The 84,615-nt window shown below is 61.4% G+C and carries 65 protein-coding genes and 1 other RNA gene (1 of these 66 cut by a window edge); 22 read left to right on the top strand and 44 right to left on the bottom strand.

Annotation, left to right across the window (positions count from 1 at the left end):
• Window positions 1-129: 129 nt before the first annotated feature.
• From cobA to EGM97_RS08525, 8 genes are all read right to left on the bottom strand, one after another.
• Window positions 130-885, bottom strand: a complete 756-nt coding sequence (gene cobA / locus EGM97_RS08560) for a uroporphyrinogen-III C-methyltransferase (RefSeq protein WP_238965235.1) — start codon at window positions 883-885, stop codon at window positions 130-132.
• Window positions 886-895: 10 nt separating this feature from the next.
• Window positions 896-3,613 carry a nitrate reductase gene (locus tag EGM97_RS08555; protein WP_238965234.1) on the bottom strand — a complete coding sequence of 906 codons (2,718 nt, stop codon included), beginning with the start codon at window positions 3,611-3,613 and terminating at the stop codon, window positions 896-898.
• Window positions 3,613-3,930: a nitrite reductase small subunit NirD gene (gene nirD, locus EGM97_RS08550; protein ID WP_238965233.1), complete on the bottom strand. Its 318-nt coding sequence runs from the start codon at window positions 3,928-3,930 to the stop codon at window positions 3,613-3,615. Before nirD ends, EGM97_RS08555 begins: the two co-directional genes overlap by 1 nt.
• The gene (gene nirB / locus EGM97_RS08545; protein WP_238965232.1) at window positions 3,927-6,380 is read right to left on the bottom strand and encodes a nitrite reductase large subunit NirB; all 2,454 of its coding nucleotides are present in this window, start codon (window positions 6,378-6,380) and stop codon (window positions 3,927-3,929) included. The genes nirD and nirB overlap by 4 nt, the downstream gene beginning before the upstream one ends.
• A gap of 446 nt (window positions 6,381-6,826) precedes the next feature.
• Window positions 6,827-8,497, bottom strand: coding sequence for a bifunctional protein-serine/threonine kinase/phosphatase (locus EGM97_RS08540; protein WP_238965231.1), 1,671 nt, complete (start codon window positions 8,495-8,497; stop codon window positions 6,827-6,829).
• Between the two features lie 7 nt (window positions 8,498-8,504).
• Window positions 8,505-9,716, bottom strand: coding sequence for a nitrate/nitrite transporter (locus EGM97_RS08535; protein ID WP_238965230.1), 1,212 nt, complete (start codon window positions 9,714-9,716; stop codon window positions 8,505-8,507).
• A gap of 476 nt (window positions 9,717-10,192) precedes the next feature.
• Entirely contained in the window at window positions 10,193-10,768 is a 576-nt protein-coding gene (locus EGM97_RS08530) for an ANTAR domain-containing response regulator (RefSeq protein ID WP_053153356.1), read from the bottom strand.
• A 14-nt stretch (window positions 10,769-10,782) separates the two neighbouring features.
• Complete coding sequence (locus tag EGM97_RS08525) at window positions 10,783-11,994, bottom strand: CmpA/NrtA family ABC transporter substrate-binding protein (protein WP_238965229.1); 1,212 nt, start codon at window positions 11,992-11,994, stop codon at window positions 10,783-10,785.
• Between the two features lie 240 nt (window positions 11,995-12,234).
• Here EGM97_RS08525 and EGM97_RS08520 point away from each other — a divergent pair, with 240 nt between their 5' ends.
• Window positions 12,235-13,254 carry a quinone-dependent dihydroorotate dehydrogenase gene (locus tag EGM97_RS08520; protein ID WP_238965228.1) on the top strand — a complete coding sequence of 340 codons (1,020 nt, stop codon included), beginning with the start codon at window positions 12,235-12,237 and terminating at the stop codon, window positions 13,252-13,254.
• Window positions 13,255-13,559: 305 nt separating this feature from the next.
• Here the strand turns inward: EGM97_RS08520 and rmf are convergent, their stop codons facing one another.
• Complete coding sequence (rmf, locus tag EGM97_RS08515) at window positions 13,560-13,775, bottom strand: ribosome modulation factor (RefSeq protein ID WP_003223300.1); 216 nt, start codon at window positions 13,773-13,775, stop codon at window positions 13,560-13,562.
• Between the two features lie 529 nt (window positions 13,776-14,304).
• Between rmf and rlmKL the strand changes: the two genes are divergently transcribed.
• Window positions 14,305-16,563, top strand: a complete 2,259-nt coding sequence (rlmKL, locus tag EGM97_RS08510) for a bifunctional 23S rRNA (guanine(2069)-N(7))-methyltransferase RlmK/23S rRNA (guanine(2445)-N(2))-methyltransferase RlmL (protein WP_238965227.1) — start codon at window positions 14,305-14,307, stop codon at window positions 16,561-16,563.
• Between the two features lie 141 nt (window positions 16,564-16,704).
• Complete coding sequence (locus EGM97_RS08505; protein ID WP_238965226.1) at window positions 16,705-19,089, top strand: sensor domain-containing diguanylate cyclase; 2,385 nt, start codon at window positions 16,705-16,707, stop codon at window positions 19,087-19,089.
• Between the two features lie 137 nt (window positions 19,090-19,226).
• Here EGM97_RS08505 and dacB read toward each other — a convergent pair whose 3' ends face one another.
• Complete coding sequence (gene dacB, locus EGM97_RS08500) at window positions 19,227-20,693, bottom strand: D-alanyl-D-alanine carboxypeptidase/D-alanyl-D-alanine endopeptidase (protein ID WP_238965225.1); 1,467 nt, start codon at window positions 20,691-20,693, stop codon at window positions 19,227-19,229.
• 233 nt (window positions 20,694-20,926) lie between these two features.
• Here dacB and EGM97_RS08495 point away from each other — a divergent pair, with 233 nt between their 5' ends.
• Window positions 20,927-21,271, top strand: a complete 345-nt coding sequence (locus EGM97_RS08495; protein ID WP_238965224.1) for a YggL family protein — start codon at window positions 20,927-20,929, stop codon at window positions 21,269-21,271.
• A 149-nt stretch (window positions 21,272-21,420) separates the two neighbouring features.
• On the opposite strand, the gene EGM97_RS08490 is transcribed toward EGM97_RS08495, so the two are convergent.
• On the bottom strand, window positions 21,421-22,608 hold the full coding sequence (locus EGM97_RS08490; RefSeq protein ID WP_238965223.1) for a benzoate/H(+) symporter BenE family transporter: 1,188 nt from the start codon (window positions 22,606-22,608) through the stop codon (window positions 21,421-21,423).
• 261 nt (window positions 22,609-22,869) lie between these two features.
• Here EGM97_RS08490 and EGM97_RS08485 point away from each other — a divergent pair, with 261 nt between their 5' ends.
• The gene (locus tag EGM97_RS08485; RefSeq protein ID WP_053153273.1) at window positions 22,870-23,634 is read left to right on the top strand and encodes a GntR family transcriptional regulator; all 765 of its coding nucleotides are present in this window, start codon (window positions 22,870-22,872) and stop codon (window positions 23,632-23,634) included.
• Window positions 23,635-23,760: 126 nt separating this feature from the next.
• Here EGM97_RS08485 and guaD read toward each other — a convergent pair whose 3' ends face one another.
• The 4 genes from guaD to xdhA form a co-directional block, all read right to left on the bottom strand.
• Window positions 23,761-25,065 carry a guanine deaminase gene (gene guaD / locus EGM97_RS08480; protein WP_238965222.1) on the bottom strand — a complete coding sequence of 435 codons (1,305 nt, stop codon included), beginning with the start codon at window positions 25,063-25,065 and terminating at the stop codon, window positions 23,761-23,763.
• A 21-nt stretch (window positions 25,066-25,086) separates the two neighbouring features.
• The gene (xdhC, locus tag EGM97_RS08475; RefSeq protein ID WP_238965221.1) at window positions 25,087-25,923 is read right to left on the bottom strand and encodes a xanthine dehydrogenase accessory protein XdhC; all 837 of its coding nucleotides are present in this window, start codon (window positions 25,921-25,923) and stop codon (window positions 25,087-25,089) included.
• A gap of 288 nt (window positions 25,924-26,211) precedes the next feature.
• A complete protein-coding gene (xdhB, locus tag EGM97_RS08470) occupies window positions 26,212-28,611 on the bottom strand; it encodes a xanthine dehydrogenase molybdopterin binding subunit (protein ID WP_238965220.1) in 2,400 nt (799 codons plus the stop codon).
• Complete coding sequence (xdhA, locus tag EGM97_RS08465; protein ID WP_238965219.1) at window positions 28,604-30,058, bottom strand: xanthine dehydrogenase small subunit; 1,455 nt, start codon at window positions 30,056-30,058, stop codon at window positions 28,604-28,606. Before xdhA ends, xdhB begins: the two co-directional genes overlap by 8 nt.
• A 363-nt stretch (window positions 30,059-30,421) precedes the next feature.
• On the opposite strand from xdhA, the gene EGM97_RS08460 reads away from it, so the two are divergent.
• The 7 genes from EGM97_RS08460 to EGM97_RS08430 all read left to right on the top strand — a co-directional run bounded on the left by EGM97_RS08460 (window position 30,422) and on the right by EGM97_RS08430 (window position 40,849).
• Window positions 30,422-31,081 carry a GntR family transcriptional regulator gene (locus EGM97_RS08460; protein ID WP_238965218.1) on the top strand — a complete coding sequence of 220 codons (660 nt, stop codon included), beginning with the start codon at window positions 30,422-30,424 and terminating at the stop codon, window positions 31,079-31,081.
• 2 nt (window positions 31,082-31,083) lie between these two features.
• Complete coding sequence (smc, locus tag EGM97_RS08455) at window positions 31,084-34,572, top strand: chromosome segregation protein SMC (protein WP_238965217.1); 3,489 nt, start codon at window positions 31,084-31,086, stop codon at window positions 34,570-34,572.
• A 252-nt stretch (window positions 34,573-34,824) separates the two neighbouring features.
• Window positions 34,825-35,667: a cell division protein ZipA gene (gene zipA / locus EGM97_RS08450; RefSeq protein WP_238965216.1), complete on the top strand. Its 843-nt coding sequence runs from the start codon at window positions 34,825-34,827 to the stop codon at window positions 35,665-35,667.
• Between the two features lie 133 nt (window positions 35,668-35,800).
• Window positions 35,801-38,158: an NAD-dependent DNA ligase LigA gene (gene ligA, locus EGM97_RS08445; RefSeq protein ID WP_238965215.1), complete on the top strand. Its 2,358-nt coding sequence runs from the start codon at window positions 35,801-35,803 to the stop codon at window positions 38,156-38,158.
• 250 nt (window positions 38,159-38,408) lie between these two features.
• Window positions 38,409-39,569 (top strand): zinc-binding metallopeptidase family protein, encoded by a 1,161-nt coding sequence (locus EGM97_RS08440; protein WP_238965214.1) that lies wholly within the window; start codon window positions 38,409-38,411, stop codon window positions 39,567-39,569.
• A 279-nt stretch (window positions 39,570-39,848) separates the two neighbouring features.
• Window positions 39,849-39,945, top strand: an RNA gene (gene ffs / locus EGM97_RS08435) — signal recognition particle sRNA small type.
• Window positions 39,946-40,210: 265 nt separating this feature from the next.
• Entirely contained in the window at window positions 40,211-40,849 is a 639-nt protein-coding gene (locus tag EGM97_RS08430) for a Pr6Pr family membrane protein (protein WP_238965213.1), read from the top strand.
• Window positions 40,850-40,983: 134 nt separating this feature from the next.
• On the opposite strand, the gene EGM97_RS08425 is transcribed toward EGM97_RS08430, so the two are convergent.
• On the bottom strand, window positions 40,984-41,298 hold the full coding sequence (locus EGM97_RS08425; RefSeq protein ID WP_232775382.1) for a helix-turn-helix domain-containing protein: 315 nt from the start codon (window positions 41,296-41,298) through the stop codon (window positions 40,984-40,986).
• A gap of 331 nt (window positions 41,299-41,629) precedes the next feature.
• Between EGM97_RS08425 and EGM97_RS08420 the strand changes: the two genes are divergently transcribed.
• On the top strand, window positions 41,630-43,372 hold the full coding sequence (locus tag EGM97_RS08420) for a putative bifunctional diguanylate cyclase/phosphodiesterase (RefSeq protein WP_238965212.1): 1,743 nt from the start codon (window positions 41,630-41,632) through the stop codon (window positions 43,370-43,372).
• Here the strand turns inward: EGM97_RS08420 and EGM97_RS08415 are convergent.
• A complete protein-coding gene (locus tag EGM97_RS08415) occupies window positions 43,324-44,088 on the bottom strand; it encodes a substrate-binding periplasmic protein (RefSeq protein WP_238965211.1) in 765 nt (254 codons plus the stop codon). The genes EGM97_RS08420 and EGM97_RS08415 overlap by 49 nt on opposite strands.
• Window positions 44,089-44,230: 142 nt before the next feature.
• Between EGM97_RS08415 and dnaX the strand changes: the two genes are divergently transcribed.
• From dnaX to recR, 4 genes are all read left to right on the top strand, one after another.
• Window positions 44,231-46,276, top strand: a complete 2,046-nt coding sequence (dnaX, locus tag EGM97_RS08410) for a DNA polymerase III subunit gamma/tau (protein WP_238965210.1) — start codon at window positions 44,231-44,233, stop codon at window positions 46,274-46,276.
• Between the two features lie 64 nt (window positions 46,277-46,340).
• Window positions 46,341-46,679 carry a YbaB/EbfC family nucleoid-associated protein gene (locus EGM97_RS08405; RefSeq protein ID WP_053153324.1) on the top strand — a complete coding sequence of 113 codons (339 nt, stop codon included), beginning with the start codon at window positions 46,341-46,343 and terminating at the stop codon, window positions 46,677-46,679.
• 264 nt (window positions 46,680-46,943) lie between these two features.
• Window positions 46,944-47,978 (top strand): NADP-dependent oxidoreductase, encoded by a 1,035-nt coding sequence (locus EGM97_RS08400; RefSeq protein ID WP_238965209.1) that lies wholly within the window; start codon window positions 46,944-46,946, stop codon window positions 47,976-47,978.
• 66 nt (window positions 47,979-48,044) lie between these two features.
• Window positions 48,045-48,647 (top strand): recombination mediator RecR, encoded by a 603-nt coding sequence (gene recR / locus EGM97_RS08395; protein WP_238965208.1) that lies wholly within the window; start codon window positions 48,045-48,047, stop codon window positions 48,645-48,647.
• A gap of 114 nt (window positions 48,648-48,761) precedes the next feature.
• On the opposite strand, the gene EGM97_RS08390 is transcribed toward recR, so the two are convergent.
• The 22 genes from EGM97_RS08390 to ccoN (EGM97_RS08285) all read right to left on the bottom strand — a co-directional run bounded on the left by EGM97_RS08390 (window position 48,762) and on the right by ccoN (EGM97_RS08285) (window position 72,440).
• Window positions 48,762-49,310 (bottom strand): adenine phosphoribosyltransferase, encoded by a 549-nt coding sequence (locus EGM97_RS08390; protein WP_041020481.1) that lies wholly within the window; start codon window positions 49,308-49,310, stop codon window positions 48,762-48,764.
• A 76-nt stretch (window positions 49,311-49,386) separates the two neighbouring features.
• Window positions 49,387-50,121, bottom strand: a complete 735-nt coding sequence (gene fnr, locus EGM97_RS08385) for a fumarate/nitrate reduction transcriptional regulator Fnr (protein WP_238965207.1) — start codon at window positions 50,119-50,121, stop codon at window positions 49,387-49,389.
• Between the two features lie 95 nt (window positions 50,122-50,216).
• Entirely contained in the window at window positions 50,217-51,599 is a 1,383-nt protein-coding gene (gene hemN, locus EGM97_RS08380) for an oxygen-independent coproporphyrinogen III oxidase (protein WP_238965206.1), read from the bottom strand.
• Between the two features lie 211 nt (window positions 51,600-51,810).
• On the bottom strand, window positions 51,811-52,494 hold the full coding sequence (locus EGM97_RS08375; RefSeq protein ID WP_238965205.1) for a sulfite exporter TauE/SafE family protein: 684 nt from the start codon (window positions 52,492-52,494) through the stop codon (window positions 51,811-51,813).
• Entirely contained in the window at window positions 52,487-52,705 is a 219-nt protein-coding gene (ccoS, locus tag EGM97_RS08370; protein WP_238965204.1) for a cbb3-type cytochrome oxidase assembly protein CcoS, read from the bottom strand. Before ccoS ends, EGM97_RS08375 begins: the two co-directional genes overlap by 8 nt.
• A gap of 25 nt (window positions 52,706-52,730) precedes the next feature.
• Window positions 52,731-55,181: a heavy metal translocating P-type ATPase gene (locus EGM97_RS08365; RefSeq protein WP_238965203.1), complete on the bottom strand. Its 2,451-nt coding sequence runs from the start codon at window positions 55,179-55,181 to the stop codon at window positions 52,731-52,733.
• Window positions 55,182-55,312: 131 nt separating this feature from the next.
• A complete protein-coding gene (locus EGM97_RS08360; RefSeq protein WP_238965202.1) occupies window positions 55,313-55,852 on the bottom strand; it encodes a FixH family protein in 540 nt (179 codons plus the stop codon).
• Between the two features lie 11 nt (window positions 55,853-55,863).
• Window positions 55,864-57,279: a cytochrome c oxidase accessory protein CcoG gene (gene ccoG, locus EGM97_RS08355; RefSeq protein ID WP_238965201.1), complete on the bottom strand. Its 1,416-nt coding sequence runs from the start codon at window positions 57,277-57,279 to the stop codon at window positions 55,864-55,866.
• 326 nt (window positions 57,280-57,605) lie between these two features.
• Complete coding sequence (locus EGM97_RS08350; protein WP_238965200.1) at window positions 57,606-57,968, bottom strand: DUF6124 family protein; 363 nt, start codon at window positions 57,966-57,968, stop codon at window positions 57,606-57,608.
• A 474-nt stretch (window positions 57,969-58,442) separates the two neighbouring features.
• Window positions 58,443-59,027 carry a hypothetical protein gene (locus tag EGM97_RS08345; RefSeq protein ID WP_238965199.1) on the bottom strand — a complete coding sequence of 195 codons (585 nt, stop codon included), beginning with the start codon at window positions 59,025-59,027 and terminating at the stop codon, window positions 58,443-58,445.
• 164 nt (window positions 59,028-59,191) lie between these two features.
• Window positions 59,192-60,202, bottom strand: a complete 1,011-nt coding sequence (locus EGM97_RS08340) for a hypothetical protein (protein WP_238965198.1) — start codon at window positions 60,200-60,202, stop codon at window positions 59,192-59,194.
• Between the two features lie 6 nt (window positions 60,203-60,208).
• The gene (locus tag EGM97_RS08335; RefSeq protein ID WP_238965197.1) at window positions 60,209-64,600 is read right to left on the bottom strand and encodes an RHS repeat-associated core domain-containing protein; all 4,392 of its coding nucleotides are present in this window, start codon (window positions 64,598-64,600) and stop codon (window positions 60,209-60,211) included.
• A 102-nt stretch (window positions 64,601-64,702) separates the two neighbouring features.
• Window positions 64,703-65,113 carry a type II toxin-antitoxin system VapC family toxin gene (locus EGM97_RS08330; protein WP_238965196.1) on the bottom strand — a complete coding sequence of 137 codons (411 nt, stop codon included), beginning with the start codon at window positions 65,111-65,113 and terminating at the stop codon, window positions 64,703-64,705.
• Window positions 65,113-65,367: a type II toxin-antitoxin system Phd/YefM family antitoxin gene (locus EGM97_RS08325; protein WP_238965195.1), complete on the bottom strand. Its 255-nt coding sequence runs from the start codon at window positions 65,365-65,367 to the stop codon at window positions 65,113-65,115. The genes EGM97_RS08330 and EGM97_RS08325 overlap by 1 nt, the downstream gene beginning before the upstream one ends.
• A gap of 147 nt (window positions 65,368-65,514) precedes the next feature.
• Complete coding sequence (gene ccoP, locus EGM97_RS08320) at window positions 65,515-66,498, bottom strand: cytochrome-c oxidase, cbb3-type subunit III (protein ID WP_053158766.1); 984 nt, start codon at window positions 66,496-66,498, stop codon at window positions 65,515-65,517.
• Entirely contained in the window at window positions 66,495-66,680 is a 186-nt protein-coding gene (locus EGM97_RS08315; RefSeq protein WP_003183474.1) for a CcoQ/FixQ family Cbb3-type cytochrome c oxidase assembly chaperone, read from the bottom strand. The genes ccoP (EGM97_RS08320) and EGM97_RS08315 overlap by 4 nt, the downstream gene beginning before the upstream one ends.
• 5 nt (window positions 66,681-66,685) lie before the next feature.
• Entirely contained in the window at window positions 66,686-67,294 is a 609-nt protein-coding gene (gene ccoO / locus EGM97_RS08310) for a cytochrome-c oxidase, cbb3-type subunit II (RefSeq protein WP_238965194.1), read from the bottom strand.
• Window positions 67,294-68,736 carry a cytochrome-c oxidase, cbb3-type subunit I gene (ccoN, locus tag EGM97_RS08305; RefSeq protein ID WP_053158760.1) on the bottom strand — a complete coding sequence of 481 codons (1,443 nt, stop codon included), beginning with the start codon at window positions 68,734-68,736 and terminating at the stop codon, window positions 67,294-67,296. The genes ccoO (EGM97_RS08310) and ccoN (EGM97_RS08305) overlap by 1 nt, the downstream gene beginning before the upstream one ends.
• A gap of 498 nt (window positions 68,737-69,234) precedes the next feature.
• Window positions 69,235-70,191 (bottom strand): cytochrome-c oxidase, cbb3-type subunit III, encoded by a 957-nt coding sequence (gene ccoP, locus EGM97_RS08300; protein ID WP_238965193.1) that lies wholly within the window; start codon window positions 70,189-70,191, stop codon window positions 69,235-69,237.
• Entirely contained in the window at window positions 70,188-70,391 is a 204-nt protein-coding gene (locus EGM97_RS08295; protein ID WP_053158754.1) for a cbb3-type cytochrome oxidase subunit 3, read from the bottom strand. Before EGM97_RS08295 ends, ccoP (EGM97_RS08300) begins: the two co-directional genes overlap by 4 nt.
• A gap of 5 nt (window positions 70,392-70,396) precedes the next feature.
• The gene (ccoO, locus tag EGM97_RS08290) at window positions 70,397-71,005 is read right to left on the bottom strand and encodes a cytochrome-c oxidase, cbb3-type subunit II (RefSeq protein ID WP_003183469.1); all 609 of its coding nucleotides are present in this window, start codon (window positions 71,003-71,005) and stop codon (window positions 70,397-70,399) included.
• 10 nt (window positions 71,006-71,015) lie between these two features.
• Window positions 71,016-72,440, bottom strand: a complete 1,425-nt coding sequence (ccoN, locus tag EGM97_RS08285; protein WP_238965192.1) for a cytochrome-c oxidase, cbb3-type subunit I — start codon at window positions 72,438-72,440, stop codon at window positions 71,016-71,018.
• 96 nt (window positions 72,441-72,536) lie between these two features.
• Here ccoN (EGM97_RS08285) and EGM97_RS08280 point away from each other — a divergent pair, with 96 nt between their 5' ends.
• Entirely contained in the window at window positions 72,537-73,229 is a 693-nt protein-coding gene (locus EGM97_RS08280; RefSeq protein ID WP_238965191.1) for an alpha/beta family hydrolase, read from the top strand.
• A 153-nt stretch (window positions 73,230-73,382) separates the two neighbouring features.
• Here EGM97_RS08280 and EGM97_RS08275 read toward each other — a convergent pair whose 3' ends face one another.
• The 3 genes from EGM97_RS08275 to acnA form a co-directional block, all read right to left on the bottom strand.
• Window positions 73,383-74,948 carry a methyl-accepting chemotaxis protein gene (locus EGM97_RS08275; protein ID WP_238965190.1) on the bottom strand — a complete coding sequence of 522 codons (1,566 nt, stop codon included), beginning with the start codon at window positions 74,946-74,948 and terminating at the stop codon, window positions 73,383-73,385.
• Between the two features lie 249 nt (window positions 74,949-75,197).
• Window positions 75,198-75,986 carry a CPBP family intramembrane glutamic endopeptidase gene (locus EGM97_RS08270; protein WP_238965189.1) on the bottom strand — a complete coding sequence of 263 codons (789 nt, stop codon included), beginning with the start codon at window positions 75,984-75,986 and terminating at the stop codon, window positions 75,198-75,200.
• Window positions 75,987-76,210: 224 nt separating this feature from the next.
• A complete protein-coding gene (gene acnA / locus EGM97_RS08265) occupies window positions 76,211-78,952 on the bottom strand; it encodes an aconitate hydratase AcnA (RefSeq protein WP_238965188.1) in 2,742 nt (913 codons plus the stop codon).
• A 172-nt stretch (window positions 78,953-79,124) separates the two neighbouring features.
• On the opposite strand from acnA, the gene rlmM reads away from it, so the two are divergent.
• Window positions 79,125-80,219: a 23S rRNA (cytidine(2498)-2'-O)-methyltransferase RlmM gene (rlmM, locus tag EGM97_RS08260; protein WP_238965187.1), complete on the top strand. Its 1,095-nt coding sequence runs from the start codon at window positions 79,125-79,127 to the stop codon at window positions 80,217-80,219.
• Between the two features lie 182 nt (window positions 80,220-80,401).
• Window positions 80,402-80,653 (top strand): sulfurtransferase TusA, encoded by a 252-nt coding sequence (gene tusA / locus EGM97_RS08255; protein WP_053158731.1) that lies wholly within the window; start codon window positions 80,402-80,404, stop codon window positions 80,651-80,653.
• Here the strand turns inward: tusA and EGM97_RS08250 are convergent.
• Window positions 80,650-82,053, bottom strand: a complete 1,404-nt coding sequence (locus tag EGM97_RS08250) for an MATE family efflux transporter (RefSeq protein WP_343075410.1) — start codon at window positions 82,051-82,053, stop codon at window positions 80,650-80,652. The genes tusA and EGM97_RS08250 overlap by 4 nt on opposite strands.
• 172 nt (window positions 82,054-82,225) lie before the next feature.
• Here EGM97_RS08250 and pdxB point away from each other — a divergent pair, with 172 nt between their 5' ends.
• Window positions 82,226-83,368 (top strand): 4-phosphoerythronate dehydrogenase PdxB, encoded by a 1,143-nt coding sequence (gene pdxB / locus EGM97_RS08245; protein ID WP_238965186.1) that lies wholly within the window; start codon window positions 82,226-82,228, stop codon window positions 83,366-83,368.
• Between the two features lie 66 nt (window positions 83,369-83,434).
• Here the strand turns inward: pdxB and EGM97_RS08240 are convergent, their stop codons facing one another.
• The gene (locus tag EGM97_RS08240) at window positions 83,435-83,614 is read right to left on the bottom strand and encodes a PA1571 family protein (protein ID WP_053158721.1); all 180 of its coding nucleotides are present in this window, start codon (window positions 83,612-83,614) and stop codon (window positions 83,435-83,437) included.
• A 221-nt stretch (window positions 83,615-83,835) separates the two neighbouring features.
• On the opposite strand from EGM97_RS08240, the gene EGM97_RS08235 reads away from it, so the two are divergent.
• A protein-coding gene (locus tag EGM97_RS08235; protein WP_238965185.1) for an ABC transporter transmembrane domain-containing protein crosses the window boundary here: on the top strand, window positions 83,836-84,615 show its 5' end (the start). The gene runs 990 nt beyond the window's last position; only the first 780 of its 1,770 coding nucleotides appear in the window; the start codon lies at window positions 83,836-83,838; its stop codon lies beyond the right edge, outside the window.

Here is an 84,615-nt window from a genome sequence, read left to right as displayed (position 1 = left end):
AATGCTGGCTCGCAAGCTTGCTCGGATCGTATTCGCTCTGCTGAAAGGGCAAAGCGAATACCAACCAAAAGCGGCTTGAGGGCTTCCCCTCAACCATAGAATCTCCCACAGGTTCGTTGTTGTTTGCGGTTACAGCGCTGCCGCCTGGACCCAGGTCTGTTGTGCCTGGGTTAACTGCGCGCCGGCCGCTACAGCTCCTATGACCAGGATTGCCGGGCTCTTGAGCTCGAACGTGCTGGCATCGGCTTCCATCGAGGCCAAGTCACTGCGGCAGTCCCGTTGGTGGGGCAGGGAGGCGTTTTCGATCATGGCGACCGGGGTGTTCGCCGCCAGGCCGCCGGCCAGCAACTGCTCGCGGATTTCGCTCAGCTTTGCCACGCCCATGTACACCACCAATGTCGTCCCACTCTGAGCCAGGGCCTGCCAGTTCAGGCTGCTGTCATCTTGCGTATGGGCCGTGACCAGGGTCACACCCCGGGCGATGCCGCGTAGCGTCAGTGGAATATCGCACTGGGTCGCTCCCGCCAGGCCAGCGGTGATGCCGTTGACCAATTCCACCTCGACGCCATGTTCGCGCAGCCATTGCGCCTCTTCGCCGCCCCGACCGAAGATGCACGGGTCGCCGCCCTTGAGGCGTACCACGCATTTGCCCTGACGGGCATAGCGCAGCATCAAACGATGGATAAACGCCTGTGGTGTGGACCGGCATCCGCCGCGCTTGCCCACGGCGATGACACGGGCACCGGGGCAATGCTCCAGCACCGCCTCGTTGACCAAGTCATCGATCAACACCACGTCGGCTTCGCGCAGGGCGCGCACGGCTTTGAGGGTCAGTAATTCGGGGTCGCCAGGACCTGCACCCACCAGCCAGACTTTTGCGCTCATAGTGTTTTCCTCACGAGACTGCCGCCACCGGTCGCGCAGTGACGACCAGCAGACGCTTGATTTCCGGTACGCAGGAACCGCATTGCGTGCCGCACCCCAGTTCCTGTTTCAGCCCTTGCAGATCCAGGCCGCGTTCGATGCCCGCGCAGACCGCACGCTGGCTGACGTTCATGCAATTGCACAAGGTTTTGCCGCCGCCCAGCGCGGCGCCAGTGTTACCCGGTGGTGCGCTCAACGGCGCCAGCAACCAGCGTCGCAGCTGCTCGTCGGCACGACCTTCCAGCCATAGATTCTGCAGCCAGTGCCGGGCCAGGGTTTCACCGGCCAGACGGATAGCGGTGATGCGGCCATTTTCGATCCGCACCCGTTTGCCAATCGCGCGACGCGGATCGTCATAGGCCAGTACTGGCCCCTCGATCAGGCCCAGTTGTTCGTCAATGGCCTGCAGCAGTTGTGGTTCGGGCGCCAGGGCGCTGGCGGCGCGAATCAGCAGCGCCGGGCGCTCACGACCGGTAAGGCTCAGGCTGACGTAGGCAAACGCCTCACACAGCGGTCGCAGGGTTTCCAGATGCTGCTGGACATCGCCTTCGACCAGGGCGAAGAGCTGCCAGGGCAGGTTCACCGGTTCCAGGCGCACGCCGCTGTGCTTGAGTTCCGGTTGTTTCGAAAGTGGGTCGAACGCCGGCTGCGTCAGGGTATTGACCCCGCCCTTGAGGAAGCGGTCGCCCCAGTGCATTGGCAAAAAGGCCTGGCCGGGCCGAACGCTTTCGTCGCTGTCCACGGCCACGATCACGCTGCCGCGACGACTTTTCAGGCTGACCAGGTCGCCGGTTTTCAGGCGATGGCGAAGCAGTTCGTCGGGGTGCAGGCTGAGCACGGCCTCGTTTACATGGCCAAATAGCTGTGCAGCGGTGCCGGTGCGGCTCATGCCGTGCCATTGGTCCCGCAGCCGACCGGTGTTGAGGGTCAGCGGGAAGCGGGCGTCGCGCAGTTCCCTGGCGGCATGATAAGGATCGGCCACGAAACGGGCGCGGCCGCTGTCGGTAGGGAAAATCCCGTCCACGTACAGACGAGGCGTGCCTTTGGTAGCGCCCTCCGGGAACGGCCATTGCTGAGGGCCCAGTTGGTCGATCAACGAATGACTGATACCGGTCAAGTCCAGGTCCCGTCCTCGCGTCAGTTGCTTGTACTCGTCGAAGAGTTGGGCGGGCGCGTCAAAGGCGAACAGGCTGGGCTGGCCAGGGCGCAGACGTTTCTCCAGGCGCCGTGCGAAATCCACGGTGATCGCCCAGTCCGGCCGTGCTTCGCCCGGTGCGGCGATGGCGCGGCGAACGTGGGAAATGCGCCGTTCGGAGTTGGTCACCGAACCTTCTTTCTCACCCCAGCTGGCTGCCGGCAACAGCAGGTCGGCAAAGCCGGCGGTTTCGGTAGTCCGGAAGGCCTCTTGCAACACCACGAACGGGCAGGCCTGCAGGGCCTCGCGCACCGCTGTCTGGTCCGGCATCGATTGGGCCGGATTGGTGCAGGCGATCCACAGCGCCTTGATCTTGCCGCTGCGCACTTGCTCGAACAGTTCGATCGCACTCAGCCCTGTGGTGGCGGGCAGTTGCTCAACGCCCCAGTAGCGGGCAACTTCAGCGCGATGTTCCGGGTTGGCCGCTTCGCGGTGGCCCGGCAGCAGGTTCGACAGACTGCCGGTTTCCCGGCCGCCCATGGCATTGGGCTGGCCGGTCAGCGAAAAGGGCCCGGCGCCCGGCCGGCCGATCTGCCCAGTGGCCAGATGCAGGTTGATCAACGCGCTGTTCTTGGCGCTGCCGGCGGTGGATTGGTTCAAACCCATGCACCACAACGAGAGGAAACTCGATGCGGTACCAATGGACTCGGCGCACTGGTGCAGCTGTTCGACGCTGATGCCGCACAGTTGGGCGACCATGGTCGGTGTGTAATCGCGCACCAGATTCTTCAGGTCCGCCAGGCCTTCGGTGTGGGCCTTGATGAAGTCGCGGTCGATCCAGTCTTCCCAGAGCAGCAGATGCAGGATTCCATGGAACAGGGCGACATCGGTTCCTGGCAGAATCGCCAGGTGCAGGTCAGCCAGGTCGCAGGTGTCGGTGCGTCGCGGGTCGATGACGATGATTTTCATCTGCGGCCGGCGGGATTTGGCTTCTTCGAGGCGACGAAACAGGATTGGGTGGGCGTAGGCCATGTTGCTGCCGACGATCATCACGCAATCGCTCAGTTCCAGGTCCTCATAGCTGCAGGGTGGCGCGTCGGCGCCGAGGCTGCGCTTGTAGCCCACCACCGCCGATGACATGCACAGCCGGGAATTGCTGTCGATATTGTTGGTGCCAACCAACGCTCGGGCGAGTTTGTTGAAGGCGTAGTAATCCTCGGTCAGCAACTGGCCCGAGATATAGAAAGCCACGCTGTCAGGACCGTGTTCGGCGATGGTATCGGCGAACACGCTGGCGGCGTGATCCAGGGCGCTGTCCCAGTCGGTGCGGGTCCGGGCCAGGCCCTTGCTCAGGCGCAGTTCGGGATACAGGGCGCGTGCGGCGAGGTCGCCGGTCAGGTGCAGGGTCGAACCCTTGCTGCACAGTTTGCCGAAATTGGCTGGATGGGCGGGATCGCCGCTGACGCCGAGGATGCGCTCGTCGTCATGTTCGATCAGGACGCCGCAACCGACCCCGCAGTAACAGCAGGTCGAGGCAGTGGTCTGGCGGCTCATCAGCTTGCGTCCCGCAGTGCCAGCAGTACCCGGCCGTTTTCGACCCGTGCCCAATGATGATGGGCGCAGCCCACGTCCGGTGCCTGGGCCTGACCGGTTTCCAGATCGATCTGCCAGTTATGCAGCGGGCAGGCCACGCGTTTGCCATAGACCAAGCCCTGGGACAGCGGGCCCCCTTTGTGAGGGCAACGGTCATCGAGCGCGAAAACCTCATCGTCGCTGGTGCGAAAAATCGCGATATCGCCTTTCGGGCCGCTGATGATGCGCGAGCCCAGGGCATTGATGTCTTCCAGTGCGCAGATATCCAGCCAGTTCATGCCGGCACCTCCAGGTTCTTCACGGGGATGACTTCAAACTCTTTTTTCAACTGGGGTTGTTCCAGGCGCTGTTTCCACGGGTCCTGTTCCAGTGACAGGGAAAACTTCAGGCGTTCGTTGAGCGCTTTGCGCCGCACCGGGTCTTCGAGCACGGCTTTCCTGATGTGCTCCATGCCGACCCGTTGCAGGTAGTGCACGGTACGCTCCAGATAGAAAGCTTCTTCACGGTACAACTGCAGGAACGCGCCGTTGTATTCACGGACTTCCTCGGCTGTCTTGAGCTTGACGAAGAACTCGGCGACTTCGGTCTTGATGCCGCCGTTGCCACCGATGTACATCTCCCAGCCGGAGTCGACGCCGATAATGCCTACGTCCTTGATGCCGGCTTCCGAACAGTTGCGTGGGCAACCGGAGACGGCCAGTTTCACCTTGTGTGGCGACCACATGTTGAACAGGTCATGCTCCAGCTCGATGCCCAGTTGTGTGGAGTTTTGGGTGCCGAAGCGGCAGAATTCACTGCCCACGCAGGTTTTCACGGTGCGGATGGACTTGCCGTAGGCATGGCCGGACGGCATGTCGAGGTCTTTCCAGACACCGGGCAGGTCCTGCTTCTTGATCCCCAGCAAGTCGATGCGCTGCCCGCCGGTGACCTTGACCATGGGCACGCTGTACTTGTCAGCCACGTCGGCGATGCGTCGCAGCTCCGAAGGCGTGGTGACCCCGCCCCACATGCGCGGAACGACGGAATAGGTGCCGTCCTTCTGGATATTGGCGTGGGCGCGTTCGTTGATCAGGCGCGATTGCGGGTCGTCATGGGCTTCGCCGGGCCAGGTGGAAATCAGGTAGTAGTTCAGTGCCGGGCGGCAGGTGGCGCAGCCGTTCGGGGTGCGCCAGTTCAGATAGCTCATGGTGCCGGCAACGGTCAGCAAGTGCTCGTCGCGGATCGCCTGGCGAATCTGGCCGTGGTTGAGGTCGCTGCAACCGCAGATGGCTTTTTCACTTTTGGGCTTGACGTCCGCCGCGCCACCCACGGTGTTGATCAGGATCTGTTCCACCAACCCGGCGCAGGAGCCACAGGAACTGGCGGCCTTGGTGTGTTTTTTCACGTCGTCGACACTGAACAGGCCGTGTTCCTGGATGGCCTTGACGATGGTGCCCTTGCACACGCCATTGCAGCCGCAGACCTCGGCGGAGTCGGCCATGTTCATGGCTTTGTTCTGGCCCTGATGTCCTACGTCGCCCAGGGCGTTTTCGCCGAACATCAGATGATCGCGGATCTCGCTGATGGCGGCATTCTCACGGATCTGGCGGAAATACCAGCCGCCATCTGCCGTATCGCCGTACAGACAGGCACCGACCAGCACGTCATCCTTGATCACCAGTTTTTTATACACGCCGCCGATGGGGTCGGAGAGGGTGATGGTCTCGGTGCCTTCGCCGCCCATGAAATCACCGGCGGAGAACAGATCGATGCCGGTGACCTTGAGTTTGGTCGAAGTCACCGAGCCCTTGTAGGTGGCGAAACCCAGCTGGGCGAGGTGGTTGGCGCAAACCTTGGCCTGTTCGAACAGCGGGGCCACCAGGCCGTAGGCGGTGCCGCGGTGGTTGGCGCATTCACCGATGGCATAGATGCGCGGGTCATAGGTCTGCAGGGTGTCGTTGACCAGGATGCCGCGGCTGCACGGGATGCCGGACTTTTCCGCCAGTTCGACGTTGGGGCGGATACCGGCGGCCATCACCACCAGGTCGGCGGGAATGATGTCGCCGTTCTTGAACTGCACCGAGCCGACCCGGCCATTGCCGGCGTCGTGCAGGGCCTGGGTCTGTTCGTTGAGGCGGAATTTCAGGCCGCGGCTTTCCAGAGCGGTTTGCAGCAGCTGGCCGCTGGTCTTGTCCAGTTGTCGTTCCAGCAGCCAGTCACCGAGGTGCACCACCGTGACATCCATGCCCCGCAGTTTCAGGCCATTGGCCGCTTCCAGGCCCAGCAGGCCGCCCCCGATGACCACCGCGTGCTTGTGGGTCCTGGCGGTTTCGATCATCACCTGGGTGTCGGCAATGTCGCGGTAGCCGATCACGCCTTCCAGGGTGTGGCCGGGAATCGGCAGGATGAACGGCGTGGAACCGGTGGCGATCAGCAGGCGGTCGTATTCGGCCTCGGTGCCGTCTTCGGCGATGACCCGGCGCTTGACCCGGTCGATCTGCACGACTTTGCGGTTAAGCAACAGGTTGATGTTGTTGTCCTGATACCAGCTCAAGTCGTTGAGCACGATTTCTTCGAACGTCTGTTCACCGGCGAGCACGGGGGAGAGCAGGATGCGGTTGTAGTTGGTGTGCGGTTCGGCGCCGAACACCGTGATGTCGTACAGCTCGTTGCTGAGCTTGAGCAACTCTTCGAGGGTGCGCACGCCGGCCATGCCATTGCCGATCATCACCAGTTTGAGTTTTTTCATCAGGCTTCTCCGCGAACTCAGGCCCGTTTCATCACGGCGATCGGACTGGCTCGGTCATTTTCACGAAAACAAAAAAAGGCGTCTCGCTGGTGATCCAGCGAGGACGCCTTTGTCCTGGTCCCGTTCTCTCGGGAAGCATCGCCTTCATCGTTGGAGGCGCTGCCTTATGTCTGTTGGAAGAGGTTATGCAGTGGTTGTGCCAAGTGAGGTAGGCGTGCGGATTTATTGAGGATGAGAGCGCTGATAGGCGTTGCGGGAGGATTTATTGCACCGAATCAAAGCGTGTTGCCCGGTAATGGAGCGCCCGACTGCTAGATGCGAGTTTGGCAGTCATGCCCTCATCGCGAGCAGGCTCGCTCCCACAGGGTCCGGGATGACCGCAAGCCTTATATACACCCCAAATCCACTGTGGGAGCGAGCCTGCTCGCGATGGGCGCGACCGGATCTCAGCTGTGAAATACCATGAACAACAACACCAGATTCACCAACAATGACACCAGCGCCAACGTCCGCCAGACCTTCAGCGGTTCCCTTTCCAGCAACGGCCGTGGCCGCACGCTCAAGCTCCGGCGTTCCCCCTGCTCCAGCAGCAATAGCCATTCTTCGGCCGTTTCAAAACGTTGTGCCGGGTCCGCCGCGACCGCCCGCTCCAGGCTTTGTCCGAGCCAGTCCGGCAGGTCAGGGCGATAGCGGTTGGCACTGACGGGCACGCCGAAGCGTGGTCGTTGAAAGGCCTCGATTTCGCCGTAGGGATAATGACCGGTCAGCAGGAAATACAGGGTCACGCCCACGGCATACAAGTCCTGTTGCGCCGTCGGTGCGCTGCCGCCGAAGGCTTCCGGGGCGATGTAACTGGGGGTGCCCGGCAAGACGTTGGCCTGGTCCTCGGAGAGGCCCGGGCAGTACGCCAGGCCGAAATCCAGCAGGCGCAGTTCCCCATCGTCCCCCAGGTGCAGGTTTTCCGGTTTGATGTCGCGGTGGTAGATCTGCCGTCGATGCAGCAACCCCACCGCCCGGACCAACCGCTGCGCCAGGTCTTGCCATTGAGCCAGGGGCAAGGCGCCGCCCCGGTCGAACAGCTCGGCCAGGGTCATGCCCGGATATTCACGCATCACGTAGTACAAATGCTGGCGCTGGGGAACCCCATGGATTTCCGGAAACTGCCGGCCGGCAACCCGCTTGAGGAACCATTCTTCCGAGAGCAGCGCCTGTCCCGCCCGGGTGTCGTCCCGCAAATGCCCGGGCAGGGTCTTCAGCAACCAGGGCTGGCCCTGGCTGTCATGCACCCGATAGAGCAGCGATTGCTGGCTCTGGCCGAGCAACCCTTCGACCCGCCAGCCCTCGAACATCTGGTCCGGTTTAAGGGCCGGGGGCAGGGGCCATTGCTGCAGTTGGATCAGGGCGTCACCGATACTCGCTTCACCCAGCGCATCGACCCGCACCAGCAGGGCGCTGGCGTTATCCTGGCTGCCGGCCAGGTGCGCCGCGTTGACCAGCGTCTGGGCGGCGAGGTTCAGGTCCGTCTGGTCTCTCAGGATGCCGGCAATGGTTGTGTCACCCAGTACCGCCCAGACGCCGTCGCTGAGCAGGACGAAGGTCTCGTCGGTGCGCAATTCGCCGTCGAGAAAGTCGAGAATCAGGTGTTGATCCAGCCCCAGGGCACGCTTGAGCACGTGCTGCATGCCCTGTTGTTCCCAGACGTGGTCTTCGCTGACGCGTTGCAGGTGGTCGCCGTGCCAACGATAGACCCGGCAATCGCCGACATGGGCCAGGGTGAAGCGCCGGCCCCGCAAGACCAGGGCGCTGACCGTAGTGAGCAGCGGCTGCCCGCCACCGTTGGCCTGTAGCCAGCGGTTCTGTGCCAGCAACAACCGATCGAGCGCCTGGGCCACGCCCCAGGTTTGCGGCGTGGAATAGTAGTCCAGCGCCAGCGCCTGCAACGTCGAGCGGGCGGCCAGTCCGCCATCGGCGCATTGGCTCACGCCGTCGGCGATGGCGAACAGGTATCCCTTGCTCGCGGCCAGCGCCGGGGCCGGCGTGACCAGGCGCAGGGCGTCCTGGTTTTCCTCACGCGGGCCGATGGCACTGGCTTCGGCGAAACTCAGTTGCAGGCTCATGCGTTATTTATACCCGAGCCGCGGTGACGGCTGCCGAACCCCAAGTGGTCCTCCAGCGACGCTTGACGCCGTGCAGGCCGAACCAGGCCAGTACACCGAGGCTGGCGAACAACCACAGCGCCAGTTGATAGCTGCCGGTGCTCTGCTTGATAGCGCCCATGCCTGCCGCCAGTGCGAAGCCACCGATGCCGCCGGCCATGCCGATCAGCCCGGTCATCACACCGATTTCACGACGGAAGCGTTGTGGTACCAGTTGGAACACCGCGCCGTTGCCTGCGCCGAGACCGAGCATGGTGCAGACGAACAGGGCCAGTGCCGCGTAGGAGTTCGGCAGGTTGAAGCCCACCGCTGCGATGCAGACGGCCGCCACGGTGTACATCGCCAGCAAGGTGCGGATGCCGCCGAAACGGTCCGCCAGGGCGCCGCCCAGCGGGCGCATCAGGCTGCCGCCGAAGACGCAGGCCGCGGTGTAGTAGCCGGCGGTCACCGGGCTCAGGCCATATTGGTCGTTGAAGTAGCCGGGCAGGGCGCTGGCCAGGCCGATGAAACCACCAAAGGTCACGCTGTAGAAGAACATGAACCACCAGCTGTCACGGTCGCCCAAGGCCTTGAGGTAGTCGGCCATGGACTTGGCTTTCGGCCGCTCAGGGGCGTTCCTGGCCAGCCAGGCGAACAGGACCAGGGTCAGGCCAAGGGGAATCAGCGCGAAACCGAAGACATTGCTCCAGCCAAACGTGGCCGCCATGACCGGCGCGATCAGCGCGGCCAGTACCGTGCCCGAGTTTCCGGCACCGGCGATGCCCATGGCCTTGCCCTGGTGCTGCGGCGGATACCATTGGGAGGCCAGTGGCAGGGCGACGGCGAACGATGCGCCGGCCACGCCCAGGAACAGCCCCAGCAACAATGCCTGCTCATAACTGTGGATGCCCAGCTTCCAGGCGCAGAACAGCGCGCCGATCACGATCACCTGGCCGACCATACCGGCGGCCTTGGGGGAAATCCGGTCGGCTAGCAGGCCCATGAGCAGGCGCAGTACGGCGCCCGCGAGGATCGGCGTCGCTACCATCAGGCCGCGTTGTTGAGTGGTCAATTGCAGGTCGACGGCAATTTGCACCGCCAGGGGGCCCAGCAGGTACCAGACCATGAAGCTCAGGTCGAAATAGAGAAAGGCCGCGAACAATGTCGGGGTGTGGCCGGATTTCCAGAAGCTTGAGTTCATCGCGCACCTCAGCGGTTAAAGTCTCGGGTAATGAGTCAGTGCTTCGAGGTGGTGCGCCGTCATGGCGACCCACCGACCCCGGACGGTGGGGCCAAAGCAAAAAAACGCCGCAACCCGGATCGCCTGAGGGCAAGCAGGGTGTGCGACGTCTTTGTCGTAGGTGGGCAACCGCCGTTGGTTACCGGTGAGGTTGCCCAAGCGAGAACTGTGCCAACAAGGGAATCGGTGTGATGCCTATCGCGAGCAGGCTCGCTCCCACAGTGGGTCCGGGTATCGCAAATGCTGTGCTCGCCGGAGGAACCCTTGTGGGAGCGGGCTTGCCCGCGAAAGCGGTGGGTCAGTCAATGAAGATGCCGGATGGAAAATCGCCTTCGCGAGCAAGCCCGCTCCCACAGTAGATCGGGGTGCTGTTCACCTCGAACCCTTGTGGGAGCGAGCCTGCTCGCGATGACGCCGGGTCAGACGTCGCGAGGCCGTCAGCCCAACAACTCATTCATGGCAATGATCTGTTCCGCCACCTGAATCAGCTTCTGCTGGCGGCTCATGGCCTGGCGGCGCATGAGGGTGTAGGCCTGTTCCTCGTTGCAGGCTTTCATCTTCATCAGCATGCCCTTGGCCAGTTCGATGCGTTTGCGTTCGGCCAGTTGCTGGTCCCTGGCCAGGAGCTGGGCGCGCAGGGCCTGGTCGCTTTCGAAGCGGGCCATGGCCACGTCGAGGATCGGCTGCAGGCGGGCGGCGTGGATACCTTCGACGATGTAAGCGCTTACGCCGGACTTGATCGCCTGGCGCATCACATCGGGGTCGTGCTCGTCGGTAAACATGACGATCGGTCGTGGCTGGTCGCGACTGACCAGTACCACCTGCTCCATCACATCCCGTCCCGGTGACTCGGTATCGATCAGGATCACGTCCGGACGCACTGTTTCGACGCGTTCCGGCAAATCGATGGTCAATCCGGATTCGTCGATGACGTCGAACCCGGCTTCCGTCAGGGCAGCCTTGAGACGACCGACTTTTTTCGCGGTGTCGTTGATCAGCAGAATACGCAACATGCTCAAGGCTCCTGTCAGCGGCTGGCGAGAAGGGGAGCCGCATCGCTCAAGGCGTGCAGTTTGAAGCAGCGGGCATACCCGGCCGGATCCGAACCGTCCCAAGTGATACCGTCGATCAGCTGGCTGCTGCGCATGTCCTGACGGGGGGAGGCGATACCCAGTGCAGCACTGGCCTGGCGATACAGCGCCAGCTGTTGGACCTCTTGCGCCACGGCCAGATAATCCGGGTCTTCACGTAACAGGCCCCAACGGCGGAACTGGGTCATGAACCACATGCCGTCGGACAGGTACGGCACGTTCACCTCGCCGTCACCGTGGAAACGCATGGCGTGGGGATCCTGCCAGCTATTGCCCAAGCCGTCGGCATAGATGCCGAGCAGGCGGGGCTCGATGCAGTCCAGCGGTGCGTCGAGGTATTCGGGCGCACTCAATAGTTGCGCGGTGCTGCGGCGATTCTCACTGCTCTGTTCGATGAAGCGACTGGCTTCAAGGACCGCCATCACCAACGCCCGTGCGGTATTGGGGTATTGCTCGACAAAAGCGCGGGTGCAGCCCAGGACTTTTTCCGGGTGATCGGGCCAGATGGTCTGCGTGGTCGCCAGGGTGAAGCCCAGGTTCTGTTTTACCGCGCTGGCGCACCAGGGTTCGCCGACGCAGAGGCCATCGATACGGCCGGCTTGCAGATGGGCGATCATTTGCGGCGGTGGAACCACCACGCTGTCCACATCCGACCACGGATGAATACCCTGGGCGGCGAGCCAGTAGTAGAGCCACATCGCATGGGTGCCGGTTGGGAAGGTCTGGGCGAAGGTCAGTTTCGTGCGAGTTTGGTGCACATGGCGTTCCAGTGCCTCAGGACTGGTCACGCCCAGCGCTTGCAGCCCATGGGAGAGGTTGATGCTCTGGCCGTTCTGGTTCAAGCCCATCAGTACGGCCATGTCAGTCGGCGCGACACCGCCGATGCCCAGGTGCACCGCATAGACCAAGCCGTACAGGCTATGGGCCGCATCGATTTCGCCGCTGACCAGCTTGTCCCGCAGGTTGGCCCAGGATGCCTGGCGCTTGAGGTTCAAGGTCAGGCCGTAGGGTTGGGCAAAGCCCTGGGTGGCGGCCACCACCACCGGGGCGCAGTCACTCAAGGCCATGAAGCCAAGATCGATAGCGCTCTTTTCCGGAGCGTCGCTGCCATTGACCCAGGCCAGGGGGTTGGCGGGAATGTCATTCATCGGGCATCACCTTGCACATAAAAAAGCGCCGTACCCGACAACTGCCAGAGCAAGGCCGGAGGACGACGCCGTTGTCCTTTAAATCAGTGTGGCACTCATTCCGTCGTTGGCATGAGCGTCGATGAGCACAAACGGTGCAAGGCATATGCCATCGGCACTGTTTTATGCAGGCGCCTCGCTGAACCGCCGCTGCGCGGCTATAATCCCCGCCTCATTTTGTCGCCCGAGTCAAAATCGCCCATGTACACCCTGGCCCGCGAACTGCTGTTCAAACTCTCCCCGGAAACCTCCCACGATTTGTCCCTGGACCTGATTGGCGCGGGCGGGCGCCTGGGCCTCAATGGGCTGCTGTGCAAGGCACCGGCGAAACTACCGGTGAGTGTGATGGGATTACAGTTTCCCAACCCGGTGGGCCTGGCCGCGGGGCTGGACAAGAACGGTGCAGCCATCGACGGCTTCGCGCAGTTGGGTTTCGGTTTCGTGGAGATCGGCACCGTCACGCCACGGCCGCAGCCGGGTAATCCCAAGCCGCGCCTTTTTCGCTTGCCGCAAGCCGAGGCGATCATCAACCGCATGGGCTTCAACAACCTGGGCGTCGACCATTTGCTGGCCCGTGTTGCCGCCGCCAAGTACAAGGGCGTGCTGGGCATCAACATCGGCAAAAATTTCGACACCGCGGTGGAGCGCGCCGTCGACGATTACCTGATCTGCCTGGACAAGGTCTATGCCCACGCCAGCTACGTCACCGTCAACGTCAGCTCGCCGAATACCCCGGGGCTGCGCAGCCTGCAATTCGGCGATTCCCTCAAGCAGTTGCTGGCGGACCTGGCCCGGCGTCGCGCGGAGCTGGCACTGATTCATGGCAAGCATGTCCCGCTGGCGATCAAGATCGCTCCGGACATGACCGACGAAGAAACCGCGCAAGTGGCCCAGGCCCTGATCGAGACGGGCATGGACGCGGTGATCGCCACCAACACGACGCTGGGTCGCGAAGGCGTCGAAGGGATGGATCACGGTGACGAAGCGGGCGGGTTATCCGGCGCGCCAGTGCGTGACAAGAGCACCCACACCGTGAAGGTGCTGGCCGCCGAGCTGGCCGGGCGCTTGCCGATCATCGCCGCTGGCGGGATTACCGAAGGGCGCCATGCGGCCGAGAAAATCACCGCCGGGGCGAGCCTGGTGCAGATTTATTCGGGCTTTATCTACAAGGGACCGGCGCTGATTCGCGAGTCGGTGGACGCCATCGCGGCGTTGGGCTGATACAGGCATTGCTTGAAGGTTACACAAGCCCTTTGTGGCGAGGGGATTTATCCCCGCTGGGCTGCGAAGCGGCCCCCCTGCAATTGACATGACACAGCGCGGTGGCAGTAGTAAGGGATGCTGCGCATCCCGGCGGGGATAAATCCCCTCGCCACAACAGTGTTCGCAACTTGAGTTTTCTATGCCCAATTAAAAAGGGCTCCTCGAAGGAGCCCCTGGGCCGTAGCCCGCCGTCCGGATGGGACGCGCGTGGTTAAGTCGATGGTCGGATCAAATTGTCGAGTTCTGGAGTATTAAGCCCTGTGTCAGCCGACGGCGTGAAGTTCGTTGAGTCTATGGATACCCGCAGTGCCGGTCATACCGTCCCAGTTGTCGCCGCGTCCTTCTCGCCAGCCATTGATCCAGGCTTGACGTACTGACGGTAGAGTAAAGGGGCAAAGCTCACGGGATTTACCACCAACGCCATATTGGTAACCGCGTAAAAATGCTCTTTCCAACGGATCACGCTTAAGTCTTCTCATAGGGTGTTGCCCTCACTTGTTGACTGTTGCTCGCGTCGACCTCTATCGAGGCCGGGGCAGAATCATTCTGCCGTTGGTGGCTCGTTGCCGGCGTGACGAGCCAAGGTGTTGGCGCCGTTGCGACGTCAACCTGTGTTGAGTTCTAACCAAAGCGTCACATGGATGGAATGATCTTTTTGTCATAAGCACGTAACAATAAAGATGCTAGGGCGATAAGTAACAAGCTGTTCACTGACCGCTTTTGAGCAAGACCCCTGTATGATCGGCCCTGCGCTGAAGGGCGCTGTCTCGGTTCGAATGAGAATGTCCTCCCGCTGCACTCGGATACTATTCGACGAAAGGGACAAGTTTTCACAATTTGTTGCACAGAATTTTTCACCTGCCCCCGCATCTAAGCTCTTTTAACCTGAGCGGCGAGGGCGGAACGGCATACTTTCATGCCACCGGGTGCTCTTGAGAAAAGTACCTGATTGAACCCGACCGGCAATGCGTTGCCCGGTCCACTTGGCCAAAGGCTCTGGAAACTCCCATGTCCGACCGTTTTGAACTCTTCCTCACCTGCCCCAAGGGCCTCGAAGGCCTGCTGCTCGAGGAAGCCACCGGGCTTGGCCTTGAAGAGGCACGCGAGCACACCTCGGCCGTTCGCGGCATGGCCGACATGGAGACGGCGTATCGCCTGTGTCTGTGGTCTCGCCTGGCCAACCGTGTATTGCTGGTCCTCAAGCGCTTTTCGATGAAAAACGCCGACGACCTGTACCACGGCGTACTGGACATCGACTGGCAGGATCACATGTTGGCCGATGGCACCCTGGCGGTGGAGTTCAGCGGGCACGGTTCGGGCATCGATAACACCCACTTCGGCGCCCTGAAGGTCAAGGACGCCATCGTCGACAAGCTGCGTACGCCCTCTGGCGAGCGACCGTCCATCGACAAGCTCAACCCGGATCTGCGCATTCACCTGCGCCTGGATCGCGGCGAAGCGATTCTCTCCCTGGACCTTTCCGGGCATAGCCTGCACCAGCGTGGCTATCGCTTGCAGCAAGGTGCGGCGCCGCTGAAGGAAAACCTCGCCGCGGCCATCCTGATCCGTGCCGGCTGGCCGCGCATTGCCGCCGAAGGCGGGGCTTTGGCCGACCCGATGTGCGGCGTGGGCACGTTCCTGGTGGAGGCGGGCATGATTGCCACCGACATGGCGCCGAACCTGCGTCGCCAGCAATGGGGCTTCACCGCCTGGCTAGGCCATGTGCCAGCGTTGTGGAAGAAACTCCATGAAGAAGCCACCGCTCGCGCTGCTGCCGGGCTGGCCAAACCACCGTTGTGGATTCGCGGCTACGAAGCCGACCCACGGTTGATCCAGCCGGGCCGCAACAACGTCGAGCGTGCGGGCCTGAGCGAGTGGATCAAGATCTACCAGGGTGAAGTCGGCACCTTCGAGCCTCGTCCGGACCAGAACCAGAAGGGCCTGGTCATCTGCAACCCACCCTACGGCGAGCGTCTGGGCGATGAAGCCAGTCTGCTGTATCTCTACCAGAACCTTGGCGAACGCCTGCGCCAGGCCTGCCTGAACTGGGAGGCCGCGGTATTCACCGGCGCGCCGGACCTGGGCAAGCGCATGGGCATTCGTAGCCACAAGCAGTATTCGTTCTGGAACGGCGCCTTACCGTGCAAGCTGCTATTGATCAAGGTGCTGCCGGATCAGTTCGTGACCGGCGAGCGCCGCACCCCGGAACAGCGTCAGGCCGAGCGCGATCTGCAGGATCAGGTACCGGAAGTGCCGCAAGAGCGCCAGTACAACAAGAATGGCAACCCGATCAAACCGGCCCCGGCGCCTGCGGTCGAGCAGGCGCGCCTGAGCGAAGGTGGGCAGATGTTCGCCAATCGCCTGCAAAAAAATCTCAAGCAGCTGGGTAAATGGGCCAAGCGTGAGGGCGTCGATTGCTACCGGGTCTATGACGCCGACATGCCCGAATATTCCATGGCCATCGACCTGTACCACGATTGGGTGCATGTCCAGGAATACGCCGCGCCGAAGTCCATTGACCCGGAAAAGGCCTCGGCCCGTCTGTTCGACGCCCTGGCGGCCATCCCCCAGGCGCTGAACGTCGACAAGAGTCGCGTGGTGATCAAGCGTCGCGAGCGCCAGAGCGGCACCAAGCAGTACGAGCGCCAGAGCGCCCAGGGCAAGTTCACCGAGGTCAACGAAGGGGGCGTGAAGTTGCTGGTCAACCTCACCGACTACCTGGACACCGGACTGTTTCTCGACCACCGTCCGATGCGCCTGCGGATCCAGAAAGAGGCAGCCGGCAAACGCTTTCTCAACCTGTTCTGCTACACCGCGACCGCCACCGTCCACGCCGCCAAGGGGGGCGCCCGCAGCACCACCAGCGTCGACCTGTCGAAAACCTACCTGGACTGGGCACGGCGTAATCTGTCGCTCAATGGTTTTTCCGACAAGAATCGCCTGGAGCAGGGCGATGTGATGGCTTGGCTACAGGACTGTCGCGACGAATACGACCTGATCTTCATCGACCCACCGACCTTTTCCAACTCCAAGCGCATGGAAGGCGTGTTCGACGTACAGCGCGACCACGTCCAGTTGCTGGACCTGGCCATGGCCCGTCTGGCACCGGGTGGTGTGCTGTATTTCTCCAATAATTTCCGCAAGTTCCAGCTCGAAGACAATCTGTGCGAGCGTTACGCGGTGGAGGAAATCACCGCCAGCACCATCGATCCGGATTTTGCCCGCAATGGCAAAATCCATCGCGCCTGGAAAATCATGGCACGTTGAAATATCCCGATTGGATCCACGAAGCCTTGTATTTCAAGGCTTCCAGCCGTTTTTAGGGCTGGTCAAAGTGATGGCTAATAGCTATAACTAAAGCTGTGGTCAGGGCTGTACCCCATGCCTGCCCCTTTTCGAGTTGTCGTTATGGCATTGCATCCGGTACGTCCCAGGATCCTGGGTTTTATCAGCGAAGATGTCTCGGCCTGGCTGGTGGCTTCACTGGTCTTCCTGGCCGGCACTTGCATGACCGGTTTGCTGACCTGGGCGATGACCAATCTGTTCAACCAGCAACTGCGCCAGCGTTTCGAGCTGCAAGCCGAGGAGCGTTTCAGTCGCATCGAGGAGCGGTTCCAGGACCAGGAGCAGCGCCTGGACAGCCTGCGGCGTTTCTTTGCCAATTCCTCGGGGGTGTCCAGCGAGGAGTTTCATGGCTACGCCGAAGCGTTGCTGCACCGGACCCAGGCGTTCGGCTGGGCACCACGCGTGCTTCGGGACGAGCGCCAGACATTCGAGCAGCAGGCTCGCGCCGAAGGGATGGATGGGTTCTCCATCCGTGAGGCGGACGGTCACGGCGGCCTGCGACCCGCTGCCGAGCGGGACGAGTATGTCCCCGTGCTGTACGTCCAGAGCCAGCCGTCCTCCGCCTCGCCAGTGGGCTTCGATCTGCTGTCCCAACCCTTGCGCCGGGCCGCACTCGAAGGGGCGCGTCAGCGCGATGTTCTGGTGGTCTCGCAACCCTTGGATTTGATGGGCACCGATCCGGCCTTCGCCCGTGGGGTCCTGCTGGTTGCACCGGTAAAAAGAGCAGCGTCCCCTGAGCCGTTCGGTTACGTGGTGGCCGCCATCAACATGCGCCGTCTGGTGGGCGATGGGTTGCCGGCGTCCGGCCATGAAAACCTGTCCATGCGTCTCCTGGACCTGTCTACCGACGATCGTGAAGAAGTCTTGTTCGAGTCCGCCGAACCGCCGGGTGAAAACGACTTGTCAGCGATTCGCCTGCTGCGCCTGGGGAACCATGATTACCGGATAGAACTGCGACCCAGCCGGATGTTCCTGGCGGCCAATCATTCCTCGGTGTCGAGCCTGGTGGTGTTGGGTGGCCTGCTCAGTTTCCTGCTCAGCGCCTTGCTCTATGTGCTGGTCAGCCAGCGGCAGCGGGCGCTGACACTGGTGGAGCAACGCACCCGGGAACTGCGGGCCCGGGAGCAGGAATTGCGCGGGACCCATAACCAATTGCGCGGTGTGCTGGATGCCGCGACCCAGGTGGCGATCATCGCCACGGACCTGCGGGGCGTCATCACCACCTTCAACGCCGGCGCCGAACACATGCTGGGCTACCAAAGTCAGGAGGTCTTGCAGAGCATGACCCTGGAGAGCCTGCACGTTCCCCGGGAACTCCAGGCTCGGGCCGCTCAGCTCGCCGCGCGTTTTGGCAAGCCGATCCCCACATGCCACGCGATGCTGCTGGAGGGCAGCGAGCGTGGCGGGCAGCAAGCCCGGGAATGGACCCTGGTGCGTCGTGATGGCAGTCACCTGACCGTCAACATGCTGGCCACGCCGATGCTCGACGATCAGGGGCTGTGGGTCGGGCACCTGGCGATCTGTATCGACATCACCGAGCGCAAGCGTGTCCATGAAGCACTGGCCGCCAGGGACATGTTGCTGAAAAAACTCAGCGCCCACGTTCCCGGCGGTATCTATCAGTTCAAAATGGATTTCAATGGCCGGTTCAGCGTGATTTATGCCAGCGACGGCATCCGCGACATCTACGAGCTGGCACCCGATGTGCTGGTCCAGAACGCGGAGGCGATTTTCTCGCGCATCCATCCGCTGGACGGTGCCCGGGTCCGCGCTTCGATCCGCACTTCGGCCGATACCTTGAGTCCATGGCGTGAGGAGTATCGGGTACAACTGCCGCAACGGGGGTTGCGCTGGGTACGTGGCGAGGCGACGCCCGAACAGCTTCCGGGCGGTGGCGTGCTGTGGCATGGCTACATCTCGGATATCTCTGATCTCAAGCGGGTGGAAGAAGAGCTGCGGGCCTTGTCGGTGACCGATGCGCTGACTGGCATCCGCAACCGGCGTTATTTCCAGGAACGCCTGACGTCGGAGATGACACGAGTCGAACGCGGCCCCGGCAATCTTTCGGTCATCATGCTGGACATCGATCATTTCAAGCGCATCAACGACCAGCACGGTCATGCGGTGGGCGACCGGGTGTTGCAGGCCGTCTGCCAGCGGATTACCCAGCGGTTGCGGCGTACCGATGTGTTCTGTCGATTGGGCGGTGAAGAGTTCGTGGTGCTGTGTCCCGACACTGACGGCGAAAGCGCCTACGCCCTGGCCAGCGGGCTATGGGAAGGTCTGCGCACTGCGCCGATCGACGACGTGGGGGTCGTCACGGCCAGCTTCGGTATCGCCAGTTGGCGCGCCGGAGAGGGGGCGGATGCATTGCTGTTGCGAGCCGACTCATGCGTCTACGCGGCCAAGCAGGCCGGGCGCGATCGGGTGGAGATGCAGTTGGGCTAGTGGAAGCAGATTTGTTTGCACCATGGATCCCTGTGGGAGCGAGCCTGCTCGCGATGACGGCGGCACATCCAACCTCATTGCAAACTGACCCACCGCTATCGCGAGCAGGCTCGCTCCCACATTGATTCTGCCTTGGATCAGAGTACTGAGGCCGTCTGAGGCAGTTTCGGCTGCCGGTACAGGTCCAGCAGCACCTGGTCCAGCACTGACGAAGCGCCCCATGGCTTCGGATCGTTGAGAATCGCCACCACCGCCCAGGTATTGCCATTGACGTCCCGGCTGTAGCCGGCGATGGCCCGCACGGTGTTCAGCGTGCCTGTCTTGACGTGGGCTTCGCCGGCCATGGCGGTGGTCTTGAGGCGTTTGCGCATGGTCCCGTCCGTGCCGACGATGGGCATCGAACTGATGAATTCCGCCGAGTACGGGCTACGCCAGGCCGCTTGCAGCATGGCGGCCATCTCCCGGGCGCTGACCCGTTCGGCGCGGGACAGGCCGGAGCCGTTCTCCATCACCAGGTGCGGCGCGGTGATGCCTTTCTTGGCCAGCCACTGGCGCACCACGCGCTGCGCCGCCTTGGCATCGTCGCCGTCGGCCTCGTTGCGGAACTGCGCGCCCAGGCTCAGGAACAGTTGCTGGGCCATGGTGTTGTTACTGTACTTGTTGATGTCGCGGATGATTTCCGCGAGGTCCGGCGAAAAGGCCCGGGCCAGCACCTTGGCGTTATTTGGCGTCGGCGCCAGGCGATCCTTGCCCTGGATGCTGCCGCCCAGTTCCTTCCAGATCGCCCGTACCGCACCGGCGGTGTAGGTGGCGTGATCGAGCAACGACAAATAGGTCTGGGAACTGCAGCCGTCGCCGAGCTGGCCGCCAACGGTCACCGTCACGCTGCCGTCTGCCTGGGGCACCGGGTTGTAGCGCACGCCGCCGGCGCATTGCTTGGAGTTGACGGCCTTGACCTGGTTTTCGATACGGATACTGGCAATCGGCGGCTCCACCGACACCAGCACCCGGCCACCGTCGTTGCGGGCGACGAAGCGCAGGGCCTTGAGGTTGACCAGCAGGGAGTCGGGCTTGACCAGGAAGGGTTTGTTTTCGTCATTGCCGTCGTCGTTGAACTCGGGCAGTTGCGGCTGGATGAAGAAGCTGCGGTCCAGCACCAGGTCACCGGTAACTTGCTGCACGCCATTGGCTCGCAGGTCGCGCATCAGCAGCCAGAGTTTTTCCATGTTCAGCTTGGGATCGCCGCCGCCCTTGAGGTAAAGATTGCCGTTCAGGATTCCGCCGCTGAGAGTGCCATCGGTATAGAACTCGGTTTTCCACTGGTGATTGGGGCCGAGCATTTCCAGGGCCGCGTAAGTGGTCACCAGTTTCATGGTGGAGGCGGGGTTGACCGAAACGTCGGCGTTATACAGGGTCGGCGTACCGGGGCCGTTGAGTGGCACCAGCACCAGGGACAGGGCATTGTCTTGCAGCTTGCTGGCCTTGAGGGCCTTTTGTACGTTGGGCGACAGGGCGGTGTTGATCGTGGCGGCGCTGGTGGGGACGGGAAGAGCCAGGGGAAGAAGAAGGCTGGCTAGAAGCAGTGGACGAAAAGACTTGATCATTTGAAATAAAACCCTACGGGCGAGGGGAGAAAAAACGAGGACATGAAAATTGAACGTCCTCAACGGTCATGAATGTGTCGGCATTATGCCCCAAGGTGCAGCGGCTTTGCCGAGCCCGAGCCCTTCCAGGCGCTATTTTTTTACCGACGGTAGGCTGGCGCGCCGATCAGACGGGCAATCGGGGCTTCAAACTGGTAAAGTGCCGGCCGTTATTACTGATGAGGATTGTTTCAATGGCGACTAACCGTTCCCGGCGTCTGCGCAAAAAACTTTGCGTGGATGAATTTCAAGAGCTGGGTTTCGAATTGAACCTGGATTTCAAAGAAGATCTGGCCGATGAGGCTATTGACGCTTTCCTCGACGCATTCCTGAAAGAAGCCATGGAAGCCAATGGCCTGGGCTATGTGGGTGGCGACGACTACGGTCTGGTCTGCCTGCAGAAGCGCGGCTCGGTAAGCGAAGAGCAGCGCAAGGCCGTTGAAGCCTGGCTCAAGGCCCGTCCTGAGCTGACCAGCGTCGAAGTCAGCCCGCTGATCGACGTGTGGTATCCGGAAAAGCAGATCAACGCTCAAGCGTGATGGTCTGGAACCGGCGACCCGATGAGGGCGCCGGTTTTTTTGTGCCTGTCTGTTGGGTATCTGTTGTCTCAAGGCTTTTCGTACAGAGCCTAGGGCCGCCATCGCGAGCAGGCTCGCTCCCACAGGATTCACGCCTGCTTGCGATGCTGTCAGTTGCGCCAGTTGAGGATCAGCAGTGTCACCACCCCCGCCACGATTCCCCAGAACGCCGAACCGATGGAAAACAAGGTCAACCCCGACGCCGTGACCATGAAGGTGATCAGCGCCGCTTCCCGTTCCCTGGCTTGGCTCATGGCGATGCTCAAACCGTTGATGATCGATCCGAACAACGCCAGCGCCGCGATGGACAGCACCAGTTCCTTGGGCAGCGCCGCGAACAATGCCGCCAGCGTCGCGCCGAAGACCCCGGCGATACCGTAGAAAACCCCACACCAGACCGCCGCCGTGTAGCGTTTGTTGCGGTCCTCGTGGGCGTGTGGCCCGGTGCAGATCGCTGCGCTGATGGCCGCCAGGTTGATTCCGTGGGAGCCGAAAGGCGCCAGCAGCAAGGAGGCGATGCCGGTGCTGGTGATCAGCGGCGAGGCCGGTACGTGGTAGCCGTCAGCCCGCAGGACGGCGATGCCCGGCATGTTCTGGGAGGTCATGGCCACCACGAACAGGGGGATGCCGATGCTGATGGTGGCCGCCAGGGAAAAGTGCGGCGTGGTCCAGACCGGTGTCGCGACTTCCAGGGCAAAGTCGCTGAAATCCAGCAGGCCCATCAGGCCTGACAGTGCGGTGCCGATCAACAGCGCCGCGAGCACGGCGTAGCGGGGCGACAGGCGCTTGACGATCAGATAGGTGAAGAACATCCCCAGCACCAGGCCGGTGCGATGCTGCGCAGCGACGAAAATCTCGCTGCCGATCTTGAACAGGATCCCGGCCAGCAAAGCCGCCGCCAGCGATGCCGGAATGCGCTTGACCAGCCGTTCGAAGCTGCCGGTCAGGCCGCAGATCGTCACCAGCACGGCGCAGGTGATGTAGGCACCGATGGCTTCGCCATAACTCACGCCGCCCAGGCTGGTGATCAGCAGCGCCGCGCCGGGCGTCGACCAGGCGATGGTGATCGGCGTGCGGTAGCGCAACGACAGCCCGATGGAACACACCGCCATGCCGATGGAAATCGCCCAGATCCAGGATGAAATCTGACCACTGGTCAAGCCGGCGGCCTGGCCGGCCTGGAACATCAACACCAGGGAACTGGTGTAGCCGGTCATCATGGCGATGAATCCGGCGACGATCGCCGAGGGCGAAGTATCGGCCAATGGACGAAGTGGCGCGGTCGTGACTTCGGTCATGGTGGGCGGTGATCCTTGTTGTAGTTTGAGTGGCTGTAGGGCGAGCTTTGCTCCTACAAGTGCCACAGGTGTAGGGTTTAAGCCTAAACTCAACGCAATGGCCGATTGCGATACAGCCATGCCCGCAAACGGCCGTACAGTCGTGTTGCCATCAGAGGTTGTGTACAATCGCCGTGATTTTTACGCGATACTTGCCAGCGACCCGCTGTGCCGTATTACAGTCACGGTCAATTCGCCGCAGTTTTCCCGACTCGAGTGCCCATGAACGAACAGTTGCAACCCCTCAAGAAACAACCGCGAGCAGGCAAAGCCGGCCGCAGCGGAACCCAGGACGATATTGTCTATGCGCATATTTTCGAGGCCATCCTCGAACAGCGCCTGGCGCCCGGCACAAAGTTGAGCGAAGAGGCACTGGGGGAGATTTTCGGGGTCAGCCGCACGATCATCCGTCGTGCGCTGTCACGCCTGGCCCACGAAGGCGTGGTGCTGCTGCGGCCCAATCGCGGCGCCGTCGTTGCCAGCCCGAGTGTCGAAGAAGCTCGCCAGGTGTTCATGGCCCGGCGCCTGGTGGAGCGGGCGATCACTGAACTGGCGGTGCAACATGCAACTGCCGAGCAACTGGCTGAGTTGCGCCAGATGGTCAGCGACGAACGCGACAGCTTTTCCCGTGGCGACCGTGGCGCCGGTATCCGCCTGTCGGGCGAGTTCCACCTCAAGCTGGCCGAAGCGGCGAAGAACGCCCCGCTGATCAGCTTCCAGCGCAGCCTGGTGTCCCAGACTTCGCTGATCATCGCCCAGTACGAAAGCGGCAACCGTTCCCACTGCTCCTACGACGAACACACCCAGTTGATCGACGCCATCGAAGCCCGGGACGCCACCCTGGCGGTGGACCTGATGATGCACCACATGGATCACATCGACAGCAAGCTCAACCTCGACGAGGAAGGCGCTTCCGATGACTTGCATGCGGTGTTCTCGCATTTGATGCAGAGCAAGAAGCCGGGGCGGTCGACGGCCAAGCTCTGAGTGAATCAGTGAGACTGTGTTGTCTTCATCGCGAGCAGGCTCGCTCCCACAGTGGATAGGTGTCGTACACAAAACTCCTGTGGGAGCGAGCCTGCTCGCGATAGCCATCCGGCAGGCAACAAAAATCTACCGCTGATGCACCAACCGGCCGGCCGCATAAGTCTGCGCCACCGTCCGGTCATCCCCCAACGTCATCAACACGAACAACCGCTCGGCAATGTCCTTGGCCTGCTTGAGCCGATAGCTCAGCAGCGGCGTGGCGTGGTAGTCCAGCACCAGGAAGTCGGCGTCGGTGCCCGGCTGCAAGGTGCCGATCCTGTCTTCCAGGCGCAGGGCCCGGGCGCCGCCCAGGGTGGCCAGGTACAAGGATTTGAACGGGCTCAGCCGCGCACCTTGCAATTGCATCACTTTGTAGGCTTCGTTCAAGGTGTGTAGCAACGAAAAACTGGTGCCGGCGCCGACATCGGTGCCCAGCCCCACATTCACTTTGTGCTTCTCCGCCATCGGCAGGTTGAACAGGCCGCTGCCCAGGAAAAAGTTTGAGGTCGGGCAGAACGCGATGGCCGAACCGGTTTCGGCCAGGCGCGCGCATTCATCGTCACACAGATGCACGCCATGGGCGAACACTGAGCGCTCGCCGAGCAGTTGGTAATGGTCGTAAACGTCCAGATAGCCTTTGCGCTCGGGGAACAATTCCTTGACCCACTGCACTTCCTGAAGGTTTTCGCTGATGTGGGTCTGCATGTACAGGTCCGGGTATTCCTGCAGCAGTTGACCGGCCAGGGTCAGTTGCTCCGGGGTGCTGGTCGGCGCGAAGCGCGGGGTGACGGCGTAATGCAGGCGACCCTTGCCGTGCCAGCGCTCGATCAGCGCCTTGCTCTCGATATAGCTGGATTCGGTCGTGTCGGTCAGGTAATCCGGGGCGTTGCGGTCCATCATTACCTTGCCGGCGATCATCCGCAGGTCGAGTTTATCGGCCACTTCAAAAAACGCATTCACCGATTGCGGATGCACGCTGCCGAACACCAGGGCGGTGGTGGTGCCGTTGCGCAGCAGCTCCTTGATGAAGATATCGGCCACGGCGTCGGCGTGAGCCTGGTCGGCGAACTGGCTTTCACAGGGGAAGGTGTAGGTGTTGAGCCAATCCAGCAGTTGTTCGCCGTAAGCCCCCACCATGCCGGTCTGGGGCAGGTGGATGTGGGTGTCGATGAAGCCGGGCGTGATCAGTGCGTCCGGGTAATGGACTATTTCAATGTCCGCCGCCAGGGTCGGCAACAGGTCACGGGCGTGGCCGATGGCGCTGATCCGGCCGTTTTCCACCACCAGCAAACCGTCCTCGAAATATTCATAGGACGCTTCGAGACCGACGTCGGCCGGGTCGGCGAGGCTGTGAAGCAGGGCGGCGCGGTAGGCTTTGCGTGTCAGGGGCATGAGCTTGTCTCAATTGAGGTGTCAACGCTGGCTGCGGCGTGAAGCCGGCAGCAGCTTGGCGATGGGTTCGGCGCGTGAGGTGTGCTGGCCAAAATCCGCGTTATAGGTGGCGATGATCTCGCCGGCGATGGAGATAGCGATTTCAACGGGCAACTTGCCTTTGACCTCGCCGATGCCCATCGGGCAGCGCATGCGCTGCAAGGTGCTGCTGTCGAAGCCGCGGTCGCGCAGGCGGTGTTCGAACTTGACCCGCTTGGTCTTCGAGCCGATCAGGCCGAAGTAGGCGAAGTCGTTGCGTTTGAGGATGGCGGCGCTCAACTCCAGGTCCAACTGGTGGTTATGAGTCATGACGATGCAGTAACTGCCAGGGGGCAGTTCGTCGACTTCATCCAACGGGTCTTCAGTGACGATCCTGTGCACGCCGTGGGGCAGGTGCTCGGGGAATTCCGCTTCCCGCGAATCGATCCAGCGCACCCGGCACGGCAGGCTCGCCAACAGCGGCACCAGCGCCCGGCCGACATGACCGGCGCCGAACACCGCAATCTGTGCCTGCACCTGACCCATGGGTTCGAACAGCAACACCGTGACGCCGCCGCAACACTGGCCCAGGCTGGCACCGAGGCTGAAGCGCTCCAGATGCGTGTTTTGCTGGCCGCTGGCGAGCATCTGTCGGGCGATCTCCATGGCCTTGTATTCCAGATGTCCGCCACCGATGGTGTCGAACGCCTGGCTGGCGCTGATGACCATTTTTGAACCGGCATTGCGCGGCGTGGAGCCGAGCTCTTCGATGATCGTCACCAGCACGCAGGGTTCGCCGCGCGTTTGCAGGTCGGCGAGGGCGCTGATCCAGTTGTACATGTTTACCTCGACATCTCGGGTTGTTCGTTCTGGCGTCTTCGCGAGCAAGCCCGCTCCCACATGGATCGCGTTCCCCTGTGGGAGCGGGCTTGCTCGCGAAGGCCGCGCCGCGGTCTAGAGTGAAGCCACTTCCGTCTCAGGTCCCACATGGGTCGCGTTCCCCTGTGGGAGCGGGCTTGCTCGCGAAGGCCGCGCCGCGGTCTAGAGTGAAGCCACTTCCGTCTCAGGCCCCACATGGGTCGCGTTCCCCTGTGGGAGCGGGCTTGCTCGCGAAGGCCGCGCCGGGGTCTAGAGCGAAGCCACTTCCGTCTCAGGCTTCACAGCCGTGACCGCCTTCAATCCCCGCATCTGCTCGCACCCCCACAGCACTCGCTCCGGCGTCGCCGGGGCGTCGATTTTCGGCTGGTGCCGGTAATCCCCCAGGCTCGCCACGGCGTCCTTGATGGCACACCATGCGGCGATGCCGAGCATGAACGGCGGTTCGCCCACGGCCTTGGAATGGAACACGGTGTCTTCCGGGTTCTTGCGGTTTTCCACCAGCCGGACCCGCAGGTCCAGGGGCATGTCCGCCACGGCGGGGATCTTGTAGCTGGCCGGACCGTTGGTCATCAGCTTGCCCTTGTCGTTCCACACCAGCTCTTCCATGGTCAGCCAGCCCATGCCCTGGATGAAGCCGCCCTCGACCTGGCCGATGTCGATGGCCGGGCTCAGCGAGGCGCCGACGTCATGGAGAATGTCGGTGCGCAGCATCTTGTACTCGCCGGTCAAGGTGTCGACGATCACCTCGGCGCAGGCTGCCCCGAAGGCGTAGTAGTAGAACGGCCGGCCACGGGCCTGGCTGCGGTCGTAGTAGATTTTCGGGGTCTTGTAGAAGCCGGTGCTGGACAGCGAGACCTGGGCGAAATACGCCTGCTGTACCAAGGCCTCAAAGGTCAGGATGTGATCGCGTACCCGCACATGGCCGTTATGAAACACCACGTCTTCTTCGCTGACCTTGTACTGCCGCGCCGCGAACTCCACCAGGCGCCGCTTGATGGTTTCGGCGGCATTCTGCGCGGCCTTGCCGTTCAGGTCGGCACCGCTGGAAGCGGCGGTGGGCGAGGTGTTCGGCACCTTGTCGGTGTTGGTCGCGGTGATCTGCACCCGGTCCATTTCCACCTGGAACACCTCGGCCACCACTTGCGCGACCTTGGTGTTCAGGCCCTGGCCCATTTCGGTGCCGCCATGGTTCAAATGAATGCTGCCGTCGGTGTAGACGTGGATCAAGGCACCGGCCTGGTTGAGAAAGCTGGCGGTGAACGAAATGCCGAATTTCACCGGCGTCAGCGCCAGGCCTTTCTTCAGGATCGGGCTATTGGCGTTGTAGCGACGGATCGCTTCGCGGCGTTCGGCGTACTGGCTGCTTTCTTCCAGCTCGGCGGTCATTTCTTCGAGCATGTTGTGCTCGACGGTCTGGTAATAATGGGTGACGTTGCGCTCGGTCTTGCCGTAATAGTTGGCCTTGCGCACGGCCAGCGGATCGAGCCCCAGGTGCCGGGCGATGGCATCCATGATTTCCTCGATGGCGACCATGCCCTGGGGCCCGCCGAAGCCACGATAGGCGGTGTTCGAGGCGATATTGGTCTTGCAGCGATGGCCATTGATGGTCGCATCGCCCAGGTAATAGGCGTTATCGGCGTGAAACATCGCCCGGTCGACAATCGAAGCCGACAGGTCCGGCGAGCAGCCGCAGTTGCCAGCCAGTTCCAGGGCGATGCCCTGTAGGCGTCCGGTGCTGTCGAAGCCAACGTCGTATTCGATGTAGAAGGGGTGGCGCTTGCCGGTCATCAGCATGTCTTCGACCCGGGGCAGGCGCATCTTGGTCGGTTGGCCGGTCAGGTGGGCGATCACCGCGCACAGGCACGCCGGGCTGGCAGCCTGGGTTTCCTTGCCGCCAAAGCCGCCGCCCATGCGGCGCATGTCCACCACGACCTTGTTCATCGACACGCCTAGCACTTCGGCCACCAGCTTCTGCACTTCGGTGGGGTTCTGGGTCGAGCAATAGACGAGCATCCCGCCGTCTTCGGTAGGCATGACCGAGGAAATCTGGGTTTCCAGGTAAAAATGCTCCTGGCCGCCGATGTGCAGCGAGCCCTGGATGCGATGCTCGGCGTTCGCCAGCGCTGTGGCCGAGTCACCGCGCTGATGGGTGTGGCTGTCGAGCACGAAGTGACGCTTGCGCAGGGCTTCGACCACATCCAGTACCGGCTCCAGGTCTTCGTACTCGACGATGGCTGCCATCGCGGCCTTGCGAGCGGTTTCCAGGTCTTTGGCAGCGACGGCCAGCACCGGTTGGCCGACGAACTGTACGTCATCAATGGCCAGCAGCGGATCGCCGGGCAGTAACGGACCGATGTCCTTCAGGCCCGGGATATCGGCATGGGTGATGGCGATGCGCACGCCTTCGAAGGCGTAGCAGGGCGTGGTATCGATGCGCAGGATCCGCGCGTGGGCGCGGTCCGACAACCGGGCATAGACGTGCAATTGGTTGGGGAATTCCAGGCGGTCATCGATGTACTGCGCTTCGCCCGATACATGCTTGGCGGCGCTGTCATGCTTGACGCTGCGGCCCACGCCGGTGGTCAGGTCGCGGGCGAACAGTTCGGCCAGTTCGGCTTGGGTCTTTTCTGCGACGTGATGGTTAGACATAAGCGGTCACCCGGGTCTCGATGTGCGGCGTTTGCAATTCGATGAAGTATTTGCGCAGCAGGTTGCGGGCGCTGAGCAGGCGATATTCCTTACTGGCGCGAAAGTCCGACAGCGGTGTGAAGTCCTCGCCGAGGGCGGTGCAGGCACGTTCGACGGTGCTTTCGTTCCACGGGGCACCGATCAGGGCCGCCTCGCAATGGGTGGCGCGCTTGGGCGTCGCGGCCATGCCGCCGAAGGCCACGCGGGCGTCGCGGACCACACCTTTGTCGATCCGCAGGTTGAACGCGGCGCATACGGCGGAAATGTCATCGTCCAGGCGCTTGGACACTTTATAGGCACGGAAGGCCTGCTCGGCGCTGGCGCGGGGCACGACGATCTTCTCGATGAATTCGCTTTCCTGGCGGGCGGTGACCCGGTATTCGATGAAGTAGTCCTCCAGCGCCAGGGTGCGGCGGACCTGGCCCTTGCACAGCACGATCTGCGCGCCGAGGGCAATCAACAGGGGCGGGGAGTCGCCAATCGGCGAGGCGTTGCCGATGTTGCCGCCCAGGGTGCCCTGGTTGCGGATCTGCAACGAAGCGAAGCGCTGCAGCAGTTCACCGAAGTCCGGGTATTCGGCTTTAAGAACCTCATAGCAATCCGATAGCGCAGTGGCGGCACCGATCTCCAGACGGTCGTCGAACCGCTCGATGCGTTTGAGTTCGGCGACATTGCCTACGTAGATCATCACCGGCAGGGTGCGGTGGAACTGGGTGACCTCCAGGGCCAGGTCGGTGCCGCCGGCCAGTAGCCGCGCCTGCGGATAGGCGTCGTAGAGGTCGGCCAGGTCGGCCACGGTCAGCGGCACCAGGCAGCGTTTGTCGCCGCTGTTGAGCTCGCCGGTCTCCTTCGGTGCGATGGCTTTGAGGCGGGCGATGGTTTCGGCCTCGCGAGCATCGAACTGGTCCGGTTGCCTGCCGCAGCAGGCCTGGTCGGCGGCGGCCAGGATCGGCCGGTAGCCCGTGCAACGACACAGATTGCCGGCCAGGGCCTCATGGGCTTGGTGGGGGTCGGCGTGCTCGCTGTTCTTTTGCAAGGCAAACAGCGACATCACAAAACCGGGGGTACAGAAGCCGCATTGGGAGCCATGGCAATCGACCATGGCCTGCTGGACGCTGTGCAATCGGCCTTGATGCTTGAGGTCTTCGACCGTGATCAGTTGCTTGCCGTGCAGGGACGAGACGAAGGTCAGGCACGCATTGAGGCTGCGGTAGCGGATGCGCTCCTGGCCATTTTCGTCCGTGTCCAATTCGCCGGTCACCACGGTACAGGCACCGCAGTCGCCGCTGGCGCAGCCTTCTTTGGTGCCGGACTTGCCGACATGCTCACGCAGGTAATTGAGCACCGTCAGGTTCGGGTCCAGGGTGTGCTCGCTTCGGAGTTCCTGGTTGAGTAAAAACTGGATCACGGAAGGCCTCGCAGATTCATTATTGTTGTATCGACGTGGGATGAATTTATCAGTTCTGACTTTTCGGTCAATTAATTTTTGACTTACAGGTCAGGAAAATGCCTTTTGTCGATCAACACGCTATATCCTTCAGTTAAGCGCAAAACCCTGTGGGAGCGGGCTTGCTCGCGAAGGCGGTGGTGCTGCCGAAAGAATTTCCTGCGGATAAACGGGCCTCTTCGCGAGCAAGCCCGCTCCCACAAGGTCTTTGGCAGTGAAATTTGCTTATATCGTGCCAAAAACCCGGTGCAGGCCCTGCGCCATGACGTATCGAGTGCGCTACACTGCGCCGCTTGTGCAAATCGAAGAGTTTGAAGGACAACCATGACGTTCAAGGCCCCGGACAGCCTCGCCGAGCAAATCGCCCATCACCTCGCCGAGCGCATCATTCGCGGCGAGATGAAGCCGGGAGAGCGCATCCAGGAACAGAAAGTGACCCTGGCGCTCAATGTCAGCCGTGGTTCGGTCCGCGAGGCCCTGTTGATCCTGGAACGACGCCACCTGATCGCGATCCTGCCGCGCCGTGGCGCCCACGTCACTGAACTCACCGAACACAATGTGCGCAGCCTCTGCACGATGATGAGCGAGCTGTACATCCTGCTGGGCAATGCCGTGGCCCATGGCTGGCGAGAATCGGCCGACATGGCGCCGTTCCTCGAGATCCAGCAACGTCTCAAGGACGCCTACGCTCGCCAGGACATCCGTACCTTCGTCGATGAAAGCTTCAGCGTAATGCGTGCTGCCTATCCGTTCGCCAATAACCCGTACTTGCAGGAGACCGTCGAGAACCTGCAGCCGGCCATGAGCCGTGCGTATTTCCTGGCCCTGGAGCAACGCAAGGCGGAAATGAACGAGTACCTCGATCTGTTCGAGCGTCTGCTGGCCGCCGTGCTGGCCCGTGATCTGCCGCAGATTCGTATCGTGCTGACGGCCTACGCCCAGCGCAGTTGCGATCTGGTGGTTTCTGCCCTGACGGCGGCCTGAACGTGCGACTCAAGTGCATCAAGCTGGCGGGGTTCAAATCCTTCGTCGACCCGACCACGGTGAACTTCCCCAGTAACATGGCGGCGGTGGTGGGGCCCAACGGCTGCGGCAAGTCGAACATCATCGACGCCGTGCGCTGGGTGATGGGTGAGAGCTCGGCCAAGAACCTGCGCGGCGAGTCGATGACCGACGTCATCTTCAACGGCTCCACCAGTCGCAAGCCGGTGAGCCAGGCAAGCATCGAGCTGGTATTCGACAACTCCGACAGTACGCTGGTGGGCGAATACGCCGCCTATGCGGAGATTTCCATTCGTCGCAAAGTGACCCGCGACAGCCAGAACAGCTATTTCCTCAACGGCGCCAAATGCCGGCGTCGCGACATTACCGATATTTTCCTCGGCACCGGCCTGGGGCCGCGCAGCTATTCGATCATCGAACAGGGCATGATCTCCAAGCTGATCGAGGCCAAGCCCGAGGACCTGCGCAACTTCATCGAAGAAGCCGCGGGCATTTCCAAATACAAGGAGCGACGCCGGGAAACCGAGAACCGGATCCGTCGCACCCAGGAAAACCTCGCTCGCCTCACCGACCTGCGCGAAGAACTCGACCGCCAGCTCGAACGCCTGCACCGCCAGTCCGAAGCCGCGCGCAAATACCAGGAATACAAGGGCGAAGAGCGCCAGCTCAAGGCCCAGCTCTCGGCCCTGCGCTGGCAAGCGTTGAACGAACAGGTCGGCCAGCGCGAGGCGATCATCGGCAACCAGGAAGTCAGTTTCGAAGCCCTGGTGGCCGAACAGCGCAACGCCGATGCCGCCATCGAGCGTTTGCGCGACGGCCATCATGAACTGTCCGAGCGCTTCAACCTGGTGCAGGGCCGCTTCTATTCGGTCGGTGGCGACATCGCCCGGGTCGAACAGAGCATCCAGCACGGCCAGCAACGGCTGCGCCAATTGCAGGACGACCTGAAGGAAGCCGAGCGGGCGCGGCTGGAAACCGAATCCCACCTGGGCCACGACCGGACCTTGCTGCTGACCCTCGGCGAAGAACTGGACAGGCTCACACCGGAACAGGAAATCACCAGCGCCGCCGCCGAAGAAGCCTCCGCGGCCCTGGAAGAGGCCGAGCTGACCATGCACGGTTGGCAGGAGCAATGGGACCGTTTCAACCTGACGTCCGCCGAGCCGCGCCGTCAGGCCGAGGTCCAGCAGTCGCGTATCCAGCAACTGGAAACCAGCATGGAGCGCCTGGCCGAGCGTCAGCGACGCCTGGCCGAAGAGCGCGCGCTGCTCGCGGCGGACCCGGAAGACGCGGCAATCCAGGAGCTGAGTGAACAACTGGCCGCCAGCGAGGCCACCCTCGAAGACTTGCAGGCCAGTGAAGACGCTCAGGTCGAACGGCTGGAACAACTGCGCCATGCTTTGCAACTGGCCTTGCAGAACCAGCAGCAGGCTCAGGGTGAGTTGCAGCGGCTCAACGGTCGTCTTGCCTCCCTGGAAGCCTTGCAGCAAGCCGCGCTCGACCCGGGTACCGGCACCGCGCAATGGCTGCGCGACCAGCATCTGGCCGAGCGCCCGCGGCTGGCCGAGGGCCTGAAGGTCGATGCCGGTTGGGAGCTGGCAGTGGAAACCGTGCTGGGTGCCGATCTGCAAGCGGTGCTGGTAGACGACTTCGGTGGCATCGATCTGTCGAGCTTCACCCAGGGCGATCTGCGCCTGCTCAGCCCGGCCGGCGACGGCGTGCGGTTTCCGGGTAGCCTGTTGGACAAAGTCGAGGCCCAGGTGGATCTATCGCCGTGGCTGGGGCAGGTCAAGCCGGTGGACAGCCTCGAACAGGCCTTGGCCTTACGCGGGCAACTGGCTGCCGGCGAGAGCCTGATCAGCCGCGATGGATATTGGGTCGGCCGGCATTTCCTGCGGGTGCGCAGGGCCAGCGAAGCCGAGAGCGGCGTGCTTGCCCGGGGGCAGGAAATCCAGCGTCTGGGCGAAGAGCGCGAAGAGCGCGAAGCCAGCGTCGAAGCTTTGGAAATGGAATTGCAAAACCTGCGAGCGCAGCAGCGTCAGCAGGAGAACGGCCGCGAACATCTGCGTCGATTGTTGCAGGACGAAGCCCGCCAGCAGGGTGAGCTCAAGGCCCAATTATCGGCCGGCAAAGCCAAGGCCGAACAACTGGCCCTGCGTCGCACTCGCCTGGAAGAGGAAATCGCCGAGCTGGGCGAGCAACGGGCCCTGGAGCACGAGCAGATCGGCGAAGCGCGCCTGCAATTGCAAGAGGCTCTCGATGCCATGGCGGTGGATACCGAACAGCGCGAGCTGTTGCTGGCCCAGCGTGACAGTTTGCGCGAGCGCCTCGATCGAGTGCGCCAGGAAGCCCGTCAGCACAAGGACCATGCCCATCAGTTGGCGGTGCGCCTCGGCTCGCTGAAGGCGCAGTACGATTCCACGCGCCAGGCCCTGGAGCGCCTGGAGATGCAGTCCGAGCGCCTGACCGAAAAACGCGAACAGCTGAGCCTGAACCTGGAGGAGGGCGAGGCGCCGCTGGAAGAGTTGCGCCTCAAGCTCGAAGAGCTGCTCGATAAGCGCATGAGTGTCGATGAAGAACTCAAGACCGCGCAGATCGCCATGGAAGACGCCGACCGCGAATTGCGCGACGCCGAGAAGCGCCGCAGCCAGGCCGAGCAGCAATCCCAGCTGATCCGCAGCCAGATGGAGCAGCAGCGCCTGGAATGGCAGGCCCTGACGGTGCGCCGCAAAGCCTTGCAGGATCAGTTGCTGGAAGACGGCTACGACCTCAACGGCGTGCTCGCCACCCTGGTGGCCGGTGCCAGCGAGAAGGAGGCCGAAGAAGAGCTGGAGCGCATCGCCGCGCGTATCCAGCGCCTGGGGGCGATCAACCTAGCGGCCATCGACGAATACGAGCAGCAGTCCGAGCGCAAGCGTTATCTCGACGCCCAGGACGCCGACCTGGTGGAAGCGCTGGAAACCCTGGAAAACGTCATCCGCAAGATTGACAAGGAAACCCGCAATCGCTTCAAGGATACCTTTGATCAGATCAACGGCGGTTTGCAGGCGCTTTTCCCGAAAGTTTTCGGTGGCGGCAGCGCTTACTTGGAACTGACGGGCGAAGATCTACTCGATACTGGGGTGACCATCATGGCGCGTCCTCCAGGGAAGAAGAACAGCACCATTCATTTGCTCTCCGGCGGTGAAAAGGCGTTGACGGCGTTGGCCCTGGTGTTCGCCATCTTCAAATTGAATCCGGCGCCGTTCTGCATGCTCGACGAGGTCGATGCACCGCTGGATGACGCCAACGTGGGCCGTTACGCACGGCTGGTAAAGGAAATGTCCGAAACGGTGCAGTTCATCTATATCACCCACAACAAGATCGCCATGGAAATGGCCGATCAGTTGATGGGGGTGACGATGCACGAACCGGGCTGTTCGCGGCTGGTGGCGGTGGATGTCGAGGAGGCCATGGCGATGGTGGACGCCTAGCGCCTGACGGCGAGCGACAAGCCTCAAGTGGCAAGCTGCAAGCAATGTGGCTTCGACTTGTAGCTTGCGGCTTGAAGCTCGAAGCTGCTGTTATGTAGCTTGTGGCTGTTGGTCATGCTAGTTTAAGAGCAATTTTTTTCTGTGCGTGGGCAAAACGCCATTCAGAACATAGAGTTGGCGCCACGTTTTAAAGCGGTTTGCAAATAGCTAAGCCCCTTATTTTTCAGCATTTTTATAGAGGCACGGGATTACATGGAAATCGGTCTGCGCGAGTGGCTGATCGTCATCGGCATCATTGTCATTGCCGGTATTCTTTTCGACGGCTGGCGTCGCATGCGCGGCGGCAAGGGCAAGCTCAAGTTTCGCCTTGACCACAGCCTGTCGAACCTGCCGGATGAGGACGACAATGCCGAACTGCTGGGCCCACCCCGGGTGCTGGACACCCACAAGGAGCCGCAGTTGGATGAGCATGACCTGCCTTCGGTGAGTGCGCCAGTACGTGAGCCTCGGGAGTCGGGTTCCAAGCGTGGCAAGCGCAACAGCGAGCCGTCCCAGGGCGACCTGAATCTGAACCTGGATCTGGACGGCGGGCCGAGCTTCAACAGCCGCGATGACTTCCCGGACGAGGGCAAGGCTCCCAGCAGCGACAAGGAACAAGCCCAGGCCGAAGAAGTATTGGTCATCAGCGTCATCTGCCGCGATCCGGGCGGCTTCAAGGGCCCGGCGTTGTTGCAGAACATCCTGGAAAGCGGCCTGCGTTTCGGCGAGATGGACATCTTCCACCGTCACGAAAGCATGGCCGGCAATGGCGAGGTGTTGTTCTCCATGGCCAACGCCGTCAAGCCTGGCGTGTTCGACCTGGACGACATCGACCACTTCAGCACCCCGGCGGTGAGCTTCTTCCTCGGTCTGCCTGGCCCGCGGCATCCCAAGCAGGCCTTCGACGTCATGGTCGCGGCGGCGCGCAAGCTGTCCCAGGAGCTCAATGGCGAGCTGAAGGACGACCAGCGCAGCGTGCTGACGGCCCAGACCATCGAGCATTATCGCCAGCGCATCGTCGAATTCGAACGCCGGGCGCTGACCCAGAAGCGCTGACAGATGAAAGGGCTCTCGCTGGCCGAGGGCTTTTTGTGGCGAGGGAGCTTGCTCCCGCTGGGGTGCGAAGCGCGCCCCCGTGATTGAAAAACAGAGCAGCCTCGGCTGCTCTTTTGTTTTATGAGAGAACACCATGAATGCCGTCGAAACCCGCATCCTAGAGCTGCGTACAGAGCTGGATCAGCACAACTACCGCTACCATGTCCTCGATGAACCGAGCATTCCGGACGCCGAGTACGACCGGCTGTTCCATGAGCTCAAGGCCTTGGAAGAACAGCACCCGGAACTGGTGACCAGCGATTCCCCGACTCAACGGGTTGGCAGCGTGGCGCTGTCGGCGTTCAGCCAGGTGCGTCACGAAATTCCGATGCTCAGCCTGGGCAACGCCTTCGATGAGAACACCATGCGCGAGTTCGACCGCCGGGTGACCGAGGGTCTCGACCTGCCTTTGGGGGATCTCTTGGGTGGCGGTGCCGCGGTGCAATACAGCTGCGAACCGAAACTCGATGGCCTGGCGGTCAGCCTGTTGTATCAGGACGGCCTGCTGGTGCGCGGTGCCACCCGGGGTGACGGCACCACAGGCGAAGACATCAGCGTCAACGTGCGCACCGTGCGCAACATCCCCCTCAAGCTACAGGGCAGCGGCTGGCCGCCCGTGCTGGAAGTGCGGGGCGAGGTGTACATGTCCAAGGCCGGTTTCGAGCGGCTCAACGCCACGCAGTTGGAGACGGGCGGCAAGACCTTCGCCAACCCGCGCAACGCAGCGGCCGGCAGCCTGCGCCAGCTCGACTCCAGGATCACCGCCAACCGGCCCCTGGAGTTCTGCTGCTACGGCATCGGCCAGGTGACGGCGGACATCGCCGATACCCACATTGGCAACCTCAAGCAGCTCAAGGCCTGGGGCCTGCCCATCAGCCGCGAACTGAAACTGGCTCATGGCATCGACGAATGCCTGGACTACTACCGCGACATCGGCGAGCGGCGCAACGCGCTGCCCTATGAGATCGATGGCGTGGTATTCAAGGTCAACAGCATTGCCTCCCAGCGCGAACTGGGCTTCCGTGCCCGGGAGCCGCGCTGGGCCATCGCCCATAAATTCCCGGCCAGCGAAGAGCTCACCGAATTGCTGGACGTCGAGTTCCAGGTCGGCCGCACCGGGGCGGTAACGCCTGTCGCACGGCTCAAGCCGGTCAAGGTGGCCGGCGTGACCGTGGCCAATGCCACGCTGCACAACATGGACGAAGTGGCGCGCCTGGGGTTGATGATTGGCGACACGGTGATCATCCGCCGCGCCGGAGACGTCATCCCGCAGGTGGTGCAGGTGATCACCGAGCGCCGTCCGGATAACGCCCGGCCGGTGGACGTGCCCAAGCAGTGTCCGGTCTGCGGCTCCCATGTGGAACGCACGCAATTGATCAAACGCAGCAAGGGGCGCGAAACCGTCAGCGAAGGCGCGGTGTACCGCTGCGTCGGACGCCTGGCCTGCGGGGCGCAGCTCAAGCAGGCGATCATTCACTTTGTGTCGCGTCGGGCCATGGACATCGAAGGTCTGGGGGAAAAGAGCGTCGAACAACTGGTGGACGAGGGCTTGGTGGGCTCGCCCGCCGACCTCTATGCGCTGACCTTCGAACAAGTGGTCGACCTGGAAGGGTTCGCCGAACTGTCGAGCAAGAATCTGTTGGCGGCCATCGCCGACAGCAAGAAACCGAGCCTGGCGCGTTTCATCTTCGCCCTCGGCATCCCGGACGTGGGTGAGGAAACCGCCAAGGTCCTGGCTCGCTCCCTGGGTTCGCTGGAGCGCGTGCAGGCGGCCTTGCCCCAGGTGCTCACCTATCTGCCGGACGTGGGCCTGGAAGTGGCCCATGAGATCCACAGCTTCTTCGAAGACCCACATAACCGTCAGGTGATCGAGGGGCTGTTGCGCCATGGTCTCGATATCCAGGACCAGGGCGAGCTGGGCGCCGAATTCTCCGCCAGCACTACCCTGGGCAGTTTCCTGGACAAGCTGAACATCCCCTCGGTGGGGCCGGGCGGGGCGCAGAAACTGGCGGACAAGTTCGGCTCCCTCGAAGCGGTCATGAACGCGGACTGGCTGGACATGCGCCAGGCCCTGCCGGAGAAGCAGGCCAACGCCGTGCGGGATTACTTCGCCGTCGCCGAAAACCGCCAGCAGGCCGAGGCCGCGGAGAAACAGCTGCGGGACTTCGGCATGCACTGGCAGAGCGAGAAGAAAGTCGTCGAAGGATTGCCGGAAGCAGGGCGTACCTGGGTGCTGACCGGGTCCCTGGAGCTGATGAGCCGCGATGTCGCCAAGGACAAGCTGGAAAGCCTGGGCGCCAAGGTGGCCGGCTCCGTGTCGGCGAAAACTCACTGCGTGGTGGCCGGGCCGGGCGCGGGTTCGAAACTGGCCAAGGCCAACGAGCTGGGGATCAAGGTGTTGGATGAAGAGGCGTTCGTGGTGTTTCTGGGTAAGCATGGCATTCCGGTCTAGCCTACATAACGTCGGAAGCGGTCCTGTCTGGTCCGGGAACATGGTCCTGTGGCGAGGGGATTTATCCCCGCTGGGCTGCGCAGCAGCCCCAACACAGGCGACTCAATCAGCCTGATACACCGAGTCGCAGGGCTTTGGGCCTGCTTCGCAGCCCAACGGGGATAAATCCCCTCGCCACAAGGGGGGGGGCCGGCCTGAACGTCTCGGTCAGAAGACGATCTAGTCTTGCAGGCTCCAGGGAGAGATCGCCATGTTCCGCTTCTTCGAACAGCTGAGTTCACGCATCGCCGCGCCCTTCGTGGGCGACCGTTCGCGCAATAGCAAGGTCTGGCCGTGTCGCTGCGGCCAATCCTTGTTCTTTCGCAACAGCCAATGCCTGGCCTGCCTGGCAGCATTGGGGTATCAGCCGGAGCAGAGCCGACTCTCGTCCCTGCAGCCCGGCGAGCAACCTGGCACCTGGACGCTGGACGCCGATCCACAGGCCGGACTGTTCCGCCGCTGCGCCAACCTCGACACCCCGGCGGCCTGCAACTGGTTGTTGCCGGCCAATGACCACGACACCTTGTGCATCGCCTGCAGCCTGAACCGCACCATCCCCGATCTGTCGATCCCGGAAAATCCCGAACGCTGGCGCAAGGTCGAAACCGCCAAGCGCCGTCTGGTGGCGCAGCTGATAACCCTTGGTTTGCCGGTTGTCCCGAAAAGCGTCGATGAAAACGTCGGGCTGGCCTTCGATTTCATCGGCGTCGACCCCGACGGCATGCCGCCGACCACCGGCCATGCCAGCGGCTTGATCACCCTCGACATCAAGGAAGCCGACGACGCCCACCGTGAACATGTCCGCCAGCAAATGCGCGAGCCATATCGCACCTTGCTGGGACATTTTCGCCACGAAGTGGGGCATTACTATTGGGATCGGTTGATCGCCAACAGCCATTGGCTCGAGGCGTTTCGCGGGCTCTTTGGCGACGAGCGCGCCAGCTATTCCGATGCCCTGGAAAGGCACTACCAACAAGGCGCGCCACAGGATTGGCAAACCCGTTACGTCAGCGCCTACGCCACCATGCATCCCTGGGAAGACTGGGCCGAAACCTGGGCCCACTACCTGCACATGGTGGACGCGGTGGACACCGCCCTGGGTTTTGGCATGAGCGCCCGGGAACTGGATTTCGACTACCAACCGTTCCCGCCCGAAACCCTCTTCGACCCCGAACACGCCGAAGGCACGGCCTTCCTCTCATTCGTCAATGCCTGGATCGAACTGGCCGGCATGCTCAACGAACTGTCCCGCAGCATGGGCCAGCCGGATTTCTACCCGTTCGTTCTCCCGGCGGCCGTCATCACTAAACTGCATTTCATCCATTTGGTAATCCAGGAAGAGGGCGGCCGGGCGGATGAGGTCTTGCTGTAGCGATAGGCGATACGGTTGTCGGAACGGCTCGATTTATTGTGGGAGCGAGCCTGCTCGCGATGGCGGAGTATCAGCCGCATCAAAGTCGCCAGACACACCGCATCGCGAGCAGGCTCGCTCCCACAGGGCTCTTCGCAATAGCCGAAAAAATCCTCTCCGCCTCCATAGCAAGTACTTGAACACCTTCGTTTTTTTAATCCGTCCTGAATGGTTGTAACTTCCCGTCAGATAGGTACAATGGCGCGGCTCGCCGTCAGGCGGGCGTCGTTATGGTGACCCCATCGGTCCCCCCGCAACGATTACCCGTGAACCTGGTCAGATCCGGAAGGAAGCAGCCACAGCGGGAACATTGTGTGCCGGGGTGTGGCTGGTGGGGTTGCCTCCATAACGCCAAAGTACGTCCAAGCCTGCATTCGCAAGGCTTTTTTTCTTTATATCTTCCTTTTTGATCGGGCCTCGCTCGATGTATCGTGCTGTCTGAGCCATGACCGTCCGTCGGAACTGTCACAACTGACAGTAGAATCCACTGCCACCCTTTCCTACGGTCTCGCTCAACCGGCAGCCTGTCATGAACGCCCATCCTTCGGGACTTCGCAGTCGCAGCTGCCACGTAGCCGGAGGGCAACGTGATGAGCGACGACATGGCGTTAACGCAAAGGCGGGGTAATGCGGCTGTGATGCTGGCAGCTGTGCTGGCATGGTTTGCGCTGTTCCTTCAACTCTGCCTGATCCTGATTTCGCGATGGCAGGGCGACAAAAGTCTGCTGGGTGGCCTGGACATCTTCTTCAGTTATTTCACGATACTCACCGATATCCTGGTGGCGGTGGTGTTGACCTGTGCCGCGACCACGGGGGATTCGGCGCTGCGGCGTTTCTTTCTGCTGCCCTCGACACAAGGCGGCGTGGCGGCCGCGATTGTGTTGGTCTCGATCGCGTACAACCTGCTGCTGCGCAACGTGTGGGATCCCCAGGGCTGGCAATGGCTTGCCGACGAGCTGCTGCACGACGTGATGCCGGTGGTGTTCGTGGTTTATTGGTGGTTCTGCGTACCCAAGGGGCTGCACTGGAGCAATATCTGGCCGTGGCTGCTGTATCCGCTGGCCTATTTCATCTATGCCCTGCTACGTGGACATCTCGTTGGCGCCTATCCGTATCCGTTCATCGAAGTGGATCGGCTGGGGTATGCGCAGGCGATTGGCAATGCGGCGATGGTGCTGCTGGGATTTGTGGTGGTGTCGTTGGTGGTGGTCGCGGTGGATCGGATAAAAGGCGACCGCTGATTGGCTGATTGGCTGATTGAATGGTGACTTCTGTGGGAGCGAGCCTGCTCGCGATGCGTTGGATCAGCCACATCGATGCCGACTGGTACAATGCATCGCGAGCAGGCTCGCTCCCACAGGTTTGGCGTCGTGTCCTAAGGTTTGGACAATGCCTGATCAACCGCGGCAATCAGCTTCCCGAGGTCCTTCGAGGTGGCTCTGTGTATGACGCCAAACAGGTAGGCTCGCTGTTCGTCTTCGTCGTTCATGTCGGCGAAGAAGGCCTTCAATTGCACGTCCAGGACGTTGGCAAGCAGGAACAGGGCTTCGATGCTGGGGGTGTAGGTGCCGGTTTCGAAACGGCTGATGGTTTTGGGGTCAAACCCGGCCCTTTCACCCAGTTCAGCCTGAGTCAGCCCCGCTACTTTGCGATAGCGTCTGATGGCTGCACCCAAGCTCGAAATTTGCATCGCTCAATTCCCATTTAGAATCAAGAACTTAACGATAGATTTTTGCATTAGGCAACCGCATGTTCCATCACCTTGCTTTGCAAAATGTGATGTGTTTCGTAGAATCGGGCTTTGGCACGTGGCTTTGATGGCCTGTTACAGACACCGGGATGTGCGAAAAGATGGGCGTTGCGTTTATTGTGGCGACGAACGGTAGAAGCCTGACCCTCTCGGCTGTACCGCCTGCGCCCCACCTGATTCCCCGGTGTCAGATGCGGATGGGTTTTCCCCGCTCCGCAAGTGCTGCAACCGCGCGCGACAGATGAGCCATGACTCATGGATGACTGCTTCGATGGATAAGAAGTACCGCAGAGCCGTTGATGCAGCCGTTGTTTTTTCCGAAACCGATTTGAGCGGACGTATCACCTACGTCAACGATCAGTTCTGTCAGCTCTTCGGCTATCGACGCGATGAGTTGCTGGGGGCCAATCATCGACTGCTCAATTCCGGCCATCACCCTGGCGAATTCTTTGGCGCGATGTGGAACACCATAGCCCTGGGGCAGGTCTGGAAAGGGGAAATCTGTAACCGGGCCAAGGACGGTACGTTGCACTGGGTCGATACGACCGTGGTACCGGTCACGGATGAGGCAACGGGGCAAATCGAGCGCTATCTGGCGATTCGCTTCGATGTCAGCGAAAAGCGTCGGCAGTTGCATGCCCTGCAATGGCGGGTCGGGCACGATGTGCTGACCGGACTGCCCAACCGTACTTATCTGTCGGACTTGCTGGACCAGGCCCTGGCGTTTTCCCGGGCGGAGGATATTCCGCTGGCGGTCTGTATGCTCGACCTGGACGGTTTCAAGGCCGTCAACGATGGGCACGGCCATGCCAGTGGTGATCGGCTGCTGGTGGAGGTGGCCAGGCGGCTGCGCAGTATTGTTCGGGGCGAAGACGTGGTCGCCCGGCTGGCCGGGGATGAGTTCGTACTGGTGTTGCGCCACGTGCGTGGGCTGGATGAGTTGCGCGGGGCGCTGAACCGCGTGTTGATCGCCGTCTCGGCGCCGTATGCCATCGATGGCAAGAGCATCAAGGTCTTTGCCAGCATTGGGGTCACGTTGTTTCCTGGGGACAATGAGGACGCCGAGACCCTGTTGCGTCATGCCGACCAGGCGATGTACGTGGCCAAGCAAAGTGGCCGCAATCGTTTCCATTTGTTCGATGTATCCCGGGACAAGGAGGTGCGAGCCACTTATCAGTCTGTCGAACGGGTTCGCCAGGCGTTGGCTGGCAACGAGTTGCGGCTGCATTTCCAGCCCAAGGTCAATATGCGCAACGGCACCGTGGTCGGGCTCGAAGCGCTGCTGCGCTGGAAACATCCGCAACGCGGTCTCGTACCACCCCGCGAGTTTCTGCCGCTGGTGGAAGAAAACGACCTGATCGTCGAGATCGGCGAGTGGGTCATGGAACAGGTCATGGCCCTGTTGCAACGGTGGCTGCAAGCGGGGCAGGGGTGGCCGGTGAGTATCAATATCTCGGCGCGGCATTTCCAGCGCACGGACTTCGTCGAGCGGTTGCGGCAGGTGCTGGAGCGGTACCCGACGGTGTCGCCGCGCCTGTTGGACCTGCAAATCGTCGAATCCGTCGCGGTGGAGAACCTTGCGCACGTCAGCGCCTGCCTCCAGGCTTGTCAGGCCCTGGGCGTAGGATTTTCATTGGGGGGCTTCGGTACGGGGCATTGCTCGCTCAACGATCTCAAGCATCTGCGCACACAGACCATCAAGATCGATAAGACCTTCGTGCGCGACATTCTCGAAAATCGCGATGACCTGGCTTTGACCCGGGCTGTCATCGGCCTGGCCCAGGCGTTTGGCCGCCAAGTGGTGGCCGAGGGGTTGGACAGTCTTGAACATGGGCAACTGTTATTACGACTGGGCTGCGAAGTGGCCCAGGGCTATTTCATCGCCCGGCCCATGCCGCCCGAGCAAATCCCGGGGTGGGTGGCCCGGTTTGTTCAGCCACCGCAATGGAAGCCGCGACCCGGCCTTCAAGGCGCATCGGTTTCGGCCTCCGATTCGGCTTTGCGACCGGTATAGAGCTGGATGATCGCGTCGATTTCCCCTGACGCTTTCATTTTTTGCAAGGTGTCCAGGATGCGCTGCGCCGGGATGTCAGGGTCCTTGCGCAGGTAGCAGTTCAGCTCCTGCTCCTGGAGCACGGCCACCCCATGCAGCTGGCGGTCAGCGGTATGCCGTTGATTGAACCAGTCCAGCGCCCATTGATTGCTGACACCGTAGCGATAGCGACCGGCGAGTAACTTCGCCAGTACCTGTTCCTGGCTGCGGGCATCGTCGCGCCGCAGCTGGCCGCTGTCGAACAGGGGTTGCAAGGTCGGGTAGGTATAGCTGAGTACGGTACCGACCGGCTGTTGCGTCAGGGCCGCCGGTGACACGCTTGCGGGCGCGCTTGCCGTGCCGACGAGCAAGTCACGTTGGAAGAACAGCGGGACACTCCACAGGTAATCGTCCCTGTCGTCCACCCAGGCGGGGCTGACGTAACATCGTACATCGACCTCGCCGTTTCTCATGGCAGCGCCCAACCGGGCGCGGGACAGGACGTGAAACTCCGCCGGCATCCCCACCTGAGTCGCCAGGCTGGTCATGATGTCAGGGAGTATGCCCTGGGTCGGGCGGCCACGTTCGATCTGCACCATGGGCATGGCCCAGCCATCGGTAATGGCAAAGCGCAAGGGTATTTCGGCAGCGAGACAACTGGTACTCCATAACAGCAACGCCCCCAAGGTCCCGTGCATAAGCTCTCCTGATCCTGCAAACCGTGTCGACAACCGAGCCCTTGAACACAGCTTAGTCAGATTAGACGAGCGCACCGGATGCAATTTCGCCCCTGCTCCGCTAGCATTAGCCGCTTCTGCTTTCCAGTGGCGACGGTTTTCGATGAGTTATCAGGTTCTTGCACGTAAATGGCGTCCGCGCTCGTTCCGCGAAATGGTCGGCCAGACCCATGTGCTCAAGGCTCTGATCAATGCCTTGGACAGCCAGCGCCTGCACCATGCTTATCTGTTCACCGGCACCCGGGGCGTGGGCAAGACCACCATTGCGCGGATTATCGCCAAATGCGTGAACTGCGAAACCGGTATCACCTCGACACCGTGTGGCGAATGTTCGGTCTGTCGTGAGATCGACGAGGGCCGTTTCGTCGACCTCATCGAGATCGACGCCGCCAGCCGCACCAAGGTCGAGGACACCCGCGAGCTGCTCGACAACGTGCAGTACGCGCCGAGCCGTGGGCGCTTCAAGGTCTACCTGATCGACGAAGTGCACATGCTCTCCAGCCATTCCTTCAATGCGCTGCTCAAGACCCTTGAAGAACCGCCGCCCTACGTCAAGTTCATCCTGGCGACCACGGATCCGCAGAAGCTTCCTGCAACGATTTTGTCCCGCTGCCTGCAGTTCTCCCTGAAGAACATGACGCCGGAGCGGGTCGTCGAACACCTGACCCACGTGCTGGGTGTCGAGAACGTACCGTTCGAAGACGATGCGCTGTGGCTGCTGGGCCGCGCCGCCGACGGTTCGATGCGCGATGCCATGAGCCTGACCGACCAGGCCATCGCCTTTGGTGAAGGCAAGGTCATGGCTGCCGATGTGCGGGCCATGCTCGGCACTCTCGATCATGGCCAGGTCTATGACGTTCTGCATGCGCTGATCGAAGGCGACGCGAAGGCGTTGCTTGAGGCGGTACGTCACTTGGCCGAACAAGGGCCGGACTGGAATGGCGTGCTCTCGGAAATCCTCAACGTGTTGCACCGTGTCGCCATTGCCCAGGCCCTGCCCGACGGCGTCGACAACGGCCATGGCGACCGTGATCGTGTGTTGGCCCTGGCCCGGGCGTTGCCGGCCGAAGATGTGCAGTTCTATTACCAGATGGGCCTGATCGGCCGTCGTGACTTGCCTTTGGCACCGGATCCGCGAGGCGGTTTCGAAATGGTGCTGCTGCGGATGTTGGCGTTCCGGCCCGCCGACGCGGCGGACGCCCCGAGGCCGACGCTAAAGCCAGTGGGGATCAGCCAGGCCACAGCTGATTCCGTCAAGCCAGTGGCTGCCGCGCCTGTAGTGGCGGCGGCAGTCGCTGCGGCTCCGGCTGTAGCGCCCGTTGCGCAACCGGCCCCGACGCCTGAGCCCGTCGTCGAGCCGGCTCCCGAACCCGTGGCTGCAGAAGTCATCGACCTGCCCTGGAACGATCCGGTCGAGCCCGAGATCGTCCAGCAACCCGCTGTGGAGCCCATGCTGGACACCGCCGCCGAGCAGCCCGAATTACCACCGATGCCCATGCCGACGCCCGACAGCGTGGTGCCCGATGCGCCCGAATGGGTCGCCGCACCGATGCCCGAGCCAACGGCGGCCGATGTTGACGTCGCCACGCCCGGCATGGACCTGGATGATGAGCCTCCATTGGATGAGGACTACATCGAGCCGGACATGGATTCGGCCTACAGCTACCTGGACGATCTCGCCAGCGAGCACACTGCCGAGCCGACGCCTGAGCCCGAGCCGGAACCTGCCGCGATGCCGGCCACCGGTTTGGCCTTGCAATGGCTGGAGCTGTTTCCGAAACTGCCGATCTCCGGCATGACCGGCAGCATCGCCGCCAACTGCACGCTGATCGCGGTGGAGGGCGACCATTGGTTGCTGCATCTGGATCCGGCGCATAGCGCGCTGTTCAACGCGACCCAGCAGCGCCGTCTCAACGATGCGCTGAACCAGTACCATCAACGCACGCTGACCTTGACCATCGAGCTGATCAAGCCCGAACAGGAGACGCCGGCCCAGGCTGCGTCCCGTCGCCGTGCCGATCGCCAGCGTGAAGCCGAGGAGTCGATCCACAACGATCCGTTCATCCAGCAGATGATGCAACAGTTCGGCGCCGTGGTCCGTCACGATACTATCGAACCTGTCGAGGCCCCGGTTACCCAGGGCTCATAACTGAAGGCGCCGGGCCGAATGGGCCGGGCGCCGTGTCTATCCAAGTACTTTCGAGGTGATTCCCATGATGAAAGGTGGCATGGCCGGCCTGATGAAGCAGGCGCAGCAGATGCAGGAAAAAATGGCCAAGATGCAGGAAGAACTGGCCAACGCCGAAGTCACCGGCAAGTCCGGCGGCGACATGGTGACCGTGGTCATGACCGGTCGCCACGACATCAAGCGCGTCAGCATCGACCCGAGTGTGGTTGAAGGCTTGAGCGAAGACGACAAGGAAATGCTCGAGGCCCTGTTCGCCGCCGCCGTCAACGACGCCGTGCGCAAGATCGAAGCCAACAGCCAGGAAAAGATGTCCGGCATGACCGCTGGCATGCAACTGCCGCCGGGCATGAAACTGCCGTTCTGATTCGCCATCCCGGCAGGGATGGGCTACACACAATGCCAGGCATCGCGCCTGGCATTTTTGTTTGTGCTTGAGATGGCTATCGTCGGATCGCCGCCCGGAGCAGGCTCGCTCCCTCAGTGGCTGGGGGTGAATACAACATGGGTGCCCGCCAGCGGACTCTGTGGATGCGAGCAGCGCAGTCCAACGGCAAGAACATCGAACGCTATCCCCTTCAAGAAGGTCTGCTCCCTATAGGTCTACCACTAACGATCAAGGAGAACGCCCATGTCACAAGCATCGATTTCCAATCAGCGTATCGTCCTCGCTTCCCGCCCCAAAGGCGCGCCCACCCAGGACAATTTCCGTATCGAGCAAGTGACGTTGCCTGACCTTGTGCAAGGGCAAATCCTGCTCAAAACACAGTTCCTGTCGTTGGATCCCTACATGCGCGGACGTATGAGCGATGCGCCGTCTTACGCCGCCCCGGTGGAAATCGACGGAGTGATGACCGGTGGTGCTGTCAGCCGCGTGGAGCGCTCCATGCATCCGAAATTCCAGGAAGGCGACCTGGTGGTAGGCGTTACGGGTTGGCAGAGTCACAGCATCAGCGATGGTCGTAATGTCATCCCCATTCCGTCCGGGCTGCCCAGCTCGTCGATGGCTCTGGGCGTATTAGGTATGCCGGGCATGACCGCCTACATGGGATTGATGGACATTGGGCAGCCCAAGGCCGGAGAGACTCTGGTGGTGGCGGCGGCTTCGGGCGCGGTGGGTTCGGTGGTCGGCCAAGTGGCAAAGATCAAAGGGTTGCGGGTCGTCGGCGTGGCCGGAGGCAGTGACAAATGCAAGTACGTGGTCGATGAACTGGGGTTTGACGCCTGCGTCGATCACAAGCGTCCGGATTTTGCCGAGGCATTGGCCCGGGCCTGCGACAAGGGCATCGACATCTATTATGAAAACGTCGGCGGCAAGGTCTTCGATGCTGTCGTCCCATTGCTCAACGCCAGGGCGCGGATCCCGCTCTGCGGACTGATTGCTTCCTACAACGATCAACACGCCCCGAGTGGCCCGGATCGCTTGCCGCAATTACAGCGAACCCTGTTGACCAAACGAGTGCGGATGCAGGGATTTATCGTGTTCGACGACTACGGTGACCGGCAGCCTGAGTTTCTCAGTGCCATGGCGCCGTGGGTGCGGGAGGGGAAGGTCAAGTTCCGCGAGGATGTGGTCGATGGCCTCGAGAATGCGCCGCAGGCCTTCATCGGGCTGTTGGAAGGGCGCAATTTCGGCAAGCTGGTGGTACGAGTGGCGCGAGATTGAGTATTTGACGCTGGTCAGAGGCGCGGGTATAAACCGCGTCTCGTTGTTATGTCGGACATTTCCTCGATGAGCTTCAGCCCTTTGATTCGCCAACTGATCGATGCCCTGCGAACCTTGCCAGGTGTGGGTCAGAAAACTGCCCAGCGCATGGCGTTGCAATTGCTCGAGCGTGATCGCAGCGGCGGTTCGCGACTGGCTCAGGCCCTTAGCCAGGCCATGGAGGGCGTGGGGCATTGCCGCCAGTGCCGCACCCTCACCGAGGATGACCTCTGCCCGCAATGCGCCGATCCACGTCGGGACGATAGCGTGCTGTGCGTGGTGGAAGGGCCGATGGATGTGTACGCCGTGGAGCAGACCGGTTTCCGAGGTCGTTATTTTGTCCTCAAGGGCCATCTCTCGCCGCTCGACGGCCTGGGGCCGGAAGCCATCGGCATCCCGGAGCTGATGGCGCGTATCGAAGAGGCGGGGACTTTCACGGAAGTCATCCTGGCGACCAACCCAACGGTGGAAGGCGAAGCCACGGCCCACTACATCGCCCAGTTGCTGAGCAACAAAGGCCTGGTCGCTTCCCGCATCGCCCACGGCGTGCCACTGGGGGGCGAGCTGGAACTGGTGGATGGCGGGACGCTGGCGCATTCGTTTGCCGGGCGCAAGCCGATTACCCTCTAAAAGCCACCCAAAACCCACTGTGGGAGCGGGCTTGCTCGCGAAAGCGATGTGTCAGCCAAATAAATCTTAGCTGATCCACCGCTTTCGCGAGCAAGCCCGCTCCCACAGGGTGGGTTATCGTTCGCTCAGCGAGAACTGCGTCAGGCAGAACGTCGGGATTCCCATGTCTTCCAGTCGCTGGGAGCCCAGCAACTCCGGCAAGTCGATGATCGCCGCGGCTTCGTGGACCTTTGCGCCCATTCGGCGGATCAGGTTGGCGGCGGCGATCAGCGTGCCGCCGGTGGCGATCAGGTCATCGAACATCACCACCGAATCCCCTTCGCACAGGCTGTCGGCATGGACTTCGAGGAAGGCTTCGCCGTATTCGGTCTGGTAACCCTCGGCCAGCACATCCGCGGGCAGCTTGCCTTGCTTGCGGAACAGCACCAATGGCTTGTTCAGCTGGTAAGCCAGGATCGAACCGATCAGGAAGCCCCGGGCATCCATGGCGCCGATGTGGGTGAATTCGGCTTCGACATAGCGGTGGGCGAAGCTGTCCATCACCAGTCGCAGGGCGGTGGGGGATTGGAACAGCGGGGTGATGTCGCGGAAGATCACCCCGGGCTTGGGGAAATCGATGACGGGGCGGATCAGGGATTTGATGTCGAAGGAGTCAAAGACCATCGTGGACGTATCCTGGCAGGGCTGCAAACGCGGGAGTATAGCGCGGCCGAGCGAATCCCTCAGCCGCGCGCGTTCTTCAGCCTTCGACCGAGCCGCCGGCCAGGGCGCAGAGCTGGATCGGGTCCAGGATGTGAATTTCCTTGCCTTCGGCGGCGATCAGCTCATTTTGCTGGAAGCGCGTGAACACCCGGGACACGGTTTCCACCGCCAGGCCCAGGTAGTTGCCGATTTCGTTGCGAGACATGCTCAGGCGGAACTGGTTGGCCGAGAAGCCCCGGGCGCGGAAACGTGCCGAGAGGTTGACCAGGAAGGTGGCGATGCGCTCATCGGCGGTCTTTTTCGAGAGCAGTAGCATCATTTGCTGATCGTCGCGGATCTCGCGGCTCATCACCCGCATCAATTGACGGCGCAACTGCGGCAGTTGCAGTGCCAGTTCGTCGAGATGCTCGAAGGGGATTTCACACACCGACGTGGTTTCCAGCGCCTGGGCCGAGACCGGATGACTCTCGGTGTCCATGCCCGACAGACCGACCAGCTCGCTGGGCAAGTGGAAGCCGGTGAGCTGCTCTTCGCCACTGTCGCTCAGGTTGAAGGTCTTCAAGGCGCCCGAGCGCACGGCGTAGACGGAGTCGAAAGCATCGCCCTGGCGGAACAGGAATTCACCTTTTTTCAACGGGCGGCCCCGCTTGACGATCTCGTCCAGCGCGTCCATATCCTCCAGATTCAGGGAAAGTGGCAGGCAGAGGGGGGCCAGGCTGCAATCCTTGCAATGGGCCTGGCTGTGGGCGCGCAATTTGACGGGCTCGGACATTTCTTTAATCCTTGTGGGAAAAACACACATCAGCCGTAAGGGTAACCTAGCAACGGCACTCCGGCCAGTGTGCTTTCATCGTCAAATTGTCGCGCTCAGATGACGCGCGAGAAACGCTGGCGGTTCTGCTGGTCCAAATAGGCATCGAACACCATGCACACCGAGCGTACCAGCAGGCGACCGGCGGGCAATACCCTGATGCGTTCGTTGTCGACCTCGATCAGGCCGTCCTCGGCCATGCGTTGCAGTGATGGCCATACAGCGGCGAAGTAGTCGGCAAACACGACGTCGAAAGCCTGCTCGATTTCGGCGAATACCAGCTCGAAATGACAGATCAGTTGCTGGACGACTGCTCGCCGCAGACGGTCGTCAGCGGTACACACCAAGCCTCGACTGGTTGCCAGTCGGCCATCGGCCAGGGTGTTCTGGTACTGGTTCAAGTCGCTGTTGTTCTGGCAGTACAAATCGCCAATCTGGCTGATGGCCGACACACCGAGGCCGATCAGATCGCAATGTCCATGGGTGGTATAGCCCTGGAAATTGCGTTGCAAAGTGGCTTCTTCCTGGGCAATCGCCAGGTCGTCGTCGGGCAGGGCGAAGTGGTCCATGCCAATGTAGCGATAACCGGCGGCGCTCAGTTGTTCGATGGTGCCTTGCAACATAGCCAGTTTTTGCTCCGGGTTCGGCAGGTCCTGGCTATTGATGCGCCGTTGGGGCATGAAGCGTTCCGGCAGATGGGCATAATTGAATACCGACAGGCGATCCGGCTGCAGTTGGATGACTTCCTGGACGGTGCGGGCAAAGCTCTCCGGTGTCTGTTTGGGCAGGCCGTAGATCAGGTCGATGTTGATCGAGCGAAACTGCAAAGTGCGGGCTGCCTCGATCACGGCGCGGGTTTCCTCCGGGCTTTGGAGGCGATTGACGGCACGCTGCACGACAGGGTCGAAGTCCTGGACGCCGATGCTGACCCGGTTGAACCCCAGTTCTCGCAAAAGACCCATGGTGGACCAGTCGGCTTCCCTTGGATCGATCTCGATGCCGTAATCGCCGGAATCGTCATCCTGCAGCTTGAAATGTTTGCGCAGCTTGGCCATCAACTGGCGCAACTCATCGTGGCTCAGAAACGTCGGGGTGCCGCCGCCCAGATGCAACTGTTCCACACGCTGGGCCGGGTCCAGATGGCAGCCGATCAGCTGGATTTCCTGTTCGAGGCGCTGCAGGTAGGCGTGGGCACGGCCACGGTCCTTGGTAATGACTTTGTTACAAGCGCAGTAGTAGCAGATATTCGCGCAGAACGGCACGTGTACATACAACGACAGCGGCCGCAGGCCTTTGCGGCTTTCGCGCAAGGCATGAAGCAGATCGAATGTCCCTACCTGACTGGTGAATTGCACTGCGGTCGGGTACGAGGTGTAGCGAGGTCCCGCCAGATCGTAACGGCGGATCAGGTCTGGGTCCCAACGTATGGCGTCGAGCATGCGGGCATTCCCCGGATAGGCTGGCATGGGCGCGAGTCTAGGGGCGCGGGTGTGGTGGCGTGTTGATTTGCATCAACGGGGCAAAGGACGGGCAAGGCTCGCTGCAAGTCCCTGTGGGAGCGGGCTTGCTCGCGAAGGCGGCGGTACATCCAACATCACCGGCACAGGCAGACCGCTTTCGCGAGCAAGCCCGCTCCCACAGAGAGGATGGTCAATGCCCCATCAACCAATGCTGATGAGGCCCCGGCAATGTCCAGATGCCGAAAACGATCACCACCAACCCACCGGCCACGCGCACGCTGCGTTTACGCAGCAGGGCGGTGACACGCTCGGCTGCCAGGCCGGTGGCGAGCAGCACCGGCCAGGTGCCGAGCCCGAAGGCCAGCATCAGCAGCGCGCTGTCCAGCGCATTGCCCTGGCTGGCGGACCACAGCAGGGTGCTGTAGACCAGGCCGCACGGCAGCCAGCCCCATAACGCGCCCAACAACAGCGCCCGAGGCAGGCTCGACACCGGCAGCAAGCGATTGGCAACCGGCTGGATGTGCCGCCACAGTCCGCGCCCCACGCTTTCGATACGGGTCAGACCGCTCCACCAGCCGGCCAGGTACAGGCCCATGACAATCAACAGCACACCGGCCAACACGCGCATGAACATGGCCGCCGGGCTGTTGGCAACGGCCCAGCCGGCCAGGCCGATCAGCAAGCCGGCGGTGGCATAACTCAGGATGCGTCCCAGGTTGTAGGCCAGCAACAGCCGAAAACGCCGGCTGCGCTGCTCCTTGGGAATCGCCAGGGTGAGAGCCCCCATGAGACCACCGCACATACCCAGGCAGTGCCCACCCCCCAACAAGCCGAGAATGACCGCCGAGACCAGGAGTGGCACCAGATCAAGCATGAGGCGGGGCCTTGTCGTCCGGTTCGCGAGCCTGGCCGTCGGCTTCGTCCACCGCAGCCTTGTGGTTAGGGTCCTGATCGTCGAACAGGATGCTGTGGGCCGGACCGTCGAGGTCGTCGTACTGGCCGCTGTCCACGGCCCAGAAGAAAATGTAGACGGCGATGGCGACGATCAGCAGCGCCGCCGGAATCATCACGTAAAGAGCTGGCATTGTCGGAACTCCATGACCGCCCGGCTCAGGCCGGCAGCGGACGGGTGTCGGGCGAGGTGTTGCGAATGTGCTCCCCGGGCTGGCGAGTCAGCCTCAGCGCATTCAACACGACGGTCAACGAACTGATGGACATGCCGACGGCGGCCCACACCGGCGTAATCCAGCCGAGGGCGGCGAACGGCAACATGAGGCCATTGTACAGCGCTGCCCATACCAGGTTCTCGATGATCACCCGGCGGGTGCGTCGGGCCAGGGTAAAAGCCTGGACCAGGGCATCGAGGCGGTTGGACAGCAGCACCGCGTCGGCGCTGGTCTTGGCCAGGTCGGTGGCCGAGCCCATGGCGACGCTGATGTCCGCCGCCGCCAGTACCGGCACGTCGTTCACGCCATCCCCAAGCATAAGCACTTTGCGGCCTTGTTGATGCAGTTGTTGCAACACCACCAGTTTATCATCCGGGCGCAAACCGCCCCGGGCTTCATCGATGCCCAGTTCGGCGGCGACGCTGGCAACCATCGGTGAACTATCGCCCGACAACAGCAGCGTGCGCCAACCTCGCGCCTTACAGGCTGCCAGCAGCGCCGGGGCATCGGTGCGCAAGCGGTCGTCGAGGACAAACCAGGCCAATGGCCCGTCGGTGTCACTCAGCAGCAGCCATTGACCGGGTTCGTCAGGCATCGGCGGAACCGGCGCGCTGCTCAGTTCACACGCAAAGCCGGGATGACCGATGCGCAGGCGCCGATCACCCACCAGGCCCTCCAGCCCCAGGCCTGGGAAGCTTTGTACCTGCTCGGCAGCCAGCGGGGCACGGCCGAAGGCGCGGGCGATGGGGTGTTCGGAGCGGTTTTCCAGGGCGGCGGCCAGGCCCAGGCAGTGATCGCTGTCGAGTGCCGCCAATGGCCGAATGGCACGCAAGGCCAGACGCCCCTCGGTCAGGGTACCGGTCTTGTCGAAGATGACGGTGTCGATCTGATTCAACCCTTCCAGCACGTGCCCACGGGTCAGCAGCAGCCCGAGTTTGTGCAGGGTGCCAGTGGCGGCGGTGAGTGCGGTGGGCGTGGCCAGTGACAACGCGCAAGGACAGGTCGCGACCAGCATGGCCAACACGATCCAGAACGCCCGGGAAGCGTCCAGCTGCCACCACAACAGGCCGATGGCCGCAACGGCAACCAGAGAGAAGAACAGGAACCATTGGGCGGCCCGGTCGGCGATTTCCGCCAGTCGCGGTTTCTCGCCCTGTGCCCGTTCCAGCAGCCGGACGATGGCTGACAATCGCGTATCTTGCCCCAGAGCCAGCACCTCGACTGTCAGGGCGCCTTCGACGTTGAGTGTGCCGGCGGTGACCGCGTCGCCCACTTGTCGAGGTTGCGGCAGGTACTCGCCGGTCAGCAGCGATTCGTCGATGCTGGATTGTCCATCGAGGATCCTGCCATCGGCCGGCAGGACGGCGCCTGGATGCACCAGCACACGGTCGCCGGTGCGCAATTCACTGAGCAGGATGCGTTCGCTCTGGCCGTTTTCTTCCAGGCGCAGGCACGAGGCAGGCAGCAGGTTGACCAGTTGCGCGGTAGCCGCCGCGGTGCGTTCTCGCGCACGGCGCTCCAGGTAACGCCCCGCCAGCAGGAACAGGGCGAACATGCCCACCGCATCGAAATACAGTTCTCCCACACCGGTGATGGAGGTCCAGATTCCGGCGACGTATGCGCTGCCGATGGCCAGGGACACGGAAACGTCCATGGTCAGGTGGCGGGTGCGCAGGTCGCGCATCGCGCCCTTGAAGAACGGCGCGCAGCTGTAGAACACAATCGGTGTGGTGAGGAACAGCGCCACCCAGCGCAGGATGGTGTGCATCTCGGGGCTGAGGTCGATATTGAATTCCGGCCAGGTGGCCATGGTTGCCATCATCGCCTGGAACCACAGCAGTCCCGCGACGCCGAGCTGACGCAGAGCCAGGCGGTTTTGCGCGGCGAGTTGCTCGCTGGCCTGGTCAGCCTGGTACGGGTGGGCGGCGTAGCCGATCCGGCGCAGCTCCGCGAGCAACGTACTCAGCGGCAACTTTCCATCGGCCCAGCGTACATGCAGGCGATGATTGGAGAGATTCAGTCGCGCCTCGGCCACGGCTGGCAGGCTGCGCAGTTGTTTTTCGATCAGCCAGCCGCAGGCAGCACAGCTGATGCCCTCCATCAGCAGAGTGGTTTCAGCCAACTCGCCTTCGTGGCGGACGAACGATTGCTGCACGTCCTGGCGGTCATAAAGCGCCAGTTCATCGGTCAACTGAACGGGCAGGGTTTCCGGGTTGGCCGATGCTTCGCTGCGATGCTGGTAATAACTCTCCAGGCCCCCGGCCACGATGGCCTCGGCCACCGCCTGGCAACCCGGGCAGCACAGCTCGCGGGTTTCGCCGAGGACGACGGCGGTGAAGCGACTGCCGGGAGGGACGGGCAGGGCGCAGTGGTAGCAGGGCTGGGGAGTTGTCATCAGGTATTCACAGGTACCGCTGAATCCGTGTTGTCAGGGAGGGCCTCATCGCGAGCAGGCTCGCTCCCACAGTTGATCGCGGGCGGTCAAACACCGCAATCCCCTGTGGGAGCGAGCCCGCTCGCGATTTTCTACTTTTTCAGGTCTTCCGCACCTTGCAGCGGCTCATCCCCGAGCAAGATGGTCTGGTCATGATTGACCTGCTCTTCCTCGAACAGGCGCCAGGTCTTGTCGCCCTCGACCCCCAACAATTCGACAAAGCGCCGGCCTTCGATCTTGTCCGTCAACTGGCCCACGTACCGTCCCGGCTCGCTGTCGTTGCGGGTCAGGACGATCTTGCGGTCCTTCTCCGGCTGGGTCGGCGAAATCAGGCTCAGTTCCACGGTCTGGGGACGACTGTTGCCGTTCAGGCGCAGGTTCACCTCGCCGGTGACGTCGTCCAGCTGCACGTTGGCATGCAGTTGCAGCGTCTGGGCCAGCAGTTCGCGCTCCAGCGAACGGTTGATGCCCTTGCCGGCTTCGTAATAGTTGTCGTTGACCAGATTGTCCGGGTTTTTGACGGCAATGGTCACCATCGTCAGGCTCAGGGTCACCGAGCAGGCCAGGATCCCGATGATGATCCACGGCCAGAGGTGCTTGTACCAGGGGCTGGTGGCGGTTGCTGCAGGCATGTGCATTTCTCTCAACGGGTTTGTGGGCCGATGAACCGGCTCTTGGCTTCGACATGTACGCTGTCGTCATCGGCATCCTTGAGGATGAAGGTCACCTCGTTGGTGCTCGACGGCAGTTGTTCCGGTGCGCTGGACAGTTCAACCGGCTGGCTGACGATATCGCCCGCCGCGACCTTGAATTCCCGCCGACCTTGCAGCTTGAGATCGGGCAGGCCAGTGGCTTGCAGGACGTACGTATGGTCGCGCTGGTCCTTGTTCATGATCTTCAGGCTGTAGACGTTCTCGATCCGGCCTTCGGCGTTTTCACGGTACAGCACGCGGTCCTTGCTGACGTCGAAGCCCACCAGCGAGCGCATGAAGAACGCTGTCACCAGCAAGCTGATCATCGCCAGCAACACCAGGGCATAGCCGATCAGGCGTGGGCGCAGTTTATGGGTTTTCTGCCCCGACAGGTTGTGTTCGGTGGTGTAGCTGATCAGGCCGCGCGGGTAATCCATCTTGTCCATGATGTTGTCGCAGGCGTCGATACAGGCGGCGCAGCCGATGCACTCGATCTGCAAACCGTCACGGATGTCGATGCCGGTGGGGCAGACCTGGACACACATGGTGCAGTCGATGCAATCCCCCAGGCCCAATGCCTTGTAGTCGATGCCTTTCTTGCGTGGGCCACGGCCTTCGCCGCGACGTGGATCGTAGGAAACGATCAGGGTGTCCTTGTCGAACATCACGCTCTGGAAACGGGCGTAAGGGCACATATAGATGCACACCTGTTCCCGTAGCCAGCCGGCGTTGCCATAGGTGGCAAGCGTGAAGAAACCGACCCAGAAATAAGACCAGCCATCGGCCTGGCCGGTGAAGAATTCGAACACCAGTTCGCGGATCGGCGTGAAATAACCAACGAAGGTCATGCCGGTGACGAAGCCGATCAACAGCCACAGGCTGTGCTTGGCAAACTTGCGCAGGAACTTGTTCGCGCTCATGGGCGCCTTGTCCAGCTTGATACGTTGGTTGCGGTCGCCTTCGGTGACCTTTTCACACCACATGAAGATCCAGGTCCACACACTTTGCGGGCAGGTGTAGCCACACCAGACCCGCCCGGCATAGACCGTAATGAAAAACAGGCCGAAGGCCGCAATGATCAGCAGCCCGGACAGCAGGATGAAATCCTGGGGCCAGAAGGTCGCGCCGAAAATAAAGAATTTGCGTTCCGGCAGGTTCCACCAGACGGCCTGGTGGCCGCCCCAGTTCAACCAGACCGTTCCAAAATACAGCAGGAACAGCACTGCACCGCCCACCATCCGCAGGTTGCGAAACAGGCCGGTGAAGGCACGGGTGTAGATTTTTTCCCGAGAGGCATACAGGTCGACGCTTTTACTGGCGTCCTTGGCAGGCGGGGTGACGTCATGTACCGGAATCTGATTGCTCATCAAATGCATCCCACGGCAGTGGAAAAGTGCCGAGGCCAGTGCGTGCCGACCACGGTCAGAAAGAGTGCTGCAATGGCGCAATGATACGCCTGTCGCTCTAGCCCAAGGGTGCGACCTTTGGTCGCGTTGGGCGCGGGGGCTGAATGGTGTAGCAGATGTAACAAGTCATGATCCAGATCAATTGACTTGTCGAGTATAGTCGCCCAGCCGTAGCGGACGATTTGTAGTGTTGGTTATTAGGTGTCATTGCGATGGATATGCAGACATGTGAAAAAAAGGGCATATCGATACGCTCTGTATGCCCTTTGTTTTTTGGTACCTGATGGCTATCGCGGATCGACGTTATCCAATACGCGATTCGCCATTAAGTAACTCAACTCGATCAGTTGCTGAATGCCCAAGGCAATGTGACGTCGTGAACCGTCCAATTCGAAGGCCAGATCGCTGACCATCGCGTCAGCTGAAGCCAGGGTTTCGCTGAGGTTGGCGAGCAGGCATTCGTTATCGATGTCTTTCACAATGGTGAATAGCTGGCCTGGTTTCGGAGCGTCTTGAGACTGTTCATGTTTGGGTAGCAGATAGTTATCAAGCGCGCGGTTGGTGGCTTCGTCGTGTTTCTTGGAACCAATATCAGCTTTGTAGGAGGAGGTGGAATCCGCCTTCGGCGGATTGGGTGTGACCTTGAACATGATGAGCTCCTTTCGTAAGGGAACCATCACCGTCTGCCGCCAAGCAGATGGGGTGACGGATTACACAAGGTTGGCGGACCGGAACGAAAGGAACCCGGCATCCCCGAAGGGATCCTTGCGCAACCCGCCATAACATACGAATGCCAATGCCAAAAGCATCGCAGTCATATTTGAAGGATTGTTACGCCGGGCCGCCAAGCCCGGTCGCTGAATCTGCAGAGACGGGATTACGATAGGACGGCATGACTAAGGCGCACAAGCGGGCGGATTCTGGTGTAGTTGTAGGTAAAGGCGCAAGGTTGCGTAGTCTGGACGAGCGCGGTAGCCAACGTGTAGGCACGGTCTGAAGGTTGCCTGCAATTTTTGGCGGGGGAGCTTGCTCTCGCTCGGCGGCGCAGCCGTCATAAAAAGGTCAACGCGCTCTGCTGTGCAGTCTGCCCGATACCGTAAATGACAGTGATGACGCCGCTAACATTATCTTGGGCCGCCTAGCCATGAAGAAAAATCAGAGATGTAGATTTCATCTAGTATCAAATCTGGTGGTATGTCTTCAATACTGTCAGCGATTTCATCATAGGGGGAGGGTAATAAGTAACAAAAGCCGAAGTCCTCATCGAGGATGAGTGAGCCGTTGAAGATTCTTTGGCGTCTCGTGAGCTTTTTTATTTGGCCCAACGACATGCCTGTAGAAAGTGCTTCTCTGTACAGTCCTGTGTAGCGGGTGTTGCAGCCTATGGAGAAAATTGTTCCATCGGTAAGTGTCGAGAGGGTGATGGTGTCATCCACCACATAGGCTGTTCTCGTTTCGTTATCCGGAAGGGCATAGGTCTTGATTTCGACTTTGTGTTTTGCATACAGGGCAGTGGTGTAGATGGAAATATTCTCTCCCAGCAGAATATTGGCTGCGGAGTGTCTTGATTTTATCGCTGCCGTGAAGTCGATCATTTTATATGAGCTTTCTTGGTCGATAGAGTCGAGGGTAGTTATAGCAAAGGCTTTTGCCGTCCAGCCGAGCAAGCTCCTTGCCACGAGTGCATTGTTTTCAGTGGGATCCGTCATTTTGCTGAGGTCGCGAATTCAGATTCGTCCAAATCTTCCTCGTCGATCAGACCTTGGACGAATCGAAGTGGGTTCGGTGGCGTACACCCGGAAGGTCTTCGCTAAGGCACGAATATGCATCGCTTGGGGAAGTACAGCCTGTCAGGGTGAAATTCGCCGCAACTTTATTGCCTGTATAGGATGTTGTAGAACGGAGCTGGGTCGTCATTTATCAAGGACAAGTCATGGCCCGTGGGGATTTTTTCGAACAGCGCTTTGGTGATGCTCATGCGACGCAGGATGATGGCTTCCAGCAATTTACCGAACAGCACCTCATCATTGACGTATTTCTTCAGTTTCAGGAGTTCACGGGGCCGGTTTTTCAGGATATGGAAGGAGTAGTTCATCAGAATCATGTTCGAGACGAACAGGTTTTCCGTTGATTGGAGCGGATTGAGCGTATCGATCAGAGCATTGAATACCCACTGCCTGTCCTGGGCATAGGTGTTCAGGAAAAGGTCGGGATACATGAGCTCGCTGTGGCGATCATTGAGTTTGAAGCGGCAGGTGTCTGCGTCAGGTTCGGTCAGTAGGCGGATAACGGCTATCTGATAGCTTTTCAAATGGCTCAGCAGCTCATGCTCTTTCCTGGCGTCCGCGTTGATTGCTCTGTAAACCAGGTCGATGATCTCCAGAAAAGGCACAGGTCCCGAGGCATCGGTCTCCATCATCAATTGAGGACCCTCGATGCTGAACCGACGATACACCTCGTCGTCGATACTCAACTCGAAGAGTAGGAACCTGAACATGTGGTTTCTGATTTGCGTATTGGAATCGATCGGGCTGTTCTTCAAGCTGATCAACTGGATCAAGTAGAAGAAAATAAAATAGTCTTTGTTGGTTCGTTGACGGTTGTCGATCTCGAGCAGATAACCAAGGCGCGACAGGACCAGGAGCAGGGCATGGCAGTCCGGTTCAGTGAAGCCGATTTTCGCCATGGCTTTTTCGAAGGCAGCTATGGAAAACAAATCGTGCCAGCGGCTCACGCTGAAGGACGAGCCGTTGCTTTTCCTGGCCATTACCCGGAGCAGTGAAGGCTCGTCTTCTTCATGGAAAATGGTGCCCAGCGCCTTCGGGTAGGGGCGGGCGTTCAGGAAGTTTTCAAGCTTATAGGAGAGGAGGTTGAATATGTCCATATGGCCTTACCCGCATGTCTTCCACTTTCCATTCGGGCCTTTTTTCTCGACACGAAATGACGTGATGGTTTTATTGAATTTATCCAACAGCCGGAAACCGATTCCTCTGGCTTTGGGTTCATTCGTTTTGGAAAGCACGCCATCTTTCAGACCCGTCTCCTTATAGTCAACAGTAGAGATGTCTTTGTGGTTATTGAGCATGCTGACTCCTTCATTGTTGACGGTAGCGACGACTCGATACTTTTCATTGCCTGGGTTGAATCCTGGATTGCTGTCCTGGTTGACCCAAACCGCCTTCTCTCCCCGAATATTCGGTACCAAGCCCCCTTTACCGCCATTGGCGGCCTTCGAGGAAACCGTTTCGCTTTCGCCCATGTAGCGAATAATCTCGTTTTCTTTCAACCCCAATGGGTCGATCCAGGTGAATGGATTCGGTGAGTAGCGATAGAGATTAAGGCTGCCGGTCAGGCCCAGAGGGTCGGGCGTGGTAAAGCGTCCGATGTCGGGGTCGTAAAAGCGAAAGGTGTTGTAGTGCAGGCCAGTTTCCCGATCCAGATATTGTCCCTGGAATCGAAGGTTCTGTTCTTCGACGTAATACGGCTCACGCACCTCCTCAAAAGTGTTGCCCCATACTTGATAGCGGGCATGCCACAGCGGATGGCCGTCATTTTCCGTCAAGGCGTGTGGCAGGCCATTGGGATCGTTGTGATAATGGCGAATGCGTTGACTCGCTTCGATGCCGTCGACCCTGGCCAAGGGCTCGTGACCGTTATCAGCGTAGAGGTACAGGCTAGTCAGGCCATTTTTTTGCTCTTTTAGTAATTGCAGGCCATCCCAGTCGAAGCGCGTGGAAGCGATGAGTTGGCCTTTGCTGTCATGTTCAGTTTTCTCAATTCTTCGACCCAAGGGGTCATAGCGCATCCTGACGACACTTTCTCCCTCGACTTTCTGTGTTCGAACTTCTATCAGGCGATGATCCGAGTCATAACTGAATCGCTGCAACCCGTGCCGTCGGCTGCGTTTTTCAATCATTCGTCCGAAGCCGTCGTATCGATAACGCTTATCCTGATAAGTCAGCAATTGGTTGTGCGCAACCCGTCCGGTTGCGCCGGAGGGGCCGTCGAGGAGATTGGCAGCCGCGTCGAAGGAGAATGTTTCATTCTGTCCTTGGCGACTTCCCTGGCTCGAAATGATTCGCCCCGTTACGTCGTAGTGCAGCATTTGACGTTGCTGGCCTTGTGGCAGTCGTTCGAGGCGGCCTACAAGATGATCGCTGGGGTCGAACTCAAAATGCATCTGTTCGGTCGCCGCCATCGGCGAAGGAGGGCTGCCGAGGCGGCGTTGGCGACTGCGTAGGCGCCCGCTACGGTCGTAGTCGCTACGGGTGTGAATTTGGCCTTGTGTGCGCATCACTTCACGATGCAGCCGATCACGTTCAAAGTCGCTGATGACCTGGCCGTCAAGATTGATCTGATGCAGGTGGCCACTGCCATAGTAAAGACGGTTAATCCAGCGACCGTCAGGGAGTCGGGTTTGGGTCAGATTGCCGAGTTCGTCGTAATGATGCTGCAGAAGTCCTGCCGAACTCTGCTCTTCAATCAAATACCCCAACGCATCATAAGCGAAGCTCAATCGCTGTTCATCGCCGTCATTATTGGCAGTGACGGCTTCGATCAATTGGTTCAGAGGGCTATAGCTGTACCGGGAACGTCCGTCAGGCGTTAAGCGGGTAATCAGTCGACCTACCGCATCGCGTTCCAAATGCTGGACGATGGGTTCTTCGAGGGGAAGATTATCATCTCGTAGCGCTGCGACGGTCTCGACGCTTGTTACATGGTCAAGAGCGTCGTAGGTGTAACGCTTGACGCTACCGTCGAGATTGCGCTGTTCAACCAGCCGATCTCCGGCGTCCCAGGCAAACCGATAACTCTCGCCATTCTCATTGACCAGCGCTTGCAGCCGACCAAAGCCGTCATAGGCAAATTGCACCTGCCGGCCATGGGCATCGGTGCGTTGGCGCACTTGGCCGCGCCGGTTGTGCTGGTAGCGCGTGGTGTGCCCGGCCGGGTCGGTGTAGCCGGTGAGCTGGCCGGCGGCGTCGCGCTGGTAATGCTCGGTGCGGCCGTCCGGCAGTTGGCTGCTGAGCAACCGGCCCTGGGCGTCGTAGCTGAACTGGGTGCGCTCGCCGAGGGCATCGGTGATGGTTTGCAAATAGCCACGCGAGTCGTAGCTGAATCGCGTCGGGTAACCCGAGCAATCGATATGTTCCACCAGTTGCCCGAACGGGTTCCAGCGCAGCTTCTTGCTCTTGCCGGTGGCGTCGATGATTTCGACGACCTGCCCGTGGCTGTCGTAGCGGTAGCGGGTGACGTGGCCCAGTGGGTCGGTCTCGGCGATGCAGTTGCCTCGTGGGTCGTAGCGATACTGCCAGCTGTGGCCGGTGGCGTCGGTGTCCACCAACGGCAGCGCCCAGTGTTCGAGCCACTGAGTGGAATCGCTGCGGCCCAGCGGGTCGGTTTCGCTGATCAGGTTGCCGGCTTCGTCGTAGCTGAACGTGTAGCCACCACCTTTCGGGTCGGTGGCGCCGAGCAACTGGCGCTCGTCGTTCCATTCGAACAGCCAGGTCTGACCGAGGTTGTCGGTGGAGCGGATGATCTGGTGCTGGGCGTTCCAGTGACGGGTGCTGGTGCGCTGCAAGCTGTCGGTGATGCGCGTCGTCCCGGCGATCAGGTCATAGTCGAACTGGTACGCGTCGCCTTCGTCGGTCCAGTGGCGGGTCACGCGCCATTCCTGGTTATCGATCGAGGCCCATTCGTAGAAGCAGCGCAGGCCGGTGGGCAATTGGTGTTCCACCATGCGTCGCCCGGCGTCGTAGTTGAAGCGCCGTTGCACCTGGCCGGTGGCGTCGCGCACTTCGGCGAGGTTGTTGGCCGCGTCGTAGGTGTAGCTGACCAGCACTTCGCGCTGTTCGTCGGGGTAGAGACGTTCAAGCCGGACGACGCGCTCCCGTTCGTGAACCAGTTCCACCTGCACCAGATCGAAGGTGTCGCGCAGGCGCACCAGCCGCCCGGCTTCGTCATAGTCGAGGTGGATGCGGTTGTCGTTGCGGTCGCCCAATTGGCTCAGGCGCAGCAACGAGGCCTGTCCTGGCGTCGGTTCGAACAGGCGGTACAGGCCGCCGTCGCTTTCGATCAGCAACTGGCCGTTGACGTGCCGGCGCACGGCGAGGCCTTCGCCGGCGCTGAACACCGCGCCGCCCAGGGGGATCGAGCCCATGTCGATGGGGCGGCCCTGTCCGTCGGTGTAGACCAGGGTTTCGCCGCCTTCGGGATGGGGACGAATCTCGACTTGTACCTCGTAGCTCACGCTCCAGCCGACGCCGAACAAGCCGTCGCCGCGCTCGTCGCGGCTATTGTAGAAGCGCTGCCAGTCAATCGGCAGGATGCCGGGCAGGACGAAATCCAGCTCTTGATCACCGCCCAACACCTTGGCCCCGGTGGCGGCATGCACCGGGTTCGACGAACCCATGGCCGCATTGGCCGCCGCGCCCATCGCACTGCTGACCGCCATGGACGCCGCAGCGCCAGCCAGCATGCAGGGCAATTTGCTGAAGAACTTGCCCTTGCTGCCCTTGAGCATCAGCAGCGCGGTCACCGCCAGGCCCACGCCCGGTGTCTTGCCGCTGCGAATCTCGCGCACCACCACCGAACCACCGCCAATGGTGACATTGGATGAAATCAGCCCGGACGACACGACCTTGCCATCGCAGGTGCTGCGGTCGCCGCTGCGCACAGCGGGCTGGCCGTTGATGGTGACCTTGTCCGAGCCTTCGGCCAAAAACTGCGGCGGCATCGGCGGGTGCTTCAGGCAGGTGATCATGTCCAGCGGCTTGGGCACGGCGCCGGGGGCGGGTGTGGCGACGGTGGGGCGCCACATCTGCGAGAAGAAACTCTCGGCCATGTCCAGGTAGCTGGGTTCAACCTCGGGTTCTTCCAGCTCGGTGCCGGCCGGCGCGACATGGGATTCGATGGCCCCGGCGGCGCGGGCGGCGGGGATGTTGTTGGTCAGGGTGTCGGTGGAGCCGGTGAGGATGTTGGCTTGCACCGTGGGGGGGAAGAGGGCATTGCCAATGCCCTCGCAGATATTACTCAGGCCCTTGTCGGCCCCGGTCTTGCTCATGGCGATGCCGACGACCGCGCCGACTACGGCGCCGAGCAGGAAGCAGCCCAGGCCGCCCGTGGCCACGGTGATGCCCGTGGCTGCGACCACGGCGGCGGTTGCCAACGCGGTGATCGCGATGTTGGCCGCTACCTCCAGCACGCCGCCGAGAATATCGGCCATCATCGAGGTGTGGTCGAGCGCATCGCCCAGGCGGGCGGCCCAGAGTGCGTCAGACATGCAGGATCCCCGGACGTTTGCCGGCCATCTGCTTGAAGGGGTTGATACTTGCCACTGTGCCTGTCTCCTTGGCGGTGAATTGAGGGTCCGTTGTAACGTTATTCAGCTTGACCAGGGGTTGAGCAGCGCCACGCCACTGCTCTGGAAATCGTTCACGTTGCGGGTGACCACGGTCAATCCATGGACCAATGCGGTTGCGGCAATCAGCGCATCACATTCATTGCTGCGGTCCGGTACGTGCAGACGGGCGCAGCGCAGGGCGACGGCGCGGTCGACCGCCAGGATTCTACCTGCAAACGCAGGCATGACATGGTTATCCAGCCATGCACGCAAACGGCTGCCTTGAACCGGGTCCTTGCGTTCGAAGCGCAACACACCGGTTTCCAGCTCCAATACGGTAATCGCCGAAACGTAAAGGCTGGGGGCGGGCACACTGCGTGCCCAGGTTTGTACATGCTTGTCTGCCTGCGGTTTGCGCAGTTCCGAGATGACGTTGGTGTCGAGTAAAAACATCAGGACAGGTCTACCGGTCGAGGAGAGATGACGGCACGCTCGGTGTCGAAATCGATATCCGGCGCATCTGGCATCACCAGCAACTCGACAATGCTGGTGCCGATGCCGGTGAGTTTTTGGTACTCCTCAATGCTTAGCAGCACATGGGCCGGCTTGCCACGGTCGGTTATGATCACCGGTCCCTCAAGAGTGGCTTTTTTGGCACCACTTGTGTCGTGATTGAATTCGCGGCTGGAAATAGTGGTGATGGACATGCAGATGCCCTCGCTGATCTTGAATGTAGGCACGTTACTACCTGGGTGCGGAGCGCGCAAGGTCAAACAGATGAGCCAGCCATCGGGCCAAACAAAAGGCCCCGCCAATATTCATTGACGGGGCCTTCGGTGTATCAGGCGCTTGTCTTACTGGGCGTCAGCGGCCGGAGCCTTTTCGCCGTGGGACAGGCTGTAGACGTAGGCGGCCAGCAGGTGGACCTTGTCGTTGCCTTGCAGATCAGCCTGGGCAGGCATCTGGCCCTGGCGACCGTAGCGGATGGTCTGCTGCAGTTGGGCGAAGCTCGAACCGTAGATGAAACCGGCTGGATGCGTCAGGTCAGGTGCGCCCATGGCAGGCGTGCCTTTGCCGGCTGGGCCGTGGCACGCCACGCAGTTGGCGGCGAACAGCTTCTGGCCGTTGGCCGGATCAGCCTTGGCACCTTCCGGCAGTTTGCGACCGTGCAGGCTGGTCACCACGTAGGAGGCCACGTCGGCTACGCCTTGCTCGCCCACCACGGCAGCCCAACCCGGCATGACCGCATGACGACCGCCCATGATGGTGGTCTTGATGGTTTCCGGCTCGCCGCCCCAGCGCCAGTCGGCGTCGGTCAGGTTCGGGAAACCATAGGCGCCCTTGGCGTCGGAACCGTGGCAAACCGAGCAGTTGGAGGCGAACAGGCGGCCGCCCATTTTCAGAGCTTGCGGGTCCTTGGCGACTTCTTCGATGGGCATGGACGCGAATTTGGCGAAGATCGGACCGAACTTGGCGTCCGAACGAGCCATTTCCTTTTCCCATTCGTGCACGCCGGTCCAGCCGGTCTGGCCATTGGCAAAAGGGGTCTGCTTTTCGGTGTCCAGGTAGTTATAGCCCGGCAGCAGGCCTTTCCAGTTGCCCAGGCCCGGGTAGAGCACCAGGTAACCGAGGGCGAACACGATGGTGCCCACGAACAGCATGAACCACCATTTAGGCAGAGGGTTGTCATATTCCTCGATGCCGTCGAACGAGTGGCCAACGGTTTCGTCCGTTTGTTCGGCGCGCTGGCCCTTGCGGGTCGACAGCAGCAGCCACGTCAGGGAGAAGATCGTTCCCAGACTGAGGACTGTGACGTACAGACTCCAGAACGTAGTCATTCTTTGTTACTCCTAGAAGCTTGCTCGACGTGCTTGATGGCTTCGGGATCATCCGCGAACGGCAGCAGGGTCGCGTCGTCAAACTCCGATTTGCGCTTGGGGCTGAACACCCATAGGGCCAGACCGATAAACGCCACCATCACGACGACGGTACCCAGGCCACGAATCATCCCGATATCCATCTAAATCACCGTTTGCTTTTGATGATGGTGCCCAGGCCTTGCAGATAGGCCACCAGCGCGTCCATTTCAGTCTTGCCTTTCACGGCATCCCTGGCACCGGCGATGTCTTCGTCGGTGTAAGGCACGCCCAGGCTGCGCAGGACTTCCATTTTTTTCGCGGTGTCTTTGCCGTCGAGCTTGTTTTCTACGAGGAACGGGTAGGACGGCATTTTCGATTCAGGCACGACGTTGCGCGGGTTGTACAAATGCGCACGGTGCCAGTCATCGGAGTAGCGGCCGCCAACGCGGGCCAGGTCCGGGCCGGTGCGCTTGGAACCCCACAGGAATGGGTGGTCCCAGACGCTTTCGCCGGCGACGGAGTAGTGGCCGTAGCGTTCGGTTTCAGCGCGGAACGGACGGATCATCTGCGAGTGGCAGCCGACACAGCCGTTGGCGATATAGATGTCGCGGCCTTCCAGTTCAAGGGCGGTACGCGGCTTCATGCCTTCGACCGGCTTGTTGGTCACGTCCTGGAAAAACAGCGGAACGATCTGGGTCAGGCCGCCGATGCTGACGGCAATGACCATGAAGAAGGCCAGCAGGCCGATATTCTTCTCTACTGCTTCGTGCTTCATCAGTGAGCTCCAACTACGGCGATCTTGGCGGCGGCTTCAGCTTCAGCCGGGTCAGAAGCACGAACGGTGCGATACACGTTATAGGCCATCAGCAGCATGCCGCTGGCGAAGAACGCGCCGCCCAGGGCACGCACGATGAAGCCCGGGTGGCTGGCTTGCAGCGCTTCGACGAACGAGTAGGTCAGGGTGCCGTCGTCGTTGATTGCGCGCCACATCAGACCCTGGGTGATGCCGTTGACCCACATCGAGGCGATGTAGAGCACGGTGCCGATGGTCGCGAGCCAGAAGTGCGCGTTGATGAGGCCGGTGCTGTGCATCTGCGCACGACCGAACAGTTTCGGAATCATGTGGTAGATGGCGCCGATGGAGATCATCGCCACCCAGCCCAGCGCGCCGGCGTGTACGTGGCCGATGGTCCAGTCGGTGTAGTGGCTCAGGGAGTTGACGGTCTTGATGGCCATCATCGGGCCTTCGAAGGTCGACATGCCGTAGAACGCCAGGGACACCACGAGGAAACGCAGGATCGGGTCGGTGCGCAGCTTATGCCAGGCGCCGGACAGGGTCATCATGCCGTTGATCATGCCACCCCAGCTTGGGGCCAGCAGGATGATCGACATCGCCATGCCCAGGGACTGCGCCCAGTCGGGCAGCGCGGTGTAGTGCAGGTGGTGCGGGCCGGCCCAGATGTACAGGGTGATCAGCGCCCAGAAGTGCACGATGGACAGGCGATAGGAATAGATCGGACGTTCGGCCTGTTTCGGCACGAAGTAGTACATCATTCCCAGGAAGCCGGTGGTCAGGAAGAAACCCACAGCGTTGTGGCCGTACCACCATTGGATCATCGCGTCGGTTGCGCCCGAGTAGGCCGAGTACGACTTGAACAGACTGACCGGCAGCGACATGTGGTTGACGATGTGCAGCATCGCCGTTACGACGATGAAGGCGCCGTAGAACCAGTTACCGACATAGATGTGCTTGGTCTTGCGCTTGACGATGGTGCCGAAGAACACCAGACCATAGGTCACCCAGACGATGGCCAGCAGGATAGCCAGGGGCCATTCCAGTTCCGCGTATTCCTTGGTGGTGGTGAAACCCATTGGCAAGGTCACGATCGCGCCGACGATGACGGCTTGCCAACCCCAGAAGGTGAAGGCAGCGAGGCTGTCGGAGATCAGTCGCGTCTGGCAGGTTCGCTGCACGACGTAGTAGGAAGTGGCGAACAATGCACAACCACCGAAGGCGAAGATCACCAGGTTGGTGTGCAGCGGGCGCAGGCGTCCAAACGTCGTCCATGGCAGATCGAAGTTCAACTCCGGCCAGACCAGTTGCGAGGCGATGAAGACACCGAGCCCCATGCCAAGGATCCCCCAGACCACCGTCATGATGGCGAACTGGCGGACTACCTTATAGTTATAAGCAGTCGGACTGATTGCTGTGCTCATTCTAAGGTTCCACGGTTTGGGTGTTTTATTAGGATAAAAATCGGCCGCAAGTATGGAGAAAGCGGGGGGTCATTGCAACGCGCCATGACCTGGGTCAATGCTTTCAAAAGCTGATTCTGCGGCCTTTCCATGTTTTGCGTAGGGACAAAATACGGCCCCGGCAAATGGTCGCTGCAAAGGAAAGAGGCGAGGGGGTCAGGTCGGTTGGAACGGGGTGTGTTCACACAAGGCGTTCGGGTGAAACGAGGCCATCTCGGAAATAGCCGGTATCTGCCTGTCTTTGCGGCATTTTTATCGAACGATTGTCGAACACATCGGGTCGGGTCGACCTGAAACCGGCAGTCGCCAGTACACGCAGAGGGAAGCTTAGACCCGATTCCGGTGAACCGAAAGGAAGACCATGGGAGGGTGCGACAATGGGTCGCAAAGGGGCAGCTACGAGCTTCAAGCTGCAAGCTACAAGTGGGGACTCGTCGCTTGCAGCTTTTGCTTGGGCTTTTACTTGAGGCTCGCAGCTTGCGGCTTACCGCTCAACTGCTCATCACTTTTCGAAAGGCTGTAGACGTACGCGGCGAGCAATTGCACCTTGTCGTTGCCGAGCAGTTCGTTCTGGGCTGGCATATGACCCTGACGACCGTGGCGGATGGTTTGCTGCAACTGCGCCAGGCTGGTGCCGTAGATGAAGCCCGCCGGTTGCGTCAGGTTTGGCGCGCCCATGGCTTCGGTACCCTGGCCGTTGGCGCCGTGGCAGGCGACACAGGTCGTGCCGAACGCTTGCTTGCCCGCTTCCAGGTCGGCACCGCTGTCCGCTGGCAGCGGCAGGCCGGCCAGCTCATGACGTACATACGCGGCCACGTTCTTGACCCCGGCGTCTCCCAGCACTTCGCCCCATGCCGGCATTGCCGCCATGCGCCCGCCCAGGATGGTGGCCTTGATGGTGTCGGCAGCGCCACCCCAGCGCCAGTTGTTGTCGGCCAGGTTAGGGAAGCCGAATGCCCCCTTGGCGTCCGAGCCATGGCAGACCGAGCAGTTGGAAGCGAACAGGCGACCGCCCATCTTCAAGGCCTGCGGGTCTTTGGCGACTTCCTCAACGGGCATTGCGGCGAACTTGGCGAAGATCGGCCCGAACTTGGCGTCGGCCTTGGCCATTTCCTTTTCCCATTCATGGGCGCCGGTCCAGCCATTTTCGTAGCCGGGCAGGACGCCTTTCCAGTTGCCCAGGCCCGGATACAGGATCAGGTAACCGACGGAAAACACCAAAGTGCCGGCGAACAACAGGAACCACCATTGCGGCAGTGGGTTGTCGTATTCCTCGATGCCGTCGAAGCTGTGGCCCATGGTCTGGTCGACGCTGCCCTTGGTCTCGCCCTTGCGGGTGCCGATCAGCAGCCAGGTCAGGCCGATAAGGCTGCCAAGGGTCAGTACGCAGATCCACGTACTCCAGAAGGTGGTCATGGCCGGGTACTCCTTGTTGCAGGGTCTTGAGGATTGACGATATCGGCTGACGGTTCGTCGGCGAACGGCAGCAGGCGCGCCTGGGCGAATTCCGGGCCGCGCTTGCTGCTGAAGACCCACAGGATCAAGCCGACGAAGGCGACGAAGACCACGACCGTGCCCAGGCCTCGGATCATTCCAGTGCTCATTTCAAGAAACATGGGACTCACCTCTTGCTCTTGATGGCAGTGCCGAGCACTTGCAGGTAGGCCACCAGTGCATCCATTTCGGTCTTGCCCTTGAGGGAGGCCACGCTGCCGGCAATGTCGTCGTCGGTGTACGGCACGCCGAGGGTGCGCATCGCGCGCAGCTTGCCTTCGGTGTGGCTGCTGTCGACCGCCTGGGTCACCAGCCACGGATAGGCCGGCATTTTCGATTCGGGCACGACGTTGCGCGGGTTGTACAAGTGGGCGCGGTGCCAGTCATCGGAGTAACGCGCGCCGACCCGGGCCAGATCCGGTCCGGTACGCTTGGAGCCCCACAGGAACGGATGGTCCCAGACACTTTCACCGGCCACCGAATAGTGGCCGTAGCGCTCGGTTTCGGCGCGGAACGGACGGATCATTTGCGAATGGCAGCCGACGCAGCCTTCGCGAATGTAGATGTCACGGCCTTCCAGTTGCAGGGCGGTGTAGGGTTTCATGCCGTCCACCGGCTTGTTGGTCACGTCCTGGAAGAACAACGGGACGATTTGGGTCAGGCCGCCGATACTCACCGCCAGGACCATCAGCAGCATCAGCAGGCCGACGTTCTTTTCAATTGTTTCGTGTTTCATGGTGGACTCCTCAGGCCATCTGCGCGGCAGCGGCAGCTTCGGCAGGCTGGTAGGCCCGCACGGTGCGCCAAGTGTTGTAGGCCATCAGCAACATGCCGGCGAGGAAGATGGCACCGCCCGCCAGTCGCACGACGAAGCCTGGGTGGCTGGCCACCAGGGTTTCGACGAAGGAATAGGTCAGGGTGCCGTCCTCGTTCACTGCGCGCCACATCAGGCCCTGGGCGATCCCGTTGACCCACATCGAGGCGATGTAGAGCACAGTGCCGATGGTCGCGAGCCAGAAGTGCGCGTTGATCAGGCCGATGCTATGCATCTGCGGCCGGCCGAAGACCTTCGGAATCATGTGGTACAGCGCGCCGATGGAAATCATTGCCACCCAGCCCAGTGCGCCGGCGTGTACGTGGCCGATGGTCCAGTCGGTGTAGTGGGAGAGGGCGTTGACGGTCTTGATCGCCATCATCGGACCTTCGAAGGTCGACATGCCGTAGAACGCCAGGGACACCACGAGGAAACGCAGGATCGGGTCGCTGCGCAGCTTATGCCAGGCGCCCGAAAGGGTCATCATGCCGTTGATCATGCCGCCCCAGCTCGGTGCCAGCAGGATCAGCGACATCACCATGCCCAGGGACTGCGCCCAGTCCGGCAGCGCGGTGTAGTGCAGGTGGTGCGGGCCGGCCCAGATGTACAGGGTGATCAGGGCCCAGAAGTGCACGATGGACAAGCGATAGGAATACACCGGACGCTCGGCCTGTTTCGGCACGAAGTAGTACATCATCCCCAGGAAACCCGCGGTGAGGAAAAAGCCCACGGCGTTGTGGCCGTACCACCATTGCACCATCGCGTCAGTGGCCCCGGCGTATACCGAGTAGGACTTGGTGAGACTCACCGGCAGTTCCAGGTTGTTGACGATGTGCAGGATCGCCACGGTCAGGATGAAGCCGCCGAAAAACCAGTTGCCCACGTAGATGTGCTTGGTGTTGCGCTTGGCCACGGTGCCGAAGAACACGATGGCGTAGGCGACCCAGACGATGGTGATCAGGATGTCGATCGGCCATTCCAATTCGGCGTATTCCTTGGAACTGGTGTAGCCCAGCGGCAGGCTGATGGCCGCCAGCAGGATCACCAGTTGCCAGCCCCAGAAACAGAATGCGGCGAGCTTTGGCGCAAACAGCTGGGTCTGGCAGGTGCGCTGCACCGAATAGAACGAGCTGGCGAACAGGGCGCAGCCACCGAAGGCGAAGATCACCGCGTTGGTGTGCAGCGGGCGCAGGCGACCGAAGCTGGTCCACGGTAGATCGAAGTTGAGCTGTGGCCAGACCAATTGGGCGGCGAGAAAAACCCCGAGCCCCATGCCGACGATGCCCCACACCACCGTCATAATGGCGAATTGGCGGACCACCTTGTAGTTGTAGGCGGTACTGATAGAAGTGTTCATGGTTCCCCATCCACGGTTCAGCCGAAGAACGCGCCCGCGCAAGGCAGTACGGCATTCTTCGCCTGGAGTTATAGGCAGACTGAAAGCGAGGCAAGCATGGACAAACAGCACAAGGCCAGTATTGACGGGGATCAATGGGCGGAGTGTGTGACTCGACACGGCTGGCTATGGACGGCTGCGCAACCGGGCATCAGCGCCGAGCCCCCGACCCTGATCCTGGCTCACGGCGCCGGCGCGCCGATGGACAGCGGTTTCATGGACGAAATGGCTACGCGCCTTGCCGCACATGGGGTCAACGTATTGCGCTTCGAGTTTCCCTACATGGCCCAGCGACGCGCGGACGGGGGCAAGCGCCCGCCCAATCCCGCACCGAAACTGCTCGAGTGCTGGCGTGAGGTGTACGCCACGGTGCGGCCCTATGTCGCGGGGCGACTGGCCATTGGCGGCAAGTCCATGGGTGGGCGCATGGCGAGCCTGGTGGCCGATGAGTTGGGCTGTGACGCGCTGGTGTGCCTGGGCTATCCGTTCTACGCGGCGGGCAAGCCTGAAAAACCACGGGTCGAGCATTTGGCGGGGTTGAAGACCCGGACCTTGGTCGTCCAGGGCGAACGCGATGCGTTGGGCAATCGGGAGACGGTGCAGGGTTACGCCCTGTCACCGAGTATCGAGGTGTCGTGGCTGATGGCGGGGGATCATGACCTGAAGCCGCTCAAGGCTTCGGGGTTCAGTCATGGGCAGCATCTGGAGACGGCGGCGCAGGCAGTGGCCGGGTTTCTTCAGCTCAATTGAGGGTGTCTGTACCACCCTCATCGCGAGCAGGCTCGCTCCCACGGGAGAATGCGTTCCAAATGTGGGAGCGAGCCTGCTCGCGATGGGGTCAGGACAGGCAATAAAAAAACCGGAAGCTTCCGCTGTCCGGGTTTTTTATGAGGTAGACATCTGTCAGCGGTTAAACCGCTCCACCAACGAATACTGCGTATTGGCCGTGCGGGTCAGTTCTTCGCTCAGCAGCGCCGAGCTGTGGGCCTGTCCCGAGGTCTGGTCGGCCAGTTCCGAAATATTGCTGATGTTGCGGCTGATCTCCTCGGCTACGGAGCTTTGCTCCTCGGTGGCGGCGGCGATCTGGGTGGTCATGTCGGTGATGTTGGCCACCGCTTCGCTGATGCCCACCAGTGCTTCGTCCGCCTCCATGACCCGCGCCACGCCTTCTTCAGCCTGGCGGTGACCTGCATCCATGGTCTGCACGGCATTGTTGGCGGTCTGCTGGAGCTTGGCGATCAGGGCGTGGATCTGACCGGTGGATTCGCTGGTGCGTTGTGCCAGTTGCCGCACTTCATCGGCCACCACGGCGAAGCCACGGCCCATTTCGCCGGCACGGGCGGCTTCGATGGCGGCATTGAGGGCCAGCAGGTTGGTCTGGTCGGCAATGCCCTTGATCACGTCCACCACGCCACCGATCTCGTCGCTGTCCTTGGCGAGCTGGGTCACGGTCTCGCCCGTTTCGCCGACTACCTTCGACAGGCGCTCGATGGCCTCGCGGGTTTCCCCGGCAATGTCGCGTCCGCGGCCAGTGAGGCGATTGGCTTCCTGGGTGGCGTCGGCGGTGCGCTGCACGTGGCTGGCGACCTCCTGGGTGGTGGCGGCCATTTGATTGACCGCGGTGGCTACCTGTTCAGTTTCTACCCGCTGGCGCTCAAGACCGCTGGAGCTGTCATGGGCGAGGGCATTGGACTGGCGCGCCTGGTCGTTGAGGTGCTCGGCAGTATCCTGAAGGCGGGTCAAACAGGTCTTGAGGCGCGCTTCCTGGCTGAGGATCGACATTTCCAGGCGTGCCTGGACGCCACGGCTGTCCGTATACATCTGGGCAATCAGCGGATCGGAAGTGGTCTGTTCCGCCAGGCGCAGCAGGCGTTTGATCCCGCGTTGCTGCCATTGCAGGCCCATCAGGCCCAGGGGTACCGACAACAGGGCGGCCAAGGCAAAGCCCCACGACGAATCGAGGAACGCGCCCACGACGAAGCTCAATTGGCTGACCAGGATGAACGGCAGCCAGTCCTGCAGCACGGGCACCCACTTATCGGTGCGCGGCACCGCCGGCTTGCCCTGGTTGATGCGTCGATAAAGCGCTTCGGCCCGGGCGATCTGTTCGGCAGTGGGCTTGACCCGCACCGACTCGTAGCCGACCACCTGGTTGGCTTCGAATACGGGCGTGACGTAGGCGTTGACCCAGTAATGGTCTCCGCTCTTGCAGCGATTCTTGACGATGCCCATCCATGGCAAGCCTTGTTTCAGGGTGTTCCACATATGGGCGAACACGGCCGACGGGACGTCGGGGTGGCGCACCAGGTTGTGGGGCGAACCGATCAGTTCTTCCCTGGAAAACCCACTGATCTCGACAAATGCGTCGTTGCAGTAGGTGATCACTCCCTTGGCATTGGTGGTGGAGATCAATCGTTGCTGGGCCGGGAAGGTCCTTTCGCGTTGTGTAATGGGTTGGTTGTTACGCATGGTGTGTAGATCCGCAAGGCTTTGAGAGGTTGTCGGCGCAGTCAGCTTTAAATTGAGGTAATTTTTACCCTACGGTCCTAGGCTCTGTCTGAAAAGCCTTGATACTCGTTCATGCTGCGTTGAAAACCGGCTCGTGCGCGAGTCCGATCGGAATGCTCATTTACTCCAGTAAAGTCGAGCGCGACCCCGACCGTTCCTCACCGGTTTTCGCCTTGCCTGACCTTCGTCTCAAGACTTTTCAAACAGAGCCTAAGCCAGCATCGGATAGGTAAACAGGGCGAAATGCAGCAGGTTCAGACCGAAGTGAGTGGCAATCGCCGCGCCGAGGCCGCCGAACCGATACGCAAGGCCGTAGCCGATCCCCGCCAGGCCCGATAGCAGTACCCATTGCCAACCCGCGCCAACGTGTACCAGGCCGAACAGCAACGAAGCCAGGAGCAACGCCAGGTTGTCGCCTTGGGCCAGCTGGCTGAAGCGACGGCTCAGACCTCCCTGAATGTAGCCACGAAACAGCGCTTCCTCCACCACCGTGACCAACAAAAGATTGTTCAGCACCCACAGCCAGGCGTGATCCGGCCACTTCGGCGCCCAGTGGATCATTCCCAGCAGAATCGCCCCACCCAGGGCCAATACCGTGCTCAGCGTCAGACCCAGGGCGGTTGCATAAACAGAAAGGCGAAACGTGGGTCGCCCAACGATCCACGGACAGGCCAGCAACAACCAGAAGCCAATCAAGGGCTTGTCCTGATTGAAATACATGGCGAACGGCACCGCGTCATCGGTCAGGCGTTGCGCCGGGATGGCCCGACCATTGAAAAAACCGGGCATCCAATGCAGTGCCAGGGCCAGGGCCATGATCAGGAACAGGGCGTGCCCCAGAAACCGGCCCACAGGCGTCAGCTGCTGGCGAACTGCATACCCGGCGAACAGCAACAGCGCGACCGAGATGGCGGCCGTCCAGGCCAATTGGCCGTAAGCCAGCGCCAGGCAGTAACCGATGGAAAGAAGGGCCAGATAGGGCCAGGGTAGAGCGGGCATAAAACGTCCTTTTAGGCTGTGAAGCTTCGGCGAGAATGGCCGCCGCGTCTACGACGCTGCCATCTCGCGCAAAGAGCACATTTGTATCCATGCGGATTGATGCGTAGAAATGGAAAAGTCGCTGCCGGACTCAGGTCCTTGAGCGCCGGCGGCGGGGGGATTATAAGAGCATCCAAACGAAAACACCGCCCGAAAAGGGCGGTGTTTTGGTAGGACAGGTCCTTTCAGGCTGCAATCAATTGCCGTAGGACATAGTGAAGAATGCCTCCCGCCTTGAAATATTCCACCTCGTTCAAAGTATCGATCCGGCACAACACTTCGATGCGCTCCTGGCGACCGTCTTCACGGGTGATCACCAGTGGCAGGTTCATCCGCGGCGTCAGTTCGACATCGCTGAGGCCGAGGATGTCGAGGGTTTCCCGGCCGGTCAGGTTCAGGCTCTTGCGGTTCTGATCGAGCTTGAACTGTAACGGCAGCACACCCATGCCCACCAGGTTGGAACGGTGGATGCGTTCGAAACTCTCGGCAATCACTGCCTTGACGCCCAGCAGATTGGTGCCTTTGGCGGCCCAGTCCCGACTCGAGCCGGTGCCATATTCCTGGCCGGCGATGACCACCAGCGGCGTGCCCATGGCCTGGTACAGCATCGCGGCGTCGTAGATCGGCATTTTTTCGCCACTGGGAATGTAGATCGTGTTGCCGCCTTCTTCACCGCCGAGCATCTCGTTGCGGATGCGGATATTGGCGAAAGTACCGCGCATCATCACCTCATGATTGCCGCGCCGTGAGCCGTAGGAGTTGAAGTCCCGTGGCTCCACGCCCTGTTCGCGCAGGTAGCGACCGGCCGGGCTGTCGGCCTTGATATTACCGGCCGGGGAGATGTGGTCCGTGGTGACCGAGTCTCCGAGCAGGGCCAGTACCCGGGCGCCTTCGACGTTCCGGATGGCCGGAGGCGGGCCGCCGATGCCGTCGAAGAACGGCGGATGCTGAATATAGGTCGAGTCCGGCTGCCAGACATAGGTCGCCGCTTGCGGCACCTCGATGGCTTGCCATTGCTCGTCACCGGCAAACACGGCGGCGTATTCCTTGTGGAACATCCCGGTGTCTACCTTCGCCACGGCATCGGCCACTTCCTGGCTGCTGGGCCAGATGTCCCGTAGATACACGGGCTTGCCGTCCCGGTCGTTGCCCAACGGCTCACTGCTGATGTCGATGCGCACCGTGCCGGCCAGGGCGTAGGCCACTACCAGCGGTGGTGAGGCCAGCCAGTTGGTCTTGACCAGTGGATGTACGCGGCCTTCGAAGTTGCGGTTGCCGGACAATACCGATGCCACGGTCAGGTCGGCTTTCTGGATCGCCTTTTCGATCGGGTCCGGCAGCGGCCCGGAGTTACCGATGCAGGTCGTGCAACCGTAGCCCACCAGGGCAAAGCCCAGTTGATCCAGGTACTCAGTCAGGCCGGCAGCCTGATAGTAATCGGTGACGACCTTGGAGCCTGGCGCCAGGGAGCTCTTGACCCATGGTTTGCGCGTCAGGCCTTTCTCCACCGCTTTTTTCGCCAGCAGACCGGCCGCCATCATCACGCTCGGGTTGGAGGTATTGGTACAGGAAGTGATGGCGGCGATGACCACAGCACCGTTCTTCAGGCGATAGGTATGGCCTTCGAATTCATATTCGGCTTCCCCCACCTGATCGGCATTACCCACCGCGACGCCTCCGCCGCCTTCGCTTTCCAGGCGGCCTTCTTCCTTGCTGGTGGGTTTGACCTGCAGGCCCAGGAAGTCGCTGAAAGCCTGGCCGACGTTGGGCAGCGCGACTCGGTCCTGGGGACGCTTCGGTCCCGCCAGACTGGCTTCGACGCTGCCCATGTCCAACTCCAGGGTGTCGGTGAATACCGGTTCCTGACCGGGCAGCCGCCACAAGCCCTGGGCCTTGCAATAGGCCTCTACCAGTTTCACGGCTTCTATCGGTCGTCCCGACAGGCGCAGATAGTCCAGTGTCACCTCGTCCACCGGGAAGAAGCCGCAGGTGGCGCCGTATTCCGGGGCCATGTTGGCGATGGTGGCTCGGTCGGCCAGGGGCAGGTCGGCGAGGCCATCGCCATAGAACTCGACGAATTTGCCCACCACGCCTTTCTTGCGCAGCATCTGGGTGACGGTCAGCACCAGGTCGGTGGCGGTGATGCCTTCGCGCAGTTTACCGGTGAGCTTGAAGCCGATGACTTCGGGAATCAGCATCGACACCGGCTGGCCGAGCATGGCCGCTTCTGCCTCGATCCCGCCTACGCCCCAGCCCAACACGCCAAGGCCGTTGATCATGGTGGTATGGGAGTCCGTGCCCACGAGGGTGTCCGGGAATGCATAGGTGCGGCCGTCTTCTTCGCGGGTCCACACGGTGCGTCCCAGGTATTCGAGGTTGACCTGATGGCAGATGCCGGTGCCCGGCGGGACCACGCTGAAATTGTCGAAGGCACTCTGGCCCCAACGCAGGAAAGCGTAGCGTTCGCCGTTGCGTTGCATTTCGATGTCGACGTTCTGTTCGAACGCCTGACGGCTGGCGAACCTGTCCACCATCACCGAGTGGTCGATCACCAGGTCCACCGGCGACAACGGGTTGATCCGCTGGGGGTCGCCGCCGGCCTGCTCCACCGCGGCGCGCATGGCGGCCAGGTCGACCACGGCGGGGACGCCGGTAAAATCCTGCATCAGCACCCGCGCCGGGCGGTACTGGATCTCTCGGTCGGAACGGCGCTCCTTGAGCCAACCGGCCAAGGCCTTGAGGTCGGCGCCGGTCACGGTTTTTTCGTCTTCCCAGCGCAACAGGTTTTCCAGCAACACCTTGAGGGACATGGGTAGCCGGTCCAGATCGCCCAGGCTTCGGGCGGCATCCGGCAGGCTGAAATAGTGGTAGGTCCTGGCGTCGACTTGCAGCGTCTTGAGGGTTTTCAGGCTATCGAGGGAGGGCATTGAAATCACTCCTTTGGGTCCGCACGGCTACGGACTGACGGGACGGACAGAGCCTTTAACCTAGCCCTGTTTTAAGCTTCTGACCAATCACTGGACTGTGCGGGCAGGCTCGGGGTTCCGAACTCCGCTATCATGCGCCGGTTTTCGTGACAGGCTTTGCTACGGAGTTTCAATGAACACGCTTTTCATGCACTGCCGGCCGGGCTTCGAAGGCGAGGTCTGTTCGGAGATTGCCGAACACGCCGCCCGGCTCGATGTGGCCGGATACGCCAGGGCCAAGCCGGCCAGCGCCTGCGCCGAGTTTGTCTGCACTGAAGAGGGCGGTGCCGAACGGCTGATGCGCGGGCAGCGTTTCGCCGAGCTGATTTTTCCACGCCAGTGGGCACGCGGCTTGTTCATCGACCTGCCGGAAACCGATCGCGTCAGCGTTATCCTGTCTCATCTGGCCGCGTTCCCGACCTGCGGCAGCCTGTGGCTGGAAGTGCTGGATACCAACGATGGCAAGGAGCTGTCGAACTTCTGCAAGAAATTCGAAGGGCCGTTGCGCAAGGCGTTGACCGCTGCCGGCAAGCTCGTCGATGACAAGGAAAAGCCGCGCCTGCTGCTGACGTTCAAAAGCGGCCGTGAGGTGTTCCTCGGGATGGCGGAGGCGGGGAACTCCTCCATGTGGCCGATGGGCATTCCACGGCTGAAGTTTCCTCGCGAAGCACCGAGTCGCTCCACCCTCAAGCTTGAAGAAGCCTGGCACCACTTCATCCCTCGGGATCAGTGGGACGAGCGCCTGCACAGCGACATGACCGGCGTCGACCTCGGGGCCGCACCGGGTGGCTGGACCTGGCAGTTGGTCAACCGCGGGATGCTGGTGACCGCCATCGACAACGGCCCGATGGCCGAAAGCCTGATGGAGACCGGCCTGGTGCAACATCTCATGGCAGATGGCTTTACCTTCAAGCCGAAACAACCGGTGGACTGGATGGTCTGCGACATCGTCGAGAAGCCGGCGCGCAACGCAGCGATGCTGGAAGAGTGGATCGGTGAAGGGCACTGTCGCGAGGCGGTGGTCAACCTCAAGCTGCCGATGAAGCAGCGTTATGCCGAAGTGAAGCGCTTGCTCGAACGTATCGCCGATGGCTTCAAAGCCCGGGGGATCAAGGTGGAGATCGGTTGCAAGCAGCTGTACCACGATCGCGAGGAGGTGACGTGTCATCTGCGGCGGCTGGACAGCAAGAGGCCTGTGGGAGCAAAGCTTGCTCGCGATAAACGATAACGCGGTCCTTGTGCAGATCGAGTCGCCTGCATCGCGGGCAAGCCTTGCTCCCACAGGCCTTGCTCAAATAGGCCTTGCTCAAATAGGCCTTGCTCCCACAAGGCCTCCTACAGGTACGTTAAGCGAAAGGTGACCGCACGCCGACATTGCGCGACAATACCGGCCAGTTTCAGGAGTAGAACATGAGTGAAATGAACGATACGCCGGTCGACGGCACACTGGATGCCTCCGGTCTCAATTGCCCGGAGCCGGTGATGATGTTGCACCAGCACATCCGCGACCTGGTGCCCGGCGGGCTGTTGAAGGTGATTGCCACCGACCCCTCGACCCGCCGTGATATTCCCAAGTTCTGTGTGTTCCTCGACCACCAGTTGGTAGCCCAGGACGAAGAGAATGGCACCTACCGCTACTGGATCCGCAAGAAGCTCGCTTAATCCATCGAGCGGCTGATGCGGATCTGCCTGCGTGCGCTGCGGGCCAGTCGGATCGACAGCATCAGCGCCGCGCAGCTCAAGCCCACGATCAACCCTTGCCATAGCCCGCTCGGGCCGCTGGCCGCGCCCAGCCAGTCGGTCAGGCCCAGGGCGTAACCCACCGGCAAGCCGATGCCCCAATAGGCGAACAGCGTCAGGATCATCGTCACCCGGGTGTCCTGATAGCCGCGCAACGCGCCCGCGGCCGTTACCTGGATCCCGTCTGAAAACTGGAACAATGCCGCGTACACGATCAGCATCGATGCCACTTCGATCACCACCGGGTCGGCGGTATAGATCGCAGCGATGGGCCCGCGCAGCGCGAACATCAGGCTCGCCGACAGACAGGCGTAGGCCAGGGCGGTGCCCATGCCGACGCCGGCGGCAAAACGCGCCTCCCGGGGCTGGCGTCGCCCGAGGGCCTGGCCGACCCGAACCGTCACGGCCATGCCCAGCGAATAGGGGATCATGAACACCAGCGAACTGAAGTTCAGCGCGATCTGGTGCCCGGCCACCACCGTGGCGCCGAGGCTGCCGATCAGCAGGGCAATCACCGCAAAAATACTCGACTCGGCAAATACCGCAATGCCGATGGGCAGGCCGATGCCCAGCAGTCGCTTGATCACCGGCCACTGCGGCCAATCGAAGCGACTGAACAAATGGCTCGACTGATAGGCCGGTGCCCAGCGCGCCCAACCGGCCATGCCCAGGGCCATGACCCACATCACGATGGCCGTGGCCCAGCCGCAACCGACGCCGCCCATGGCCGGTACGCCCAAATGACCATAGATAAAGACGTAGTTGAACGGAATGTTCAGCGCCAGGCCGCACAGCCCCAATACCATCGCCGGTCGCGTACGGCCCAGGCCGTCGCTGAAGCAGCGCAGCACATGATATAGCGCCACTGCCGGCAGGCCCGTGCCAATGCCCCGCAGATACTCCATACACGGTCCGATCAGTTCCGGGTCCACCTTCATGATGTGCAGGACCGGTTCGGCGCTGAACAATGCCAGCGTTGCGAGCAACCCTACCGCCAGCGCCAGCCACAGCGCCTGGCGCACCAGGGGGCCGATCTCGTCGAAGGTCCCGGCACCGAAGCGCTGGGCAACTTTAGGGGTGGTGGCCAGCAACGTACCGGTCATCAACAGGAACACCGGCACCCAGATCGAATTGCCCAGTGCCACCGCCGCCAGGTCCCGAGGACCGACGCGTCCTGCCATCACTGCATCGACGAAGCCCATCGCGGTGGTCGCCAGTTGCGCCACCATGATGGGCAGCGCCAGGGCCAGCAGGGTCTTGAGCTCCAGGCGAAGCCGGGCCGGGCGGGAGAGAGAGGCAGGGGTGTCGATGACAGGATTCACAGGTAAAACGTCCGAAAGGTAAGCGCAAGGCGGCGAATTCTACGCCTTGACGCAACGGTCAGGAAAAAACCTGTGTTGTGGATTTGTAATCGAGGACAGGGTCCGACTCTTCGGATAATGCACTGGCCCACCGGAACGCCTACACTGCCCACCCCGTTCAAGGAGCCGCGCCATGCTGATAGTCGCCGATGAAAACATTCCCCTGCTCGATGCATTCTTTGCCGGCTTCGGCGAAGTTCGCCGGGTACCGGGGCGAGGCATTGATCGGGCAATGGTCGCCCAGGCCGATGTGTTGTTGGTGCGCTCTGTCAGTCAGGTCAATCGGGCGCTACTGGAGGGCAGCAATGTGCGCTTTGTCGGCACCTGCACCATCGGCACCGATCATCTGGACCTGGAATACTTCGCGCAGGCCGGGATCCGCTGGGCCAGCGCGCCGGGTTGTAATGCCCGGGGTGTGGTGGATTATGTACTGGGCAGCCTGATGACCCTGGCCGAAATCGAAGGTGCGGATCTCGGCCAACGTACTTTTGGTGTAGTTGGCGCAGGTCAGGTAGGAGGGCGCTTGATCAACGTGCTCAAGGGGCTGGGCTGGGCCGTGAAAGTCTGCGATCCACCTCGCCAGGTTGCCGAGGGCGGAGACTATGTCAGCCTGGAGCAGATCATCGAACAGTGCGATGTGATCAGCCTGCACACGCCGCTGACCCGCGATGGAGAGCAGTCGACCTGGCATTTGTTCGACGAGCAACGCTTGAATCGCCTCCGGCCCGGCACTTGGCTGATCAACGCCGCACGGGGGCCTGTCATCGATAACGTTGCGCTACGCAATGTGCTGCTGGAGCGCGAGGACCTGCAAGCGGTGCTGGATGTCTGGGAGCAGGAGCCGACGGTGGATGTAGACCTGGCCGACCTGTGCGTGATCGCTACACCGCACATCGCCGGCTACAGCCTGGACGGCCGGCAACGCGGCACCGCACAGATCTACGAAGCCTTGTGCGATTTTCTGCAGCGACCGGCTGAGGTCAGTCTTGCCGACCTGCTGCCCAGGCCCTGGTTGGGGGGCATGACCCTGGATGCCGCCACCGATCCGGCCTGGGCGCTGGCGGCGTTGTGTCGCAGCGTCTACGACCCACGTCGTGACGATGCGGATTTTCGTCGCAGCCTGGTGGGCACGGTCACTGAGCAACGTGCGGCCTTCGACGCTCTGCGCAAGCATTACCCGCCTCGCCGGGAAATCGACAGTCTGAAGGTGCGTATCGAAGGGCAGTCCCCGGCTCTGCAGCGGATCGTCACTGCGCTGGGCGCCATCGCTGTATAAGTGGCCTATCCAGCCATGCACAAAAAACCCGACATCAAGGTCGGGTTCAGTTGAAGACGGGCTGTATCACTTTTGTTCGGCAGGCTTGACCAGGCGTTTTTCCAGCTCGCTGCAAGCTTTCTGGATCATCGCTTCAGTGATCGGTACTTCGCGCCCTTGGGCATCGATGAACGAGCAGCCCAGGGACTGGTCTGGTTGCGTTCGGATCACTTGAATCTTGTCGTCGCTGCTGTGTTGCAAGGACATGGCCTGTCTCCTCATCAGGTTGTGTGCCTAGTTTAGTGTCGCCAGGTGACCGAGCCATGACACTCCTTGTAGGTTCATGGCGACACTATTACTCAAACAGAAACATCGTTGCGTTTCCACCCGGACTTTAGACCGATAACATCTAGCCATTCGTCGTTGTGGTCATATTTAACCTGACCCATTCCGATTCAACGTGGTTCCGTATTATCGGATATTCATTGATGCTTACTTCCCGACACCGTCGTGCCATTGGCCTGGCCAGTGGTTTTATCGCCCCCTACCGCAAGCAGGTCATCGGCGCCTTGCTGGCTCTCATTGTCACGGCAGCCATTACGTTGTCCATGGGCCAAGGGATCCGGTTGCTCGTGGACCAGGGCTTCATGACCCGGTCTCCCCATTTGCTCAACCAGTCCATCGGGCTGTTCATGGTCCTGGTGGCCGGATTGGCAATCGGGACCTTTTCCCGTTTCTATCTGGTGTCGTGGATTGGCGAGCGGGTGGTGGCCGATATCCGCCGACAGGTATTCAATCATCTGGTGTACCTGCACCCGGGGTTCTACGAGAACAACCGCAGTTCGGAAATCCAGTCGCGACTTACAGCCGATACCACGTTGCTGCAATCGGTGATTGGTTCTTCGCTGTCGCTGTTCTTGCGTAATGCCTTGATGGTGGTCGGCGGCATCGTGCTGCTGTTCATTACCAACCCCAAGCTCACCAGCATCGTGGTGATCGCGTTGCCGCTGGTGTTGGCGCCGATCCTGGTGTTCGGTCGACGGGTACGCAGCTTGTCCCGCGAAAGTCAGGACCGCATCGCCGATGTCGGCAGTTATGTTTCCGAAACCCTGGGCCAGATCAAGACCGTGCAGGCCTATAATCATCAGGCCCAGGACGAGCGACGTTTCGCCCTCACCGTGGAGGAGGCCTTCGACACTGCACGCAAACGCATCGCCCAGCGGGCCTGGTTGATCACCCTGGTGATCGTGCTGGTGCTGGGGGCGGTG

The organism is Pseudomonas sp. AF32 (genome assembly GCF_022342325.2).
GTDB classification, from domain to species: Bacteria; Pseudomonadota; Gammaproteobacteria; order Pseudomonadales; family Pseudomonadaceae; genus Aquipseudomonas; species Aquipseudomonas uvaldensis.
This window is presented reverse-complemented; position numbering and strand designations above follow the sequence as displayed.

Excerpts from the sequence above, each read along its gene's own strand:
- cobA (WP_238965235.1), bottom strand. The coding sequence starts at position 885 with ATGAGCGCAAAAGTCTGGCTGGTGGGTGCAGGTCCTGGCGACCCCGAA.
- EGM97_RS08555 (WP_238965234.1), bottom strand. The coding sequence starts at position 3,613 with ATGAGCCGCCAGACCACTGCCTCGACCTGCTGTTACTGCGGGGTCGGT.
- nirD (WP_238965233.1), bottom strand. The coding sequence starts at position 3,930 with ATGAACTGGCTGGATATCTGCGCACTGGAAGACATCAATGCCCTGGGC.
- nirB (WP_238965232.1), bottom strand. The coding sequence starts at position 6,380 with ATGAAAAAACTCAAACTGGTGATGATCGGCAATGGCATGGCCGGCGTG.
- EGM97_RS08540 (WP_238965231.1), bottom strand. The coding sequence starts at position 8,497 with ATGAGCCTGCAACTGAGTTTCGCCGAAGCCAGTGCCATCGGCCCGCGT.
- EGM97_RS08535 (WP_238965230.1), bottom strand. The coding sequence starts at position 9,716 with ATGAACTCAAGCTTCTGGAAATCCGGCCACACCCCGACATTGTTCGCG.
- EGM97_RS08530 (WP_053153356.1), bottom strand. The coding sequence starts at position 10,768 with ATGTTGCGTATTCTGCTGATCAACGACACCGCGAAAAAAGTCGGTCGT.
- EGM97_RS08525 (WP_238965229.1), bottom strand. The coding sequence starts at position 11,994 with ATGAATGACATTCCCGCCAACCCCCTGGCCTGGGTCAATGGCAGCGAC.
- EGM97_RS08520 (WP_238965228.1), top strand. The coding sequence starts at position 12,235 with ATGTACACCCTGGCCCGCGAACTGCTGTTCAAACTCTCCCCGGAAACC.
- rmf (WP_003223300.1), bottom strand. The coding sequence starts at position 13,775 with ATGAGAAGACTTAAGCGTGATCCGTTGGAAAGAGCATTTTTACGCGGT.
- rlmKL (WP_238965227.1), top strand. The coding sequence starts at position 14,305 with ATGTCCGACCGTTTTGAACTCTTCCTCACCTGCCCCAAGGGCCTCGAA.
- EGM97_RS08505 (WP_238965226.1), top strand. The coding sequence starts at position 16,705 with ATGGCATTGCATCCGGTACGTCCCAGGATCCTGGGTTTTATCAGCGAA.
- dacB (WP_238965225.1), bottom strand. The coding sequence starts at position 20,693 with ATGATCAAGTCTTTTCGTCCACTGCTTCTAGCCAGCCTTCTTCTTCCC.
- EGM97_RS08495 (WP_238965224.1), top strand. The coding sequence starts at position 20,927 with ATGGCGACTAACCGTTCCCGGCGTCTGCGCAAAAAACTTTGCGTGGAT.
- EGM97_RS08490 (WP_238965223.1), bottom strand. The coding sequence starts at position 22,608 with ATGACCGAAGTCACGACCGCGCCACTTCGTCCATTGGCCGATACTTCG.
- EGM97_RS08485 (WP_053153273.1), top strand. The coding sequence starts at position 22,870 with ATGAACGAACAGTTGCAACCCCTCAAGAAACAACCGCGAGCAGGCAAA.
- guaD (WP_238965222.1), bottom strand. The coding sequence starts at position 25,065 with ATGCCCCTGACACGCAAAGCCTACCGCGCCGCCCTGCTTCACAGCCTC.
- xdhC (WP_238965221.1), bottom strand. The coding sequence starts at position 25,923 with ATGTACAACTGGATCAGCGCCCTCGCCGACCTGCAAACGCGCGGCGAA.
- xdhB (WP_238965220.1), bottom strand. The coding sequence starts at position 28,611 with ATGTCTAACCATCACGTCGCAGAAAAGACCCAAGCCGAACTGGCCGAA.
- EGM97_RS08460 (WP_238965218.1), top strand. The coding sequence starts at position 30,422 with ATGACGTTCAAGGCCCCGGACAGCCTCGCCGAGCAAATCGCCCATCAC.
- zipA (WP_238965216.1), top strand. The coding sequence starts at position 34,825 with ATGGAAATCGGTCTGCGCGAGTGGCTGATCGTCATCGGCATCATTGTC.
- ligA (WP_238965215.1), top strand. The coding sequence starts at position 35,801 with ATGAATGCCGTCGAAACCCGCATCCTAGAGCTGCGTACAGAGCTGGAT.
- EGM97_RS08440 (WP_238965214.1), top strand. The coding sequence starts at position 38,409 with ATGTTCCGCTTCTTCGAACAGCTGAGTTCACGCATCGCCGCGCCCTTC.
- EGM97_RS08430 (WP_238965213.1), top strand. The coding sequence starts at position 40,211 with ATGGCGTTAACGCAAAGGCGGGGTAATGCGGCTGTGATGCTGGCAGCT.
- EGM97_RS08425 (WP_232775382.1), bottom strand. The coding sequence starts at position 41,298 with ATGCAAATTTCGAGCTTGGGTGCAGCCATCAGACGCTATCGCAAAGTA.
- EGM97_RS08420 (WP_238965212.1), top strand. The coding sequence starts at position 41,630 with ATGGATAAGAAGTACCGCAGAGCCGTTGATGCAGCCGTTGTTTTTTCC.
- EGM97_RS08415 (WP_238965211.1), bottom strand. The coding sequence starts at position 44,088 with ATGCACGGGACCTTGGGGGCGTTGCTGTTATGGAGTACCAGTTGTCTC.
- dnaX (WP_238965210.1), top strand. The coding sequence starts at position 44,231 with ATGAGTTATCAGGTTCTTGCACGTAAATGGCGTCCGCGCTCGTTCCGC.
- EGM97_RS08405 (WP_053153324.1), top strand. The coding sequence starts at position 46,341 with ATGATGAAAGGTGGCATGGCCGGCCTGATGAAGCAGGCGCAGCAGATG.
- EGM97_RS08400 (WP_238965209.1), top strand. The coding sequence starts at position 46,944 with ATGTCACAAGCATCGATTTCCAATCAGCGTATCGTCCTCGCTTCCCGC.
- recR (WP_238965208.1), top strand. The coding sequence starts at position 48,045 with ATGAGCTTCAGCCCTTTGATTCGCCAACTGATCGATGCCCTGCGAACC.
- EGM97_RS08390 (WP_041020481.1), bottom strand. The coding sequence starts at position 49,310 with ATGGTCTTTGACTCCTTCGACATCAAATCCCTGATCCGCCCCGTCATC.
- fnr (WP_238965207.1), bottom strand. The coding sequence starts at position 50,121 with ATGTCCGAGCCCGTCAAATTGCGCGCCCACAGCCAGGCCCATTGCAAG.
- hemN (WP_238965206.1), bottom strand. The coding sequence starts at position 51,599 with ATGCTCGACGCCATACGTTGGGACCCAGACCTGATCCGCCGTTACGAT.
- EGM97_RS08375 (WP_238965205.1), bottom strand. The coding sequence starts at position 52,494 with ATGCTTGATCTGGTGCCACTCCTGGTCTCGGCGGTCATTCTCGGCTTG.
- ccoS (WP_238965204.1), bottom strand. The coding sequence starts at position 52,705 with ATGCCAGCTCTTTACGTGATGATTCCGGCGGCGCTGCTGATCGTCGCC.
- EGM97_RS08365 (WP_238965203.1), bottom strand. The coding sequence starts at position 55,181 with ATGACAACTCCCCAGCCCTGCTACCACTGCGCCCTGCCCGTCCCTCCC.
- EGM97_RS08360 (WP_238965202.1), bottom strand. The coding sequence starts at position 55,852 with ATGCCTGCAGCAACCGCCACCAGCCCCTGGTACAAGCACCTCTGGCCG.
- ccoG (WP_238965201.1), bottom strand. The coding sequence starts at position 57,279 with ATGAGCAATCAGATTCCGGTACATGACGTCACCCCGCCTGCCAAGGAC.
- EGM97_RS08350 (WP_238965200.1), bottom strand. The coding sequence starts at position 57,968 with ATGTTCAAGGTCACACCCAATCCGCCGAAGGCGGATTCCACCTCCTCC.
- EGM97_RS08345 (WP_238965199.1), bottom strand. The coding sequence starts at position 59,027 with ATGACGGATCCCACTGAAAACAATGCACTCGTGGCAAGGAGCTTGCTC.
- EGM97_RS08340 (WP_238965198.1), bottom strand. The coding sequence starts at position 60,202 with ATGGACATATTCAACCTCCTCTCCTATAAGCTTGAAAACTTCCTGAAC.
- EGM97_RS08335 (WP_238965197.1), bottom strand. The coding sequence starts at position 64,600 with ATGTCTGACGCACTCTGGGCCGCCCGCCTGGGCGATGCGCTCGACCAC.
- EGM97_RS08330 (WP_238965196.1), bottom strand. The coding sequence starts at position 65,113 with ATGTTTTTACTCGACACCAACGTCATCTCGGAACTGCGCAAACCGCAG.
- EGM97_RS08325 (WP_238965195.1), bottom strand. The coding sequence starts at position 65,367 with ATGTCCATCACCACTATTTCCAGCCGCGAATTCAATCACGACACAAGT.
- ccoP (WP_053158766.1), bottom strand. The coding sequence starts at position 66,498 with ATGACTACGTTCTGGAGTCTGTACGTCACAGTCCTCAGTCTGGGAACG.
- EGM97_RS08315 (WP_003183474.1), bottom strand. The coding sequence starts at position 66,680 with ATGGATATCGGGATGATTCGTGGCCTGGGTACCGTCGTCGTGATGGTG.
- ccoO (WP_238965194.1), bottom strand. The coding sequence starts at position 67,294 with ATGAAGCACGAAGCAGTAGAGAAGAATATCGGCCTGCTGGCCTTCTTC.
- ccoN (WP_053158760.1), bottom strand. The coding sequence starts at position 68,736 with ATGAGCACAGCAATCAGTCCGACTGCTTATAACTATAAGGTAGTCCGC.
- ccoP (WP_238965193.1), bottom strand. The coding sequence starts at position 70,191 with ATGACCACCTTCTGGAGTACGTGGATCTGCGTACTGACCCTTGGCAGC.
- EGM97_RS08295 (WP_053158754.1), bottom strand. The coding sequence starts at position 70,391 with ATGTTTCTTGAAATGAGCACTGGAATGATCCGAGGCCTGGGCACGGTC.
- ccoO (WP_003183469.1), bottom strand. The coding sequence starts at position 71,005 with ATGAAACACGAAACAATTGAAAAGAACGTCGGCCTGCTGATGCTGCTG.
- ccoN (WP_238965192.1), bottom strand. The coding sequence starts at position 72,440 with ATGAACACTTCTATCAGTACCGCCTACAACTACAAGGTGGTCCGCCAA.
- EGM97_RS08280 (WP_238965191.1), top strand. The coding sequence starts at position 72,537 with ATGGACAAACAGCACAAGGCCAGTATTGACGGGGATCAATGGGCGGAG.
- EGM97_RS08275 (WP_238965190.1), bottom strand. The coding sequence starts at position 74,948 with ATGCGTAACAACCAACCCATTACACAACGCGAAAGGACCTTCCCGGCC.
- EGM97_RS08270 (WP_238965189.1), bottom strand. The coding sequence starts at position 75,986 with ATGCCCGCTCTACCCTGGCCCTATCTGGCCCTTCTTTCCATCGGTTAC.
- acnA (WP_238965188.1), bottom strand. The coding sequence starts at position 78,952 with ATGCCCTCCCTCGATAGCCTGAAAACCCTCAAGACGCTGCAAGTCGAC.
- rlmM (WP_238965187.1), top strand. The coding sequence starts at position 79,125 with ATGAACACGCTTTTCATGCACTGCCGGCCGGGCTTCGAAGGCGAGGTC.
- tusA (WP_053158731.1), top strand. The coding sequence starts at position 80,402 with ATGAGTGAAATGAACGATACGCCGGTCGACGGCACACTGGATGCCTCC.
- pdxB (WP_238965186.1), top strand. The coding sequence starts at position 82,226 with ATGCTGATAGTCGCCGATGAAAACATTCCCCTGCTCGATGCATTCTTT.
- EGM97_RS08240 (WP_053158721.1), bottom strand. The coding sequence starts at position 83,614 with ATGTCCTTGCAACACAGCAGCGACGACAAGATTCAAGTGATCCGAACG.